General features: G+C 52.5%; 98 protein-coding genes, 2 tRNA genes and 2 other annotated features (1 of these 102 cut by a window edge). Of the genes, 92 read left to right on the forward strand and 8 right to left on the reverse strand.

What is annotated here, in order from left to right; translation table 11 throughout:
- Window positions 1–2,287 carry the 3' portion of a 2-hydroxyacyl-CoA dehydratase gene (locus LKE23_RS10575; protein ID WP_291977304.1) on the forward strand. 2,003 nt of this gene lie to the left of the window's left edge, so 2,287 of the gene's 4,290 nt are visible here — the last part of the coding sequence; the start codon falls outside the window, past its left edge; its stop codon occupies window positions 2,285–2,287.
- A gap of 183 nt (window positions 2,288–2,470) precedes the next feature.
- Here LKE23_RS10575 and LKE23_RS10580 read toward each other — a convergent pair whose 3' ends face one another.
- The 4 genes from LKE23_RS10580 to LKE23_RS10595 all read right to left on the reverse strand — a co-directional run bounded on the left by LKE23_RS10580 (window position 2,471) and on the right by LKE23_RS10595 (window position 5,191).
- Window positions 2,471–3,628, reverse strand: a complete 1,158-nt coding sequence (locus tag LKE23_RS10580; protein ID WP_291977305.1) for a tyrosine-type recombinase/integrase — start codon at window positions 3,626–3,628, stop codon at window positions 2,471–2,473.
- An 83-nt stretch (window positions 3,629–3,711) separates the two neighbouring features.
- A complete protein-coding gene (locus tag LKE23_RS10585) occupies window positions 3,712–4,389 on the reverse strand; it encodes a hypothetical protein (protein WP_291977306.1) in 678 nt (225 codons plus the stop codon).
- 59 nt (window positions 4,390–4,448) lie between these two features.
- Complete coding sequence (locus LKE23_RS10590; protein ID WP_291977307.1) at window positions 4,449–4,874, reverse strand: ImmA/IrrE family metallo-endopeptidase; 426 nt, start codon at window positions 4,872–4,874, stop codon at window positions 4,449–4,451.
- Window positions 4,871–5,191: a helix-turn-helix domain-containing protein gene (locus tag LKE23_RS10595; protein ID WP_291977308.1), complete on the reverse strand. Its 321-nt coding sequence runs from the start codon at window positions 5,189–5,191 to the stop codon at window positions 4,871–4,873. Before LKE23_RS10595 ends, LKE23_RS10590 begins: the two co-directional genes overlap by 4 nt.
- 248 nt (window positions 5,192–5,439) lie before the next feature.
- On the opposite strand from LKE23_RS10595, the gene LKE23_RS10600 reads away from it, so the two are divergent.
- Genes LKE23_RS10600 through LKE23_RS10610 form a run of 3 tightly spaced genes read left to right on the forward strand, consistent with a single transcriptional unit; the run spans window position 5,440 to window position 6,097 of the window.
- A complete protein-coding gene (locus LKE23_RS10600; RefSeq protein WP_291977309.1) occupies window positions 5,440–5,649 on the forward strand; it encodes an XRE family transcriptional regulator in 210 nt (69 codons plus the stop codon).
- Between the two features lie 8 nt (window positions 5,650–5,657).
- On the forward strand, window positions 5,658–5,957 hold the full coding sequence (locus tag LKE23_RS10605) for a hypothetical protein (protein WP_291977310.1): 300 nt from the start codon (window positions 5,658–5,660) through the stop codon (window positions 5,955–5,957).
- A gap of 11 nt (window positions 5,958–5,968) precedes the next feature.
- Window positions 5,969–6,097: a hypothetical protein gene (locus LKE23_RS10610; protein WP_291977311.1), complete on the forward strand. Its 129-nt coding sequence runs from the start codon at window positions 5,969–5,971 to the stop codon at window positions 6,095–6,097.
- Window positions 6,098–6,101: 4 nt separating this feature from the next.
- On the opposite strand, the gene LKE23_RS10615 is transcribed toward LKE23_RS10610, so the two are convergent.
- Window positions 6,102–6,272 carry a hypothetical protein gene (locus LKE23_RS10615; protein WP_291977312.1) on the reverse strand — a complete coding sequence of 57 codons (171 nt, stop codon included), beginning with the start codon at window positions 6,270–6,272 and terminating at the stop codon, window positions 6,102–6,104.
- 205 nt (window positions 6,273–6,477) lie between these two features.
- Window positions 6,478–6,966 carry a hypothetical protein gene (locus LKE23_RS10620; protein WP_291977313.1) on the reverse strand — a complete coding sequence of 163 codons (489 nt, stop codon included), beginning with the start codon at window positions 6,964–6,966 and terminating at the stop codon, window positions 6,478–6,480.
- 59 nt (window positions 6,967–7,025) lie between these two features.
- Here LKE23_RS10620 and LKE23_RS10625 point away from each other — a divergent pair, with 59 nt between their 5' ends.
- Window positions 7,026–7,772, forward strand: coding sequence for a Rha family transcriptional regulator (locus tag LKE23_RS10625; RefSeq protein WP_291977314.1), 747 nt, complete (start codon window positions 7,026–7,028; stop codon window positions 7,770–7,772).
- A 12-nt stretch (window positions 7,773–7,784) separates the two neighbouring features.
- Window positions 7,785–8,066, forward strand: coding sequence for a hypothetical protein (locus LKE23_RS10630; RefSeq protein WP_291977315.1), 282 nt, complete (start codon window positions 7,785–7,787; stop codon window positions 8,064–8,066).
- Here LKE23_RS10630 and LKE23_RS10635 read toward each other — a convergent pair.
- The gene (locus tag LKE23_RS10635; RefSeq protein WP_291977316.1) at window positions 8,026–8,208 is read right to left on the reverse strand and encodes a YegP family protein; all 183 of its coding nucleotides are present in this window, start codon (window positions 8,206–8,208) and stop codon (window positions 8,026–8,028) included. The two genes, LKE23_RS10630 and LKE23_RS10635, sit on opposite strands and share 41 nt — an antisense overlap.
- A gap of 55 nt (window positions 8,209–8,263) precedes the next feature.
- On the opposite strand from LKE23_RS10635, the gene LKE23_RS10640 reads away from it, so the two are divergent.
- From LKE23_RS10640 to LKE23_RS10890, 51 genes are all read left to right on the forward strand, one after another.
- Window positions 8,264–8,413 (forward strand): hypothetical protein, encoded by a 150-nt coding sequence (locus LKE23_RS10640; RefSeq protein ID WP_291977317.1) that lies wholly within the window; start codon window positions 8,264–8,266, stop codon window positions 8,411–8,413.
- A complete protein-coding gene (locus tag LKE23_RS10645) occupies window positions 8,376–8,708 on the forward strand; it encodes a hypothetical protein (protein ID WP_291977318.1) in 333 nt (110 codons plus the stop codon). The genes LKE23_RS10640 and LKE23_RS10645 overlap by 38 nt, the downstream gene beginning before the upstream one ends.
- 140 nt (window positions 8,709–8,848) lie before the next feature.
- Window positions 8,849–9,037, forward strand: a complete 189-nt coding sequence (locus LKE23_RS10650) for a hypothetical protein (protein ID WP_291977319.1) — start codon at window positions 8,849–8,851, stop codon at window positions 9,035–9,037.
- Window positions 9,038–9,076: 39 nt separating this feature from the next.
- On the forward strand, window positions 9,077–9,298 hold the full coding sequence (locus tag LKE23_RS10655) for a hypothetical protein (RefSeq protein WP_291977320.1): 222 nt from the start codon (window positions 9,077–9,079) through the stop codon (window positions 9,296–9,298).
- Window positions 9,291–9,833 (forward strand): host-nuclease inhibitor Gam family protein, encoded by a 543-nt coding sequence (locus tag LKE23_RS10660; RefSeq protein ID WP_291977321.1) that lies wholly within the window; start codon window positions 9,291–9,293, stop codon window positions 9,831–9,833. The genes LKE23_RS10655 and LKE23_RS10660 overlap by 8 nt, the downstream gene beginning before the upstream one ends.
- A 3-nt stretch (window positions 9,834–9,836) precedes the next feature.
- Complete coding sequence (locus LKE23_RS10665) at window positions 9,837–10,484, forward strand: ERF family protein (protein WP_291977322.1); 648 nt, start codon at window positions 9,837–9,839, stop codon at window positions 10,482–10,484.
- Window positions 10,481–10,864, forward strand: coding sequence for a single-stranded DNA-binding protein (locus tag LKE23_RS10670; protein ID WP_291977323.1), 384 nt, complete (start codon window positions 10,481–10,483; stop codon window positions 10,862–10,864). The genes LKE23_RS10665 and LKE23_RS10670 overlap by 4 nt, the downstream gene beginning before the upstream one ends.
- Before the next feature lie 377 nt (window positions 10,865–11,241).
- Complete coding sequence (locus LKE23_RS10675) at window positions 11,242–11,679, forward strand: hypothetical protein (RefSeq protein WP_291977324.1); 438 nt, start codon at window positions 11,242–11,244, stop codon at window positions 11,677–11,679.
- 11 nt (window positions 11,680–11,690) lie between these two features.
- On the forward strand, window positions 11,691–12,491 hold the full coding sequence (locus tag LKE23_RS10680; RefSeq protein WP_291977325.1) for an ATP-binding protein: 801 nt from the start codon (window positions 11,691–11,693) through the stop codon (window positions 12,489–12,491).
- 8 nt (window positions 12,492–12,499) lie between these two features.
- Window positions 12,500–12,820: a hypothetical protein gene (locus tag LKE23_RS10685; protein ID WP_291977327.1), complete on the forward strand. Its 321-nt coding sequence runs from the start codon at window positions 12,500–12,502 to the stop codon at window positions 12,818–12,820.
- Complete coding sequence (locus LKE23_RS10690; RefSeq protein ID WP_291977329.1) at window positions 12,783–13,244, forward strand: RusA family crossover junction endodeoxyribonuclease; 462 nt, start codon at window positions 12,783–12,785, stop codon at window positions 13,242–13,244. Before LKE23_RS10685 ends, LKE23_RS10690 begins: the two co-directional genes overlap by 38 nt.
- 35 nt (window positions 13,245–13,279) lie before the next feature.
- The gene (gene pnuC / locus LKE23_RS10695) at window positions 13,280–14,017 is read left to right on the forward strand and encodes a nicotinamide riboside transporter PnuC (RefSeq protein ID WP_291977330.1); all 738 of its coding nucleotides are present in this window, start codon (window positions 13,280–13,282) and stop codon (window positions 14,015–14,017) included.
- 223 nt (window positions 14,018–14,240) lie between these two features.
- Window positions 14,241–14,462, forward strand: coding sequence for a hypothetical protein (locus LKE23_RS10700; protein WP_291977331.1), 222 nt, complete (start codon window positions 14,241–14,243; stop codon window positions 14,460–14,462).
- 7 nt (window positions 14,463–14,469) lie between these two features.
- The gene (locus LKE23_RS10705; protein WP_291977332.1) at window positions 14,470–14,679 is read left to right on the forward strand and encodes a hypothetical protein; all 210 of its coding nucleotides are present in this window, start codon (window positions 14,470–14,472) and stop codon (window positions 14,677–14,679) included.
- 103 nt (window positions 14,680–14,782) lie between these two features.
- The gene (locus tag LKE23_RS10710) at window positions 14,783–15,211 is read left to right on the forward strand and encodes a transcriptional regulator (protein ID WP_291977333.1); all 429 of its coding nucleotides are present in this window, start codon (window positions 14,783–14,785) and stop codon (window positions 15,209–15,211) included.
- Between the two features lie 545 nt (window positions 15,212–15,756).
- Window positions 15,757–15,845: transfer RNA gene (locus LKE23_RS10715), tRNA-OTHER, on the forward strand.
- A 90-nt stretch (window positions 15,846–15,935) separates the two neighbouring features.
- Window positions 15,936–16,007 (forward strand) — tRNA-Gln (locus tag LKE23_RS10720).
- Between the two features lie 807 nt (window positions 16,008–16,814).
- A complete protein-coding gene (locus LKE23_RS10725; protein ID WP_291977334.1) occupies window positions 16,815–17,006 on the forward strand; it encodes a type II toxin-antitoxin system HicA family toxin in 192 nt (63 codons plus the stop codon).
- A gap of 57 nt (window positions 17,007–17,063) precedes the next feature.
- Entirely contained in the window at window positions 17,064–17,453 is a 390-nt protein-coding gene (locus tag LKE23_RS10730; RefSeq protein WP_291977335.1) for a type II toxin-antitoxin system HicB family antitoxin, read from the forward strand.
- A 73-nt stretch (window positions 17,454–17,526) separates the two neighbouring features.
- The gene (locus LKE23_RS10735) at window positions 17,527–18,081 is read left to right on the forward strand and encodes a terminase small subunit (RefSeq protein WP_291977336.1); all 555 of its coding nucleotides are present in this window, start codon (window positions 17,527–17,529) and stop codon (window positions 18,079–18,081) included.
- Window positions 18,056–19,351 carry a PBSX family phage terminase large subunit gene (locus LKE23_RS10740; RefSeq protein ID WP_291977337.1) on the forward strand — a complete coding sequence of 432 codons (1,296 nt, stop codon included), beginning with the start codon at window positions 18,056–18,058 and terminating at the stop codon, window positions 19,349–19,351. Before LKE23_RS10735 ends, LKE23_RS10740 begins: the two co-directional genes overlap by 26 nt.
- Window positions 19,351–21,024, forward strand: coding sequence for a phage portal protein (locus LKE23_RS10745; RefSeq protein WP_291977338.1), 1,674 nt, complete (start codon window positions 19,351–19,353; stop codon window positions 21,022–21,024). The genes LKE23_RS10740 and LKE23_RS10745 overlap by 1 nt, the downstream gene beginning before the upstream one ends.
- Window positions 21,021–21,971 (forward strand): phage head morphogenesis protein, encoded by a 951-nt coding sequence (locus LKE23_RS10750; protein ID WP_291977339.1) that lies wholly within the window; start codon window positions 21,021–21,023, stop codon window positions 21,969–21,971. The genes LKE23_RS10745 and LKE23_RS10750 overlap by 4 nt, the downstream gene beginning before the upstream one ends.
- Before the next feature lie 129 nt (window positions 21,972–22,100).
- Window positions 22,101–22,772 carry a DUF4355 domain-containing protein gene (locus LKE23_RS10755; protein WP_291977340.1) on the forward strand — a complete coding sequence of 224 codons (672 nt, stop codon included), beginning with the start codon at window positions 22,101–22,103 and terminating at the stop codon, window positions 22,770–22,772.
- Between the two features lie 16 nt (window positions 22,773–22,788).
- Entirely contained in the window at window positions 22,789–23,895 is a 1,107-nt protein-coding gene (locus LKE23_RS10760; RefSeq protein WP_291977341.1) for a phage capsid protein, read from the forward strand.
- A gap of 14 nt (window positions 23,896–23,909) precedes the next feature.
- Complete coding sequence (locus LKE23_RS10765) at window positions 23,910–24,272, forward strand: phage head-tail connector protein (RefSeq protein ID WP_291977343.1); 363 nt, start codon at window positions 23,910–23,912, stop codon at window positions 24,270–24,272.
- A 4-nt stretch (window positions 24,273–24,276) separates the two neighbouring features.
- Window positions 24,277–24,594, forward strand: coding sequence for a hypothetical protein (locus LKE23_RS10770; protein WP_291977344.1), 318 nt, complete (start codon window positions 24,277–24,279; stop codon window positions 24,592–24,594).
- Entirely contained in the window at window positions 24,584–25,141 is a 558-nt protein-coding gene (locus LKE23_RS10775; RefSeq protein ID WP_291977346.1) for a hypothetical protein, read from the forward strand. Before LKE23_RS10770 ends, LKE23_RS10775 begins: the two co-directional genes overlap by 11 nt.
- A gap of 9 nt (window positions 25,142–25,150) precedes the next feature.
- Entirely contained in the window at window positions 25,151–25,558 is a 408-nt protein-coding gene (locus tag LKE23_RS10780) for a hypothetical protein (protein WP_291977347.1), read from the forward strand.
- Entirely contained in the window at window positions 25,558–26,214 is a 657-nt protein-coding gene (locus LKE23_RS10785) for a phage tail protein (protein ID WP_291977348.1), read from the forward strand. The genes LKE23_RS10780 and LKE23_RS10785 overlap by 1 nt, the downstream gene beginning before the upstream one ends.
- Before the next feature lie 11 nt (window positions 26,215–26,225).
- Window positions 26,226–26,753: a tail assembly chaperone gene (locus LKE23_RS10790; RefSeq protein ID WP_291977349.1), complete on the forward strand. Its 528-nt coding sequence runs from the start codon at window positions 26,226–26,228 to the stop codon at window positions 26,751–26,753.
- Between the two features lie 271 nt (window positions 26,754–27,024).
- Window positions 27,025–30,711 (forward strand): tape measure protein, encoded by a 3,687-nt coding sequence (locus LKE23_RS10795; RefSeq protein ID WP_291977351.1) that lies wholly within the window; start codon window positions 27,025–27,027, stop codon window positions 30,709–30,711.
- 4 nt (window positions 30,712–30,715) lie between these two features.
- Window positions 30,716–31,654 carry a phage tail domain-containing protein gene (locus tag LKE23_RS10800; protein ID WP_291977352.1) on the forward strand — a complete coding sequence of 313 codons (939 nt, stop codon included), beginning with the start codon at window positions 30,716–30,718 and terminating at the stop codon, window positions 31,652–31,654.
- Complete coding sequence (locus LKE23_RS10805) at window positions 31,651–33,870, forward strand: phage tail protein (protein ID WP_291977353.1); 2,220 nt, start codon at window positions 31,651–31,653, stop codon at window positions 33,868–33,870. Before LKE23_RS10800 ends, LKE23_RS10805 begins: the two co-directional genes overlap by 4 nt.
- Window positions 33,842–36,778 (forward strand): hypothetical protein, encoded by a 2,937-nt coding sequence (locus LKE23_RS10810; RefSeq protein ID WP_291977355.1) that lies wholly within the window; start codon window positions 33,842–33,844, stop codon window positions 36,776–36,778. The genes LKE23_RS10805 and LKE23_RS10810 overlap by 29 nt, the downstream gene beginning before the upstream one ends.
- 1 nt (window position 36,779) lies before the next feature.
- On the forward strand, window positions 36,780–37,190 hold the full coding sequence (locus tag LKE23_RS10815) for a hypothetical protein (RefSeq protein WP_291977356.1): 411 nt from the start codon (window positions 36,780–36,782) through the stop codon (window positions 37,188–37,190).
- Window positions 37,180–37,314, forward strand: a complete 135-nt coding sequence (locus LKE23_RS10820) for a hypothetical protein (protein ID WP_291977357.1) — start codon at window positions 37,180–37,182, stop codon at window positions 37,312–37,314. Before LKE23_RS10815 ends, LKE23_RS10820 begins: the two co-directional genes overlap by 11 nt.
- Before the next feature lie 4 nt (window positions 37,315–37,318).
- The gene (locus LKE23_RS10825) at window positions 37,319–39,226 is read left to right on the forward strand and encodes a GDSL-type esterase/lipase family protein (protein WP_291977359.1); all 1,908 of its coding nucleotides are present in this window, start codon (window positions 37,319–37,321) and stop codon (window positions 39,224–39,226) included.
- Window positions 39,227–39,240: 14 nt separating this feature from the next.
- Window positions 39,241–40,341, forward strand: a complete 1,101-nt coding sequence (locus LKE23_RS10830) for a BppU family phage baseplate upper protein (RefSeq protein WP_291977360.1) — start codon at window positions 39,241–39,243, stop codon at window positions 40,339–40,341.
- 12 nt (window positions 40,342–40,353) lie between these two features.
- Window positions 40,354–40,959: a hypothetical protein gene (locus LKE23_RS10835; protein ID WP_291977361.1), complete on the forward strand. Its 606-nt coding sequence runs from the start codon at window positions 40,354–40,356 to the stop codon at window positions 40,957–40,959.
- Window positions 40,959–41,105, forward strand: coding sequence for an XkdX family protein (locus LKE23_RS10840; RefSeq protein ID WP_291977362.1), 147 nt, complete (start codon window positions 40,959–40,961; stop codon window positions 41,103–41,105). The genes LKE23_RS10835 and LKE23_RS10840 overlap by 1 nt, the downstream gene beginning before the upstream one ends.
- Window positions 41,106–41,219: 114 nt before the next feature.
- Window positions 41,220–42,527, forward strand: a complete 1,308-nt coding sequence (locus LKE23_RS10845) for a hypothetical protein (protein ID WP_291977363.1) — start codon at window positions 41,220–41,222, stop codon at window positions 42,525–42,527.
- Window positions 42,528–42,538: 11 nt separating this feature from the next.
- Window positions 42,539–43,177 (forward strand): hypothetical protein, encoded by a 639-nt coding sequence (locus tag LKE23_RS10850; protein WP_291977364.1) that lies wholly within the window; start codon window positions 42,539–42,541, stop codon window positions 43,175–43,177.
- Window positions 43,161–43,706, forward strand: coding sequence for a collagen-like protein (locus tag LKE23_RS10855; RefSeq protein WP_291977368.1), 546 nt, complete (start codon window positions 43,161–43,163; stop codon window positions 43,704–43,706). Before LKE23_RS10850 ends, LKE23_RS10855 begins: the two co-directional genes overlap by 17 nt.
- Before the next feature lie 12 nt (window positions 43,707–43,718).
- Complete coding sequence (locus LKE23_RS10860) at window positions 43,719–43,886, forward strand: hypothetical protein (protein ID WP_291977369.1); 168 nt, start codon at window positions 43,719–43,721, stop codon at window positions 43,884–43,886.
- A 32-nt stretch (window positions 43,887–43,918) separates the two neighbouring features.
- The gene (locus tag LKE23_RS10865) at window positions 43,919–44,557 is read left to right on the forward strand and encodes a hypothetical protein (RefSeq protein WP_291977370.1); all 639 of its coding nucleotides are present in this window, start codon (window positions 43,919–43,921) and stop codon (window positions 44,555–44,557) included.
- 16 nt (window positions 44,558–44,573) lie between these two features.
- The gene (locus tag LKE23_RS10870) at window positions 44,574–44,828 is read left to right on the forward strand and encodes a hypothetical protein (protein ID WP_291977371.1); all 255 of its coding nucleotides are present in this window, start codon (window positions 44,574–44,576) and stop codon (window positions 44,826–44,828) included.
- Between the two features lie 518 nt (window positions 44,829–45,346).
- Window positions 45,347–45,733, forward strand: a complete 387-nt coding sequence (locus tag LKE23_RS10875) for a hypothetical protein (RefSeq protein WP_291977372.1) — start codon at window positions 45,347–45,349, stop codon at window positions 45,731–45,733.
- Window positions 45,730–46,149 carry a hypothetical protein gene (locus LKE23_RS10880; protein WP_291977374.1) on the forward strand — a complete coding sequence of 140 codons (420 nt, stop codon included), beginning with the start codon at window positions 45,730–45,732 and terminating at the stop codon, window positions 46,147–46,149. The genes LKE23_RS10875 and LKE23_RS10880 overlap by 4 nt, the downstream gene beginning before the upstream one ends.
- The gene (locus LKE23_RS10885) at window positions 46,124–46,603 is read left to right on the forward strand and encodes a phage holin, LLH family (RefSeq protein WP_291977375.1); all 480 of its coding nucleotides are present in this window, start codon (window positions 46,124–46,126) and stop codon (window positions 46,601–46,603) included. Before LKE23_RS10880 ends, LKE23_RS10885 begins: the two co-directional genes overlap by 26 nt.
- Window positions 46,603–47,763: a GH25 family lysozyme gene (locus LKE23_RS10890; protein WP_291977377.1), complete on the forward strand. Its 1,161-nt coding sequence runs from the start codon at window positions 46,603–46,605 to the stop codon at window positions 47,761–47,763. The genes LKE23_RS10885 and LKE23_RS10890 overlap by 1 nt, the downstream gene beginning before the upstream one ends.
- Before the next feature lie 205 nt (window positions 47,764–47,968).
- On the opposite strand, the gene rpsD is transcribed toward LKE23_RS10890, so the two are convergent.
- Window positions 47,969–48,574 carry a 30S ribosomal protein S4 gene (rpsD, locus tag LKE23_RS10895; protein ID WP_291977378.1) on the reverse strand — a complete coding sequence of 202 codons (606 nt, stop codon included), beginning with the start codon at window positions 48,572–48,574 and terminating at the stop codon, window positions 47,969–47,971.
- A gap of 324 nt (window positions 48,575–48,898) precedes the next feature.
- On the opposite strand from rpsD, the gene ezrA reads away from it, so the two are divergent.
- From ezrA to trxA, 35 genes are all read left to right on the forward strand, one after another.
- Window positions 48,899–50,596: a septation ring formation regulator EzrA gene (ezrA, locus tag LKE23_RS10900; RefSeq protein ID WP_291977379.1), complete on the forward strand. Its 1,698-nt coding sequence runs from the start codon at window positions 48,899–48,901 to the stop codon at window positions 50,594–50,596.
- Window positions 50,597–50,809: 213 nt separating this feature from the next.
- Window positions 50,810–51,958, forward strand: coding sequence for a cysteine desulfurase family protein (locus LKE23_RS10905; RefSeq protein WP_291977380.1), 1,149 nt, complete (start codon window positions 50,810–50,812; stop codon window positions 51,956–51,958).
- A gap of 33 nt (window positions 51,959–51,991) precedes the next feature.
- Window positions 51,992–53,212: a tRNA uracil 4-sulfurtransferase ThiI gene (thiI, locus tag LKE23_RS10910; protein ID WP_291977381.1), complete on the forward strand. Its 1,221-nt coding sequence runs from the start codon at window positions 51,992–51,994 to the stop codon at window positions 53,210–53,212.
- A 44-nt stretch (window positions 53,213–53,256) separates the two neighbouring features.
- Window positions 53,257–53,467, forward strand: a binding site (T-box leader).
- Between the two features lie 81 nt (window positions 53,468–53,548).
- Window positions 53,549–56,206 (forward strand): valine--tRNA ligase, encoded by a 2,658-nt coding sequence (locus LKE23_RS10915; RefSeq protein WP_291977382.1) that lies wholly within the window; start codon window positions 53,549–53,551, stop codon window positions 56,204–56,206.
- 70 nt (window positions 56,207–56,276) lie between these two features.
- On the forward strand, window positions 56,277–57,590 hold the full coding sequence (locus tag LKE23_RS10920) for a bifunctional folylpolyglutamate synthase/dihydrofolate synthase (RefSeq protein WP_291977383.1): 1,314 nt from the start codon (window positions 56,277–56,279) through the stop codon (window positions 57,588–57,590).
- 75 nt (window positions 57,591–57,665) lie between these two features.
- Window positions 57,666–58,289, forward strand: coding sequence for a JAB domain-containing protein (locus LKE23_RS10925; RefSeq protein ID WP_291977384.1), 624 nt, complete (start codon window positions 57,666–57,668; stop codon window positions 58,287–58,289).
- Between the two features lie 143 nt (window positions 58,290–58,432).
- Complete coding sequence (locus tag LKE23_RS10930; protein ID WP_291977385.1) at window positions 58,433–59,437, forward strand: rod shape-determining protein; 1,005 nt, start codon at window positions 58,433–58,435, stop codon at window positions 59,435–59,437.
- A 106-nt stretch (window positions 59,438–59,543) separates the two neighbouring features.
- The gene (mreC, locus tag LKE23_RS10935; RefSeq protein WP_291977386.1) at window positions 59,544–60,398 is read left to right on the forward strand and encodes a rod shape-determining protein MreC; all 855 of its coding nucleotides are present in this window, start codon (window positions 59,544–59,546) and stop codon (window positions 60,396–60,398) included.
- Window positions 60,399–60,404: 6 nt separating this feature from the next.
- Window positions 60,405–60,941 carry a rod shape-determining protein MreD gene (mreD, locus tag LKE23_RS10940; RefSeq protein ID WP_291977387.1) on the forward strand — a complete coding sequence of 179 codons (537 nt, stop codon included), beginning with the start codon at window positions 60,405–60,407 and terminating at the stop codon, window positions 60,939–60,941.
- Between the two features lie 53 nt (window positions 60,942–60,994).
- Window positions 60,995–61,338, forward strand: a binding site (T-box leader).
- A 65-nt stretch (window positions 61,339–61,403) separates the two neighbouring features.
- A complete protein-coding gene (locus tag LKE23_RS10945) occupies window positions 61,404–62,045 on the forward strand; it encodes an amino acid ABC transporter permease (RefSeq protein ID WP_291977388.1) in 642 nt (213 codons plus the stop codon).
- A gap of 12 nt (window positions 62,046–62,057) precedes the next feature.
- Entirely contained in the window at window positions 62,058–62,720 is a 663-nt protein-coding gene (locus tag LKE23_RS10950) for an amino acid ABC transporter ATP-binding protein (RefSeq protein WP_291977389.1), read from the forward strand.
- Window positions 62,721–62,737: 17 nt separating this feature from the next.
- Window positions 62,738–63,586: an amino acid ABC transporter substrate-binding protein gene (locus LKE23_RS10955; RefSeq protein ID WP_291977390.1), complete on the forward strand. Its 849-nt coding sequence runs from the start codon at window positions 62,738–62,740 to the stop codon at window positions 63,584–63,586.
- Window positions 63,587–63,778: 192 nt separating this feature from the next.
- Complete coding sequence (gene yfmF / locus LKE23_RS10960; RefSeq protein ID WP_291977391.1) at window positions 63,779–65,029, forward strand: EF-P 5-aminopentanol modification-associated protein YfmF; 1,251 nt, start codon at window positions 63,779–63,781, stop codon at window positions 65,027–65,029.
- Between the two features lie 4 nt (window positions 65,030–65,033).
- Complete coding sequence (gene yfmH / locus LKE23_RS10965; protein ID WP_291977392.1) at window positions 65,034–66,332, forward strand: EF-P 5-aminopentanol modification-associated protein YfmH; 1,299 nt, start codon at window positions 65,034–65,036, stop codon at window positions 66,330–66,332.
- Window positions 66,333–66,420: 88 nt separating this feature from the next.
- Window positions 66,421–67,464 carry a helix-turn-helix domain-containing protein gene (locus LKE23_RS10970; protein ID WP_291977393.1) on the forward strand — a complete coding sequence of 348 codons (1,044 nt, stop codon included), beginning with the start codon at window positions 66,421–66,423 and terminating at the stop codon, window positions 67,462–67,464.
- Window positions 67,465–67,479: 15 nt separating this feature from the next.
- A complete protein-coding gene (gene pgsA / locus LKE23_RS10975) occupies window positions 67,480–68,064 on the forward strand; it encodes a CDP-diacylglycerol--glycerol-3-phosphate 3-phosphatidyltransferase (protein ID WP_267200925.1) in 585 nt (194 codons plus the stop codon).
- A gap of 99 nt (window positions 68,065–68,163) precedes the next feature.
- Window positions 68,164–69,411: a competence/damage-inducible protein A gene (locus tag LKE23_RS10980; RefSeq protein WP_291977394.1), complete on the forward strand. Its 1,248-nt coding sequence runs from the start codon at window positions 68,164–68,166 to the stop codon at window positions 69,409–69,411.
- A gap of 89 nt (window positions 69,412–69,500) precedes the next feature.
- Window positions 69,501–70,568 carry a recombinase RecA gene (recA, locus tag LKE23_RS10985; protein WP_291977396.1) on the forward strand — a complete coding sequence of 356 codons (1,068 nt, stop codon included), beginning with the start codon at window positions 69,501–69,503 and terminating at the stop codon, window positions 70,566–70,568.
- A 202-nt stretch (window positions 70,569–70,770) separates the two neighbouring features.
- The gene (rny, locus tag LKE23_RS10990; protein WP_291977398.1) at window positions 70,771–72,324 is read left to right on the forward strand and encodes a ribonuclease Y; all 1,554 of its coding nucleotides are present in this window, start codon (window positions 70,771–70,773) and stop codon (window positions 72,322–72,324) included.
- Window positions 72,325–72,478: 154 nt separating this feature from the next.
- On the forward strand, window positions 72,479–75,154 hold the full coding sequence (gene mutS, locus LKE23_RS10995; protein WP_291977400.1) for a DNA mismatch repair protein MutS: 2,676 nt from the start codon (window positions 72,479–72,481) through the stop codon (window positions 75,152–75,154).
- Window positions 75,155–75,164: 10 nt separating this feature from the next.
- Entirely contained in the window at window positions 75,165–77,177 is a 2,013-nt protein-coding gene (mutL, locus tag LKE23_RS11000; RefSeq protein WP_291977401.1) for a DNA mismatch repair endonuclease MutL, read from the forward strand.
- Between the two features lie 18 nt (window positions 77,178–77,195).
- Window positions 77,196–77,792: a Holliday junction branch migration protein RuvA gene (gene ruvA, locus LKE23_RS11005; protein WP_291977402.1), complete on the forward strand. Its 597-nt coding sequence runs from the start codon at window positions 77,196–77,198 to the stop codon at window positions 77,790–77,792.
- A 14-nt stretch (window positions 77,793–77,806) separates the two neighbouring features.
- Window positions 77,807–78,829 (forward strand): Holliday junction branch migration DNA helicase RuvB, encoded by a 1,023-nt coding sequence (gene ruvB, locus LKE23_RS11010; protein ID WP_291977403.1) that lies wholly within the window; start codon window positions 77,807–77,809, stop codon window positions 78,827–78,829.
- Between the two features lie 2 nt (window positions 78,830–78,831).
- Complete coding sequence (locus LKE23_RS11015; protein ID WP_291977404.1) at window positions 78,832–79,923, forward strand: tRNA-ribosyltransferase family protein; 1,092 nt, start codon at window positions 78,832–78,834, stop codon at window positions 79,921–79,923.
- A 61-nt stretch (window positions 79,924–79,984) separates the two neighbouring features.
- The gene (yajC, locus tag LKE23_RS11020; RefSeq protein ID WP_291977405.1) at window positions 79,985–80,440 is read left to right on the forward strand and encodes a preprotein translocase subunit YajC; all 456 of its coding nucleotides are present in this window, start codon (window positions 79,985–79,987) and stop codon (window positions 80,438–80,440) included.
- Window positions 80,441–80,589: 149 nt separating this feature from the next.
- Window positions 80,590–81,498 (forward strand): phosphogluconate dehydrogenase (NAD(+)-dependent, decarboxylating), encoded by a 909-nt coding sequence (gene gnd / locus LKE23_RS11025; protein WP_267200914.1) that lies wholly within the window; start codon window positions 80,590–80,592, stop codon window positions 81,496–81,498.
- A gap of 116 nt (window positions 81,499–81,614) precedes the next feature.
- Window positions 81,615–82,571: a DHH family phosphoesterase gene (locus LKE23_RS11030; RefSeq protein WP_291977406.1), complete on the forward strand. Its 957-nt coding sequence runs from the start codon at window positions 81,615–81,617 to the stop codon at window positions 82,569–82,571.
- A gap of 16 nt (window positions 82,572–82,587) precedes the next feature.
- Window positions 82,588–83,961: a DEAD/DEAH box helicase gene (locus LKE23_RS11035; RefSeq protein ID WP_291977408.1), complete on the forward strand. Its 1,374-nt coding sequence runs from the start codon at window positions 82,588–82,590 to the stop codon at window positions 83,959–83,961.
- 256 nt (window positions 83,962–84,217) lie between these two features.
- A complete protein-coding gene (alaS, locus tag LKE23_RS11040) occupies window positions 84,218–86,872 on the forward strand; it encodes an alanine--tRNA ligase (protein ID WP_291977409.1) in 2,655 nt (884 codons plus the stop codon).
- A gap of 288 nt (window positions 86,873–87,160) precedes the next feature.
- Window positions 87,161–87,430, forward strand: coding sequence for an IreB family regulatory phosphoprotein (locus LKE23_RS11045; RefSeq protein ID WP_267200910.1), 270 nt, complete (start codon window positions 87,161–87,163; stop codon window positions 87,428–87,430).
- Entirely contained in the window at window positions 87,427–87,870 is a 444-nt protein-coding gene (ruvX, locus tag LKE23_RS11050) for a Holliday junction resolvase RuvX (protein ID WP_291977410.1), read from the forward strand. The genes LKE23_RS11045 and ruvX overlap by 4 nt, the downstream gene beginning before the upstream one ends.
- A gap of 12 nt (window positions 87,871–87,882) precedes the next feature.
- The gene (locus tag LKE23_RS11055) at window positions 87,883–88,185 is read left to right on the forward strand and encodes a DUF1292 domain-containing protein (RefSeq protein WP_291977411.1); all 303 of its coding nucleotides are present in this window, start codon (window positions 87,883–87,885) and stop codon (window positions 88,183–88,185) included.
- A 73-nt stretch (window positions 88,186–88,258) separates the two neighbouring features.
- A complete protein-coding gene (locus LKE23_RS11060; RefSeq protein ID WP_291977412.1) occupies window positions 88,259–88,786 on the forward strand; it encodes a CvpA family protein in 528 nt (175 codons plus the stop codon).
- Between the two features lie 18 nt (window positions 88,787–88,804).
- Window positions 88,805–91,177, forward strand: a complete 2,373-nt coding sequence (locus tag LKE23_RS11065) for an endonuclease MutS2 (RefSeq protein WP_291977413.1) — start codon at window positions 88,805–88,807, stop codon at window positions 91,175–91,177.
- An 89-nt stretch (window positions 91,178–91,266) separates the two neighbouring features.
- Window positions 91,267–91,581: a thioredoxin gene (gene trxA / locus LKE23_RS11070; RefSeq protein ID WP_291977415.1), complete on the forward strand. Its 315-nt coding sequence runs from the start codon at window positions 91,267–91,269 to the stop codon at window positions 91,579–91,581.
- Window positions 91,582–91,629 lie beyond the last annotated feature (48 nt).

Below are 91,629 nucleotides of genomic sequence, written 5' to 3' on the forward strand. Positions count from 1 at the left end.
GCCGCTGCGCAGCAAGCTCGCGACCCACGGAACGATTGGTCTGCCGCGGGTCCTCAACATGTACGAGGACTACCCGCTGTGGGCAACCTTCTTTAAGGAACTCGGCTTCCGGGTTATCCTGTCGCCAAAGGGGACCAAGCAGCAGTACGACAAGGGGATGGAGACGATTCCGTCCGACACGGTCTGCTACCCGGCTAAGAACGTTCACGGTCACATCATGGCCCTGATTGCCAACCGTCACGTCGACCGGATCTTCTACCCGGCCGTTGTCTACGAGCTCCAGGAAAAGAAGGCGGCCAACAACCACTTCAATTGCCCAATCGTTCAGTCCTACCCGGAGGTCATCCGCAACAACGTCGATGAAATCCACAGTGGCAAGGTCGACTACCGGGATCCATTCCTGAACCTGGCCGACCACGAGTCAACCGCCGAAAACCTTTACCAGTGCTTCAAGGACCTCGGTGTCACCAAGCAGGAGGTCAAGAAGGCACTGGAGGCCGGCTACCAGGAACTGGACAACTTCCACCAGAAGATCCACAACTGGGGTGAGGACACCCTGATGATGCTCAAGCAAAAAGGCGAGCATGGGGTTGTCCTGGCGGGGCGGCCATACCACCTCGACCCAATGATCAACCACGGAATTTCCCAGATGATCACGGCGGCCGGTTTCCATGTCCTGACCGAAGACTCGATTGCCCACCTGGGTGACGTCAAGGGACTGCGGGTTGTCAACCAGTGGTCCTACCACTCCCGGCTCTATGCGGCGGCGCGGATCGCGGCCAAGACGCCGGAGCTGGAATTCGTTCAGCTCAACTCCTTCGGCTGTGGCCTGGATGCCATCGATACCGACCAGGTCGAAGAAATCATGAACCAGTACAACCGGCTCTACACCTGCCTGAAGATCGACGAAGGGGACAACCTCGGTGCCATCCGGATCCGGATCCGGTCGCTTAAGGCCGCCATCAAGGAACGGACCGAGAAGCAGATCCATCCGGAGAAGCTCTTCGACAACCCGGTTCCGGTGAAGTTCACCAAGGAAATGAAGAAGGAAAAGTACACCCTGTTGCTGCCGATGCTGTCGCCAATTCACCAGCACAACCTGGTCGACGTTGCCCTTCAGGCATCTGGCTACAACGTTGTCAACCTGCCAATCAAGGACCGGCGCTCGGTCGATGTCGGGACCCGCTATGTCAACAACGACGCCTGCTATCCGGCGATCATCTCGATCGGGCAGATGGTCGAGGCCCTGCAGAGCGGCAAGTACGATCTGGATCACACCGCGGTGATGATGAGTCAGACCGGTGGTGGCTGCCGGGCAACCAACTACATTCCGCTGATCCGGAAGGCCTTGAAGGACGCCGGTTTCCCACAGGTACCGGTTGTTTCGATCTCGCTGGGGAACCAGGGGGTTGAGTCCACGCCGGGCTTCACCTTCACCCTGCCGCTGATCAAGCGGGTTTCGATCGCCTTCCTTTACGGGGACCTCTTCGAACGACTCGTTTACCACACCCGGCCGTACGAGGTGGAGAAGGGCGCGGTCAACGCCCTCTACGCCGACTGGCTGGATCGGGTCCGGCCGAACGTCGAGAACGGCAGCTTCAAGGAATTTAAGCGCAACGTTCAGGCGATCGTTCACGACTTCGACACCATTCCGCTGCGCGACATCGTTAAGCCGAAGGTCGGGGTTGTCGGTGAAATTCTGGTCAAGTACTCACCGATTGCCAACAACGACATTGTCGGCACACTGGAGGCCGAGGGGGCCGAAGCGGTTGTTCCAGACATCGTCGGCTTCATGAACTACTCGCTCTACAACCAGGTTTACCGTCACCAGCACCTGGGCGCCAAGAAGAGTTCGGAGCTCTTCGCGGCGGTCCTGCTCAAATTGATCAAGCAGGCCGAAAAGCCAATGGACGAGGCACTGCGGGCTTCCAAGCGTTTCGAGGGGATTACCCCATGGGACGAGGTCGTCGCCGGTGCCAAGCCAGTGCTTTCCCTCGGGAACATGACCGGGGAAGGTTGGTTCCTGCCGGGTGAAATGGTGGAACTCCTGCGTTCCGGCGTCAAGAACATCGTCTGCATGCAGCCGTTTGGGTGCCTGCCGAACCACATCGTCGGCAAGGGGATGCTCAAGGAACTGCGGCGTGAATACAAGGGTGCCAACCTGATGCCGATCGACTACGATCCGGGTGCCTCCGTGGTCAACCAGCTGAATCGGATTCGGCTGATGATGGCGACTGCCAAGAAGAAGGCCGCCGAAGACCAACAGGTTCCAGAAACAGTTGAATAATGAATAAAGCGTCACGACAGGAACGTCGCGGCGCTTTTTGATTTTGATAATCTTTGACAAACAAAAAAAGCACTCCCAAATGGGAATGCTTTTTTAACAACAGATAATCGAGATTACTTGTTGTAGAATGTGGGCTGGTTTTGGCTGATTTTTGGTAGCTTTCAAGGGTGTCAACTAGACATTTTAATCATTGCTGATCTTGGCTTTTTCTGAAGCTGGGACACCATTCGGGACACCTAACTGTGATAGGGCATCATCAATCTGCTTATCCGATCTTGCTCTCAGCTCATCAATCAGATAGGCATAAGTGTTTGCCGTGATAGTCATGTTTGCATGGCCTAAGCGTTTGCTAATGGCATAAAGCGGGACGTCATGAGCAAGCAAGTAAGCAACGTGAGCGTGACGAAGACTGTAGAAGTGGAAGTTTTCTTTATGCAGGCCACAATGCTCCATCATCAAGCGTAGGGTCCGGTTAACCGATGAAGAGCCGACCATCGTTTTATAGGTTGGATTTAGAAAGACCATCTCATCATCGTTGCCTTTGAGCTGTGCTAAGGCATCTAGCAGCTCTTGACTGGCGTGAATCGTTCTAACTGATGACGGCGTTTTAGTAGGCCCGAAGCGTTCATCAGGTGCAGGGTTCTTAATCCTATAGTTCCAAGTCTTAGTGATCGAGATGGTCTTGAAGTTGAAATTAATGTCGTCCCACGTTAGCCCTGCAATCTCAGATAAGCGCATACCGGTGTAGATGATGGTTAGAATCATATACCTAACTGGAAAGGCTGGACGGAGACTCTTCTTTACGTACTCGGTTAAAGTATTCAACTCTTCGATGCTGAGATACTCGACCTTACGAGTTAGCTCTTCGTTCCAGACCAGTTCGATGTTCTCAGCAAAATTACGAGGGATCACGCCTTCAAAGACGGCTTCTTTCAAACACGCTTTAATTCCTGAGTTGACTTTGCTAACCGTCTCCTTTGAATGATCCTCTCCAAACGAATTAATGAATAGCTGGTACTGGTGTCGGGATATGTCGCCAATCTTTTTTCTTGGGAAGTTTTTCTTTACAACGTTGATTACATAATTGTAGAAATTCTGAGTAGATTTGGAAACTTTGTTCTTTTTAAAGGCTGTATACCAGTCCTCATAGTAGTCGGCAAAGTAGGGATTCTTAGTGGAGATTATGCCACCGTACTTTTGTTCCTCCATCTTAGCTCCGTAGGCCCTGGCTTGCGTTTTAGTCTTGAAACCAGCCTTTGACTTCTTGTGCTGCTTTCCGGTTGCGTCACGATAAGTTACACGAACCATGTAACCATTGCCTTTCTTTACTATCTGAGCCATAAGCTATCCCCTTTCAAACATATGTTCTTTGAGTGTTATTTTTAAACCCGTCAATTTCGACGGGTTTAGTTTTTTACTGTGATTTACTTTTTAACAAGTTGAATTTGTTGTAGCTCAGTATCAAGTGTCTGCCCGTCTGAAAGGGTAGCCGTGACGTGTGTTACCTGACCGGTATCTGAGTCTGACTCGGTTCCAAGAATTTCGTTAATATCACCATCGGAAGTAGTAAGATTGCCGCTGCCTTGAGTAGCTTTAATTTCGTACCGTCCGGGCTTAATGTCTTGGCCAACTTTCCATTGACCAGCTGACAATGTTGTCTGGTATGTGCGCTTAGACGGGGTAGGCTTAAAATCAGTCGATTGAATACCTTCCAGTTTGATTGTTTCGCCCTTGTGCAAATCAACCGTGTAGGAAGTGACTTGGCCTTCATTGTCGTCTGCTTCCGTGCCGAGAATCATATTAATGCTTCCGGACTTGTTGGTGAAATTTCCACTCCCACTGGTTGGTGTAACAGTATATCGCCCAGGCTTAATATCTTGGCCAACCTTAAAAGCCCCAGCACCGAGCGTTACCTCCTTAGCGGTGTTTTTAGCTGGCTTACTAGTTTGTGATGAAGAGTTGCTAGATGAAGAATTAGAAGAGTTATCATCGCTTCCACTTTCCATTCCTCCGGCAGCTAATACAAAAATGATAGCAATTACCCAGAACCACCAACGTTTATACCAAGGTTTCCGTTTCCCATTATCTAACCTACTTTGCATTTGTATGTCCTCCCTATAGTTCCAGCTTTTAACGTCTTCAGTATTTGGACACATGCTAGCTAATACATCTTCGCAATCTCTTTAGTAACGACATTAGTGAGGTATCCTGGCACATCAAATGCCCTCATGAAGTTGGCACTGTTAGCCAGTTCCCGGTCTGTTTCTTGACAATAGAATGGCACCAGCAGTTTAACCGCTCCAACGTTGGCCTTGTACTCAACGGACTCTTTTCCAGTGAATGAAGCATGGTAGTAGACCACATCGCCAGGGTCGCCATGAATGACGTGTGCCAGCTCGTGGGCGAACTGAAAAATGATCTCACGAGGGTGGTGCCAGTCGTAGTTCATGACTACGCTCCGATATTCATAGCTGCTACCTGGTGGTGTGATCGGTGATAAATGAGCCCACTGGACTTTGATGTGGTACTCATCGGCCCGCTCTTGTAAGTAGTCGCGGGCTTCCTCCACTTGATATTGATAGTTCATTGCTTACCACCCCGCAGGAGACGTTTCATATACTCCAGATCTTCCGGTGGAATTTGCCGACCTTCGTAGGTGAAGACTGTATCTTCATCTGCCAGGTCGGCTGTTTTTGTTTTATCAGTTTCACGGCCTAGCAGATAATCCGTTGAAACATGGAAATAGTCGGCAACCTTAGCAAGCTTGTCCGAAGAAGGTGTTGATTTTTTCCACTTATAAAGATAGTTTTTGCTAAATCCCAATTCTGCTTCTACATCAACAATATTTTTTCCTCGTCTCTCAGATAAATGCTTTATCCTATCAAATACGGTAACATCGGCCATAATAAACATACTTCCTTATTTTTTGTCTTCTTCTACCAAAAAAGATAGAAAAACTGTTGACATCTACCAAATAAGGCAATATACTTAGCATTGTAAGTTAACGAGTTAGCAAGTATCAAGCCAAACGTGGCAATGTTCTTAGCAAACTAAACAAATTAAAAAAGCTAATTTGTTAGCTTATTTTTATACTGTTAGTCTACCACACTTGGTAGATATTCTCAAAACAATCTGTAAAGAAGGTGACTTAAATGGGCTCATTAACCTATAAAGAAAAACTGCTTATTCAACTCATGAGAAATAAACAGTCTGGGCTAGAGCCTTCATCACAGAAAGCTATTGCCGACAAGTTTGGATTGAGCCGTGTGTATGTTGGCACTGTTATCGATAATCGCCAGCACGGCCCGAAAGCGAATGAGTGGCGTAGAAAATTTGCGGCTTATGCCGGAATGGAGGACTGAGGTGTGACATGAAAATTGAAATGACGCCTCGTGAATTTGCTGAGTATCAGGAATATCGCAATCGTCATAGAACAAGGCGGGACCCAAGATGGATTCAGTTACAACACGAGATAAGCGCTTATTGCCATGGGCATGAAACAATGCGACGCAGTTTTAGCACTCAACAGAATTTTATCTACGGTGCGATTCGATTTGTTACCGGGATCAATCAAATTGATCAGCTAAGCGGTAGCCAGGTTGACTTAGCTAGACTGATTTTCCACGAGTTGGCGGAGAAGCGGTTTGACTACTCTCAAGAAGGGAACTAAGGAGGCGCGAGATGAAGTCAGGATTACGAGCATTTCGTCATTTAGAAAGCACATATTGCCAGAAGCCTAAGCAATTTAATCAGATGCAACAAATCGGATTCAAAAAAGACCAGCCTGCAAAGAAGCAAGCCGGCCGGTAAAAGACTACTTCTCAGTTCTTACGCCTTTGAACTTAGTTTCGTCTTGTTTGACATTTAAAAACTTGCCGGTTTTCGTATCACGCTTGACGTAACGATTGGTCTTGGTATTTAGAACCTGAGAACGTCCACGAACCATACCCTTACGAGCATTGTTCTTTGGAGGATTAGTAGCCATATAGTCACCTCCTCTCTCAAGGAGATAACCAAATTATATCAGAAGGGAATGAGAGACAAATTGAACTGCAAGCAAGGATTAATTGTAATGACATATTCGATTCTAAGCATGATTGTTTATGCGTACGGCTGGATGTCTGATCAAAGGGCACTTGACCATTGTGGCCATAATCCAGGCATTAGTTGGTTTGCTTTTATTGCAGCAGCTATTGTTTCGTTTTTGGCTGGAAGCTTTCCAATTCATTAGCGACTGTAGGAATTAGCTTTTGGTTAAAATCATCTCGCAATAACCTCAACTGTCCTAAGCGGGTCAGAGAAGCATTTATTTCATTGAAACTACTGATTTCGTCTAAAGAGTTAGGACAGTACAGAATCACATTAGCTTCAGCCCTACGCTGTTGCTGAGAAAACGTGATTGGAACGATCTTAGCAGTGTCCATTTCCTGCCAAGTAATTGCTATGTAATCAAGGCAAGCTTTTCTGGCACTTGGTAACAAATGGTGGGAAATATAAGCATTCTCATTAAGTGTGAGTTTGTCAATCTCGTGTTTGCGATTCGCTTCTTTATCTTGAGAGTCAGCCTTGATCTCTTCCTTTTTAATTTCGCTGTCTATTTTTTGCTTGTGAAAGGCAAGACCTATTTGAGCGAGATTAATTGCGAGCGAGATTATTAAACCAATTGATGATGCATCCATGATTGTTGGACCTCCTTAATAAGTTACAGCTCAATCATATCAGAAAAGGAGAGATGAAAATGAATCAACCACAACTATTCAATTTCCACGGCCAGCCAACGCTCGACAGCCGCGAAGTCGCCAAGATGATTGGCAAGAATCATGCGCACCTGATGCGCGACATTCACCGGTATATCAACGATATTAACCCCAATCCAAAATTGGATTCGGCCCAGTTCTTCATTGAAAGCACCTACGAGGACGCTAATGGTCAAGTTCGTCCTTGCTACCTGCTCACTAAGCAGGGATGCGAGTTCGTAGCCAACAAGATGACTGGCAAGAAGGGCACCGAGTTCACTGCTCAATACGTAAGCCTGTTCAATCAGATGCAGTACGAGCAGCTAACTCACCGCAAACCGGACAGTTACATGATCGACGACCCAGTCAAGCGTGCTGAACGGTGGATCGAAGAGCGGAAAGCCTACGAAGCATTGGTGCCCAAAGCCAAGTACTTCGACGAGCAGATGCACAATCCGGGACTAATGACCGTCACCGAGATTGCCAAGGACTACGGCATGAGCGCCGCTGACTTCAACCGTCTGCTTCATGACTGCCACATTCAGTTCAAGCAGGGCAAGCACTGGGTACTTTATCAGAAGTACGCAGGCAAGGGCTATGCACAATATGAAGGCTATGCCTACAACGACAACAAGGGTGTTCACAACAATCTCAAGTGGACGCAGAAGGGCAAGAAGTTTATCCACGATGAGCTGGCCAAGCGTAGCATTCGGCCGGTGCTTGAACAGATGGATCTACTGCCGGAGTGAGGGAGGTGCGACATGGATAAACCAGAGCAGATGCGTCTGACGATCGTTGGCCCGTATGATGGTGAGCTGCTGCAAGACTTTATCAGCGGTAAGCCAGTATCATTTCAAAACCATGCAGGCTACAAGATTTATGTCGGTGACGCTTATGAAGCGTTCAGTTCAAAGCAAAAGAAAAAGCTAGAGCCAATTGCTAAACAGCTTGAAGAACAATCTGCTAACAATCTCACCCTAGCTAATAGAATCAGACGAATTATTAGTAATCCGAAACATCGACAACAATTGTATCAGGATTAATGCCGCTCTTGATGGCGTTTATGGTACGCTTCGCTGATTCTTTATAGACATAAGTTTCGCTAGTGGCAACTACTTCGTGATTGTCAGAATTAATAAGAAAGTAGTATTGGCCATTAGTGGATTTATGGATACTAAAGTACATTAGTTTCACCTCCCTTCATTAGGAGATGACTTCAGTATAGCAGAGGAGATGCGACATGAAACTGCAGCAAGGCAGCACTGAAATAAAAGACGGAAAAATCATACTTCACGTTTCAACCATTGTGTTCAGTGGCAAAGCTTTCATTCCTAGAAAAGGAGATGATCCAAATGGAACTGACAATCCCGGACAAATTAATCAGAGATGAAACGAAGAAGGCTGTCCTGGAGTTCGGCTTGGTTCCAAAACGGCTGATGCTAGGCAGGCAGATCAGGATAGATGAGTTCCGCAAAAAGTACTGTCGAGGCAAGGCGCCAGAGTGGGTGCGTCTGTTCATCTTTGACGCTTTCCCGGAAACAAACTTTAAGAACGGTGGATGGGTAGTTCATCCTCGAAGCCGCCCAGGCCATCATGACACAACGTGGATCTATGAGTATCAAGCGTCTCAGTGGATGGACGAGCACAAGTTCGACATTGACTGGGATGCAAAGTTACCAAGCTAGAAAGGAGTTGACTATGTTCACATTCACATTCTGGATCGGCCTGCCTTGGCTGATCATCGTAGCAGCATTTCTGATCGGGATAATCGTTAACCTGATTAACCACGATCATGTTTTCAAGCACACAGAAAGGAGGGGCAAACATGAAGAGTCTAATTAGCGCAGCCCTAGGCATGGCCCTTGTGGTCAGCCTGTACTACTTCGAGCCAGTCATGGCTTTCGTTATCGCATTCATCTTATGCCTGGTGATCATCACGCCGATGGGATTCGATGACGAAGATTACAGTACAAGAAAAGACGCCAGCACCGGTACTGCTGACGCCCAAAAGTAGACAATACATCAAATTAATCATCTAAAGGAAGTATACAACATGAATGAATTAACTGAAAGCCAATTGTTAAATCAATTAGACGACCAGATCGTTGAAATGAGTAACTTTATCCACTCTTATCGCCAGGCGGATACCCTTGAGGTCAAGCAATTCATCGTAGGCAAAATGATGACGCGGTCAACTGAGTTCAACGTGCGGGCTGGGCATCTTGGCACTGGAATTGCCGAAGCAGCAGCGAAGGAGGCTGGAGAAGATGACTAATCAAGCAGCTAATCAAGAAACATCTCAGCCTCACAAGGAACGCTGGCACATTGAAGACGATCAGGGTCTCAAATGGGCATTCCAAAAGATGGAACAGAAACGACAGGAAGCCCAAGGCTACAAGAAGATGATGCAAGAAGCCTTTGACTTCTACCAAGCCAAGATTGATGACTGCAACAAGGACATTGAGAACTTCAAACAAATCGTTCGCCAGTACGCGGACGAGCAGCTATGCGAGGACCCTAATTGGGACTTCACGGACTCACCTTTTGGCCGAATCGTTATGAGCAAGCCAAAGGTCGATATGCAGCCTGATCGGGCCAAGCTAATCGATCAGTACAAGGACACTGACTACGTTAAGCAGAAGTATTCCCTGGATTGGGGCGAGCTCAAACGTTCTCTCAAGGCCGTTGACGGGCATGTGATCAATAGCGATGGAGAACTCATTGAAGGCGTTAAAGTCGTTGAGAAGCCAGCTCAGATTGAAATTAAGCATAAGAATGCTAACGGCCGCTGGGTTACGAAGGAGGGGTAAAAAGTGACTCTACTTCAAGTACAGGGTGAGCTAAAAGCACCCAAGAATCAGCACAACAACTTTGGGGGATATGACTACCGAAGTGCGGAGGACATTCTAACGGCGGTTAAACCACTCTTAGCCAAGTATGGTGATGGTTTAATCTTGTCTGACGAGCCCGTTATGATCGGCGACTGGCACTATATCAAGGCAACGGCTACGTTCACTGCTAAAGATGGGAAAACGACTACTGTTACTGGATTTGCTCGTGAAGCGGCTAATAAGAAGGGCATGGATGATAGCCAGATCACCGGAACTGCATCAAGCTACGCTCGTAAGTATGCGCTCAACGGTTTGTTCCTAATTGACGACACCAAAGATGCTGACACTAACGAATATCGGCGACAACAACGCCAAACACGTCAACGCCAGTCACAAAGTAAAGCACCAACTAAACCAAGTCAGCTAGAGCTTGATCGCAAAGAGTACGCCGAACTGAGAGCCAAGATCATTGCAGCATCCGGGAATAAATTTGCCCCTAAGCAGATAGATGATCAGCTCACACAGATGGCTAGTGTTACTACGAAAGATAATGCTAGCACTAAGGCATCAAAGCTAGTTGCGGCAGCACGTGAGGCACTCAAACAGTATCAAGGAGGTACACAGCAATGATCAATGCAACAGTAGTAGGACGATTGACCCGTGACCCGGAGCAACGCCAAGCAGGCCAATACAATCTTGTTAACTTTACAGTCGCATCTAATCGGACTCGTAAGAACAAGGACGGTCAGTATGATGCCTCGTTTATCCGTTGCACAGTGTTTGGGCAGCGTGGCGATGTGATTCTCAATAGCTTCAGTAAGGGCCAGCCAATCATTGTTTCCGGTGAGCTTTACATAAATCAGTGGCAAGACCAGCAGAGTCAGGATCACCAGTCGCTAGAAATGGAAGTAAGCAACTTTTCGTTTGTGCCACGTGACAAGTACCAGGGTCAAGCACCCCAACAGCAAAATGAAGCAGCAGAAGTAACCGACAACGATTTGCCGTTCTAGGAGGGGTAAAGATGAGGCTGTTAATTAACGAACCACCGCTTCAGGTTCAACCAAGCCTGGCAGCAGCGCTTAAAAGCTTAGATGAGGCCGTTATTCTTCAGCAGCTTCATTATTGGCTTCAAAAATCCGCAAATATCAGAGACGGTCATCGGTGGGTCTACAACAGTATGGCTGATTGGATGAAGCAGTTCCCGTGGATCAACTCACGATCTACTATCACGAAATACTTTGATGATCTGGAGAAGAGGGGGCTGATTGTTACTGCCAATTACAACAAAGCTAAGTTTGATCGTACGAAATGGTATCGGATTGATTATGATGCGTTGTCGAAATTCGAGCAACGATTGTACAGAAACTGTACAACGAGTGACCAAGATTTGGACAATCCAAAGTCCAAGGACTGTACAACCAATACCAATAGACTACCAGAGACTACATCAGAGACTACTACACATAGTGCATCGCCAAGCAATGCACCGTCTGTATCCCAGCTTCAAGACGAGTTTGAAGAACTCTGGAAAGAGTACCCAAACAAGAAGGGGAAGAAGGAAGCCTTTAACCACTATAAATCGTGGCGTAAGGCTTCTAAGAAACATACCAAAGAGTACATACTAGCTCACCTGGCTGCTTACAAGAAATACTGTGAGGAGAATGCTGATTGGTATCACCCGCAGAACGGGTCTACCTGGTTTAACGGGCGATTTGATGATGACTACACGACTAACGACTCAACTACCAGTTCGTCTAACTTCGTGATCCAGGACGACGGCCACAATCCGCTAGATGGAGTCAATGAAGACGATCTGCCGTTCTAGGAGGTGAAATCATGCCAACGATGAATTTAAACCGAATCCAAGAGATAGCCGCTAGGCAGATCTTAAAGATGGCTGGCAAAGATATGCGCGACCCTCGTGACTACAACGAGATTAAGCGACGGGTAATTGTCAGGAACAATCGCATTCAGGCCGGTTGGGGAAAGCAACATGAGCTCTTCCAGAACAGCGAATATTTTCGTAGCAGTTTGTTCTCTGGTGGTCAACGAATTGATTTCACCTTTAAAGACTGGCAGCCATCTATGCAGTCGGCCAACGTCAATCTGGCTAGAGGCGTCGGGAATCAATGCTATGTGCTGGCAAAGCAGATGATTAATCAGCCAATGAAGGTGTTGCTAAGCGGCCCTCCAGGGGTCGGAAAGACTTCGCTAGCAATGGCGATGCTTAATTACCTGGCTAACGAAGGCTTCTCAGTAATGGTGGTATCAACGATGGAGCTATCTCATCTGCACGATGACCGCTTTGAAGCTAGCGACGTAAAGGAACGGCTCAAATATTTGGAAAAGATGATGAAGTCAGTTGATGTGCTGTTGCTTGATGACCTTGGCACAGAAGGAGGTATGAAAAAGAACCCTAAATCAGTCCGCCAGGACATGCAGGAGCTGCTGTTCAGAGTGGCGAATGCCCGGTTAGACCTTAACCGCAACGAGCCAATTCACTCAACAATTAGTACGACTAACCTCAGCACTGACAAACTTGCTGGGATCTATAACGAAAAAATAATCAGTCGTCTAGTCCCACACAATCACAGCCAAATCGTGGAATTTGACGGGCTGAAGGATGTAAGAAAGTGAGGAAGAACATGACTACAGAAGTTGTAAAGATTAGTGACCATATCCGTGAGCAATGGCTAGCGGAGCGGATCCATGAAGAGACGGGCTTACTGACTAAAGTAAGCGATATGTATGGTGTGATCGTATATGCCAACCGTGACAATCTGAACGCTGACCTATGCGGAGACGTGGAACAACGCTGGTTCCTGTCGATCAGTGCTAAGGACACTAGCATCGGCGATGTGATGACTGAGTATGCCCCAAACCTGGACGGTGGTCTGCCACAGGAAACCATCAACAAGGTGGCCGACATTGCAGCAGACTTCATCTACGGAGGCAACCGTGATTAAGTTGACGTTTGACATCGCCCCAGTGGCTCAGGCACGGCCGAGAGCGACACGGTTCGGCAAAGGTATAAGATTGTATGACCCGAAGCCAGTACGCACCTACAAGGACCAACTATGGCTTGCTGCTCGTACTGCATACGAGGGTGATCCGCTGGAAGGACCGTTGAAAGTAACGGCCAGGTTCTATCGGCCAATCCAAACGAGCGAGTCGAAAAAAAGGCACCGCCTGAAAGCCACAGGAGCCATTAGACCGACGAAGAAGCCTGACTTGGACAACTATATCAAATCCACCTTAGACGGCTTAAACGGCGTCCTGTGGGGCGATGATAATCAGATCGTGGAACTGAATACGAAGAAGTACTACTCAGACAAACCGAGAGTAGAGATTGAAGTGGAGGAACTGAAATTAAAATTAACGAAGCAGTGAAGCATTGAAAATTATTAATGAAGGGTTGGTTGGATATGGATTCTAAGAAAGAAAATTATTTCGTTTGGTTAGTTAATCAGTTAAAGGGTTGGCCAGTGCAGAATTACTGTCTATGGTTTTTCGCGTTTGGTTTTCAATTGTGCCTGCTAATTGGCGCTAAGGTAACCAGCGTGACAATGATTACATTTATTGGAACACTGCTCGGAACATTATGTGTACTGGCAATTAACGCTACGAAAGCTATTAACGGTTGGCTAGGCTTAATCAGTGCAGCATGCTTCATTTATGCCGGCTGGTCAGCAAAGAATTATTTGAGTATTTTTGAACAGTTAGCCTATGTGGCCACGCTTGATATTCCGGTAATTTTTGCCATTCGTTCATGGAACAATGATACAAAGAACCACTTACGAAAATTCGGTGGCAAGCAATGGTTAATCGCGATTGCTGGAACGTTACTCGTTTACTTAGTTTCGGGTTACTTAATTGGTCGGTTTACCAATGACCCACGGCCATGGATTGATGCGATTAGTTTTGCTATCAGTTTAACGGCCGGTGTAATGTGCTTCTTCCGTTACAACAACCAATACTACTGGTGGTTAGCTTCCGGTATTTTCCAATTGATTTTATGGGCGGTCACTTTCGCACAAGGTGATGCCACACTCGCAATGGCGGTTAATTCACTGATTTATGTGACTAACGATGTTTTAGCCTTCACAGTTTCGCCTTGGTTTAACCGTGGACGTAAGCACGATGGATTGGAGGAAATTAAATAATGGATTCAATGCCGGTCGAAACCAGTGTATCAGTTGAGCTAGGAATGCCTCCAAGTGTGTGGCGGCGGGTGCGGGCAACACTGCTTGGCTATGCACTACCTTCAGGTATTAAACGGACTCGTAAGCGGCAAATCCGGCGAGCACAGTTTATGGATCATGCAGGCTATGCCTGGTCACAATGGTGGAAAAGAAAACCTAAGGAATTTGTATAGGAGAATGAATAATGAAAAAAAGAATATCGCAAGAGAACTGCCCGTACTGCCACGGCCAGAAGGACTTGATCAATACGGTGCATTATGACAAACCGTATGGGATAGGCGAACAATTAGGGCAAGCTGTTCACATTGAAGGAAACATGCTGGTCGTTGAAGAGGACACCTGCGAGACGAAGAAAATTGGCTACTGTCCGATGTGTGGCCGGGATCTACGAGGTGAAAGGCGATGAAAGGATCATGACCTGGCAAGAAGCTGCGGAAGTGGAACGTGATCACAAGCTGATCCAGGACGAGCTAGGAGATAGGTACTGGATCGTTGGGCACCATAGAAGGTGTTCTGCAGACAACCCGGTTTTCTTCTACATCAAGAAGAAGGTGCTCGGCGTTCCACGTGAGCCGATTGAAGCTGATCCAACGACGGTATTGTGCATGGAAGTGGTTGAGTGAAGTCAAAGAAGAAACACAGTGTAATAAAAAGACGTTCCATCGCTGGAACGCCCCTTCGATATAAATAAAACCAAATTCATTATACCACAAGGGGTGTAGCGTCGTGATTGATGACATTTTCGGGAAATACGACAAGAAAAAAAGCATTGAGGCCGCACGAAAGTGGCTGTCTCAGTACTGGGACTGGAGAGATGAAGCAAGGCTGAAAAAACCAACGATTGGGTCACCGAGCATGGACGGTCTGCCCACGGGGTCACTATACGATGCCGATTATAAGATTGTCGACTATGTGAACGCTGAACGGGAGTGGAAGGTCAGAGAAGAGGTCCTAGATTACATTGCCTCCAAGGGCGACGCGCATGTGACCTACAAGCAGATTCTGGATGACCGATTTGTTCATCATCACTGGTCAGTAACGGCCGTCAGAATGAAACTGGGGCTGTCTGAGCGGACGTTCTATGACTACCAGAATGAAGCGCTTTGGGAAGCAGCGAAGATCATTCCAGATGATCATGTTCGAGTAAGTAAATGAAGTCTGCAGTTTTTCTGCAGTAAATCTGCAGGAATTCTGCAGTAAACCTGCAGGAAAAGCAGGGTAAACGGGATTATATTGGTATCGTCGAAAGATTATCAATTGCGACATACCCGAAAACGTGACCAGAGCAAGTCCTTAAACTACTTACTCCCAAAATAAACTAACAGCGCTAGACGTCTGACGTATATTCACAGCAACTCAGGTCTAGCGCAAGCGGCGGGGAGCCGGTAACCAAGCCGACGAACGTGGTGGCAGATGACCATACCCCCGCATTGAGACTATCGATGGGACATTCTTGATGAATCCGATGTAAGAATTCGACCTCCTTTCAAGAGATTTCAAACAACGTAAATATGATGAGCGTCAACCATAACAATACCTCAACGTGCCGCTCATGATAGTCTCAGGCACAGCCGTGCTAAGGCAGAAGAATCCGTGATCTCATTCAACGGCTAGAGGATCACACTATCAGGACACCAGTACTGCCCAAGGAGATGGCGGAAAACATCGACCGTAAGCAGAGACGAGGATCCTGATTATATGCTGACGTAGCCCTAGGCCCTGTGGTAGGGCACCCAAGTTTTACAACAGCATGTGTCTTGGGAAGGCGGTTCGATTCCGTCCGTCAGCATTAGCAAGGCTAGAATAAAGATCCACCTTTGAGAGAAAGAGCGGTAGATACTCTACGGAGCCTGCCGCGGGGTGGGCGCCTTGCAATTATTGCGGAGTGGCCAAGTTGGCAAGGCAGCGGCTTTTGGCGCCGTGACCACTGGTTCGAGTCCAGTCCCCGCAATTAGCTTGCAAATCTTCACGGACCTCGCAAGCACGCTAATGGTCCTCGGTAGGGCACGGTTTTATCTACCTTCCGCGCACAGCTCAGGTTCGACTCCTGGCCCTTAGCTTTTGGGTAGTAGATCAACGGCAGATCCGATAGCGTGTACACGTCAAACAGAGAGCTATCATGACGGTCCGACTCCGTCCTACCCACTTCAAGGCGTCGCCTACTTTACAAACGTTAATGGAAAGGAAGGTGTAGAAAGCCTACTCTCGAGTTAACACTTTCGCCTTGAACGAGCAGCTCGTGTCATTTCAATAGTGGTTCAAAATTACGACTGCTCATATCAATCCGCGTCTAGCTTCGGCTGGACGCTTTTTAGATAGCTCGTTAGATAGCTGAATATAGCTGTAGATAGTAGGAGGAACGCATATGACTTGTAAAAGAATCTTGTTAAAGCAATATAGACAGAAGCCAGGACATTTTTGGTGTGTGCATCCTGAGCCACAATGGTTAAAGATTCGTAGATATGACAAATGCAAGCGACACGTGCCAACAGGGCTTCTGGATTACAAGCCTTCAGCGTTTAGTGGAGGAATGCTAAATGTTTCAGACTAAGCGTTTTGGCCTCGTTGCCAGCAAGCAAGAGTACCTCATGCTATGCCGGGCCGAGCGAACGTTAAAGCATAAGAAAAAGCCGTCAAATCAACGATTGACGGCTTTTAAGATACGTAAAAAATAACTAAAAACCTTTCTAAAACTATTGATTATACACAACAAAGTGTGTATAATATAATTGAAGGTTGAGGAAAGGAGGTTAAAGATATGCCATGGAAACCCGCTAAGATGATTCGCTTCTTGAAGAAAAATGGATTCGTTGAGGTCCCAAAACAAGGCGGCCACAGGAGATTCTATAATCCAGACAATGGGCGACTAACTGAGGTGCCGATGCACAATAAGGAGCTTCGTCCAGGAACTGAACGAGCAATTCTAGAAGAAGCGGGATTAAAGAAGTAACCTTCAAAAGCAAACGGACTGAACAAGCCCGCTTGTTTGGCATATCAAAAGAACGCTATGAAACAAGAAATTTTAGCCTATCCTGTAATTCTGACTGAATATAACGATGATGGTCATTATTATGTTGTAACCTCACCAAATATTAAAGGAATGGTAACCGATGGTGATACGATTGCCGAAGCACTATTCCATGCAGAAGATGCTATGGCTACCATGTTAGATGGCACTGACTATCCTGATGTTCAAGACCCAAAGTCATGGCAGCTTAAAGATAATCAACAGGTGTCTTGGGTTACCGTTAATATGACCAAGTGGAAAAATAGGTATGGTAAAACTGTTCGTCGGAACATTAGCATTCCGGAAGGCCTTAATAATTGGGCCAAAGAAAACAAGATTAATGTGTCTCAAGTGACTACAAATGCGTTACGAGAAATGCAGGAAGCATAAACTAAATAATGATTAAGGCGGTAGTGATACCGTCTTTTATTTTGCACTCAGAAAGGCGGTGTGGTGAGATGCCATGAGATTGACAGCAAAGCAACGGCTATTCGCCGATGAATATATCAAAAGTGGCAACGCCACACAGTCCGCAATTAAGGCTGGGTATTCGCCTAGAACGGTTCGCTCGATTGGGCAGGAGAACCTGACAAAACCTGACATCAAAGCCTATATTGACGCCAAAATGGCCGAGATTGAGTCACACAAGATTGCGGACGCCAAAGAGGTGTTGCAGTTCTACACTCGGGTGTTACGAAAAGAAGAAACCGAGCCTGAGAAGCTCATGGACGATGATGGTTCGGAACACTTCTACGAACGGGAGCCGTCGCTGAAGGATCGACTTACCGCTGCCAAAGAGCTCATGAAACGGTACCCACTCAGTGATCCGTTGGTCAAAGAACAGCTTCGCAAGATTAGAGCGGAAGCTGAGCTCACTGAACATAAGAGCAAACTTTTTGAAGGCGGGCAGGGCAACCTAACTAAGATTGTATTTAGCGACGACTTGAAGCCAGACGTTGAGGACGACACGGACCAGAAAGGGGATGAGAGCGATGGAACAGACACTAAGCCTGAGTAAGATTGTGGGCGGTGGCTACTATGACTTTTGGCACGATCGGCACTTCTACCGAGTAGTGAAGGGCTCACGGGCCAGTAAGAAGAGCAAGACCACCGCGCTGAATCTGATCTATCGCTTGATGAAGTATCCCTGGTCTAACATTCTAGTGATTCGGCGCTACTCAAACACAAATCGCCAGTCGACCTATGCTGACTTGTGCTGGGCGATCAATCGGTACCACGCTGAGCACCTCTTCAAGTGCAATCCGTCCATGCCTGAGATTGTTTACAGACCAACGGGCCAGCGGATCATCTTCCGGGGCCTTGATAAAGCCTTGAAGCTTACGTCAATTACCGTTACACACGGCTATCTGTGCTGGGTGTGGGTGGAAGAAGCCTACGAGATTGAGTCTGCTGACAAGCTGGAAACAATGCAGGAGTCCATTCGTGGTGAGATTAAGGCACCGAACGCCTTTAAGCAGATCACTATTACGTTCAATCCGTGGAACGCGCAACACTGGCTTAAACGGACGTTCTTTGATCCAAAAACCCGTAAGGCTGACACGTTTGCTCAGACTACCACCTTCAGATGCAATGAGTGGCTCGATGAGAAAGACCGGAAGCGTTACGAGGATTTATACCGGACGAACCCTAGGCGAGCTCGTGTGGCAGCTGACGGCGACTGGGGCGTTAGTGAGGGCCTGATCTTTGAAGACAACGTTGAACGAGTGGAGTTTGACCCGCAAGAGAAGCTCAACGAGTGTGGGCACACAGGATTTGGCCTTGACTACGGCTTTGGTGGAGACCCGAACGCGTTCGTCGCCGTTGCCATTGATCCAGAGAGCAAGAATATCTGGATCTATGACGAGATGTACACGTACCACCAGACGACACCAAGTGTTGCACAGTGGCTCAAAGACCATGGCTATCAGCATGCTGCCATCTATGCCGATTCCGCTTCGCCAGAACGGACGCAGCAGCTGCTTGACCTGGGCATTGATCATGCTAGAAGCGTGTCAAAAACGCCGATTGAAGCCGGGATTGACCAGCTCTGGCAGTACAAGATCCACGTACACCCGAAGTGTAAGAACGTCTGGAACGAGTTTAACAACTACGTCTTTGATACCGACAGCATCGGTAACACACTGAACAGGCCAAAAGATGAAAACAATCACGCGATGGACGCACTGAGGTATGCTGTCCGCCAGTACATGGACCTTTACGATGGTTCAACTGGCGTTGACTGGAACAATCAGTACCACATCGCACGAGAATTGGGGGCAGATATTTGATGAGGTTTGGAAGAATTAAAAATCATCGCTTTGATCAGGAAGCTAACCGCGTTTACCAGATGCCGGTTAGCTTTTTTAATGCGATCAAAGATGACCCCATGCAGCTGTACGACACGGCTTACAAATTTATTCGGCACCACGTTGATCGTGAAGTGCCACGCTTGAAAGAGCTGTGGGACTACTACCAAGCTGAGACACGAATCAAAAGCTGGCCAGGGTCACGCAATCCGGAGAATGCGCACAATCAGATCTCGTCTGCATTTGCCCGGTATATCACTAACATCCGGGTGGGCTACTTCATGGGCAACGATATTCAGTTCAAGGTGACACCGGACGACGATGGCAATCAACAACTTGCCGACACACTCGATGAGCTGATCAAACAGTACAACGACGCGTCTGACGAGCCATGCGCTGATGAAATGATCAAGAAGGACCTGTCAGTAATGGGCCGTGCTTATGATCTGGTATACGTCAACGAGGGTGAGAACACGCTTAATCTGGCAAAGGTGGACCCGACAACGGCTTTCGTGGTTTACGATGACTCAATCAAGGCTAAGCCACTGTTCGCTGTCCGCTACTACCAGACGGGTGTGCTTGATGATCAACTTCAGGAAAACTACGAGATTTACACCGACACCACCGCGTTTAGGTATCACTCACCGGGTGGCTTGCCGGAAACGAACTCACCTGTACAGGCAGTCGTCTTTGATGGCCAGGAACCGTTGTTTTTTGGTCGTGTGCCGTTGACTGAGTACAAGAACAACGACGAGCGGCTTGGTGACTGGGAGCCAGAGCTGGACCAGATGGACGCCCTGGATAAAGCAATCTCAACGATGGCCAACTTCCAGGAAGACTTCAATGATGCCGCGATGGTGATCACTGGTAAGTTTGCTGATATGACCAAGCCAAAGTACCTGCTGGATAAGAACGGTAACAAGGTAATCGGCAAGGACGGCCAGCCGGTGATCCTTGAGCAGGCTCACCCGAACGTCAACAAGCATAATCGTATGTTCTATCTGGAACCTTACCTAGCACGAACGGCACTGAATGGCGAGCGATCAATCGTCACACCATCGTTGCAGTACGTAACGAAGCAGTACGACTCAACCGGTTGGTCAACCTATGCCAACTTCCTGATCAACGAGATCCACAAATATACCAACACGCCAAACGTAAACGACCCGAACTTCGCTTCTAACGCGTCTGGCGTGGCAATGTCCTACAAGCTGTGGGGGTCTGATCAGGAGCGCAAGATTCAGGAGTCACTTTACAAGAAGGGGCTGCGGGCTCGTCTGAGCGCTTGTGTGGAGTACTGGAACACGATTAACGCATTGCCGGGCTCGATCGACACGGCTCAGCTGGTCAGTATGGTGGACCCTAACTTCGATCCAAACTTGCCGAAGAATGACGATGCAACGGCTCAGCTGCTGCAATCATTATCCAGCGTGCAAGGCATGGTCAGCTTGCAGACGTTACGTGAGATCGCCCAGCGGATAACTGGAGTGCCAGCAGATGCCGAAGAGCAACGGGTGGACGATCAGCAGAAGCACGATGCCGACTTTCAAGCTCAGCAGAAGAGCGGTGACTTTGGCCTTGGCAAGATCTTTGCCACCGGTCAAAACGCTCTGGTACCGCCGAAGAACGATCAGCAAGGGAATGATCAACAATGACAGACCAAGAATGGTTCGACCAGCTTAACAAGATCTTCAATCCAGCTGACACCAGTGTGCAGCGATTGGAAGACATCGTGACACGGGCTGAACACAAGCAAGAAGTCAGCCTTGACCATTTCTTCAATAACGGATTGCGCTGGAACTCCAACGCTGACCCGAATGATATACGCGACGCGTTTGAAGCTTTGCGTGTATTGCGCGCTGAGGCCACCACAGCTCAACAGAGAGCCGTTTTGGGCGCCTTATTGAACAATTTACCGTATCGAACGAATAAGGACGTAGCGGAGCTTACAAGCCGAATTAACATTGCTCAGCTTGGGCTTGATGTTGCTGATCATATTGCCCAGCAGCAAGCATTGATCACCGACAAAGTGACTCAGCTAACTGGCAAAGGTGTGCAAGGCTATAACAGCCAGCTCCGGCGCCGCGCCTTGATGCGGATTGCTGTTCAGTCTGGCAACGACACCGACACTCTGCCGCTGGTCTTCAAACACATGCAGAGCCTGGCGATTGACATGGACAAGGTGATCGACTACCAGGTGCAGAATCACATGAATCCAAATTCCATGAAGAAGGCCGCAGCCGAAGCCTTGAAGAAGGACAAACTGTGGAATTTCAAATCAGACGGCTGGAAGACCGCTGCTCAGAAGCGTTACATGCACACGAAGTCAGACATTGAACGGGTGTACGTGACCGAAGCCAAAGTTACTCAGGTGAAAGCAGTTGGTAAGGAACTCAAGCTCAAGGGCTACAAGTACGTGAAGGTCGTTAGCCGACACAACTCACACACTTGTAGCTTTTGCGATGGTATGGACAAGACGCGGGTCAAAATTGACGAGATGGTGGCTGGCGTGAACGTACCACCGTTTCATCCGCGCTGTGCTTGCAATATCATTCCAGCCGAGACACCGGTAAAAGAAGCATTAGCAGATATGAATTTATAGCGACTATTCAAACGGATAGCCGCTTTTTCATGCCTTCAAACGTGCTGCCAGGCGTAAAAGAGCGGACGGCTTTACCCGACGGGGGTTAAACGGACTAAGTCGACGGACGTTAAACGGGAGGCTTCAACTATGAACGAAGACAACACGAATCAGAACCCAACTCAGGATCCACAGCAGGATCAAGACCAGTCACAAGAACAAAGCCAGCCTGAGGTCAGCTTTACTGACGAACAGCAAGCCGTGATCGACAAGCTGATCGGCTCAAAGCTCGCTAAGCAGGAAGAAAAGGCACAAGCCAAGCTCCAGGCTCAGCAAGCACAGGCTGAACAGGACAAACAAGATGCCATTAAGAAGGCACTTGATCGGGCCAAGATGACCGCTGACGAACGGGCCAAGGCTGAGGAAGCTGACCGGCAGAGAGCGATAGCCCAGAAACAGGCTGACCTTGATCAGCAGATCCGGCAGTACCAGACCAAATCCCTGCTGCTAGATAAGGGAATCAGCGCGGACATGCTGCCACTGGTGATGGGCGATGATGATGCAGCTACTTCACATAACTTGGAACTACTGGACGGCTACGTTCAGAAAAAGGTGCAAGAAGCCACTGAAAAGCTACTGAAGGGTAAACAGAACCCAACAAGCGGCAACGGTGGTGCACAAATCGCGATGGGTGACAATCCTTGGTCTAAGCAAGGATTCAATCTCACCAAGCAACAGCAAATCTTAGCAACTAATCCAGACCAAGCTCGTCAGATGATCGCACAAGCGCAACCGACGGGCTTTTACTTTGGTGCAAATTAAGGAGGACTAATTAAACATGGCAGATATTACTACTGCGACTAAGCTCGCTGATATGCAGATCCCTGAATCATGGGCTGCTTATACCGCACAACGTTCTGTTGAACAAGATGAATTCTTTAAGTCTGGTGTTATCAGCGCCGTTCCTAGCCTTGCTTCCCAGCTGGCAGGCGGTGGTTTCCTGGTTAACATGCCATACTTCAAGCCATTAGCGGACACTGATCCACAAATCCCTGATGACAGCAAGGACATTGAGCTCCACACCATCAACACTGGCGTTTCCCAAGCTCGTGAATACGGCATGGACCAAGGTTGGTCCGCAACCGACCTGGCCGCTGAACTAGCAGGCGCTGATCCGCTGCGTGCGATGAGTAACTCTGTTGCTGACTACTGGCAGCACATCAATGAACGGATCCTGCTGAAGACCCTGGACGGTGTCTTTGCAGCTGACTCTATGAAGAACATCAATCAGTTTGACGCTACCGATGGTCGGCGCAGTGACCACACCTTCTCACTGGCAAACTTCAACGCTGCTCGGTTCCAGCTGGGTGAACGTTACCGTGACCTGGCTGTTGTAGCAGTCCACTCTGACATCCTGCAGCAACTGCAGAACGCTAACATCGTTGACCAGAAGACTGGCAACACGATTCTTGTAAATGGCAACACACTGCCAACACAGATCCAAGCACCGAATCCGGGTGACACGATCAAGGGCGTTCGGATTGTTGTCGATGATTCTTTGCCAGTTAAGGACGGCGTATACACTAGCTACCTGTTTGCTACGGGTGCTTTCGGCTGGTCTGAACTGCCAGTTAACCACGCTGTTGAAACTGGCCGTGATGGTCTGCGGTTCCACGGTGTTGACTACCTGGTAAACCGTCGCCGTTTCGTACTGGCACCTGCTGGTATGTCTTGGAATGAATCTGCATATCAAGCAGCAAAGGCTTCAGCTAATACCACTGCGGCATTCCCAACTATTGATGACATGGGCAACGCCAAGTACTGGACTCGCGTGGCTGACGCTAAATTGATTCCGTTCGTTAAGTTCACCACGACTGCTGACACCATCAAGACGACTAACAGCACCACCAACACCACGCAGCCAACAACGCCAGCTGGCAAGTAATGAGGTGATCTAATATGGCTGACAATCAAACTGTTACCCGCATTCAGACACTTCTAGGCGTGGAGCTAGACGATACTGAAAAGGCACGTGTCCAGATCTACGTTGAAGATGCCAAGCAGGCCATCATGACCTACGTTGCCAGCTATGCAGATGACCCAAGCATTTTCCCAGATGAGCTTGGCTATATCGTTGATCAAATGGCTCTAGCCAAGTTCAACAAATTCCACAATGAAGGCATGACGAGTGTATCGGAGGAAGGGCTGACGCTTAGCTTCAGCTCTAATGACCTCAAGGACTATCTGCCAGATCTTCAAGCGTGGATTGACCGGAAGACGGGCGCTGACGATAGCATGACTGGCCGAGCGATTGGTTGGTGATCCTATGCGATATGATCACACGGTTTATTTGATTACGAAGCCACTGGCCGCCGATGACGATGACATGGACTACAATCCAAAACCGTCGGTCAAGAAAGTAAAGGCCAACGTCAAGCGGACCAACATCAACTTTGCAAGCGGTGAGATGTACGACGTAACAATTGTCCGGGTCTTCGGTGAGTATGAGGCTGATTCAATTGGCCTTGATGACTACAATCCGGATGACCCGACCACCGTCCACAAAATTCAGAAGGTGGGGCGCCACTTGATGAGGACAGACTTCTACATTGCTAATGGTGAGGTGACCTTCAATGCCCAATAACTACGAACAACAGCCACGGGTGGAGTTCTCGGTCAGCATGGGTAACTTTGAACAGGCTCGTGCCGTTGCAAGCCATCTAGCTGCGTTAGGAATGCCGAATGCACTGGAAGTATTTCAGATTGAACACGAGCGGGCCATAGCTGCTAGTAAGGTATTCATTCGTAATGCTGCTGCAGAAGAGGTGGACGAAGCTCAGAAGCTTGAAAGCCAGCAGGTCGGCCACAGCAAGAGCGATTATGTGCCTACTGGTACCTTGCAGGGAAGCATCACGCCTCAATTCAGTGATGACGGCCTGAAAGTTAGCGTTGTCCCCCTGGCAACGTCTGAGGACGCTGAGAAGGCACGTCAGACGATCAAACGGGGTGCTAAGAAGATCCACCAGATCAATCGTCCATCGAAGAGTGAGAATGTTTACTACTACGGGTCTGCAGTCGAGTTTGGGACTAAGAAGATGGCTAAAGAGCCATTCATGAAGCCTAGCGGTGAAAAAGTCATTGCAAAACTTGACAGTAAATTTACCGAAACAATGCGCCGAGCGCTGGAATAGGAGGGCAGAATGGGACCAGAAGAAGACCTACTAGCACAAGCTAAGAAGGCACTCAAAGCCGTATCTGCCCCCGTGTTCTATAACGGCCACCCACACAAAGAACAGTATCCGCAGATTATCCTTGACCTGGAAAATAGCCAGGATGAGCCGGAGGTACTGCATAGCGCAGAGGTCGTCAAACTGACGTTATCGGTGGATGTGTATACGGACCCGACGCAGATGGGGACACTGCTGCGGCTTAATCGAGAAGTAATCAATGTAATGAGAAAAGTAAAGTGCTCTGAGTGGTTCTCAGTATTTGACAATTACTCAGGCAGAAATTTAGACGACGAAGCAAACGACGGCCACTCGGTAAAACGAGGGGCTTTTCTGTTCGACTACTTCGTCTACGCAATACCAGAAAGGAAGGATAAATAATGGCATTAGACACGGTGAATAACATCATCGCGGAAAGCGATATGCGTAAAGCAGACCTGATCATCTATGGAATTAAGTTCCCTTGGGACAAGCCAAGCGACCTTATTAAGATGCTAGGGCAGCAGGCTGCCACTTCTACTACTGACACGCCTTCAACTTCTAACATCCAGCTGAAGAAGGGGACTGTACGGACACCAGGTGCCACCGCAGAAACTTTCGTAGTGGATACCTACTGGCGACTGCTTGATGAGGCAATCTATGAAGGACTGCGGCGTGCTGTCCAAGAACAGGTGAAGATCGGTATCTGGCGTTTTGACTTCAATCTGAAGCAGGACGACCCAAAGACTCCAGGCAGTTTCATTGTGCCAGCGCGGTATGGCCAGGCTTACCCGAACGGTGTGCCTGACACGGAAGCTGTTAACAACTTGCTTCATTCCAACGTTACCTACAACATCGAAGGTGAAACTAAGGACGGCGTAACGCTTCAAGCCGAACTGGACCCAGACATTTACAAGGTTGGACTGTCTATGTACGACTTTGCCCACAATACTGACGTCGGTGGCACGGCAGATCCAAAACCAACTGCCTTGGAAGCATACCTTAAGGCTAATGGTGGCAGTACCACTACTGGAACCGGTACAGGTTCTCAAAACTAGGAGGCTAATCAATGGAAAATCTGACAATCAATAATGGGGTCTACCAGCCTAAGCTAAACTTTAGCTTTTATCGCCAAACCCGTGATGACAAAGAGCTTAGCAATGGCAACCAGGACGGCTTCTCAGCCCTCGTTGAAGGCCTGCTAAGTGAAAATGTTGATGTGATTGTATCTACTTACTACCACGCTCTGGCATGGTATAAACGCAATCAGCCATCCGAAACCGATGTTGAAGAAGCCCTTGAGGCTTCTGTTTTCGCCAGCGACGAAGCAACTGACCAGGCATTTGCTGACATTCTTAACGCTCTTAAGGCCGATGGTTTTTTAGCCCGGAAGTTGCGCGAATACGTGAAGAACTCCGACAAGAACGCCGATATGGTGCAGGCTCAGATCGATCAGACCAAAGACGAGGAACGGGCCAGCCAGCTGAGTATTGGGCTCAAAGAGATCACGGCCGAAACCAACAAGCTCAAGAGCCTGCTAGCATCGGACGAATCCTCGCCCAAGCCAGGCGAATCGGACTTAGCCCATCAGAATTAGGCGATTTAACGCCAAAAGAATTTGAAGCGATTGAGCGAGGCTACCAGCTTAGCCTTGCTGATCAGCGCGACCAAACGCTGTTCGCTAAGCAGGTTCCACAGCAGACTGTTGCCGTTGAACCTCAAGGATCAATGGGCGATCTGTTTGATAGTTTAGCGCAGCGCAATCAGAAGATTGAAAAGAAGCTCCTAACTGGTGACAGCTCCGATGAACGGAAGCTGACCACTGGTCAGGAGCTTTTTATGAAGCTGTTGGAAAGGAGGAATAGCCAATGAGCAGCGTTGTTGCTGAAAAGCAGTTCGTCTGGAGTTTTATTGATAAAGTCACCCAAGGCGTTGATAGAGCAAAACGGGCAATGGATAGTGCCAAAGATGCAGCTAAACAGGCCGGTGTTGACGTAAAGGAAAGTTCAACCAACTGGGACAGCTATGGCAATCAGGCCAAGGAAGCTGCTGACAAGGCTAATTCGGCTGTAAAACAAGCGGCTAATACCTCCCGAGATAGTATGGAAAAGGTCAAGGAATCCATCGATAAGGTCAAAGACGAGACTGAGAAGATTCCTACTGCCAAGACGTTTAATCTGAAGGCAAAATTTGATGATACTCAGCTGCGGACTTTTACCCGGAAGATTAAAGACATTCCTGAGGAGAAGTCCACATGGATGAGAATTAAGGACGGCTTCACAAACCCTCTAAGAAACGCACAACACGAAGCCAACAATACGCAGCAGTCTTTTTCCCATCTTAAAGAGATTATGGCTGGGACGTTTGTCGGCGGTGCTGTTCTGAATGGTATCTACGCAATTGGTAATGGTATGAAGTCTCTGATTGCTACCGGGTATGAATACACACGGCAGCAGCAAACCATGATTGCCAGCTGGCACACGTTGACTGGCTCAGCCTCCGAAGGCCAAAAGATGGTTGACATGACTAACCAGCTGGCCATTTCGGCTCAGAACTCAACGGAAATGGTCAATGACCTAAATCAGAAGTTCTACGCTGTCACTAACAATGCTACCAAGACTCGTGAGCTTTCAAAGTCTATCCTTACCTTGCAAGACGCCTTTAATGCTAGTGACGCTTCAATTGAGAACTTCTCAACTCAGTGGGCACAGATGGTTGGTAATGGTAAGGCTAGTGCCCAGGATATGCTTTCAATCCAGAACGTCTTCCCAAAGTTCCGTCAAGAATTGCTGAAGTATGAGCGCCAAGTTCACCACAGCAAGGATATGTCGATGGCTGACATGAATCAATTAATGTCAGATGGGAAGATCAAGTCTAGTGAAATGAACCATGTATTGATTAGCATGGGGCACGAGTACCAGAATGCCACAAAGAACTTTACCAATACTCTAGACGGGATGGGCCGGATCATTCGGACCACCGCTCCACGACTTTTGGGGGCATTTGTAGAGCCATTTACCAAGGCCCAAAATCCAATTTATAAAGCTGTGTCTAGCTGGGTGTCTGATCCACGGACACTGAAAGCCTTTCAAAACGCCGGCCAAGGGATTGCCGATGCGTTCAATAACGCAACTAACGCGATTGCTGACATGGTTCGGCCATTTAGGGGATTAAATCAGCTAATTGGGGAGTTTATCAAAACTCTGGCTGGTGGTGTCCTTCATGGGATTGCTACCGATTTCCATTTGATTGGGGATGCGGTGGAATTTGTCCTGAAAGTGATCAACACGTTGCTAAGCCCGATCAACGACCTCACCAAGCACCTCAACGGAATTGGTGGAGCCGCAAAACCCATCCAGAATGTTGGAACGGTGATTGGCGAATTGCTTGGCCCGATTGTTGCCTTTAAGACGGCGGCTATGGGAGTAAATGCTGTAGCCACTGTATTTAGCGGCACGGGTAAGGCGATCAAAGCTGTTGGCGGTGCGATCAAAGCTGTTACATCCTCTGAAAAGCTTCTAACAATTGCCCAGACGGCTTTGAATGTCGTGCTGAGCCCTTGGTTCTTGATTCCTGCAGCCATTGCAGCAGTAGGTGTTGCACTATACGAAGCTTACAAGCACATCAAACCGTTCAGGGATGCTGTTGATAGGCTCGGTAAGGCTTTGAAGAATGCTTTTACTGGAAATGCTGGCTGGGAGAAAGACCTTAGTAAGCAGTTCCAGGCCCTCAACAAGGCGTTTGACCGTGACGGTAAAGCCTTCCAGAAGAAGATGCAGAGCCTCAATAAGAGCATCTGGAACGGTCTGACTGGCAACGCTGGCTGGGAAAAGGACCTCCAAAGGGCTTTTGACAATGCCAAGAAAGACTACGACCGCTACTCTAAGCAACAGCTCAAAGCTGAACAGATGATGCAGCGGGAACGTCAGAAAAATTGGAACAACTTCTGGAGCGGGCTCTCGAAGAAGGCCCGTAGTTCTTGGGACGATATGACCAAGCGTGCTTCAAGCGGTATGCAGAGCATTGGGAAATCGATTGCGACGCATTCTAGCTCGCTAACTAAGACGTGGGACAATACTTGGTCCACGATGAAGCGGCTAACTGTGAACGCCTGGCAAGTCATTCGTCAGCGATCATCTGATGGTATGAGTAACGTTCGTGGGGCCATTTCTAACGGGATGAACTCCATCCAACGCATCTGGAACTCTGGTTGGTCCGCCTTTGCTAACTTCTTCAAAGGCATCTGGTCAGGGATCAAGCAAGCCGCTGCCGATGGCATGAATGGCGTGATCAACGTCATCAATGCTGCCATTGGTGGTATCAACAAGGTTTGGAGCTTCTTCACCGGACACGGTACCGGGCTAAGTAACATCGGCAAGGTACACTTCGCCCAAGGGGGTGTCATTCACCGCCACTTGTCCGTTATCAATGATGGCGACGGCCCTGACTGGAAGGAACTTGTCCAGACGCCGGACGGGGGACTCTATATGAGTCAAGAACGGAACTGGACAGGCTTTCTGCCGGAAGGCACTCGCGTTTATAGTGGGCCTGAAACCCGCCAAATCATGAATGCGGTCGGCGTTGACCACTATGCCACCGGCGGAGTTGTTGGTGCTAAGCACTACGCAGACGGTGGCATCATCAGTGAAGGCATCGACTGGGCTAAGGGTACCCTTGATAATCTTGGCAGCTGGCTTGGCGACAAGTTCAGCGCCCTGGAAGATTTCTTGGCTGATCCGCTAAAAGCTACCAAAGGCCTGATTGAGAAGGCCACAAGCGGTTTGTACAACAATCTGGGCCATTATGCCGATTTGGCGCACGGAGCAATGGACAAGCTGACTCAGCCGATTGCAGACTGGTTCAAGAAAGGCCTAGAGAAGCTAGAAGCACAGTTTGAGTCTGGCGGAGCTAGCCCTGATTTAATTCGGGCTGCTGCTGCAAAGATGCACGTCTCAATCTCTGGCGCTGACATTTCTCACATCATGAACGTGATCAAGCACGAGTCTGGTGGTAATGCACACGCCATTAACAATTGGGACAGTAACGCCAAGAAGGGGACGCCTTCTAAAGGTATTCTGCAATTCATTGACCCAACGTTCCGGAGCTATGCAATGCCTGGGCATACGAACATCTATAGTCCGTTTGACCAACTTCTGGCCATGTTTAACGACACAACTTGGCGGTCAGATTTAACACTTGGCGGCTGGGGGCCAACAGGTGGCCGGCGGTATGCACTTGGTGGCGAAGTGTTTGGGCTCACTAATGCGATCATTGGTGACAACCCGGAACATCACGAATTTGTTTTGAACCCTTATGCTACTAGTGCCGAGCCACTGCTTGACCGTGCTTTTGAAGCCACGGCCAATGCACAGCCGAGTGGACAGACCACACCGCAAGGGAATGGTTCTAAGATGGACCGTATGATCAGCTTGCTCGAGGCACTAGTAGCTAGCGTTCAGGGACTCGATCTGAACGTTGCACTAGATGGGGATTCAATTGTCAAATATGCAAATAAGAAGAACGCTAAAGCTTACAACATGATGAAAGGACGGTGACAGGATGCTCCAAGTTTTTTCTCAGCGAAAAGATAAACCACATGCTTACCGATTTGGCGAATATCAGAATCAGTTAGCTTTTGACCCGATTGAATTTTCAATCTCAACTGATGGTAAGTCTTGGCATAGTGCATTCGACGAGCCGGACCTTGAGGGCGTCTATTGCTACAAGGCTCCAGACGTTCAGCCAGCCAATCCATCAGACAATCTCCGAAAAGTTGGTTTGATGGATGGTTCACGCCTGCTGTCAACATCGTATGGTACTCGTGAGCTTAAGATGGAATTCCTCTTTAACGGGATCAATGAAGCAGACGCAATGCTGGCTTATGACGCGCTACAGAGATTCCTGATTTCACGAAAAGCCTACTGGATCTGCTTCTCAAATTGGCCGCAACGTATGTACTATGTGAAGGCCAAGCTAGCAGCACCAACTTTTGCTGGCCAGCGGATCTGGACCTGTGAGGTCACCTTGACCGATCTAATTGGGCTAAGCCGCAGCCTGGACACGTCACTCAACTACGAGAACGCGTTAGGGTGGGGCAATAATCTGCCAATGCAGAAGCTCCACTACACGTTCACAACAAGCAGCTTCACAGTCTACAATCCTGGCGATGTGATGATTGACCCTGAGCGTCGCGGGCACCCTCTCAAGATAACTTTGCAAGGGTCGTCTAGCGGCAACATGAAGATTACCAATCAGACGACTGGCGACGTTTTCACCCGTAAGGGGACTGTCGGAGCTTCTGACAATAAGCCGATGAAAGGCTCAGCCTTTAGCGGAACATATATCATTGACGGAATCCGGCCAACACTTGACGGCAAGCCAGATGACATGTTCACCGACCGTGGTGTCATCACACTGCAGATCGGTAGTAATAGCTTCCAGATCGAAAATTTCAGTGGCACGATCAGTTTCGACTTTCCGGAATGGTGGTTATCATGACAGCGCACAATTATGTGATGGTCACTGACCAACTGACAGGAGTTATCGGTGATCATGGTGAACGAATTGACTGGCAGGATCTTAACAAGTCCTTCAAGGTCAACATGCAGGTCAGCACCGCTTATGAGATCAGCTTTACGCTGACCTACACCAAGCAGTATGCAGCTGTATACAATCTGGCCCAGGAGAAGCGTGAAGTGCTCTATAACGATGAATACTACGTGATTCAGCAGATTGAAAGCCTGAACGATGAAAACGGCATGGCTACTCTTCAAGTTACCGCCAATCATTGGACGATTGATGCAATGAAAAGCATCCGCATTGACACGACCCCGCCGACTGAAAGCAATCCTGAAACCAGTGGTGGCTCCAGTAGCGACACTGGCGATAGTGGTGACCCACAGCCGGGTGTAGTGGTCAAGCGAACCGACGAGCAGCAGACGTATACGCTACAGAACCGGCTGGACCATTTCTTCAGCGGAAATAGTGCAGGGCTCAAGTACGAGCTACATGGGGACTTCCCACAAGCTGCCGTTGAGTGCACTGGGTCTTTATATGAGTGGCTGGGTAACAATCTCAAATTGTTTGGCGGGTACTGGGTGCCACGCTATAACGTTATCGAAGTCTACGACCTTGCACATTTCAAAAAGCCCACTGGTAAGACACTTTACTACCTGCACGATATGACCGGCGTTGACATTCAGTCGGACGCCAACGATCTGGTCAATGACTGCTGGGTCTACGGCGGCAAGATGGAGAAGGACATCACGTCTGTGCTTGGCGCTGGTGGACAGACCAACGGGGTTACTGAGCCGGTTAATGGTGACTGGACACCCGTCATGCAGAATGCTGCTTCGCTGGTCGGTGAAAAGCTATCTAGTGGTGACATCGCAAACATCAAGAACCGGATCAGGGTTGAGTCTGGCGGCCGCGAGACTGTGGTCAACAATTGGGATAGCAACGCGGCGGCTGGTCACCCTTCAAAGGGACTGCTTCAGTTCATCGACAACACCTTCAACTACTATTGCCGGCCACCATACACGAACATCATGAAGGGGCTGGATCAGCTTATTGCTATGATGAATATCCCGAATTGGCGGCAGCAGATTGCTGGTAATTCTGGCTGGTCCCCACATGGGGCGCCAATCAGTAAGGCCACTATCACTATCCAGCAGTCGGACAACTCATGGGGTTGGCCATTTCCAAGCGGGGAAGGCCATTTCATGCAAGCTCAGCTCTTCGGCTACGACGGTGGCTATCGGCAGAATAGCTTCCACGATGGTCTGGACTTCGGGTCCATTGATCACCCTGGCAGCCAAGTACACGCTATTCATGGCGGCCGGTGCACGATCAGCCGTGCCTGGGGCAACGGTGGTATCAACTGGTACTGCGTGATCCAGGATAGCTCTGGCTTGAATGTGGAATATCAGGAAGCCTTCGGGTCTGCTGGTAACATCACAGTTAACGTCGGTGACGTCGTCAAGACTGGCGATGTGATCGGCTACCGGACTACGAACCACCTGCACGTCGGGATCACCCGTGCTTCAATTCCAGGGGCCTTTGCCCACGCTTTTAGCAATGATGGCACTTGGCTAGACCCGCTGGCGGCGATCAAGAACGGGACCGCTGGTGGTAGTACACCGACGGATAGTAGTGGCGATACAACAACGTCAACCACTAGTGAAGTGTACTACTCACTGGTCTATCACTTTGAAGACCAGGACAGCATCAAAAAGTACGGCCGTCATCGTGGCCAGATTCTTACAGTCGACAGCATCTACGACATGGATGCCTTGAAGACCTACACATGGAACACGGTCCAGCATGATCCCAACACGACGTTGACGATCAGCGGCTATCGTGGCGATGCAGAACTGGGCCAAGTTGTGCATTTGATTGTCCCAGAACGTCGGCTTGATACGGACGTTACACTAGTCGGTTATGAAGGCAATGATGACTACTTCGATCCCAATGGTGAGAAGACGGTCACCTTCAACAATACCGGCCTGGCACTCAAGGATGTCAATGAAGCTATTCGTCAGGACATTAAAGACATCAACACGAGCGCTAGTTCATTAGACTACTACGGAGCTCTGGGAGCCCGGCAAGAAGACCATTGGGCTAATCTGCGTTTTTCACCAAACCAGGTTAAGAGCATGTCAGATATGATGAAAGGGGTGAATAGCAGTGGCGGATCAAACAACTCCAAGCAGTGAGTTCCCAGAAATACAGCCAACTGAGCCAACTAGTAGTACAGCCTACATCCAGCCGGTCATCGGTAAGATGGGCTGGGACACGCGACCAGAGTACAAGGGTCTGTTTGGCTTGGGAACATCGCCAAACAATGGGGTGGACTTCCATGTCTTCCTGTCATTTGACGGCATCAACTTCGACTCGGATGACATCGATAACATCTGGGAGAAAGGCGCTAAGGATCGCGTGAAGAAGGAAGTTGACTCGGCCACTGCTGAGATCCCCAAAGCCATCTCAGCTGCTAACGACGCGGTCAAACGCGCTGACACTGCGGTTGAGAACAGCAAGGCCAACTCCGACGCGATCAAGGCAATGGCTGAAGCCAACGCCGAGATCCGCTCAGACGCGGCCCAAGCAATGAAAGACGCCCAGTCAGCGGCGGCAGATGTGGCTAATCAGCAGTCAGCAATCAGTGCTGCTGTCAGTGAGGCTCAGAGCAGTGTTTCAGCTGCCCAAGCCGCCGTTGATCAGGCCTCTAAGCAGATGTCTTCTGACGTGGCTGAGGCGGTCAAGAGCGCTACAGCGGCTGTTGATGACGTTAAGGTGCAGGTTGCTGCCAACTCGGCGGCAATCATTAAGACCAACAACTCCATCGAGCTGCAAAGCCGGTCAACTAGCAACGCTATCTCAACGCTCAAGGCGGCTCAAGGCAGTATGCAGGCAATCGCAATGGACGCCAAGTCCAACGCCATTGTTGCTACACAGACAGCCAGTGCGGCTAGCGTGGTGGCCAGCGATGCCAAGAGCAACGTCACAGTCGCCATGCAGACGGCGAGTGAAGCTTCAATCGCCGCTAGTGATGCCAAAGGCGACGCCGCTAAGGCGGTGCTTACTGCGTCCGGAGCGGCAATCACTGCATCTAACGCCAACAGTCAAGCTTTGCAAGCAACAGTGACGGCATCTGGTGCGGCCTTAACCGCCACCAACGCCTCTAGCCAAGCATTGCAGGTATCGGCGGCGGCTGACAAGCTCTCAGCCAAGCTGACGCAAGTGGAGAGCGACACCAGCGGCAAGATCACTACCGCTACATCGGCGGCAATGGAAGCCACGTCGAAGAGCATCATGACCCAGGTCGAGAAGGACATCACCGACAAGACCAACGGCCTGTCGGAGCAGTTTAAGACGCAGATCAAGCAGCTGTCCGACGGGATCGACATCGGGTCAGTCAAGAAGAGCATTGATGCCCTCAACAAGACGTCCAAGACCCAAGCAGCCGACATCAAGACCAACGCCGACGCAATTGCACTAGCGGCTAAGCAGACCGATGTGGACCTGCTCAATAACCGGGTTACGAGCCAAGAAGCAACGATCAAGACGCTTCCTGACTCAATCACGAACACGGTCACCAAGCGAGTCACGGATCACGTCGATCAGGCCGGCTATGCTAAAACTACTGACGTCCAGTCACGGATCCAGCAAGAAGCCGACCACATCAGCCAGACCATCACCCAAGCCACCACTACGGCAGACGGTAAGACGATCGTTGATGCCATGCAGTCGGTCACCAAGTCAATCGACGGGGTGACTTCCGCCGTGCTCAACGCGGACGGGTCATCGAAGATCACCCAGCTATCGGATGCCATTCAGCTCCAGCTACAGGGCAAGTCGCTGTGCACGGACATTCCCGACCTCCAGACTTGGACGGGTAAGGAAAACGAATGGCTACCGATCGCCAACCTGCACGATATCAACACGGTCACTGCCGGTACGAAGGTCACGCTGAGCTTTGATTACGTAGCCACTGGATCAGTCAGCCTGCTTCCACAGTTCAACAGCGACCCCTGGATTCCATGGGGTGACATCAATTCGGGAAGCGTCCACACTGACGGCTTCAAGAAGGAGCACTACTATAAGGTGATCACCGTAGCTGACGACTCATGGCAAAATAGCCAAGCGACTCAGCTCTGCTTGCGTTGTGACGGCTTCAAGGGAAGCATCAGCGTATCTAACCTTCGCTTGGTTGCCGGTGATGACGTCCAGAGCAAGATCGATATGCTGAGCAATAGCATCAGTCTGCGGGTAGCCAAGGGCGATGTAATCAGCCAGATCAATCAAGAAGCTGGTGGGCCAACACTGATCAGTGTTGACGACGGCAAAGGTAAACTTTACCTAGACGCAGATTCAACGATGTTCAGCGGGAAAGCCTTTATCCCAGACGCTGCAATCACCAATTTAAATGGAGACAAAATTACAGCCGGCCACATTTCCGTTCCGATGCAGGATGATAATGGAAACACAATTACTCTTGGTAATGGTGGTATAAATATAGCTTCAGCACTATCTACTGATTCTGATGGCGGTAAAACTGGTTTTTCACTGAATTTGAGTTCTTCAGGGCTTAAATTTATTAACCATCGCGAGGACAACGAGGCCAATAATGACTATCGTTTTCTCCAAATAACTCCGGGAGTTCTTCACGATTGGACCGGTACTACAGATCAAGTTACTAAGCCATCCGGTCTGATCATTAGGGTCCCAACGGACTATAGTAGCCAACTTGGCCCAACGAGCCCAGGTGGATTTCTGGCCATCGGGAGCGATGTAACCGGAACAGTTGGCAGCGATGACAAACAAATTGCAATTGCCTATGTTAATAAAAAAATTAACGGCTGGGAAGAGGGCCTCAACATCCATACAGTGGTTTACATTAAACCATATGGAGTAACCGATAATGGCCTTCGGACCGGCTGGGTGTCTTTTTCTAACTGGGATAATGGAGAAAGATACCCTGCAATTGTTAACAATCAAGGCCCAATGGGTGGGATTGCTTTTCCAAGATCATCGAAGGTGACACTCTTCGACTCGTATGGTCAAGCATTCTGGCCTACTCAAAACCAATTCAATACCAAGGACTTCCAATGGGGATGGTAGCGTGAAAAAAACAGTACTACTAAGTGATGATGTAAAAGACAGCAATGGAAACGTTTTCGCCGCAATGCGAGTTGCACTGGAAGGTGACGGTTCAACACCAAATGTGATGACGCATGATGTGATCGCTGGTTATGACGATAATGGCAAACCAATCTCACAAGATGTCGACGCGACTGCACTTAAAAATAGTCAGCAAGCCTTTATGGCCGAAGCTATAAAGGTGCAAAAGTCTCTCACTGAAGAGAATGGCGGCGATCCGTCTAAGGTCAATATCATAGGTGCCGAGAAAGATATGAAGCTCAAACCAACTGCGCAGCAAACGATGACAGCAGCAATGATGAAGGATGTAGCCACGCTCAAGATCCAAGTTGCACAACTGCAGAAGAAGGAGGAATCAACCAATGGAAATTAATAAACGTGAAGCTAAGCTGGCCAACGAGCTGGCCATCAAAGACATTCAGATCGCCGACTTACAAGTTAAGAACGAAGAACTAAGCGCTCAGCTAGAAGCACTGAAGGCAAATAAGAAGAAGTGATCGTATGGCAAGTATCTTAGTCTTCGGTGACTCGATTATGGCCGGATGGAACGGCAAAGAACGAGTTACAGAAACAGTTCCTCGGCAGATAGGGGAGATACTTGGCGCAACGGTCACCAATTTGGCGGTTGATGGGACTCGGATTCATTCTGGCGGCCAAAGCCTTGAACAGCTTGTTGGAACTACTGATATGTCAGGCTATGACTTGGTGATGCTTGGTTACGGTACCAATGACTGGGGATACCAAGACGAGTCGCTTGACGATATGCGTCACGGGCTAGACTTCTTTAAGCAGAAACTCCAAGGCGAGAATCCCAATGCCAAGGTCTTCTATGAACTGCCGATGGAGCAGTTCGGGCTCAACTCAACAAGCCTTGATGATAAGAACAACAAGGGGATTAGCCAGAACGACGTGATCAACTTTTTGAAGCAGTACGCGTCCGACAATGGCTGGGGATATTACGATTGGCGATCTGATCCATTGATCACTTATGCTAATCGTATGGAAGCCACCGGTGACAACGGATGGGGCCACCCAACTAACACAGTTATGGCGGAGATGGCTAAACGCTTAGCGGCGGCAATTAAGCCATACCTGAGCGGATCCAATGACAGTGACAGCATCATTGATAAGATGAAGCATTACAAGTATCTTTACTTTGGTTTTGACCCGGCTGGTGAGAATGCAAACGATTTGTGGCGGGCAATTGCTTGCCTTTGTGGATCCAATGACGCGATTCATTGGGACTTAATCGCTCACTTACCACAACTTGGAAACTATGTCCGGGACGGCAACATAGCTGTCTACGATGACTGGTACTACTTGGTTGGGACAACTTTTATGTACCGAACGAAAGACTTCCAAACTTTTGAAGAACTTGATGTCTCATTTCTCAAGAGGGACGGCTATAAAGACATTTGGGCACCTGAATTCTTTACTGATCTTAACGGCAACTGGCACGTTATCTGGTGTGCAAACAACGGTTCGCGCCACGTCTATGTTGCTGATTTTGATCCTGAAATGGGTACTACTACTAATACTTGGCAACAGGTTGACGAAGATGGCGGGATTGACCCCCATATCTGGACGCACAATGGTAAATACTATCTTTGGATTGATGGCTACTGGATGTATGAGTCAGATAGCTATTTAGGGCCGTTTACGGAAGTTAAAACAAACATTCAGCATCCAGGGATTGATTGGACTAATGAAGGCGGAAAATGGAAGCAGACTGGTACTGATTGGTACGAGGGTGAGGCAACTTTACAAGTTGGCGACACCCTCTACTTCTATATGGATTTCATTAATGGCGAGGTCCCGGGCGTTCAGGATTCTGGACACATGGTGGTTCAGTCTTGCAAAGTTGACAATCTTGGTAGCTGGACGGGCCAACAGCGGGTCGTGTCCGACATCAATATGCGGCATGGATCGTTTCTCAATCAAGTGGTGGAGCACAACACTGAACCGGTCAGCAACGTTGACTCGATCACGCTCCAGAAGCTGGACGATTGGACGAAGATCAACACTGTTACCCGATCAAACTACACAATCAGCTTGGGCGGGCTCAATTCCATCTATCGGAAGCTGAGCAAGCTCATGGGCGATGACACCTACACGTCGCTCAAGGCGACCTATAAGAACCCAAGCGCGATGTTTAACCGGGCCAGTTGGCTCTATGTCGTCCACGTGCTAAACCAAATTGAACAAGAAACAAATGAGGCCGTCAGCGTATTCCGCACTAACGACCTCGTTAACTTCAAGACTGGTGAAGAGGTTGAGTATCTTAGCCTGGCCAGCCCAACGAGATTGTTGATCGACGCCAAGTACCAAGACGTCATCAGTCGAGACTGGTCAGCAATTCAAAACAAAATTAATGAGATGCTGGAAATTTTAAAGATTTTCCACATGTAGAAAGGAGATAGAAAATGGCAATCAGAGATTATCTGGTCATTGACATCGCCAAACCGGTGCAAACCTTCGCCAACCTTAGCGACTACTTCCGTGGCCGTGTGGGTGATGCTGAGGCTTACTGCAAATTGTGGATCAAGTTTGGCACCCGGCCGATCGATATGACTAATAAAAAACTGCGCTTTGAAGGTGACGACCCAAACAATACGCCGTTTGTTGATGCTGGCCGGTTTGACGCTGGTGACGATGGTGACATCCAAATGGGTATGATCACCTTCTACTTCCCTAAGGGGATCTTCCAAGTAGAAGGGAAGTGGCAACACGCCTTCTTTAAGTTACAGGACCAGAAGGGGTCTGACATCTCATCGGTCGACCTGGACCTACAAGTGTTGCCAAACAACGTCGAGATGGGAATCAATATTCACGCCTTCGACGGTGATCTGGAAGCGCTGAAGAAGAAGATCAATCAGGCTATCCGGGAGATGAACGCCCAACAGTTGCTCAATCAGATTGAGAGCATGAAGACGACGGTTGGTGCTTACACCGACTTGATCGCTCGGAACCAAATCCTTAACAAGCCCGACACCATCAAGTTGATCAATGACCAGATCGCACAGGAATCGGCCAAACTTGATAGCAAGATGAGTTCGTTGAGTAATCAGCTCAATGGCAGCATGAGCGATCTGCGCAAATCTGTTGATGCTGCCGGCTGGCACTACAAGGGCTTGCACCCGACGCTAATTAACGGAGCTACTGGCTGGATTACTATGGATCTTACTTATAACGATACAGTTTATATCGTCCGCTACTTTGGCTGGATTAAGGTCCCCGGGAATACGTTCTTTATTAATTTCACCACCAATCCTCTAACGCAGTACCTTGATCTAACCAATCATACTATCTATGGCACGATGATGATGGCTGGGGACGGCGATGCGGCTACTAAAGGATATGGCCGGGTTATCGCTGGTGTACAGCCCGACCCTAGTCAGGGCCAGGCTTTAGGTCTCTGGTCGAGCGTTGCGGCACCCTTGAATGGGATCAACAACAGTAGCACTTATCAAGGCTTGCTCAACTTGATGATCATGGGCCCACGCTGGGAGCTTCATAACGTCTAGGAGGTGAACTGGATGAATAATAACGAGGTACAGATTTGGTACTACGATGTGGCCCAAAATGGCATATACACAGGGACTGATCTAGTCCCCGCCAATCACGTCGTCAAGGCTGGTGAAACCTTCATTCGACCAGAAGATGGCCTAAACTGGCCGTTTTACTTCGTAGCAGATAAGCAACGCTGGATCGGAACGCCTGATGATCAGTGGGTCAATCCGCGTGCTGAGAAAGTACGGCCGGACTTGCGGCAACGAGCTATGGCTTCCCTGATGAAGGAAGTGGCCGACATGAAGACCGACCAGAGCCAAGCTAAGCTCAACGTTGGCTTTATGAAGCAGGTCGCCCAGCTGTCGATCACTAATGCCACTCAGGACAAGCTCAATGCTTCCCTGATGAAGCAAGTCGCTCAGGACAAGCTCGACAAGGCTACCCAAGCGAAGGTTAACGCTGATGCTATGAAGGATATCGCGGCCCTGAAGATCCAGGTCAAGCAGCTAGCAGCACCGGATCCGCAGCCAAGCGAGAGTACAAGTGAATCACTAAGTACTTCACTGAGCGCCAGCACATCGCTGAGCGAGTCATTAAGCACGTCACAATCACTGGAAGGAGATAACCAATAATGTTTGATATCTACAAGAGTTACTACGAAATGGGTCTCTTCACTAAGGCCGACATGGACAACTTCGTACTCGCCGGCATGCTGAGTGCCGAAGATGAAGCCAAGATCGTCACGCCAGCTAAGGAAGAAGCAACTGCTCAAGCCTAGCTAGTACGTCACTGAGTCGCCACTGAAAGTTAACAGTACAATTATCATGAGCCTGCAGGTCGTCCCTGTGGGCTTTTGTTTTGGGCGGCTTTGCCACACAGAAAGGAGAAGGATATGCGTAGTCTTACTTTACAAGACGGCAACTGGAGCCAGTGGAAGTTCGGCGATACCGATGCAGTAATGACCTTCGACGCCCGAACGGACGGCAACGTGCCTGACTTCGCTGACTCCGTGCTGACCTTCCACCTGGCCCTGGCCACGAACGACAAGGAAAAGCCGGGTGACTACGAAGCCAGTGCGCCCGGCTATGTCGACACCACCGGCAAGCTGGCCCAGCTGCACACGTCTGACCTGACGAGCCTGGAGCCAGCCACCTATGCCGTTGAACTTTGGTTGACTGACAAGACCACTCAGAAGGTCAGCGTCTACCCGTCGGATGGATTCGTCTTCTTCACGATTGACGAGAACACCATGCACGTCAGTGACATCACCAACATCTCAACCAAGACCATCCAAGCGGTCTACGACGAGTTGCTGCAGAAGATCAACGCCTTCAAGACGGGGGTCCCTGGTAAGGATGGCCAGACGCCAAAGCTGAAAGCCGGTACGGTCACCAAGCTTGATCCTAGTGTCCAGCCAACCTACACATTGACACCGGACGCAACGGACCCGAACACGTATGTTATCGACTTCGGGATCCCGGCCGGTCAGCAAGGGCAACCCGGCAAAGACGGAAAGAGTGCTATCCAGCCGATCTTCAACATTGCCAAGACGGATACTTTGCAACCTGGTGCTTCAGCTACTGTCTCCGTTCAGGCCAGCACGGACCTGTCCAACTTCGACTTCACATTTGGAATCCCAACGGGGCCAACTGGCCCAGCTGGTAAGGACTTCCATCTAGCTAAGACCTACAAGTCGATCAAAGAGATGAATGATAGTAAAGGTGACGGGCTAGTCACCGGCGATTACGTCATGATTTCTTCAGACGTCAACGACGAAGATAACGGGAAACTTTACTTCTTTGATGGCACAGTCTTTGCTCTCAAGGCAGATCTGTCGGGCCCACAAGGCGCAACGGGTGTGGCTCCGGAATTCTCCAGCATCAAAGCGACTCGCTTAGCGGCGGACGCCGAACCAACTGCCACAATCAGCAAAGCTGAGAACGGGACCTACATCGCAACGTTTGGTATTCCGTCGGCAGTTAATGACACGGAGAAGCAAACGATTGCCGACCTTCAGAAGACAGTCAAGGAACTGTCCGACCAGGTCAAAGCATTAACGTCTGGGCAGAAGTCGGATCAGCCGGCTAAGAGCGACACCCCTGCTTCAAGTGCTAGCTCGGCTGGGAGCACCACCCCTGTAGCACCAACTAGCAGTGCATCGGCGTCTAGTGCCCAACCTGCTGCTAGCACGGCCGGTTAAGGGGTGATCGGATGAATGATGTACAAGTGATTGACACGCTTATCCAGAAGCGCACTGAAGGGGTACAGCGGTATCGTTTCAGCCTGATCCAGGATGACGTGGCAGCCATGCCGGACGACCGTTGCACATACACGGCTACCCTAGCGACTGAAGAGAGCCTGATCAAGAAGGTTGACATGAAGATCGTACAGGGAAGCCTGGTGCAGTTCGATTCTGACCAGATCGCGGACGTGCCAGCTGGTGTCTACCGGCTAGAAATCTGGGAGACAGTCAATGACGCGATCCATGCGATCTTCCCATCTGACCGGGTGCTCAAGTTCCGGGTCCTGGAAAACACGATGGATCTGCCACAAGGCACCATCAGTTCACTGACTCTCGACCAGTTTGAGAAGCGATTCGACGACCTGGCCAAGAAGTTCAGTACTGGTTCCTTTGAAGCCCCGCGCTTCACAGTGGGCAAGACGGTAACGGCCGAACCCGGCCAACCGGCAACAGTGGAAATGATTACTAGTGAGGATGGATCAGTGGTTACCGTCAATTATTCAATCCCGAAAGGAGAAAAGGGCGACACGTGGGAACCATATGTTGCTGAAGACGGCCACTGGCACATTAGATTAAAGGAGGACAAGAAACATGGCACTTCAAACTGATATTGATTTGGGCGTACTTGCACGAGGACCCAAAGGTGAAACTGGGGCAACGGGTCCCCAAGGCCCTGCCGGTAAAGATGGGGCCCAAGGGCCAGAAGGCCCACGGGGACAGCAAGGCGATCGCGGCCCACAAGGTGAACAAGGCCCAGCAGGTAAGGGCTTCTCAATCACGAAGACCTACCCAAGCGTCGCTGCTATGAACGCTGGATTCGCAACCGACCTGACCGACGGCGATTTCTGCATCATTGCAAGCTCAGCCACTGACCCAACTACTGATCCGGACAACGCCAAACTCTATGTTCGTGCCGGTGACTCTATCAAGCTGGTCACGGATATGTCTGGTGCCCAAGGTATGAAGGGTGATCAAGGCCCACAAGGCCCTAAGGGTGACCAAGGCCAGGCTGGTGCTGAAGGTAAGCAGGGCCCACAAGGTGAGCGTGGGGCTACCGGCTTCACTTACCAGCCATACATCGCCGATGACGGCAATTGGCACGTTAAACTGGTTAATCCTGACGACTCTATTAATTAAGGCGGTAGTCATATGGCTGATAAAAACTTACCCAGCGACATTGATTTAGGCGTACCAGCTCGTGGCCCGGCCGGTAAAGATGGTAAAAGCCCGGTACGTGGACAGGACTACTGGACTCAAGCCGACCAAGACGCTATCAAGCAGTGGATCGAAGACGCAATTCTTAATGGTAAATGGTGATTTTAAAGTTTTTATATAAAGGTGGATAACATATGCAAACGAACACGTATAATGCTATTGTTCATTATTACCCTAGCGATAATCCTCCGGATTATTGGGGATTTCTATATTTACAATCAGCCATTAGCAAGGGGACATCGGTTAATATTATATTTGAATTTCCTTTTGAAATAACTGGTATTAGTTATGTTGAAGGCGAAGATAGCAACGGCCATGATCAAGTGCTACCGAATTCTGATATTAAAATTAGTGGAAGTAGAATAACTTGGAATGGTCTAACTACTCAGGACTGGGATAATATATATATTGATGTGTATGGGCCTAACACAGGAAGTACAACTCCGACCATGACTAAATGTCTTGTTACTATAACAACTGGAACAACTAAGGTATCTTTAAATGACCAATTTTCTGATATTGCAGGTGCTTATACATGCTTAGCTGATGCTTATAGAACGTATTTTAAAACTACCAATAAATATTCAATTGACGATATGATTGCAGCTTTGAGTGGGTCTTCTTCTGGCGGTCAAACAGGTGGGTATACAGGAACAGATTTAGATTCAAAGATGAAGACATTAGCTGATAAAAGTCGTAGTTATTTTAATACAACTGGTAGTTTATCTATTAAGGATATGATTCATCTTTTTGAAAAGAAATTAAATTCTTAAGGTGGTAGCACGACAGGTGAATCTACTGTTGGTGGTTTTACCCAATCAGTTTCTAGTGCTACTCAACCAATACAACCAGTGGCCAACTCCGTTACTGAAGGGACCTGATGATCCAAAGTACGGTGAAGGCAAGCATATAGACTACTGGTTCGACCCATTCCAAGGCCCATCAATGCCAGTTCTTGACGGTGAGGCAGAACAAACCTTTGTCGCACATGATATTAAAGTAGAAAGCCAGCAGGACGGAACCCTGCTGGTAAATGCAAAATAGAAGGTAAGGAGATGGAAATTCTCCTTTCAAAATTTAACCGTGACCCGGGCCTGCGTGGAAAGCTGTGCCACGTGCCTCCTCTAACAAAGACGGTATAACAATTTATATAGCTGGGTACAAACTAGAAGAAGGTAGTGTAGCTACTCCATGGACACCAGCACTAGAAGACGTAGGGGTCAAATAGCCTTAAAGCGCTAGAAGAACAGACACAAGACATTAAATAATAAAAAAGAATGGAGGCGAAATCGCCTCTCAAGTTAACGAGCCCGATTGCTTTGATGGGCAAAGGTCGGTCATTCACATTCCGCTGAAAATTGGTGTCGAGTCTACTCAAGACCTGACGCTATCTAAAACCGAACTTACGGGTGGAAACTTGAATTTATACATCATCTGCCAGAGTGCAAGCACGGTTCAGATTGATGTATCTAAGAGCTATATCGAGATTGTAACTGAAGAAAATTAACCAGCCTGACTAGAGTAATCTAGCCGGGCTTTATCTATAGAAAGGGGGCGAGGCGATGCATCGACACGCACAGCAAGCGATTAACGGTTTCGAGACCTTCGTCGTGGGCATCTTCATGCTCTTTCAGCACACGTGGATCCGTGACGACCCACACAGTCCAGTGATGCACACCGTCCACCATTTTGCTGACCCCTACTGGGTCGCAATCTTCATCACGGCTGGCGTCATTGCAATCGCCGTGAGCTTTATCCCTAGCGCCAAATGGGCCCATTATGCAGTTAATCTGCTCTTGGGCGCCTGTTGGGCGGCGTACTTCGTAGCCTTCGTGCTTCAGGACCTGCACTTTGGCCCAGGAGTACATCTGGGGACGATCTTGTCAGCGTTTGTTTTCATTCACGTCTTGTATGACGCCTACGCTACAGGAAGAAGGGACCGGTCATGAATCAGCACATCTGGGAAGTTATCGGTGCCTTCATTGGTGGCGGTGGACTGACGACACTCTTCACCTATCTGGGGAAACGCGATAGCAACGATCTGGAGAGCGAGAAGGTCTATGCCCACTACAGCAGTCAGCTGGTCAATCGCGAGTCAAAACTAGCCGAAGAGCGGGACAAACTCTATACACAGGTGGTCAACCTGCAGAGTCAGGTCCGCGCACTCAAGCAGTCCAACGAAGAGCTGACGCTCTCCAACAAGGCGCTCAAGAAGCAGGTGGAGGAGCTGACCACCAGTAACCGGCAGATGGAACGGCAGCTTGGTCGTATGAACGAGCGATTAGATCAGCTGACTCGCGCTGAAGAAAAAGAGCTCAAATACGAGGAAGGTAAGAAAAATGAAAACAGCAAACACGATCATTAACTGGATCATCCAATCGGGAGCCATCGTATGGCTCTTTTATTTTGCCCTCGCGATCGGGAAACCCTGGGTAGAAGGCAAAGTTAAGACCGCCAAGACGACTCAGCAGAAGGAAGCCTGGACGCTTCTGGAGCAGGTCGCCATGACGGCCGTCAACTCACTAGTTGGCTCTGACAAGGACGGCGACAAGAAGTTCGTCGAAGCCTCCACCCAGACGCAAGCCTACCTGGAGAACCACGGGATCGACATCGACATGCACGCTGTGCAAGCAGCAGTTCAAGCTGCGTACGAGAAGTCGCCCCTGACGGGCCAACAGAATACCGAATCAACGGTTACTACAAGCACTGATGGGGTCACTACTAGCATTACAAAGCATGACGAAAAAGACCCGGTCCTGGAAGCTATCAAGACGGCTCCAAACCGGGCTAATGATCTGGCGGAAGAAGGTGAGAAGTAATGGCACTATATACTGTAGACGTGTACTCTGGCTCCAGTGATAGCATCATCCGTGATAGTCACGCCCAAGGCGTTATCGTCAAGGCCACCCAAGGTACAGGCTACGTCAATCCGCGCTGCAACCATCAGTGGGATCTGGCTGGGCAGTTGGATAAGCTGCGGGGTCTGTACCACTATGCCGGTGGTGGCAATCCGGTCAGCGAAGCCCAGTACTTCATCAACAATATCAAGAACTATGTTGGGCAAGGGATCCTTATCTTAGACTGGGAGTCCTACCAGAACGCCAGCTGGGGCAATACCTCATGGGCCCGGCAGTTCGTCAACGAGGTGCACCGCCTGACTGGTGTCTGGCCACTCATCTACGTGCAGGAGTCAGCTCTTGGCCAGGTCGCCAACTGTGCTTCTGATTGCGGTGTGTGGGTGGCCAAGTATGCCTCCATGAACTGGAATAGCTGGGCTGTGCCGAACATGAGTGTCAGCTCTGGAGCCTTCAAGGCTCTAACCGGCTGGCAGTTCACTGGCGGTGACATGGACCGGTCAATTTTCTACATCGACACCACCGCCTGGAAGAAGATCGCCAACCCATCTGCCACAAGCAATGGTTGGCAAGGCAACGGCAACAGCTGGCAGTACCTGGAGAACGGCATGCCGGTCAAGAACGACTGGCGCAAAATTGGTGGCCAATGGTACTATCTCGACGCTAACGGCAACACGTTGGCCGGCTGGCAGAAGATCAAAGACCACTGGTACTACTTCAACACCAATCACAACGGCGCTTATGGTGCCGCTCTAACTGGCTGGCAAAAGATCAACGATCGCTGGTACTACATGGATCCGACGAACGCTTGGTGTCTGTCTGGCTGGCAAACCATCAACGGCAAGAAGTACTACTTCGACCCGGACAATGTTTGGATGGTGACCGGGCCACAGACTATCGACGGCAAGCAGTACCTGTTTGATGACAACGGTGCACTGACGGAGCAGAAGCCGATCCCGGATCAGCCTAAGCCACAGCCGACACAACCGACCAGTCCTAAGCCAGCGAGCGCTACTACTAAGCTATCGGATGCTGACAAGCAAGCCATCGAGACTGATCTCAAGGCCTATGTACAGGATGAGATCAAAAACATGGCTTCGAAACTAAAAGTTACATTTGAATAAAAGAACGAAGGAGGTGAACTCCTCCTCGTGTTAACACTAGCCCGACTGGAGCAATCCGGCCGGGCTTTTTTGCGTTGGTTGCAAAAAATAAAAGACGTATCTCCAATTCAATGGAAATACGTCTTTTTTATCAAGCTGGGACACCTTTGGGACACCTGAAACAGCCAAGATGGCTTTATATCGGGGCCAAAGGTACCTGCAAAAATTACTTGTTGTAGAATTCAACGATGAGGGCTTCATCGATCTCAGCGTCCATGTCTTCACGGGCTGGGATCCGGTTCAGCTTACCTTCGAGCTTGTCAGCGTCGAAGTCAACGTATGATGGGCGAGCCACAACGGCGTCAACAGCGTTCTTGATAACGTCCAGGTTCTTGGACTTTTCACGAACACCGATGACTTGGTCAACATTAACTTCGTATGAAGGGATGTCAACGCGCTTGCCATCAACGGTGATGTGACCGTGGTTAACCAGCTGACGAGCCTGACGACGGGTAGTAGCCAGACCGAGACGGTAAACCATGTTGTCAAGCCGACGTTCCAGCAGGGCCATGAAGTTGGCACCGTGAGTACCTTCCTTGATCTTGCCGGCACGAACGAAGAGGTTTGAGAATTGCCGTTCAGTCATGCCGTACATGTAACGCAGCTTTTGCTTTTCACGCAGTTGCGTGCCGTATTCGGACAGCTTACCGTGACGATCGCGACCGTGATCACCAGGAGCGTATGGCCGACGAGCTAATTCCTTACCAGTACCTGAAAGTGAAACGCCAAGACGACGAGAAACACGCCAACTTGGACCAGTGTAACGAGACATAAATAAATTCCTCCAATAATTTTTGTTGGAGTAAAATAATCCGATTGTGAGCTTGACATTCGTGCAGGCTGATTTGAATTTTTCACCCTTGCAGCTGGGTTACTAAAAACACCATGCGGCACCAGTCTGTTGACGAGCTTGTCCCTCACTGCTGCATTATTTTACACAGCAACCAGTATACAATGCATTTGGCCCCAGCGTCAATTACTTTGCTGGCAAAATTCTTATTTTATCCATTCAGAGCCGGAATATACGGCCAAGCTATGGTATAATTCACCTAGTATTATGGCTATTTGGTCAATATTAATTGTAGGTGGAGATTTCATGTTTCAGATTTTAATCGTTCTTTTAATCGTGATCCTGCTGGTCTTGGGCGGGATCGTTTGGTACCAGCGTCGCATTCTGACCCAGTTGAAGGCGGTCCAGGATGCCCAGCGTCGTCTCGTTGGCAAGAAGCTGGACGAGCAGCTCAAAGAAGTTGCCCAGTTGCAGCTGACCGGTGATACCAAGAAAAACTTTGACCAGCTCAATGATGAATATAATAAGAAGATTGTGCCTCAACTCAAGGCCATTGCCGCTTCCCAGCAGGACCTGGTGCAGGCGGCCCGGACCACGAAGCTGCTGACGATCAAGGCGCCACTGACTGACCTCCAGGCCGAGCTGGCGAAGACCACGGCTGAGCAAAAGAAGGTCGAGCAATCCCTGAACCACCTCAGACAACAGAGCCAGAGTCAGCAACGGGCAATTGAGCAGATCAAGACCCGCTACCGCGAATTTCACCAACAATTAAATGAAAAGAGCTTTGCTTACGGTGCCAGTGCAGAAAAGCTCAACGCCGAGCTGGCTGACCTGGAAAAGCAGTACGACCGCTTCGTCGAACTGACCAAGCAGGGGGATTCGGATGCTGCCCAAGAGATCCTGACCGACCTGCAAGCCGGCAACGAGCAACTGGCCAAGGAGTTGAAGACCGTCCCAGAGCTCTACCGGCCGCTGGTCACCGAGTTTCCTGACCAGCTGACGGAATTGGCGACTGGTTACGCAACCCTGACCAAGCAGCACTACCACTTTACGGAACCAAAATTGGATGAGCAGATTAAACAGCTCCAGGCCAAACTGACGGCCACCACCCAGCAGCTGCGGGACCTCCACCTGGACGTGGTTAAGCAGGCCAACAAGGACCTGGCCGAAGCAATCGACCATCTCTATGCTGTCATGCAAAAGGAACTGGATGCCCGGCGCGAAGCCGTCCACCTGGTAGGAATCATGGCCGACTTTACTCAGCACGCCCAGCACCAGAACAATGAATTGATGGCCGAATTGGACCGGCTCAGTCTCAGCTACACCCTGAACAACAATGAGTTCGAAAAGACTCGGGAGCTAAACGAGCAGATCAAAACGATCGTCAAGCAGTACAACGAGGACCAGCAGGCGATTAAAAACAACCAGGCGGTCTACAGCCAGATCCTGGAACGGCAGAAGGAAAATCGCCAGAGCCTGATCGACATCGAAAAGGAGCAGGGCAAGATCAACGACGAGGTTGCTAAGCTCCAGACCGATGAACAGCGGGCCAAGCAGATGCTGCAGCGCTACTCCGTCCAGATTCGGACAATTCGGCGCCAAGTGGAGCAGATGAATCTGCCGGGGATCTCCCAGGACTACATGGACTACTTCTTCGGGGTCAGCGATGAGATCAAGAAGCTGGCCGACGAGCTCCATGAATACAAGGTCAACATGGACAACGTCACCAAGCAGCTGCTAATGGTGGAAACGGACTTGGAGCGCCTGCAGGACAAGACCAACGACCTGCGGGACAGCGCCGAGTTGACCGAGCGGCTTCAGCAGTACGCCAACCGGTTCGCCGACAACGAAAAGGTCGTCAAGGCGGCCCAGAAGTCCCAGGAGCTGTATAACCAGTACAACTACGCGGGAAGTCTGGAGACGATTGCCACGGCCCTTGAAGAAGTCGAACCGGGCAGCTACAAGCGCATTGAGGACAGCTACTACCAGGAAGTTAATGAATAGTAATGAGGAGAGCATCACCAGCCAATTGCGGCCGGTGGTGCTTTTTTCGTGGAGTGTGCCGAAATCAATGCCGTTCTAGGGATTTTCTGTTATAATAGAAAGTCGTTTTAAGAAGCGTCGAACCTTTCAATACGCAACTCACCAAGTTTTCGGCCCCGGCGACGGCTCATTTGTCGGTGCCCGGCCAATAATTGGAGGAAGGAATTATAGAACATGATCTATTTTGATAATAGCGCAACGACAAAGGTGGCACCGGAAGTTCTACAAACTTACGACACCGTCAGCCAAAAGATCTGGGGGAACCCAAGCAGCCTTCACAACTTCGGGGAGAACGCCTGGAACCTGCTTGAACAGGCTCGCCAGCAGATCGCCAAGCTCTTAGGCGTTAAGCCGAGCGAGATCATCTTCACCAGCGGCGGTTCCGAGGGTGACAACTGGGTCATCAAGGGGACCGCGATGGCTAAGCACCGGTTCGGCAAGCACATCATTACCACCAGCGTGGAGCACGCGGCGGTTCACAATCCGCTGGAACAGCTCAAGGACCTCGGCTTTGACATCACCTACCTGCCAGTTGACGACCAGGGCCGGATTAACCCGGCAGACGTCAAGGCGGCCATTCGTCCCGACACGATCCTGGTTTCCATCATGGCGGTCAACAACGAGATTGGGACCATCCAGCCGATCAAAGAGGTTGGCGAAATCTTGAAGGACTACCCGAACATTCACTACATGGTCGACGCCGTTCAGGCCATTGGCAAGGGGATCGACGACCTGGTCTTCTCCGACCGGGTCGACTTTGCCACCTTCTCCGGCCACAAGTTCCACGCACCACGCGGGACCGGTTTCGTCTACGTCAAGAGCGGTCGCAAGCTTGCCCCGCTGATTGCCGGTGGTGGCCAGGAACGGACACTGCGCTCCGGGACTGAAAACACCCCGGGTGATGTCGCCATGGCCCGGGCCATCCGCCTGGTCAAGGAAAACGAGGACGAGACGGTCAAGCGCGAGCAGGCGATCAAGGAACGAATCTACGACCACCTGAAGCAGTTCGACCACGTCAAAATCATTTCCGGCCGGGACGAAGGTTTTGCGCCCCACATCCTCTGCTTTGCCATCGTTGGCGTCCGGGGCGAGACGATCGTGCACGCCTTTGAGGACCAGGGAATCTACATTTCGACCACCAGTGCCTGCTCGTCGAAGAAGCGTTCCGAGGCTGGGACCCTGGCGGCAATGAAGGTGCCGGAAGAGATCGCCACCAGTGCGGTCCGGATCAGCCTGGGGGACCAAAACACCCTGGAAGAGGCCGACCAGTTCAACAAGACCTTCGACCAGCTCTACGCCGGTTTCAAGAAGATTATCGACTAAGATTAAAATTTAACTTGAAAGGAGGAATTGCGCGTGCAATATACCGAAATTATGGTCCGCTATGGTGAATTGTCCACCAAGGGCCACAACAAGAAGTCCTTCATTGACCGGCTCGGCGATAACGTCCGCCACGCCCTGCACAGCTTTGGTTCTGTCAAGGTTCATGCCCAGCGGGATCGGCTTCACGTTCAGCTCAACGGGGCCGACTACGACCAGGTTATGGATCGCTTGAAGCTGGTCTTTGGGATTCAGAACTTTTCGCCGTCGATTCGGGTCGAGAAGTCCTTTGAGGCCACCAAGCAGGCGGCTGCCCAGATGGTCGAAGAACAAGTTGATCACCCGATGACCTTTAAGATCGAGACGCGGCGGGCCGATCACCACTTCGAAATGGACACCTTTGAGATGAACAACCAATTAGGGGGCTACCTCTTGAACAAGTTCCCCGACAAGCTCAAGGTGGACGTCCACCATCCCGACCTGACCATCCGGGTGGAGATCCGGCTCAACGGGATCTTCCTCTCCAGTGAAACCATCAAGGGTGCCGGTGGCCTGCCCGTCGGCACTGCCGGCAAGGGCATGATGATGATGTCCGGCGGGATCGACTCGCCGGTGGCCGCCTACCTGGGGATGAAGCGAGGCGTTTCCATGGAAATGGTTCACTTCTTCAGTCCGCCGTACACCAGTCCCCAGGCGCTGGCTAAGGCCAAGCAGCTGACCGAAAAACTGGCCAAGTACAGCGGCAGCATCCGCTTTATCCAGGTACCGTTTGCCGAAATCCAGGAAACAGTTAAGGAAAAGGTGCCGGAGGGCTATCTGATGACCGTCCAGCGGCGGATGATGCTTCGTCTCGCCGCCGCCCTGATGGTCAAGCGTCACGGCCTGGCGATTTTCAACGGGGAATCCCTCGGCCAGGTGGCTTCCCAGACGATGGAGAGTATGCTAGCGATCAACGATGTCACCTCCTTCCCGGTACTGCGGCCAGTGCTGTCCTACGACAAGACCGAGATCATCAAGATTGCCGAAGAGATCGGCACCTACGACCTCTCGATCCTGCCTTACGAGGATTGCTGCACCGTCTTCACGCCACCGTCGCCGAAGACCCGGCCACGACTTGACCGGGCGCGCGAGTACGAGCAGCGCCTGGATATCGAGGGTCTGATGAAACGCTCGCTGGACAATATTAAGATTACCGAGATTCATCCCGGTGAGGACTTCCTCAACCAAAATGAGGATGTTTTTGCCGAATTGCTCTAATCTTCGCTTGACGCTGGCAGATTATTTAGCTATCATACAAGCATAAATAAGCATTGACCGAAAGAGTAACGAAGAGTGCGGATCCACCAGAGAGGGCCCGGTGCTGAGAGGGCCTGGATCAGCTTCGCGAAGGTAGTTCGGGAGCAGATCGGCTGAATTCAGTAGGCCGGTCCGGTTCATTGACCGTTATTAAATGAGCGAGGGGAGCGGGAGACCGCTCAATATAGGTGGTACCGCGAGCAAATCGTCCTATCAATAGTGATAGGGCGATTTTTATTTTGCCAGTGCTTAATTAAATAGTGTTAACCATGAATTTTTGAAAGGAGCGATTATACAATGGCAACCGAAAAGGAAATGTCAACCAAGTATGATCCAACAGCTGTCGAAGCTGGTCGCTACCAATGGTGGATCGACCAGGGCCTCTTTAAGCCAAGCGGCGATAAGAAGGCTCACCCGTATTCAATTGTGATTCCGCCGCCGAACGTTACCGGAAAGTTACACCTGGGCCACGCCTGGGACACCACCCTGCAGGACATGCTGATTCGGCAGAAGCGGATGCAGGGCTACGACGTCCTCTGGCTGCCGGGGATGGACCACGCCGGGATTGCTACCCAGGCCAAGGTCGAGGCCCGGTTACGCAAGCAGGGGATTTCCCGCTACGACCTGGGTCGGGAAAAGTTCGTTCAACAGGTTTGGGACTGGAAGGACGAATACGCCGACATCATCCACAAGCAGTGGGCTAAGCTCGGGATTTCCGTTGACTACGACCGCGAGCGCTTCACCCTGGATGAGGGACTGAACAAGGCCGTTCGCAAGGTCTTCGTCGATCTTTACAATAAGGGCCTGATTTACCGGGGAACCTACATCATCAACTGGGATCCGCAAGCCCGGACGGCCCTGTCCGACATCGAGGTAATCCACAAGGACGACAAGGGTGCCTTCTACCACGTTAAGTACCCATTCACCGACGGCACCACCTTTAACGGCAAGGACTACATCGAAATCGCGACGACCCGGCCGGAAACCATGTTTGGTGACGAAGCCGTTGCCGTTAACCCGAATGATGAACGTTACAAGGACCTGGTCGGCAAGCACGTCATGGTACCGCTGGTCAACCGGGAGATTGAAATCATCGCCGACGACTACGTTACCCCAGACTTCGGGACCGGGATGGTGAAGATCACGCCAGCCCACGACCCGAATGACTTCAAGGTCGGCAAGCGCCACAACCTGCCGGAATTAAACACCATGAATGAGGACGCCTCGATGAACGAAAACGCCGGCAAGTACGAGGGGATGGACCGGTTCGAAGCCCGCAAGGCCATGGTTAAGGACTTGGAGGACCAGGGCTACATGCTCAAGGTCGTTCCAATCGTCCACTCCGTTGGTCACTCCGAGCGGACCGGCGTCCAGGTTGAAGCCCGGCTGTCGACCCAGTGGTTCGTCAAGATGAAGCCGCTGGCCGAACAAGCCCTGGCCAACCAGAAGACTGACGACAAGGTTAACTTCATTCCGGAACGGTTCGAACACACCTTCACCCAGTGGATGGAAAACGTCCACGACTGGGTGATCTCCCGGCAGCTCTGGTGGGGGCACCGGATCCCGGCCTGGTACAAGAAGGGTACCGGCGAGGTCTACGTCGGCATGGAAGCACCAAAGGACGAGGAAAACTGGACCCGTGACAAGGACGTCCTGGACACCTGGTTCAGTAGTGCCCTCTGGCCATTCTCTACGATGGGCTGGCCAAACACCGACTCACCGGATTTCAAGCGCTACTTCCCAACCAGCACCCTGGTTACCGGTTACGACATCATCTTCTTCTGGGTTTCCCGGATGATCTTCCAGTCCCTGGAATTCACCGGCAAGGCACCATTTAGAAACGTTCTGCTCCACGGTCTGATCCGTGACGAACAGGGCCGCAAGATGTCTAAGTCCCTGGGGAACGGGATCGACCCGATGGACGTCATTGCCAAGTACGGGGTCGACGCCCTGCGGTGGTTCCTGGTTACCGGCTCCACTCCTGGTCAGGACATTCGGTTCTCCTACACCAAGATGGATGCGGCCTGGAACTTCATCAACAAGATCTGGAACGCCTCCCGTTACGTAATCATGAACCTCGGCGAGATGCCGGCACCGGTTCTGCCGGACAAGTCCAAGTGGGACCTGGCCGACCGCTGGATTCTGAGCCGGCTGAACGCCACGGTCAAGCAGGTCAATGAGCAATTCGACAAGTTCGAATTCGGTGAGGCCGGCCGGGCACTCTACAACTTCATCTGGAACGACTTCTGTGACTGGTACATCGAAATGACCAAGGAGAAGCTCAACAACGGGACCGACGAAGAAAAGCAGGACACCAAGAACATCCTGGGCTACGTCCTCGACCAGACCTTGAAGCTGATGCACCCGATCATGCCGTTCGTTACCGAAAAGCTCTGGCAGTCGATGCCGCACGACGGCAAGTCCATCATGGTGGCCGACTATCCAGTTGCTCACGATGAACTGGACGATGCCGACGCAACCGACCAGATGAGCAACCTGATCGAAATGATCAAGGCGGTGCGGAACATCCGGAACGAAGCCAACGCCCCAATGTCCAAGCCGGTTGACATCCTGGTCAAGGTCGACAACCAACACCTGGGCGACATGCTCAACGCCAACCGGGACTACATCGACCGCTTCTGCCACCCCGCAGAGCTGACGATCAGCACCGACGTCAAGGCACCAAAGCTGGCCATGACTGGAATCCTGGCCGGTGCCGAGGTCTACATCCCGATGGCCGAACTGGTCGATCTGGATGAGGAACGGGCCAAGATGCAAAAGGAAATCGCCAAGCTGGAAAAGGAAGTTCAGCGGTCACAAAAGAAGCTGGGCAACGAGAAGTTCGTTGCCAACGCTCCTGAAAAGGTCGTTGAAGCCGAAAAGCAAAAGGCGGTTGAATGGCAGCAGAAGCTGGACTCCGCCAAGGAACGTCTGGCCTCACTTCAAGAAGCCTAGTGAAATAGTAAAAGATTGTGGTACGATTTGGGTATCACAATCTTTTTTAGTTTGAGAAAGGACTAATTTGATGATTAAGACCTACGAAGACGCCCTGAATTTCATCCACGGACGGACAAAATTTAAGAAGATTCCGACCCTCAAGCGGATGCGTCGCTTTTTGCAAGAACTCGGCAATCCCCAGGAGGGGCAGCACTACATCCACGTCACGGGAACCAACGGCAAGGGGTCGACGGTGGCGATGCTGCGGTCGATGCTGCTCGAATGCGGCCTGACCGTCGGCAGCTTCACCTCCCCCTTTATTACCCGCTTTAACGAGCGGATCGAGTACAATGCCCAGCAGATTCCCGACGCCGACCTGATTCGACTGGCCCAGCGCCTGGAGCCGGTGGTCGCCAAGCTCGACGCTGAATTACCGAGCGGGGGACCAACCGAGTTTGAGATTGATACGGCCCTGATGTTTTGCTACATGGAAGAAAAACATCCCGACGTCGTCCTGCTCGAGGTCGGCATCGGGGGCCTCTACGATTCGACAAACGTGATCGTCCCGGACGTCAGCGTGATCACCACGGTCGGCTGGGACCACATGAAATACCTGGGCAACACCCTGGCGGCGATTGCCAGTCAGAAGGCGGGAATCATCAAGCAGGGGGTTCCGGTCGTGATCGGCAAGCTGCCCGAATCCGCTCGGCAGGTGGTTGCCGACACGGCCCATGCCAAGCAATCCCAACTCTATGAATTGGGTCGCGACTACCAGGGAACTAAGCTCAATGGACACGGCCTCTATGCCAAGCTTCAGTACGATGGCCTGGGCATCCACCACGGAACCTTCCAGCTCGGCTTGGCCGGGGACTACCAGGTCGACAACGCCGCCATTGCCCTGACCGCCGCCCAGCTCTTCCTTGCTGCTCACCGGCTGCCACTGGATCAAAACGCCCTCAGGCGGGGCCTGGCAGCGAGTCGCTGGCCCGGCCGGATGGAGGTCGTGTGCGACGAACCGCTAGTTTTGCTGGACGGCGCCCACAACCTGCCGGGGATGCAGGCCCTGGTCAAGTCGATCAAGGACGACCTGGCCGACCGGGACGTCTACATCCTGGTTGCTATCCTGGCCGACAAGCAGTACGACCTGATGTTGGGCGAGCTTGCCAGCCTGGGCAACGTTCACCTGACCGTCACCAACTTTGCCGGTCCGGGTCCCAAGCGGCCGAGTGCCGATCTGGGGGCGGTGGCCGCCCAGATTCCGAGCCGCTACCCGATCCAGGTGGCCGACAACTGGCAGACTGGTTTTGCCCAGCTGGCCCGTCAACTGGGCAGTGATGACGCCATGATCGTCACCGGCTCACTCTACTTCATCTCCGACGTTCGCCACTTTTTTGAAGATTAAGCAAATTATTTAATACAATTGCCGCTTTTTTCCGTATTGATATAGTGAAGGACCAATACGAAAGGAAGATTAAAAATGGCAAAGAAAATCCGTGATGAGTATGAACGCCTGGTAGCAGAAAGCGTCCGGGGGATGACGGTTGACGGTGAAGACGCGGCTAAATACCTCCTGTACTACCATCCAACCCCCGAAAGCCTTAAGCAGATGACCAGGGTCGAGAAGAAAAAACTAGCCTTTTCCAGCATGCGGCTGGCCCGTTTCTTGGCGGCCGTCGAGCTTGGTCAGCTGGTTGCCCGCAGCTACCCGGAGGTGCTTGGCCACGCCTATTCGAGCATTGAACTGGGGGCGGCGATGATCGAGCACTTTAACGGCATCGAAAACGAGCAGGTCGCCGTGGCCTACACCAACGTTCACAACGAGATCGTCGCCTTGAAGACGCTTTTTAGCGGGGGCCGAAGCGAATGCGTCCTGTACCCCGACCAGATTTTTAAGCAGGCCCTGCTGAATTCGGCCAGCGGACTGGTGTTGATTCATAATCATCCCACCGGCGACGTCCAGCCCTCCCAGCAGGACCTGGCCTTTGCCCGCCGCTTGGAGCGCGGGGGCCGGATCTTGGGAATTACGGTCCTTGATTTTCTCATTGTTGGCCGCCAGCGGTATTACAGCTGGCGCGAGCAACAGGGTGCCCCCGAAAAGTAAAGAAAAACTTAATTTCTGCTTTAATATTATTTCTTCCAGGCCTGATAATGTATATTAGTGTTCGTATGTAGTCGGAGGCTATGGTATAATATCCACGATATTAATTTGAAATTATTAATTAGAAAACGAAGGGAAGAAATAGATTGCTAGGAATTGGAACCAAGAATCTAGGAATCGACCTGGGGACCGCGAACACGATCGTCTACCTTGAAGGCAAGGGGATCGTGCTTCGGGAACCATCGGTCGTTGCGCGCAACACGAAGACCAATGAAGTTATCTCCGTCGGTTCAGACGCTCGTGACATGATTGGGCGGACGCCAGAAAGCATTGTTGCCATCCGGCCAATGAAGGACGGGGTCATCGCCGATTACGACACGACCGTTGCCATGATGAAGTACTACATGGAAAAGGCCCTGGGCAACAGCAACAGCAAGCCATACGTAATGGTCTGCGTCCCAAGTGGTGTGACCGAAGTCGAGAAGCGGGCGGTTATCGACGCGACCCGGGTTGCCGGGGCACGGGATGCCTACGTGATTGAGGAGCCATTTGCTGCCGCCATCGGTGCCGGTCTGCCGGTCATGGACCCAACCGGGAGCATGGTTGTTGATATTGGTGGTGGGACCACCGACGTTGCCACCATCTCACTGGGGGGCATCGTATCCAGCCGGTCGATCCGGATGGCCGGTGACAAGATGAACGACGCCATCGCCCAGTACGTTCGGCAGAACATGAACCTCCTGATCGGTGAACGGACCGCCGAGAAGTTGAAGTGGGACATCGGTTCGGCTTCCGTAAAGGCTGCCGAAGAGATGGGAACCACCGAAGTACGGGGCCGGGACCTCGTTACTGGTCTGCCGAAGACGATTGAGGTTTCAGCCAAGGACGTTTCGGTTGCTCTTCAGGACGTTGTGGAAAACATCATCGACGCAATCAAGGGGACGCTGGAAGAGACCTCTCCTGAAATTGCCGCGGACGTCATCGACCACGGGATTGTTCTGACCGGTGGTGGCGCCCTGCTGAAGCATCTGCCAGATGTGATTGCTGACGCTACTAAGGTGCCAGTATTCATCGCCAACGATCCGCTCGACTGCGTGGCCATCGGTACCGGTGAGTCACTCAAGAGCATTGACGTGATGAAGAAAAAATAAAGCTATTCGATTCGAATATCTAAAAGTGGGCGGGGCTGGTCGCAAAACGATTTGTTTTGTCTAGCCCCGCTTTTACTATTTTGTAATTTGCATTTGGAGGATTATCATGCGCAAGTTTTTTTCCAATCGACGGTTGGTTATTATTGTGGTAATTCTGGTAGTCTGCTTCGGCCTGATGGCGGGTTCAGTGTCACTGCGCAACCGGCGGAACACGCCCCCGCTGGTGCAACAGTTTGGCAATGACATTGTTGGCTTTGCGGACAGCGCGGTGGCCCTGCCGGTTAACTGGTTGCAGACGAGCTTCAGTTCCGTCAACGACCTGATGAACACCTACTCGGAAAACCGGGAGTTGAAGCAGCAGGTCACCGAGCTTGCCCAGACGAAGGTGCGCGACCAGACCCTGGCCCATGAAAACAAGCAATTAAAACAAGAGCTGAAGCTGAAGAGCTCGATGACGGACTACGACACCGTTTCGGCAGCCGTGCTGATGCGGACGCCATCGGCCTGGCAGCAGCAGCTGGTGATCAACAAGGGGCAGTCCAGCGGCATCAAGAAGAACATGCCGGTCATGAGTGACGGTGGTCTGATTGGTCGGGTGACGGAAGTCAACAAGACCAACAGTAAGGTCGAGCTGCTCAGCGACACCGGCGAGTCCTCGAACCGGTTTGCCATCTCGATCAACGGGAGCAACGGGGTCGTCAACGGCATCATCACCGGTTACAACGCCTCACGCAACGAACTGGTCATGGGGCAGGTCAGCTCCAAGGCTAAGATCAAGAAGGGCACCCGGGTCACCACCAGCGGAATGGGTGGCATTACTCCCAAGGGCCTGTACGTGGGGAAGGTTTCGCGGATTGGCAAGGATGACTATGGCCTGGCCCAAAAGGTCTACATCAAGCCGGCTGCCAACTTTAATGACATCAATATTGTGACGGTTGCGGAAGCCGCGTCTCAGGAGTGATGAAGCATGTATCGATTATCACGATTAAAGTACGTTTTCCCCATTGGGCTCTTCGTCAGCCTCTTTTTGGACGGCGCACTGAGTCACGTCTGGGCACCGCTCTTCTTTAGCTACCCGTACTCAATGGCCAGTGAACTGGTCTTATTGTGGCTGGTGCTGTCATACTTTTTTGAAAATGGGATTGAGATTCCCCTCATCCCGTGGTCAATCGCGGCCGGGGTGGTCACGGACCTGTACACGTCCGGGATCCTCGGCCTCTGCATGGTGCTTTTTCCGTGCATCGTGGGATTGACACAGCTATTGTCGAAGTACTTCAGCTCATCCTTTTTGTCGATGATCATGATCTTTTTCATCGACATCGTGGTCTTTGAGACGCTCAATTACTGGGCCTACTCACTGATCAATATTACGACAACGCCCCTTGGGGATTACCTGATCTATGTCCTGGCGCCGACTTTGGCCCTCAACCTGGTATACTTCGTTGCCCTCTATTGGCCACTGCGGTCGCTCTTTAATTGGGCAACGACCGAAAAAAATGCTTAGTGGGCCTTGACAAATTCTGGTGGCCAGTGTAGGATACTAAACAATCAATAGATCGAACGACAATGAACAGACTAGTAGAATGATTTCAGTTGCCAAGCGAGTCCCGGGAGATGGGAAGGGACCTTCTAAGTCATTTGAATCACATCTGTGAGTTGGCCCTCTGAAGATAGTAGGAGAGCCCGGGGAAGCCCGTTACAGCGCGGAGTTTAATCATTGAACTCGCTAAGGTTGATTTCCGTGAGGGGTCAACAAGATGAGGTGGAACCGCGGAAACGCCCTCGTAGCCATTTGGCTCGAGGACGTTTTTTGTTTACCGGTTCCGGATTGAACTCACTGAGGCGGCTGCTGCAAGGCAGTCGCAAACATGAGGTGGTACCACGATTGATTCGTCCTCTAGGGCAAATGCTCTAGGGGGCTTTTTTGTTTACCGCCGTTCGATGCACAGATGAAGGAGGAATTGAGATGCACTACGTTACTGAAATCTTACCATCACTATTACAAGGGGCGGGCTTGACCCTGCAGATCTTTTTCTGGACCCTGCTCCTCTCGCTCCCACTGGGAATTCTCGTTAGCCTGGGCCTGATGTCCAAGATTCGCCCGTTAAAGTGGCTCCTGGAAATCTACGTTTGGCTGATGCGGGGGACGCCGTTATTACTGCAATTAATTTTCGTTTTCTACGGTCTGCCGATCGTCGGCATTGTCTTCCAGCGTTACGACGCCGCCCTGGTGGCCTTCGTTCTCAACTACGCCGCCTACTTCGCCGAAATCTTCCGTGGTGGCTTTCAAGCCATTGATGAGGGTCAGTTCGAAGCGGCCCGGGTTCTGCGGTTGAGCTACTGGCAAACCTTACGTAAGATCGTGATCCCACAAGTGGTCAAGATCGTCATCCCGTCAATCGGGAACGAAGTCATCAACCTGGTAAAGGATTCGTCCTTGGTCTACGTCATCGGACTCGGCGACCTGCTGCGGGCCGGCAACGTGGCCACCTCACGGGATGTCACCCTGGTACCGCTGCTCCTGGTTGCATTGATCTACCTGATCTTGGTTGGGATCTGCACCCTGGTACTGCGGAAAGTCGAACAGCGTTACTCATACTTCAAATAGGAGGTCTGGCCAATGTTAGAAGTAAAGAATTTATCGAAAAGTTTTGGCGAACGGGTCATTTTAGACAAGGTCAACTTGACGGTTAAGGATGGCGAGATCCTCAGTATCGTTGGTCCGTCCGGTGCCGGGAAGACGACGCTGTTGCGTTGCATCACCGGTTTGGAAACGGCCGACGCTGGCCAGTTCTTGATTGACGGGCAGCCATTTGACCCCCAGGGAACGGCTGAATCGGACCGGGTGATCGGGGTGGTCTTCCAGGACTACAACCTCTTTCCTAACCTGTCCGTGATGGAAAACATTACCCTGGCACCGATCATGGTTCTCAAGAAGAGCAAGGACGAAGCCGAGCGCGACGCCCGGGGCCTGCTGGACGAATTGGGGCTGAGCACCAAGGGTGACCTTTACCCATGGCAGCTCTCCGGTGGGCAAAAGCAGCGGGTCGCAATTGCCCGGGCCCTGGCGATGAACCCGAAGATCCTCTGCTACGATGAACCGACCTCCGCCCTGGACCCGGCAATGCGGAAGGAAGTGGCTCGGATCATCCTTAACCTGAAGAAGGAGGGGATGACCCAGCTGGTGGTTACCCACGATTTTGACTTTGCTGACGAGATCGCCGACGACATCCTGCGGGTCAAGGCGATCGACCAACCACAAGACGTTGCCGCAGAGGAGTAAGAGAGGGAGCGTAGCCTATGAAAAGATTCAAAGCAATTTGGTTACTATTGTTGCTTTTGATCCCGACCCTCCTTTTAAGCGGTTGCGAGAGCGTCACCACCCGGGCCAACACCCAGGATACCTGGTCGCGGATTGAACGGCGCAAAAAGGTGATCGTCGGCCTGGACGACAGCTTTGTTCCGATGGGCTTTCGGCAGAAAAACGGGAAGCTGGTCGGCTACGACGTTGACTTGGCCCGGGCGGTCTTCAAGCAATACGGGATCAAGGTTGACTTCCAGCCGATTGACTGGTCAATGAAGGAAACTGAATTAAAGAACGGGACGATCGACCTGCTGTGGAACGGTTACTCGGTCAACCCGAGTCGGCTCAAGAAGGTGGCCTTCAGCCGGGATTACCTGGCCAACCGCCAAGTCCTGGTAACCCTAAAGAAGAGCCACATCAACAACCTGAATGACATGACCGGCAAGTCGCTCGGGGTCCAGACCGGCTCGACCGGGGACACGGTTTTAAATTCCAAGCCAAAGCTGCTCAAGGATAAGATCAAGAACAAGCAGGCAATTATGTACGATACCTTCCCGAACGCCTTCATCGACCTCAACGCCAACCGGATTCAGGGAATCCTGATGGACGAGGTTTACGCCAACTACTACGTTAAGCACCAGAAGAACAGCAGTGCCTACCGGGTCTACAAGACCAAGGCGCTGCCGGTCGAATACTTCGGTGTCGGGATGCGGAAGGGGGACAAGACCCTCAAGCGCAAAGTCAATGCCGGATTGAACCGCCTGCAGAAGAACGGTCAACTGGAGAAGATCAACGAGAAATGGTTCGGCACCAAGAGCAATTTCTTAGGGCCCTACAATAATTAATAGGTAAAGAGGTCGGCACGTCACCGCGTGGCCGGCCTCTTCTGCTAACAAATTTCGGCAAAATTAGGGGATTGGTTTGTAATTTAGGAGCAGATAACGTATGATTATTCAGTGTGACAATTTTCGGCAGAAAACCAAACGCTTTCTCCATTTACAAACGTTTGAACAATTCTTGAAAGGAGCACGAAGACCGTGCATTTTAATCTTGCTCGTGGTGTGGACCTGGATGTGCTGCCCACCAAACAATTTAAGATGAATCACGTCCTAATTAACTTTACGACGCCGCAGACGCGGACGAACGCCACCGCGCGGAACCTCCTTGCCAACCTGCTTGAGACCAGCACCCATCGCTATCCGACGCAGACCGCCCTGGCTCGTCAGCTGGCGAAGCTTTACGGGGCCTACGTTGGCATGGGCGTCGGCCGGGTCGGCCAGCTGCACACGGTTCGCCTGCGGGCCAGCTTTGTCAACGACCAGATCGCCGGTACCAACCTCTTCGACCAGGTGGTGGACCTGATCCATGAGATCCTTTTCCACCCCCTGATTGACCAAAATGAGTTCGACGGCCCCACCTTTCGGATCCAGGCCAATAATCTGAAAAGCTCGATCCTGTCCCTTTATGACGATAAGCAATTTTATGCCAACCGTCAGCTGATGAAGCTCTACTACCCAGCGGATTCCACGATGCAGATCCCGAGCTTCGGTCAGGTCAGTGATTTGGCAACCTTGACGGCCCAGAACCTGGTGCCGGTTTACCAGCGGATGATCAAAGACGACAAGGTCAACATCTTAGTGCTGGGGGACGTGGATCCCGAAGCCATCCACCAGACCTTTGCCCAGCTGCCTTTTGCCGGGCGGACGGTTGAGACGCTGGTGCCATACTACCACCAGCCCCTCTACCAAGACGTTCAGCGCGCCACGGAGCACCAGCCGGTTGTCCAGGCCAAATTGAACCTGGGCTACCAGTTGCCGGTCTACTACCATGACCAGAACTATTACGCGGGTCTGGTCTTCAACGGCCTCTTCGGTGGGACGCCTTACTCCAAGCTCTTCACTAACGTTCGGGAGAAGGCTAGCCTGGCTTACTACGCCACCAGCCGCCTCCTGCCCTTTAGTGGCTTCTTAGGCATTCAGACCGGGATTCGCGCCCAGGACGCGGCCAAGGTGGAAGAACTAATTGACCAGCAGCTGGAAGACCTGATTGCGGGGAAGTTCTCTTTCCAAGAACTTGCCGAGGTACAGGACAGCCTGATTAACCAGTACCGCGCCAGTCACGACTACGCCAACAACATTCTGGGTCGTCAGCTCCTGTTTACCCTGCTCGATCTGCCGGAGGACGGGAACGTGGCGGCCAAGATCAACGCGGTAACGGCCGCCGACGTGCAGCGCGTGGCCGCCGAATTAAAGCTGCAGGCGACATATTTATTGAGTGGTGAAAAATAAGCAAATGGATCAGTATACTTATCAAGAATTTAACCGGACAATCTACCGTCAGCGCCTTGCCAACGGCCTGTTGGTGCAGCTGCTGCCGATGCCGGGCTTTCATAAGACCTACGCGACCTTTTCAACCGATTTTGGTTCCATTGACAACCAGTTCATCCCTTACCACGAGGAGGAAGCGGTGACGGTGCCGGACGGGGTGGCCCATTTTCTCGAGCACAAGATGTTCGAAAAGGCCGATCACGACGCCTTTGACCTCTTCGGCAAGCTCGGGGCAGATTCCAACGCCTACACCAGCTTTACCCAGACTAGCTACCTCTTCTCGACCACCAGTCACCTCCGGGAAAATCTGGATGTCCTGCTTGATTTCGTTCAGGACCCCTATTTCACGGACAAGACGGTGGCCAAGGAGCAGGGGATTATCGGCCAGGAAATCCAGATGTACGATGACGATGCCGACTGGCGGCTCTACCTGGGCCTGATCGGCAACCTTTACCCCCACGACCCAATGCGGATCGACATCGCGGGAACGGTCGATTCAATCAGTAAAATCACCCCGCAGATCCTGATGCAGAGCTACCGGACCTTCTACCAGCCAAGCAACATGAACCTTTTCTTGGTCGGCAACCTCGATCCGACGGCGACGATGGAGTGGGTAATCGACAACCAGAACAGCAAGGACTTTCCGGCCTCCGAAACGCCGCGGCGAATGACCAAGCTCAACGACCCGACCGCCCATGACGTCATCCCGTTCCGTTCGCTGACGATGAACATTGCCCGGCCGAAGGTAATGGTCGGTCTGCGGGGGATCAAGCAGTTTGAAGACGGTCGGGAGCGGTTGCGCTACAAGCTGGCCGTCGATCTGCTTTTGGACGTGCTCTTTGATGACACCTCCGACAACTACCTGCGCCTCTATAACAACGAGGTGCTAGACGATTCCTTTGGCTACAACTTTGAAATGCAGCGAGGTTTCCACTTTGCCTACTTCAGTTCCAATACAGATCAGATGGAGCGCTTCGCCGACGAGGTGGTTGCCATCCTGGAAAGCGCCGACAAGCAGATCGACGCGGCCCGGACCCGCTTTGCTGGAATCAAGAACGCGGAGCTGGGGCGCCTGATTGGCCTGCTGGACTCACCGGAGGCCATTGCCAATCGCTATGCCGATAAACTTTTTGATGGGGCCAACCTGATGGACGAGATCCGCCTGCTCAAGGAGATTTCAATTGACGACCTCTACCAGGTAGCCAAGGAATTCATTACCCCCCAGGGGATTTCCGTCTATCAGGTGGTGCCGCACCATCAATAAACGCTACCTTTTCTTAACTGTTGTCCGGTAGAGAACATGATATAATGTGCAAGGATAAGTGAAATCATATAAATGGAGTGTAAGCTAAATGAGCGAAAACAATAGCGAACAAAAACACCTGGAGATTGGGAAAAAGCTGCAGGAAGCTCGTCAGGAGAAGGGCTACACCTTAGACGACCTCCAACAGATTACCAAGATCCAAAAGCGGTATTTGATTGCAATTGAAGACGAAAAATTCGATGAACTGCCCGGCGACTTCTACGTTCGGGCGTTCGTCAAGCAGTATGCCAACACGGTCGGTCTCGACGGTGACGAGCTGCTGAAGGAGTACGATGACGACCTGCCAAAGGCCAAGACGGCGGAATACTCCGAGCACATTAGCCAGGCCGTGGAGTCCCGGACCAGCCAGCACAAGAGCCTGGGGACCGAGGTTTCCAAGAGTCGGCGTTACCTGCCGACGGTGATCATCGCCTGTGTGATCATCCTGGTGCTTGCTGCCATCTGGTTTACGGCGATTGCCCGCAGTCACCGTGACTCGTCAACCAAGATTGACAATAGCTCAGTTTCGGTTTCGGGTGAGAGCCGGAAGAAGGCTTCCTCATCTAGCAAGAAGGTTACCAAGAAGGCGGCTACTAAGGCGATCCAGCTCAAGCAGAGCAGCCGGACTTCCACTAGTGTGACCTACACCGCCGATAAGCTGACCAAGGATACCACCCTGCAGATTAACCCAAGCTCACGGGCATGGATGCAGGTTCGGGCCAACAACAGTACCGACCTGCTGAACAAGACCTTAAATGCCAACCAAAAGACGAGCGTGAAGGTCGGCAAGGACACGACGACGCTGGTAATTACGGTCGGCAATGCGCAGTCAACCACCCTGAAGATCGGTGGCAAGAAGATCGACTTCACCAACAATGGGACCTACAATAACACCCGGACCGTTACGATTAACTTCGGCAGCCAGTCATCCTCGTCCTCAAGCTCAACGAGCAGCAGCACGAGTTCGACCAGCACGGGCACTAGTACCCGGACCAGTGGGGTTAGCTCGACGAGTACGAGTCAAGTGACGACCAACAGTGCGAGTCGGCAGACGACGGCAACGTCCAGCGCGTCGACCACGCAAACACGATAATAGGGGGATTAGACTGTGAACTTACCTAACAAATTAACCGTCGTTCGGTTAATTATTATTCCATTTTTCCTGATCTTGATGGTGGTGCCATTTTCTTGGGGGAGCGTCACCTTCTGGGGAGCCACGATTCCGGTTGCCCAATTGATTGCGGCGATCCTGTTCATTGCGGCTACGATCACCGATAACCTGGATGGCCGGATCGCCCGGAAGAACCACCTGGTGACCAACTTCGGGAAGTTTACCGATCCGCTGGCGGACAAGCTGCTGGTCATGACGGCCTTCATCGTCCTGACCGGGAATCAGGTTGTTCCGGCGTGGGTGACCTCGATCATTATCTGGCGGGAGCTGGCCGTTACCGGACTGCGGCTCTTGCTGGTTGAGCAGAGCGGGATTGTGCTGGCGGCCAAGATGCCGGGAAAGATCAAGACGACGACCCAGTTCATCGCCATTATCTTCTTGTTGATGAATAACGTCATCTTTGCCATCTGGAACATTCCATTTGGTCAGATCATGCTCTACATCTGCCTGTTCTTCACCATTTACTCCGGTGTGGACTACTTTATTCAGGGCCGGGGCGTCTTTTCGGACGGTTTCAAGTAAAATTAATCAAGGAGTGGACGAATCAAAATTTGGTTCGGCCACTTTTTTTAATACAATCGGGTATAATTTACGTATTAACTATATAGGGGTGAAATTTAAATGGAAGCAGAAATCATTTCAGTCGGTACTGAGATTATTCTGGGGCAGATCGTCAATACGAACGCACCGTTTTTGGCCCAGCAGCTCGGCAAGATCGACGTTACGGCCACCCGTCAGGTGACGGTGCCCGATGAGCTTGATCTCCTGGAGGAAGCCGTCCGTTCGGCCTGGCAAAGGGCGGACCTGGTCTTCGTTTGTGGCGGCCTGGGACCGACGGCAGACGATGTGACCATCCGCGGGGTGGCGGACGCCCTGGGCGTAGAGCTGACTCGTGACGAGGATCACTGGGCCTGGATCCAGGAGACCTTTAAGCAGCGTCAGAAGCCGATGATGCCGGAGAATGTCCAGCAGGCCATGTACCTGAGCGGGGGGACGCCCCTAGCCAATCCGGTGGGCCTGGCACTGGGCAGCTGGTACGAGCGCGATAATCGGCGGCTGATCGTCCTGCCAGGACCACCGCGCGAGTTCACGGCAATGGTCAATCAGGAGGTGCTGCCCCGCCTGACAAAGCTTGTCGGTGGTGAACGGCAAATTGTCAGCCGAACCCTCAACTTCTTCGGCCGGCCGGAGTCGTTGCTGATGGATGAGATCGCGGAAGTGACTGAAGGCCTAGACCAGGTGGTCATCACCTCCTATGTCCAGCCGGATGCCATCCAGGTCCGGATGACCGTCCACGACCTGCCAGAAGAGACCGCCACGACGCTGCTGGATCGGGCCCAGGCCGCCATCGTTGCCAAGGAGGATCCCTACTTCTTTGGCGTCGGTGACGACTGCTCGCTGGCGGCAACCGTCGTGGGGCTGCTGAAAAAACGGCACTTAAAGCTGACGGCGGCCGAAAGCCTGACCGGGGGGATGTTCCAGAGCACCATCTGTTCCGTTCCCGGGGCCTCGAATGTCTTTGACGGCGGCTTCGTGACCTACGCAGCCAGTGCCAAGGAAGGCTTGCTGGGGATTGATCCGCAGCTGATTGACCGGTACGGGGTTGTCAGCTCCCAGACGGCCGCCCAGATGGCCGAGAAGAGCCGTCAGCGCCTTGGCGTGGCGATCGGGATTGGCTTTACCGGGGTTGCCGGGCCCGACTCGCTGGAGGGTCAACCGGCCGGGACGGTTTGGGTCGGCCTGGCAATCCAGGGTCAGCCGACCGTGACCCGTCAGCTGCACCTGGGGGCCTACGTTGGTCGCCAACAGATCCGCCGGCAGAGTGTCCAGCACGGACTGCAAATGATTTATCACGCCCTGCAAAAATAATCGAACCATTGTTCGCATTTTTCTTGTTTTTTTGTGGAAAACTGTTATGATTAATTCACGGATATTTCGATACAAAGGAGGAAATCTAATTGGCTGATCAGCGAAAAGCTGCACTTGATGTTGCAATTAGAAAGATTGAAAAGAACTTTGGCAAGGGTTCAATCATGCGGATGGGTGACGCGGCCGACATGAAGATTGCCACCGTCTCCAGCGGTTCGCTGGCGATTGATAAGGCCCTCGGCGTCGGCGGTTATCCCCGTGGCCGGATCGTTGAAATCTACGGACCAGAAAGTTCCGGGAAGACGACGGTGGCCCTGCACGCGGTTGCCGAGGTTCAGCGCCAGGGTGGTACGGCGGCGTATATCGACGCCGAAAACGCCCTTGATCCTCAGTATGCTGCTGCCCTCGGGGTGGATGTCGACAACCTCCTGCTTTCCCAGCCGGACACCGGTGAGGAAGGCCTGGAAATTGCCGACGCCCTGATCTCCAGTGGTGCCGTTGATCTGGTAGTCGTGGACTCCGTTGCGGCCCTGGTTCCCCGGGCGGAAATCGAAGGTGAGATGGGGGACGCCCACGTCGGCCTGCAAGCCCGGTTGATGTCCCAGGCCCTGCGGAAGCTTTCCGGCGAGATCAACAAGACCAAGACCATCGCCATCTTCATCAACCAGATTCGTGAAAAGGTCGGGGTGATGTTTGGGAACCCCGAGACGACGACTGGTGGTCGGGCGCTGAAGTTCTACGCCACGATCCGGATGGAGATTCGGCGGGCCGAACAGATCAAGAGTGGTACCGACGTCATCGGTAACCGGGCCAAGGTCAAAATCGTCAAGAACAAGGTAGCACCACCGTTCAAGCGCTGCGAAGTTGACATCATGTACGGTGAGGGGATCTCCAAGACCGGGGAGCTCCTCGACATGGCGGTCGAAAAGGACCTGGTTAACAAGAGCGGTGCCTGGTACTCCTATGGTTCGGACCGGATCGGTCAGGGACGTGAGAACGCCAAGAAGTGGCTGGCCGAGCATCCCGACCAGATGGCCGAACTGATGAACAAGGTCCGGGTTGCCTACGGGATGGATCCACTGAGCCCAAGCGAGGGCGCAGATGATGCCTCCGCAACTAAGGAAGCGGACCAGGATCAGGCAAGCACCGAAGACTAATTGCTTAACAAGACATGAATCAACTCAAGGGTTCAGTCCAGGAAAAACCTGGGCTGGACCCTTTTACTCCCAATTGTGAAATTCAATGGTTGACACCCTACTTGGGCAAGCTTAAAATTTACTTTGTGTGATGTTTTTTACATGACACGGTGAAATTAATTTTATTAACCAACAACAAAATAGTTGAAGCGGAGGTGAAATGATGAAATTAATAATTTTCGCCGCGCTTGCTATGGTTGTCGGGATTATTATCGGCTATGCCGTTCGCAAGTCCTCCTATGAAAAACGGGTCGCAGAGGCCCACAAGGATGCTGAGGGGATCATTGCGGACGCTAAGAACCAAGCGGCAACGGCGAAAAAGGAGGCCATCCTGGAAGCCAAGGAGGACAGCCACCGCTACCGCGAGCAGGTCGAAGCCGAGCTCAAGCAGCGGCGCAACGAAATCCAGCGCCAGGAAGACCGGCTCTTGCAGCGGGAGACGTCGCTCGACCACAAGGACAACGCCTTAGAAAAGCGTGAAAACACGGTTGGGGCGCGCGAGCACAAGCTGGATCAGCAGACGGAACGACTTCATCAATCACAGAAAAAGGCAGCGGCCTTAGTGGAACAGCGGCAAGCAGAACTTGAAAAGGTTGCCGAGATGACCCACGAGGATGCCAAACAACAGTTATTGAGTGAAATGAAAGACCAACTGAAGACCGAACGGGAGGTCCTGATCCGGGATAGCGAACAGGAGGCGGAACTGACCGCCGACCGCAACGCCAAGAAGCTGATCGTCGAGGCCATTCAACGCAGTGCCGCGGACGTTGTCTCCGAGGCGACGGTCTCAGTTGTCACTTTGCCAAACGATGACATGAAGGGCCGGATCATCGGTCGGGAAGGCCGGAATATCCGGACCCTGGAGACCCTGACCGGGATTGACCTGATCATCGACGACACGCCGGAAGCGGTCGTCCTGAGTGGCTTTGATCCAGTGCGGCGGGAGATCGCCAAGATTGCACTGGAGAAGCTGATCCAGGACGGGCGGATTCACCCGGCCCGAATTGAAGAAGCCGTTGAAAAGGCCCGCAAGGAAATGGATAACCAGTTGCGGGAGACCGGGGAGCAGGCCCTCTTTGACCTGGGCATCCACTCGATGCACCCGGACCTGATCAAGACGGTTGGTCGGATGAAGTACCGGACCAGCTACGGACAAAACGTCCTCGACCACTCGATTGAGGTTGCCAAGCTGGCCGGAATCATGGCGAGTGAATTGGGCGAGGATGTCGCCTTGGCTAAGCGGGCCGGCCTGCTGCACGATATCGGCAAGGCGGTTGACCACGAGGTTGATGGTTCCCACGTTGAGCTGGGGGTTGAACTGACCCGCAAGTACAAGGAAAATAAGGTCGTCATCAACACGATTGCCTCCCACCACGGTGACGTGGCGCCGACCTCGGTAATCGCCGTTCTGGTCCAGGCCGCCGACGCCATTTCCGGTGCCCGTCCTGGTGCCCGGAGCGAGTCGCTTGAACAGTACATTCAGCGCTTAAAGAAGCTCGAAAGCATAGCAAATAATTACGATGGTGTTGACCATAGTTACGCAATTCAGGCTGGTCGTGAACTGCGGGTCATCGTCAAGCCAAAGAAGATTTCTGATCTGGAGGCCACCACGCTGGCCCACGACATCAAGCAGCAGATTGAAGAGCAGCTTGAGTATCCGGGCCACATCAAGGTGACCGTGATCCGTGAAGTTCGCGCCGTCGACTACGCTAAGTAAAAGAATTGGGAAGTGTTCCCAGTTCTTTTTTTATTCAGTACGCGTTTCCCTTGCGCCCTTCCTGAGCAGAAAATATAATGAATGATGTGTTTAAAACGATTAAATGGCGCGGACAATGATTGATATTTAGAAGAATTTCATGAGGTGAAGTGAATTGACAAAGAAATTGACGCCGATGATGGAGCAGTACCAGCAGGTCAAGGACCAGTACCCGGACGCCTTCCTGTTCTACCGCCTCGGGGACTTTTACGAGCTCTTTAATGATGATGCGATCAAGGGTGCCCAGCTACTGGAGCTGACCCTGACGACCCGCAACCACAGCGCCAAGAACCCGATTCCAATGTGCGGGGTACCGCACCGGGCGGTGAATAACTACGTCGACATTTTAATCGATAAAGGCTACAAGGTTGCCATCTGTGAGCAGATGGAGGACCCGAAGAAGGCGAAGGGAATGGTCAAGCGGGCCGTCACCCGCCTGATCACGCCCGGGACCCAGATGGACCTCACTGGGGATGCGGCCCGGCAAAACAACTACCTGACGGCCATCAGCGCGGCGGCGGACAAGCTCAGCCTGGCCTACACCGACCTGTCGACCGGGGAGCTGAAGACGACCACCCTCGACAGCGTGGGGGCAATCGTCAACGAACTGGTCAATCTGCAGAGCAAGGAGACGGTGGTCGACGGCGAGCTGCCAGCAGAACTGACGACTCAGCTCAAGCAGCGTAACATTCTTCAGTCGCACCAGCCCCAGATCCTGAAGAACGCCGAGGTTTCTTATTTGACCCAGGACCTGGAGGATGAGCAGCAAAAGCATGTGGTGGCCCTGCTGGTTTCCTACCTGCTGACGACGCAGAAACGTTCCCTGGCTCACATGCAGCGGGCAATTTCCTACCGGCCGAGCTCCTTCATGAAGATCGACCACTACTCCAAGACCAACCTGGAGCTGACGACCAACATGCGCAGCGGCAAGCGGCAGGGGACCCTGGCCTGGCTTCTGGACGAGACCAAGACCGCGATGGGCAGCCGGCTCTTGAAGCGCTGGCTGGACCGGCCGCTGATTGATCCCGACCAGATCAGCGCACGCCAGGACAAGGTTCAAGAACTGCTCGACCACTACTTTGAACGCAGCAACATCCAGGAGGAGCTGATCAAGGTTTACGACCTGGAACGCCTGGCGGGGCGGGTTGCCTACGGGAGCGTTAACGGTCGGGACCTGATCCAGTTAAAGACCTCCCTCCTTCAAGTTCCCAAGATCAAGTACGTCCTAGAAACGTTGGACTCACCCGTCTTTACCGACCTGGAGAAGCGCCTGGATCCGCTCGGTGACGTTGCCGACCTGATTGACCGGGCGATCATCGCGGACCCACCGATCTCCGTCACCGATGGCGGGGTGATCAAGGACGGCTATAATGAGCAGCTCGACCAGTACCGGGACGCGATGAACAACGGGAAGCGCTGGATCGCCGACCTGCAGAGCCATGAGCGGGAGGTCACCGGGATCAATAACCTCAAGATTGGCTACAACCACGTCTTTGGCTACTACATCGAAGTCACCAAGGTCAACCTGAGCAAGATTCCCAAAGATCGTTACGAGCGCAAGCAGACCCTGGTCAACGCCGAGCGCTTCTCCACGCCGGAATTAAAGGAGAAGGAGGCCCTGATCATGGAGGCCCAGGAGCGGTCGACCGCCCTGGAATACGACCTCTTCGTTGCCGTTCGGGAACAGGTGAAGAAGCAGATCAAGCGCCTGCAATCACTGGCCGCGGCCCTGTCGGAACTGGACGTTTTGCAGAGCTTTGCCGTGGTCAGCGAGGACTACCACTTCGTCCGGCCGCTGATGAATACCGGTCACAAGCTGGTGATTAAGGACGGTCGCCACCCGGTTGTGGAAAAGTTCATGGGACACCAAGAGTACGTGCCCAACGATGTTTTGATGGACGACCAGACTGACATTCTCTTGATTACGGGGCCCAACATGTCGGGGAAGAGTACCTACATGCGCCAGCTGGCCCTGACGGCGGTGATGGCGCAGATGGGCTGCTTCGTGCCCGCCAAGTCGGCTGAACTGCCGATCTTTGACCAGATCTTCACCCGGATTGGGGCCGCCGACGACCTGATCTCCGGGGAGAGTACCTTCATGGTAGAGATGATGGAGGCCAACAACGCCCTGAAGCACGCCACCGACCACAGCCTGATCCTCTTCGACGAGATCGGCCGGGGGACGGCAACCTACGACGGGATGGCCCTGGCCCAGGCGATCATTGAGTACGTCCACGAACACGTCCGCGCCAAGACCCTTTTTTCGACCCACTACCACGAACTGACCGACCTGGAGAAGGCCCTGCCGCGCCTGAAAAACGTGCACGTCGGGGCCACCGAAAAGAACGGTGAGCTGGTCTTTTTGCACAAGGTCAGCGCTGGCCCGGCCGACAAGTCCTACGGGATTCACGTGGCCAAGCTGGCCGGGATGCCGGATTCACTGCTTCAGCGCGCCGACCAGATTCTGGGCGAGCTGGAGGAAAAGGCGGTTACCCTGCCATTAAACGAAAAGAAGGCGGCGGTCACCTACCATCAGCCGACGAGTGCCGACCGGGTGGAAGAGACTACGACGACGGAAGAATCCGCGGCCCCAAGTGCCCAGCCAACCGCACCCAGCGCGCCGGCAATCGATGCCAACGGCCAGATGGAGCTCTTTGCGCCCGCTCCACAGAAGGCCAAGTCTACCAAGGGCGAGAAGATTTTGCACCAGTTAAAGGAGCTCAATCTGATGGGGATGACGCCGATGGAGGTCATGAACCAGATTTACCAATGGCAGCAGAAACTGAAGTGAGGCGATACGCGTGGGAAAAATTCATGAACTAGATACGGTCCTGGCCGACCAGATTGCGGCCGGGGAGGTCATCGAACGGCCCGCCTCGATCGTCAAGGAACTGGTCGAAAACTCGCTGGATGCCCATAGTCGCCGGGTCGACGTGATTGTTGAAAACGCCGGTCTCGACAGCATCCGGGTGATCGACGACGGGGACGGAATCGAACAAGACGACGTTGAGCTGGCCTTCCAGCGCCATGCCACCAGCAAGATTGCCAATCGCCGGGACCTCTTTCGGGTGCAGACGATGGGCTTTCGTGGTGAGGCCCTGCCCAGCATCGCCTCGGTAGCGGACGTCTTGATGGTCACCGCCCAGCGGGATCAGCCGGCCGGCACCCAGATCCATCTTCGCGGTGGTCAGGTGGTGGACAAGAAACCGGCGGCCGCGCGACAGGGGACCGACGTTCAAGTGCGCGACCTCTTCTTCAACACGCCGGCCCGGTTGAAATACCTGAAGTCCCCTCACACCGAGCTGACCCGGATTACCGACATCATTAACCGCCTGGCCCTGGCCAACCCGGCCGTGGCCTTTAGCTTCACCCACAACGGCAAGGAGGTCTTTCGTTCCGCCGGCAACGGCAACCTCCAGCAGGTGGTAGCCGCGATCTACGGGATTGCGGCTGGTCGCAAGATGCTGGCGATCAGCGGACAGGACGATGATTTTAAGGTCAGCGGCTTCGTTTCGCTGCCGGAGTTGACCCGGGCCTCGCGCCAGTACATTACGATCACGATTAATCACCGCTACGTTCGCAACTTTGCTTTGACTAAGGCCATCATCCAGGGCTATGAGTCCAAGTTGATGGTGGGCCGTTACCCGATTGCGGTCATCAATATCGACCTCGATCCGGTCTTAGTTGACGTCAACGTCCATCCGGCCAAGCGGGAGGTTCGCTTGAGCAAGGAGGACCAGCTAACCAAGCTGATCGCCGCGACGATCCGGCGGCGGATTGCGACCGAAAATCTGATTCCAGACGTCAATCCGACCGGCTTCGGGCCCAGTGCGGCCGACGTTGCCAAGCTTGACCAGCGCTTAAACGAGGCGGCACAAACCTATCAGGTCAGCCCGACGCACCCCAACGAAGAGGCGCCGGCCAGCCATGCCCCGGCTAGTGAAGAAAGTTCAGGACCAGCGAGTGCCGAGGGCAGTGACAGCGAGGTCGTTGCCCCGGTGATTATTCACCAGGCCGCCGAACTGGCCAGCCCGGCAATGCAGGCCTTTGACCGGCGCTATCAAAACGAGGATGCGGTAGGGCCGTTTGGCGAACCGGCCCCGGTGGCGCCAGCGATGCGTCAGGTACCCCGATCGAGCGAGAACCTGGAGCTCGACGTGCATGACAAGTCCGACCAGCAGCAGAAACGCTTTCCGGACCTTCAATACATCGGCCAGCTGCAGGGAACCTTCCTTCTGGCCCAGGCGGGGGATGGCCTCTACATCGTCGACCAGCACGCCGCCCAGGAACGGATCAACTACGAGCGCTTCCGCAAGGAGATCGGCCAGGTCAGCCCGGACCAGCAGGCCTTCTTGGTGCCGCTGGTGCTGAACTACTCCACGGTCGATGCAATGACCATTAATGCCCACCTGGACACCTTGACAAGCGTCGGGCTGAACCTGGAGGCCTTCGGGCAAAACAGTTTTATCCTCCGCTCCCACCCGACCTGGTTTAAGGAAGGGCAGGAGGAGGACACGGCCAAGGAGATGATCGAGTGGCTGATCAAGGACGGCAAGATTAGCGTTCGTGACTTCCGGATGAAGACCGCCATCATGATGAGCTGCAAGCGGGCGATCAAGGCCAACCACCACCTCGACTCACGGGAGGCCCGGGCCCTGTTGCACCGGCTGTCCTTATGCGAGAACCCCTTCAACTGCCCGCACGGCCGGCCGGTCACGGTCCACTTCAATGACCAGGACCTCGAAAAGATGTTTAAGCGAATCCAGGACAGCCACGTCCCGTTCGCCGATGAATTTGATGATCACGAATTTTAAGAAAAGTAGGGATGAACTGTGTATGAATACATCACGGGGCTCGTTACCATTGTGACGCCCCAGTACGTTGTCGTGGAGGCGGGCGGCGTCGGCTACCAGCTGCTGGTGGCCAACCCGTACCGCTACCAGGTGGACGAAACGCAGCGGGTCCGCATCTACGTCTACCAGGCCGTGCGCGACGATTCGATCACGCTCTTTGGCTTTGTCGATCAGGCGGAAAAGCGGCTCTTCTTGCAGCTGATCAACGTTTCAGGGATCGGCCCCAAGAGCGCCCTGGCAATCCTGGCCAACCCGGACCACCAGGGACTGATTGATGCCATTGCCAATAACAACGTTGGCTACCTGACCAAGTTCCCGGGGATCGGCAAGAAGACGGCCTCCCAGATTGTGCTGGACTTAAAGGACAAGATTGCGGACCAGGCAACGGGCAGTCTGCTGACGGCGGACCAGCCGACAGCTGCCTCAACCAACCCGGCCTTAGACGATGCCCTGGCGGCCCTGAGCGCCCTGGGCTACCGGGAACGGGAGATCAAGAAGATCAAGAAGCAGCTGCTCGAATCCGAAGCTACGACCACCGATGAGTACCTGCGGCAAGCCCTGCGGCTGATTAACTAGTGAGGAGGGATTAGATGGCTGACCAAGACCATGGAATCATGTCCGACCAATCGCAAAACCAGGAAGAGGAGCAATTGGAGCTCACCCTGCGCCCCCAGCGTTTGGCTGACTACATTGGCCAGGCGAAGATCAAACACGAACTGAGCGTCTACATCCAGGCGGCCCAAGCCCGGGAAGAGGCCCTCGACCACGTCCTGCTCTATGGACCACCGGGACTGGGGAAGACGACCCTGGCGATGGTGATTGCCCACGAGATGGCCGTCAACATCAAGACCACCAGCGGGCCGGCGATCGAAAAGCCGGGGGACCTGGTGGCCTTGTTGAACGAGCTCAAGCCCGGCGACGTGCTTTTCATTGACGAGATTCACCGCCTGCCAAAGGTGGTCGAGGAAATGCTCTATTCGGCGATGGAGGACTACTACATCGACATCGTGGTCGGCGAGGGGCCAACCGCTCACCCGGTTCACTTCCCGCTGCCGCCATTTACCCTGATCGGGGCGACGACGCGGGCGGGGATGCTCTCGGCGCCGTTGCGGGACCGGTTCGGGATCGTGGAACACATGAACTACTATAACCAGGAAGAGCTGACGCAGATCATCTTCCGTTCGGCCAAGATCTTTAACACCAAGATCGAGGACGAGGGGGCCCACGAGTTGGCGCTGCGCTCGCGGGGAACGCCGCGGATCGCTAACCGGCTGCTGAAGCGGGTCCGCGACTTCGCCCAGGTTGCCGGCAAGCCCAGCATCGATTCGGCCACCGTCAAGCGTGCCCTGGACCTGCTCCAGGTGGACAACCGGGGACTAGACGAGATCGACCGCAAGATGCTGCTGACGATGATCAAGTTCTACAATGGTGGCCCGGTCGGCCTGAAGACGATCGCCGCCAACATCGGTGAGGAAACCAACACGATCGAGGAAATGTATGAACCCTACCTGCTGCAGATCGGCTTCATCAGCCGGACGCCCCGGGGCCGCCTGGTGACTCCAGCGGCCTACCAGCACCTGGGAATTGACTACCCGACCGGGAAACGAGGCTAGACATGACAGCGCAGATTAATTTTCAAGTTCAACACCAGGGAGCTGGGGCGGCGCGGACTGGCGAATTGACGGTCAATGGCCGCCAAGCGCTGACCCCGGCCATCGTGCAGACGGGGAGTGCCACCACCACCCTGACGCCCACGGAGCTGCACCAGTGCGGGACGCAGGCTATCAAATGCGGCGTGCTGGATTCCTGGCGCCAGTTCAAGGACCGCCTGACCGAATTGCCGGACCTGCACGCCCTGACGTACTGGGACGGCCTGATCGTTACCGACTCTGGAGCGGGTCAGGCCTACTCCTGGGCCAAGCCCCGGGGCCGCAAGCCAGCCGGGGTTAACTTCCATGACCCGCAGACGGGAACCATGCATTTCTATACCCCAGCGGATGCGTTGGCAATCCAGCAGGCGCTCGGGGCGGATGTACAGCAGAGCTTTGCCCGGGTGGCGGACTACTACGCCCCGGTGGACGACCTGAACGCGGCCGTCGATCAGACCGCCACCTGGCTCCAGAGCGAACCGTTGCCGGAAAATTGCCTGGCAACAATCGTCGGCGGGGGACTCAAGCGGGCACGCCAAGCCAACGTAGACGCTGTACCTGCTGGTGCTGCCGGCTACAGCATCGGCGGCGTGGATGCCACGGTGCCGACCGAAGAACAAGCCCGGCTGGTCACGGAGGTCATTGCCATGCTGGCGGCCCCTAAGCCGCGCTACCTGTCGACTAGCGGTGACCTTCGTCAACTTTTGCTCCTGGCCAGCAGCGGGATTGACCTGATCGACAGTGACTTGGCCGGTCGGGAAGCCAGCATGGGCAATGCTTTGGTGGGGACCCGTCGCCTGCACTTGGACCGGGATCACCTGGCACTGGACCAGCGGGCTCTGGGCCCAGATTGCGATTGCCCGGTCTGCCAGGCGGGGATCTCCCGCGCCTGGATCCACCGGCTCTTGGTTCGCCGCCAGCCGCTGGGGGAGCGCTACCTGCTTCTTCACAACCTCTTTACGGTTAACCAGGCAATGACTAAGCTGCGGGCGGCCATCGCTGCCGACAGCGTGCCCGAATGCTTGGCGGAATTTGGCCTGGATCCGGCGGAGATGTAGCTTTTTATAACGATTTTTGTTACAGTTATTGTTGAACATTTTTGAAGGGATGGATATTACTGTGAATAGTTTAACTTTTGGAATTTTAGGGGCCTCTAGTGCCGGGGCCAGCAGCTACTCAGGCATCATCTTAATCCTGTTGATGATCGCCCTGATGTACTTCTTCATGATCCGGCCACAACAGAAGCAGCGTAAGGAACACCAGGACATGATGAACGGCCTGCACAAGGGTGACGAGGTTGTCACGATCGGCCGCCTGCACGGGAAGGTTGACTCCATCAACAAGCAGGACCGGACCGTTACGCTGGACTGCGAAGGCATCTACCTGACCTTTGACATGGTTGCCATCGCCCGGGTCGTTAAGCCTCAGGCCGCTGCCAACCAAAAGCCGGCCGAGGCTGAAGAGACTAAGCAGGACGATGAAGCCAAGAAGGAAGCAGCCGCTCCTGCCCCAGAAGAGGACGCTGATGAACCAAAGGCTGATTCAGCTGCCCCGGAAGATAATCAAGAAAAGTAATTGACTAATCTTTCAAAACGTGGGAAACTTTTATCGGACGTTTGATTAACGCTTGTTTTCACAAGCTGATCAAGCACGACGTTTAGGCGTCTTACTCCTCGCTTGGGTTGCATTGCCCAGCGAGACGTAAATACAGGAGGGAAAATCTAATGCAAATCGGATTGATTGGTTTAGGTAAGATGGGTATCCACCTTTGCCAAAACATGTTGCGTAACGACAACCAAGTCGTAGCCTTTGACCTTGACAAGAAGCTGGTTGACGAAGCTGCTTCTTACGGTGCCGAAGCTGCATACAGCCTGGAAGAAATGGTTAAGAAGCTTAACCCATCCCGGACTGTTTGGGTGATGGTACCAGCCGGCAAGCCAACTGATGCCACGATGGATCAACTGGCAGAACTGCTGGACTCTGATGACACTGTTATCGATGGTGGGAACACTTTCTGGAAGGACTCCATGCGTCACAACCGCATGTTCACCGAAAAGGGTATTCACTACTTCGACTGCGGTTCCTCCGGTGGTTGGAAGGGTGCCCTCAAGGACGGTAACTTCATGATCGGTGGGGACGAAGAAGACGTCTTCAACGAACGGATTGCCCCACTGTTTGACGGCATTGCTCAAAAGGACGGCTACCTTTACACTGGTAAGGCTGGTTCCGGTCACTACCTGAAGATGGTTCACAACGCCATCGAATACGGGATGATGGAAGCCATGGGTGAAGGTTTCGAAGTTCTGGAAGCTTCTGACTTTGACTACGACAACGCTGCCGTTGCCAAGATGTGGAACCACGGTTCTGTTATCCGTTCATGGCTGATGGAACTGGCTCAAGAAGCCTTTGAAAAGGACCCACACCTGGACAAGATCGCCGGCCGGATGCACAGTTCTGGTGAAGCTCACTGGACGCTGATGGATGCAATGGACAAGCAGGTTCCTACTCCGGTTATCTACGAAGCCCTGAGTCAACGGTTCCGTTCAATGCAGGATGATTCCTTCGATGGTAAGGTTGTTTCCGCACTGCGGAACGGCTTTGGTGGCCACGCAATGGACGCTGCTAAGAAGTAATCCAAAATTAATTAAAAGTCACGTGCAACTAGCGCGTGACTTTTTTAGTTTAAACTTGGGTGCACTTGCTGGTATACTAAATTGTTAGAATATTTTTTAAGTAAGGGGCTAGTACCATGGCTGATCAATTAGCAGCAATTTTCCAACAGATTAAAAAATACAACAAGATCATCATTCACCGTCACCAGCGCCCCGATCCGGATGCCATTGGCTCCCAGGTCGGCCTGGCCGAGATCCTCAAGGCGTCCTTCCCGTACAAGCAGATCTACGTGGTCGGCAAGCACATCCCAGGCTTCGACTGGATCGGCACGATGGACGAAATCGACAACCAGACCTTTGACGACGCCCTGGTGATCGTCACCGACACGGCCAACTCGCCGCGGATTGACGACCGGCGCTTCAACAACGGGGACGAGCTGATCAAGATCGACCACCACCCGAACGACGAACCATTCGGTGACCTGATGTGGGTTCTGCCAGAGGCCTCCAGCTGTTCCGAGATGATTTACGACTTTTACCAGCGCTTTGCAAAGGAACTGACCCTGCCGAAGAAGGCGGCCAGTGCGCTTTACGCCGGGATCATCGGTGATACCGGGCGCTTCCTCTACCCGGCAACCTCGCCGCGGACGATGCTCGTGGCCGGTGCCCTGATGGCTGCCGGTGCCGATGCCGCGGCCATCAGCCGGCGGGAAAACGAAATTACCCTGCCGCTGGCCCGGTTGTCGGCCTACGTTTACGAGCACCTGACGATCCTCGATCACGGGGCCGCCTACGTCGTTTTGACTAACGACCTGCTGGAAAAGTTTGGCCTGACCGAGGCCGGGACCTCGGCGGTGGTTTCCCTGCCAGGACGGATCAGAGACGTCACGGCCTGGGCAATCTTTGTAGAACAAGAGGATGGCCACTACCGGGTTCGCCTGCGTTCTAAGGGCCCGGCCATCAATGAACTGGCCAAGCACCATGATGGTGGTGGCCATGAGCTGGCCAGCGGTGCCAAGGCCAAGGACCAAGACGAAATCAAACAGGTTATCGCCGAGCTTGACCACTTAACGACGGCCGACGCCCAGGACTAAGTGAAAGGAAAACGCAATGAGTAAAAAAACGTTTCAGGACTTTAAGCTGCCACCGTATCTGATCAAGGCGGTTCAGGCGATTAACTTCCGTCAACCGACGGCCATTCAGGAGCGGGTGATTCCGGACATCCTGAACGGGCAGAGCGTGGTTGGCCAGTCCGCCACCGGGAGCGGGAAGACCCACGCCTTCCTGTTACCGATCTTTGCCAAGATCGACCCGGAAAACCAGAGCGTTCAGGCGGTCATCACCACCCCGAGCCGGGAGCTGGCCTACCAGATCTACGCGGCCGCTAAGCAACTAAACAAGTTCGCCCCCACGCCTTTGACCATCCATAACTACGTCGGCGGGACGGACAAGCAGCACCAGGTCGAACAATTAGCCCGCAAGCAGCCCCAACTGGTGATCGGAACACCGGGCCGGGTTCTCGACCTGGTCAAGAGTCAGGCACTGGACATCCACACCGCGACGATGTTCGTAGTCGATGAGGCCGACATGACCCTCGACATGGGCTTCCTGGCCCCGGTTGACCAGATTGCCAGCAACTTCCCCGACGACCTGCAGATGATGGTTTTTTCGGCCACCATCCCGCAAAAGCTGCGGCCGTTTTTGAAGAAGTACATGGCTAATCCGCTGGTCGAGGAGATCCCGACCCAGGCAGTCATTAACCCGGACGTGGAGAACTGGCTGCTGTCGACCAAGGGCCAGGACAAGAACCAACTGATCTACCGCCTGCTGACGATGGGGGAACCCTACCTGGCGCTGGTCTTTGCCAACACCAAGGAGCGGGTGGAGGAACTGACCCACTACCTGGAAAAGCAGGGGTTAAAGGTTGCTATGATCCACGGGGGCCTGGAAGCCCGGCGGCGCAAGCGCACGATGCGCCAGATCCGCAACCTGGAATACCAGTACGTTGTGGCCACCGACCTGGCCGCCCGTGGAATTGACATCGACGGTGTTTCCCTGGTTATCAATGACGATATCCCGACCGACCTGGAATACTTCGTGCACCGGGTTGGCCGGACCGGGCGTAACGGAATGCCGGGGACCGCGATCACCCTTTATGCACCAGCCGAGGACGAATTGATCGCCAAGCTGGAGGAGCGGGGGATCAAGTTCATCCCGAAGGAACTAAAGCACGGCCGCCTGGTCACCACCCACGACCGCAACCGTCGACGGAATTACCGGCGCAAGCAGGAGGCCCTGGACCCGACGATGAAGGGCTTTGTTAAGAAGACCAAGAAGACGGTCAAGCCGGGCTACAAGAAGCGGATCAAGCGGGCCATCAAGGAAGATGAGCAACAGAAGCGTCGCCTGGAAGTGCGGCACAAGATCCGCAAGGCCAAGCGGGCCCGTCAACGTCAACACCGGCGGGAACGAAATGGGCGTTGATTTTACCGACGGAGTTCGCTATAATATGACTCGTTTGGGACATGCCCACTGGGATTGATTTTCAGCGACGGCCGGGATGGTGAAACGGCCGATGAGATCCCCCTGGGTGCTCCCCATTCAGACAATTTGATATTCAACTCGGCAACTGTCGAGAATAAAGAGGTAAACGAAATCCATCGTTGCAAGCAGAGTGGTACCGCGTCGTCCGGCGTCTCTGATCGCAAGGATGGATTTTGTTTTTTGAAAGGGAGATATCATGAAAAAACTAAAGAAGCTGAACAGTGCTCAGGTTCGGCGAATGTACTTAAAGTTCTTTGAGGAACACGGCCATAAGATCATGCCGAGTGCCTCACTGGTGCCGGTTAACGACCCGACGCTGCTCTGGATCAACTCCGGGGTGGCCACGATGAAGAAGTACTTTGATGGGAAGGTCGTTCCGGAAAACCCGCGGATGACTTCATCCCAGAAGAGTATTCGGACCAACGATATTGAAAACGTCGGCAAGACCGCCCGTCATCACACCATGTTTGAGATGCTGGGGAACTTCTCCGTTGGTGACTACTTCAAGAACGAGGTTATTCCTTGGGCCTGGGAGCTGCTGACGTCTGACAAGTGGTTTGGCTTTGACCCAGAGCGGCTCTACATCACCTACTACCCAAAGGACCACGATGCCTACAACAAGTGGCGCGAGGTCGGGGTGGCCAAGGATCACCTGATCCCGGACGAAGACAACTTCTGGGACATTGGTCAGGGTCCATCCGGCCCGGACACGGAAATCTTCTACGACCGGGGACAGGAATTTAACAACCTGGCTGACGACGATCCCGAGAACTACCCGGGTGGGGAAAACGAACGCTACCTGGAAATCTGGAACATCGTCTTCTCCCAGTTCAACCACACGCCGGAAGACACCTACGAACCGCTGCCGCATAAGAACATCGATACCGGGATGGGACTGGAACGGGTGGTTTCCATCTTTGAAAATGCCCCAACCAACTTCGAGACCGACCTCTTCATGCCGCTGATCAAGCAGACCGAGGGCTTCAGTGACAGCAAGCAGTACGGTCAGAACAAGGATGACGACGTTCAGTTCAAGATCATCGCCGACCACATCCGGACGATCACCTTTGCCATCGGTGACGGCGCCCTGCCTTCCAACATGGGCCGGGGTTACGTCATTCGGCGCCTGCTGCGGCGGGCCGTGGTTGCCGGCAAGAAGCTGGGAATCGACAAGCCATTCCTTTACCAGATGGTCCCAACCGTTGGTAAGATCATGGAGGACTACTACCCAGAGGTCCTGAAGAACGCCGACTACATCGCCTCCGTTGTCAAGTCCGAAGAGGAACGGTTTAGCGCAACCCTGAACGGCGGACTGAACCTCTTGAACAACGTGATCGAAAAGTCCAAGCAGGACGGCACCAAGCAGATCGACGGCAAGACGGCCTTCAAGCTCTACGATACCTATGGCTTCCCAATCGAACTGACCAAGGAATACGCCAGTGACGAGGGCCTGACCGTTGACCAGCAGGGCTTCGAAGCGGCGATGACCGAGCAGCAGAATCGGGCCCGCAACGCCCGTGACATGGACAACGGGATGGGTGTTCAGACCGACCTCTGGACCGACTTCAAGGACGAGAGCAAGTACGTTGGCTACACCGACCTGGTTGTCGACAACGCCAAGGTGATCGGCCTGGCCCACGACGGCAAGCAGGCTGACAGTGCCGCTGCCGGCGACAAGGACATCGAGGTCATCTTTGACACGACGCCGTTCTACGCCGAAATGGGTGGTCAGGTTGCCGACACCGGTGACATCATTGACAACTACGGCAAGACGGTTGGCCGCGTGGTGGACGTCCAGCACGCACCAAACCAGCAGAACCTGCACCGGGTTGAGCTGACGGCCCCAATCAAGAAGGGTGCCCGTTACAAGCTGGTTGTTGACCGGATGCGCCACCTCAAGATCGAAAAGAACCACACCGCAACCCACCTGCTCGACCAGGCTCTGCGGAACGTCCTGGGTGGCCACACCCAGCAGGCCGGTTCCCTGGTTGAAGAACACTACCTGCGGTTCGACTTCAACCACTTTGGTCAGGTAACCGCCAAGGACCTCAAGGCGGTTGAAAAGATGGTCAACGAACAGATCTGGAAGGAAATTCCGGTCAAGACCGTTGAAACCGACATCGATTCTGCCAAGGAGATGGGTGCGATCGCCCTCTTCTCCGACAAGTACGGTGACAAGGTCCGGGTCGTTAAGATCGGCGACTTCAACACCGAATTCTGTGGTGGGGACCACGTCAAGAACACCAACGAACTGGGTCTCTTCAAGATCGTTTCCGAAGGGGGCGTTGGTGCTGGGGTTCGGCGGATCGAAGCCGTAACCTCCAGCGATGCCTACGACTTCCTTCAAGGCCGTGACGACCTGCTGAACGAGACGGCGGCTGAACTGAAGACCGCCCAGGTCAAGGAGGTTCCTCACCAGGTTGCTGCACTGCAAGCTGAGCTCAAGGAAGCCCAGAAAAAGAGTGCAGCCTTGGAAGCCAAGATCGCCGCTCAACAGGCTAACAACGTCTTTGAAAACGTCCAGGACACCAAGGGCGGCAGCCTGATCGCCGCCGAGGTCAAGGTTGCCGGGATGGGTCAGCTGCGGCAGCTGGCCGATACTTGGCGGGCCAAGGGTCTGTCCGACGTGCTGGTCCTCGGGACGGCCAACGACGGCAAGGCCAACCTGCTCGTGGCCGTGAGCGACGACAAGGTCAAGGCCGGCTTGAAGGCTGGTGACCTGATCAAGGCGATTGCTAGTGCCATCAAGGGTGGCGGTGGCGGTCGGCCAAACCTCGCCCAGGCCGGTGGGAAGAACCCAGCCGGCATCCAGGACGCACTGAAGCTGGCGGCTGAATACCTGAATAAGTAAAATTTTAAAAGTGAGTGGAAATAACCATCAAGTGGGGCGTATGGCTAGCCTAGGGCGGGAGTCGGCGCTGAAGGCGTCGGCTTTCGTCCGTAGCTAGACACTAGCCCCACGGTTATTTCCACGTTATCTTTTCAGTTTTCACAAAAGAGGTTGGAAGAAAGTGTACTCCCAACCTCTTTTGTGCGTATAATCGACCAAGATGAGAGTAGAAGCTGACCGCTTTAATTGTGCTTTAATCTTACTTATAGTAAAATATATAACTAAGAGACTAATCGGAGGTGACGATGAATGACTACTAATAATGATGAAACGATGTTCTATGACTTTGGTCAGGAACGCAAGAAGAATATCAAGGAAACCCTGAAGACGGTTTACGAATCGCTGGAGGAAAAGGGCTATAACCCAATCAACCAGATTGTGGGGTACTTGCTCTCCGGTGATCCAGCCTACATTCCGCGGTTAAACAACGCCCGGAACCTGATCCGGCAGCACGAGCGGGATGAGATTATCGAGGAGTTAGTTGTGTCGTACCTGAAGAATAATGGTGAGACTAAATGAGGTTAATGGGCTTAGACGTCGGTTCCAAGACGGTTGGCATCGCGGTCAGTGATCCCCTGGGCTGGACGGCTCAATCGGTCGAGATCATCCCCATCAATGAGGATGAGGAGGTCTTCGGCATTGACCGGGTGGCCGAGCTGGTCGCCAAAGAACAGGTGGGCGGCTTTGTGCTGGGCTTGCCGAAGAACATGAACAACACCGAAGGCCCCCGGGTCGATGCCGCCAAGCACTACGGCGAATTGCTGAAGGAACGCTTCCCCGAGATTCCGATTGACTTTCAAGACGAACGGTTAACGACCGTCGAGGCCCACCGGATGCTCGTCGAGGAGGCCGACATCTCCCGTGCCAAGCAAAAAAAGGTGATTGATTCGGTCGCCGCAACCTTTATTCTGCAGAGCTATCTGGATCGTCATGGCCGCTTAGTTTCGAAACTGAAATAAGGATGAATTGATATGAGCAAACAACAATCTAACAACGACGAAAACTTAATTACCCTGATCGATGAGGAAGGGAACGAACAGCTCTTCAAGGAACTGTTCACCTTCGACTCCGACGATTACGGCAAGTCCTACATCTTCATTTATCCCGCCGAGCAGGAGAATGACGATTCCGTTGACATCCAGGCTTACATCGTGGCCGACAATGAAGATGGCGACGGGCAGGACCTGGTGCCGATCGAGGATGACAAGGAATGGGACATGGTCGAACAGGTCTTAAACACCTTCCTCGATGATGATGGCAACTTTAATGCTTAATACGGGGGTAATTGGGAAGCGGTAGCCGGCTTGGCTATCACTTCCCTTTTCTATCGTTTAAAGCGGGGGAACAATGATACTTACTACCTTTATAATCCTGGTTTTGATTGGCTGCTTCATTAACGGGCGGCGCCGGGGCCTGTTGATGATGGTCCTCTACGCCGGCACCTACTTGGTCAGCTGGCTGGTGGCCCGCTGGGGAGCGACGGCGCTGGGGACCGGCTTGGGTCATCTTCTGCCGGACGTCAGCCAGAGTGCTACCTATTCGAGCGCAATCCTCAAGACCGTTAACAACAACGACTTCTTTTACCGGGGGATTGCCTTCATGATCATCTTCACCCTGGTGGCCTGGCTTTGTCACTGGGCGATTCACAAGCTGCGCTGGATCAAGCGCCTGCCGGTGATCGGGACCTTTGATGCACTGGCTGGCGGCCTGCTTTCGCTGGTGATCGGCTACATCATTTTATACGTCGCCCTGGTGATTCTTCAGCTCTGGCCGGCCGGCTGGTGGCAGCTGCAGCTCGCCAATTCAGGACTGGCTCAGTTCATGATCAATCAAACCCCGGGCTTAGCACAGATTGTATTAGACACGTTGAACTAATAGAGGAAGAAAGCAAGAATGAATCATAAAATTACACAGACATTGGAATTTGACCGCATCAAGGGGATGCTGGCCACACGCCTGGTGTCGGCTGCGGGACACCACGAGTTGGAAAGAATGGCACCGCAGAGTGATTTTGACCGGGTGCAGCGCTACCTAACGGAAACCACCGACGGCGCCGACATCTTGCGACTGGAGGGGGGCATTCCGATCCCTAAGCTGGCGGACATTCAGCCTCAGATGAAGCGACTCAAGATCGGTGCCAACCTGAACGGGACCGAGTTGGCCCAGGTCACCAAGGTCCTGCAGACCAGTATGAGCGTTCGCAACTTCTTTGACCAAATGCGGGAGAAGAAGATCAAGCTGCGCGTTCTCGACCAGCTGGTGGACCGGCTGGTAACGATCCCGTCGGTCACCCAGCGCCTGGTCCGCTCGGTAGATCCGGACGGCCGGCTTAATGACGAAGCTTCGACCAAGCTGCACGGGATCCGGCAGTTGATCATAAAGACGGAAAACGACATTCACCAGCAGATGGAGCACTACACCCGCGGCAAGGGCGCCAAGTACCTGAGCGAGCCGGTCATCACGATTAGAAACGACCGCTACGTCGTTCCCGCTCTGGCCCGCTACCGGAACAAGCTCGGTGGGGTGGTCCACGACCAGAGTGCCAGTGGCCAGACCCTCTACATCGAACCGGCCGGGGTAGTGGAGTTCAACAACCGCCTCCGCCAGGCCCAGATTGAAGAGCAGCAGGAGATGCGGCGGATTCTGGCGGAACTGTCGGCCCTGATCGCACCCTACCGCCACGACATCCAAAACAACGAGCACGTCCTCGGCCAGCTGGACTTCATCAACGCCAAGGCCGCCTTGGCCCACGACATGAAGGCCAGCCTGCCGATCCTGAGTCGGGAGAACCACGTTAACCTGCGCCACGCCCGCCATCCCCTGATTGATCCCAAGAAGGTCGTCGACAACGACATTAAGATCGGGGAGGACTACCAGGCGATTGTGATCACCGGGCCGAACACCGGTGGGAAGACGATCACCCTAAAGACCCTGGGCCTGATCCAGCTGATGGGTCAATCCGGGCTCTTCATTCCCGCCGAAGAAGGCAGCACGATCGGCGTCTTCGACAACATTTTCGCCGACATCGGGGATGAACAGTCGCTGGAGCAGAACCTCAGTACCTTCTCCGGCCACATGGACAACGTCAAGGCCATCCTGGACCAGATCACCGACCGCTCCCTGGTGCTGCTCGATGAATTGGGGGCCGGGACCGACCCGAAGGAAGGGGCCGCCCTGGCGATGGCCATCCTGGACAACATCGGCAGCAAGGGCAGCATGGTGGTCATCACCACTCACTACCCGGAGCTGAAGGTTTACGGCTACGACCGGGCCAAGACGATCAACGCCAGCATGGAATTCGATGCCAAGACCCTGCGGCCGACCTACCGGCTCCTGCTCGGCATCCCCGGGCGATCCAACGGTTTGGAGATTGCCCAGCGGCTCGGCATTGACACGGGCATCATCGATGAGGCCCGTTCGCTGGTTAGCGACGACAGCCAGGACCTCAACCAGATGATCGGTGACCTGGTCGAGCAACGCAAGCAGGCCCGCGAGGAGAACGAGCGCCTGACCAAGCTGGTTGCCGCCAACGAAAAGACCCAGCACGACTTGGATGAGCGGCTGAGTCGCTTCAACGAGCAGCGGGACAAGCTCTTTGACCAGGCCCGCTCCCAGGCTAACCACCAGGTCTCGATGGCCAAGCGCAAGGCCAACAGCATCATCCACCACCTCCGGCAGCTGGAGGTTCAGCAGGGTGCCAACGTCAAGGAAAACCAGTTGATCGATGCTCAGGGGGCACTGAATGCCCTCCACCAGGACGATCCGCGTTTGAAGAACAATACCGTTCTCAAACGGGCCAAGGCGCGTCACGACCTTCATCCGGGCGACGCGGTCCTGGTCAAGTCCTATGGTCAGTACGGTGAGCTCATGTCCAAGCGGGGCAATCACAAGTGGGAGGTCCAGATCGGAATCCTCAAGATGGAGATCGACGAGCGGGACCTGGAGAAGGTTGCCAAGAAGGACCTGCCAAAGGAAAAGACGACTCAGCGGGCCCGCAGCGCGGTTCACACCACCCAGACCCGCAAGACCTCGGCCCGGCTGGACCTGCGGGGGCACCGTTACGAGCAGGCGATGAGTGAGCTGAGCGACTTCATCGATCATGCCCTCTTAAATAACCTTTCCTCGGTTACAATCATCCACGGGAAGGGAACCGGGGCCTTGCGGAAGGGGACCCAGCAGTACCTGCAGAGCAACCCGCGGGTCAAGTCCTTTGGCTACGCGGCACCGAACAACGGTGGCGACGGGGCGACGATCGTTAATCTGTAGTTTTTTCTGACAAAAAGTAAGCAATAATCGTGACAGGGAAGATTTCCTTTGCTAGAATAATGGTAATTAATCTAAAGGAGGAAAAAACGATGGCAGTAAACGTAACGACTGACCAAAGCTTTGCGCAGGACACCGCCAATGGCGTGGCCCTGATCGACTTCTGGGCAACCTGGTGTGGCCCGTGTCGGATGCAGTCCCCAGTCGTGGAGGCCCTGTCCGACGAGATGGATGACGTCCACTTCTTCAAACTGGACGTGGATCAGAACCCGGCGACGGCCCAAGAATTCCGGATCATGAGCATTCCGACGATGATGATCAAGAAGGACGGTCAGGTGGTTGACCAGATCGTGGGTTATCATTCCAAGGAACAGCTGCAGCAGATCCTGCAACAGTACACGGCCTAAAGAAAAAGCATTGGCAAATCACTCAATTGCGATTTGCCAATGCTTTTT

The sequence above is a fragment of the Limosilactobacillus sp. genome, assembly GCF_022482365.1.
Lineage (GTDB): Bacteria > Bacillota > Bacilli > Lactobacillales > Lactobacillaceae > Limosilactobacillus.

Coding starts and splice junctions, on each gene's coding strand:
- LKE23_RS10850 (WP_291977364.1), top strand. CDS start 42,539: ATGAATGATGTACAAGTGATTGACACGCTTATCCAGAAGCGCACTGAA.
- LKE23_RS10805 (WP_291977353.1), top strand. CDS start 31,651: ATGACAGCGCACAATTATGTGATGGTCACTGACCAACTGACAGGAGTT.
- LKE23_RS11030 (WP_291977406.1), top strand. CDS start 81,615: ATGGCTGATCAATTAGCAGCAATTTTCCAACAGATTAAAAAATACAAC.
- LKE23_RS11065 (WP_291977413.1), top strand. CDS start 88,805: ATGAATCATAAAATTACACAGACATTGGAATTTGACCGCATCAAGGGG.
- ruvX (WP_291977410.1), top strand. CDS start 87,427: ATGAGGTTAATGGGCTTAGACGTCGGTTCCAAGACGGTTGGCATCGCG.
- LKE23_RS10950 (WP_291977389.1), top strand. CDS start 62,058: ATGTTAGAAGTAAAGAATTTATCGAAAAGTTTTGGCGAACGGGTCATT.
- LKE23_RS10605 (WP_291977310.1), top strand. CDS start 5,658: ATGAAAATTGAAATGACGCCTCGTGAATTTGCTGAGTATCAGGAATAT.
- LKE23_RS10780 (WP_291977347.1), top strand. CDS start 25,151: ATGGGACCAGAAGAAGACCTACTAGCACAAGCTAAGAAGGCACTCAAA.
- mreC (WP_291977386.1), top strand. CDS start 59,544: ATGCGCAAGTTTTTTTCCAATCGACGGTTGGTTATTATTGTGGTAATT.
- LKE23_RS10735 (WP_291977336.1), top strand. CDS start 17,527: ATGAGATTGACAGCAAAGCAACGGCTATTCGCCGATGAATATATCAAA.
- gnd (WP_267200914.1), top strand. CDS start 80,590: ATGCAAATCGGATTGATTGGTTTAGGTAAGATGGGTATCCACCTTTGC.
- LKE23_RS10845 (WP_291977363.1), top strand. CDS start 41,220: ATGCGTAGTCTTACTTTACAAGACGGCAACTGGAGCCAGTGGAAGTTC.
- LKE23_RS10620 (WP_291977313.1), bottom strand. CDS start 6,966: ATGGATGCATCATCAATTGGTTTAATAATCTCGCTCGCAATTAATCTC.
- LKE23_RS10585 (WP_291977306.1), bottom strand. CDS start 4,389: ATGCAAAGTAGGTTAGATAATGGGAAACGGAAACCTTGGTATAAACGT.
- LKE23_RS10890 (WP_291977377.1), top strand. CDS start 46,603: ATGGCACTATATACTGTAGACGTGTACTCTGGCTCCAGTGATAGCATC.
- LKE23_RS10750 (WP_291977339.1), top strand. CDS start 21,021: ATGACAGACCAAGAATGGTTCGACCAGCTTAACAAGATCTTCAATCCA.
- LKE23_RS10685 (WP_291977327.1), top strand. CDS start 12,500: ATGACTACAGAAGTTGTAAAGATTAGTGACCATATCCGTGAGCAATGG.
- LKE23_RS10745 (WP_291977338.1), top strand. CDS start 19,351: ATGAGGTTTGGAAGAATTAAAAATCATCGCTTTGATCAGGAAGCTAAC.
- LKE23_RS10770 (WP_291977344.1), top strand. CDS start 24,277: ATGCGATATGATCACACGGTTTATTTGATTACGAAGCCACTGGCCGCC.
- LKE23_RS10590 (WP_291977307.1), bottom strand. CDS start 4,874: ATGAACTATCAATATCAAGTGGAGGAAGCCCGCGACTACTTACAAGAG.
- trxA (WP_291977415.1), top strand. CDS start 91,267: ATGGCAGTAAACGTAACGACTGACCAAAGCTTTGCGCAGGACACCGCC.
- LKE23_RS10655 (WP_291977320.1), top strand. CDS start 9,077: ATGAATGAATTAACTGAAAGCCAATTGTTAAATCAATTAGACGACCAG.
- LKE23_RS10785 (WP_291977348.1), top strand. CDS start 25,558: ATGGCATTAGACACGGTGAATAACATCATCGCGGAAAGCGATATGCGT.
- rny (WP_291977398.1), top strand. CDS start 70,771: ATGAAATTAATAATTTTCGCCGCGCTTGCTATGGTTGTCGGGATTATT.
- LKE23_RS10840 (WP_291977362.1), top strand. CDS start 40,959: ATGTTTGATATCTACAAGAGTTACTACGAAATGGGTCTCTTCACTAAG.
- LKE23_RS10610 (WP_291977311.1), top strand. CDS start 5,969: ATGAAGTCAGGATTACGAGCATTTCGTCATTTAGAAAGCACATATTGC.
- LKE23_RS10920 (WP_291977383.1), top strand. CDS start 56,277: ATGATTAAGACCTACGAAGACGCCCTGAATTTCATCCACGGACGGACA.
- LKE23_RS10790 (WP_291977349.1), top strand. CDS start 26,226: ATGGAAAATCTGACAATCAATAATGGGGTCTACCAGCCTAAGCTAAAC.
- mreD (WP_291977387.1), top strand. CDS start 60,405: ATGTATCGATTATCACGATTAAAGTACGTTTTCCCCATTGGGCTCTTC.
- LKE23_RS10645 (WP_291977318.1), top strand. CDS start 8,376: ATGGAACTGACAATCCCGGACAAATTAATCAGAGATGAAACGAAGAAG.
- LKE23_RS10835 (WP_291977361.1), top strand. CDS start 40,354: ATGAATAATAACGAGGTACAGATTTGGTACTACGATGTGGCCCAAAAT.
- LKE23_RS10635 (WP_291977316.1), bottom strand. CDS start 8,208: ATGTACTTTAGTATCCATAAATCCACTAATGGCCAATACTACTTTCTT.
- LKE23_RS10855 (WP_291977368.1), top strand. CDS start 43,161: ATGGCACTTCAAACTGATATTGATTTGGGCGTACTTGCACGAGGACCC.
- LKE23_RS10615 (WP_291977312.1), bottom strand. CDS start 6,272: ATGGCTACTAATCCTCCAAAGAACAATGCTCGTAAGGGTATGGTTCGT.
- LKE23_RS10640 (WP_291977317.1), top strand. CDS start 8,264: ATGAAACTGCAGCAAGGCAGCACTGAAATAAAAGACGGAAAAATCATA.
- LKE23_RS10905 (WP_291977380.1), top strand. CDS start 50,810: ATGATCTATTTTGATAATAGCGCAACGACAAAGGTGGCACCGGAAGTT.
- LKE23_RS10860 (WP_291977369.1), top strand. CDS start 43,719: ATGGCTGATAAAAACTTACCCAGCGACATTGATTTAGGCGTACCAGCT.
- LKE23_RS10865 (WP_291977370.1), top strand. CDS start 43,919: ATGCAAACGAACACGTATAATGCTATTGTTCATTATTACCCTAGCGAT.
- LKE23_RS10825 (WP_291977359.1), top strand. CDS start 37,319: ATGGCAAGTATCTTAGTCTTCGGTGACTCGATTATGGCCGGATGGAAC.
- LKE23_RS10730 (WP_291977335.1), top strand. CDS start 17,064: ATGAAACAAGAAATTTTAGCCTATCCTGTAATTCTGACTGAATATAAC.
- LKE23_RS10775 (WP_291977346.1), top strand. CDS start 24,584: ATGCCCAATAACTACGAACAACAGCCACGGGTGGAGTTCTCGGTCAGC.
- LKE23_RS11045 (WP_267200910.1), top strand. CDS start 87,161: ATGACTACTAATAATGATGAAACGATGTTCTATGACTTTGGTCAGGAA.
- LKE23_RS10945 (WP_291977388.1), top strand. CDS start 61,404: ATGCACTACGTTACTGAAATCTTACCATCACTATTACAAGGGGCGGGC.
- LKE23_RS10700 (WP_291977331.1), top strand. CDS start 14,241: ATGAAAAAAAGAATATCGCAAGAGAACTGCCCGTACTGCCACGGCCAG.
- LKE23_RS11035 (WP_291977408.1), top strand. CDS start 82,588: ATGAGTAAAAAAACGTTTCAGGACTTTAAGCTGCCACCGTATCTGATC.
- LKE23_RS10955 (WP_291977390.1), top strand. CDS start 62,738: ATGAAAAGATTCAAAGCAATTTGGTTACTATTGTTGCTTTTGATCCCG.
- rpsD (WP_291977378.1), bottom strand. CDS start 48,574: ATGTCTCGTTACACTGGTCCAAGTTGGCGTGTTTCTCGTCGTCTTGGC.
- LKE23_RS10740 (WP_291977337.1), top strand. CDS start 18,056: ATGGAACAGACACTAAGCCTGAGTAAGATTGTGGGCGGTGGCTACTAT.
- LKE23_RS10915 (WP_291977382.1), top strand. CDS start 53,549: ATGGCAACCGAAAAGGAAATGTCAACCAAGTATGATCCAACAGCTGTC.
- LKE23_RS10625 (WP_291977314.1), top strand. CDS start 7,026: ATGAATCAACCACAACTATTCAATTTCCACGGCCAGCCAACGCTCGAC.
- LKE23_RS10630 (WP_291977315.1), top strand. CDS start 7,785: ATGGATAAACCAGAGCAGATGCGTCTGACGATCGTTGGCCCGTATGAT.
- ezrA (WP_291977379.1), top strand. CDS start 48,899: ATGTTTCAGATTTTAATCGTTCTTTTAATCGTGATCCTGCTGGTCTTG.
- LKE23_RS10705 (WP_291977332.1), top strand. CDS start 14,470: ATGACCTGGCAAGAAGCTGCGGAAGTGGAACGTGATCACAAGCTGATC.
- LKE23_RS10580 (WP_291977305.1), bottom strand. CDS start 3,628: ATGGCTCAGATAGTAAAGAAAGGCAATGGTTACATGGTTCGTGTAACT.
- LKE23_RS10925 (WP_291977384.1), top strand. CDS start 57,666: ATGGCAAAGAAAATCCGTGATGAGTATGAACGCCTGGTAGCAGAAAGC.
- LKE23_RS10765 (WP_291977343.1), top strand. CDS start 23,910: ATGGCTGACAATCAAACTGTTACCCGCATTCAGACACTTCTAGGCGTG.
- LKE23_RS10795 (WP_291977351.1), top strand. CDS start 27,025: ATGAGCAGCGTTGTTGCTGAAAAGCAGTTCGTCTGGAGTTTTATTGAT.
- LKE23_RS11060 (WP_291977412.1), top strand. CDS start 88,259: ATGATACTTACTACCTTTATAATCCTGGTTTTGATTGGCTGCTTCATT.
- LKE23_RS10880 (WP_291977374.1), top strand. CDS start 45,730: ATGAATCAGCACATCTGGGAAGTTATCGGTGCCTTCATTGGTGGCGGT.
- LKE23_RS10660 (WP_291977321.1), top strand. CDS start 9,291: ATGACTAATCAAGCAGCTAATCAAGAAACATCTCAGCCTCACAAGGAA.
- yfmH (WP_291977392.1), top strand. CDS start 65,034: ATGGATCAGTATACTTATCAAGAATTTAACCGGACAATCTACCGTCAG.
- LKE23_RS11015 (WP_291977404.1), top strand. CDS start 78,832: ATGACAGCGCAGATTAATTTTCAAGTTCAACACCAGGGAGCTGGGGCG.
- LKE23_RS10970 (WP_291977393.1), top strand. CDS start 66,421: ATGAGCGAAAACAATAGCGAACAAAAACACCTGGAGATTGGGAAAAAG.
- LKE23_RS10595 (WP_291977308.1), bottom strand. CDS start 5,191: ATGGCCGATGTTACCGTATTTGATAGGATAAAGCATTTATCTGAGAGA.
- ruvB (WP_291977403.1), top strand. CDS start 77,807: ATGGCTGACCAAGACCATGGAATCATGTCCGACCAATCGCAAAACCAG.
- LKE23_RS10800 (WP_291977352.1), top strand. CDS start 30,716: ATGCTCCAAGTTTTTTCTCAGCGAAAAGATAAACCACATGCTTACCGA.
- LKE23_RS10670 (WP_291977323.1), top strand. CDS start 10,481: ATGATCAATGCAACAGTAGTAGGACGATTGACCCGTGACCCGGAGCAA.
- LKE23_RS10875 (WP_291977372.1), top strand. CDS start 45,347: ATGCATCGACACGCACAGCAAGCGATTAACGGTTTCGAGACCTTCGTC.
- LKE23_RS10830 (WP_291977360.1), top strand. CDS start 39,241: ATGGCAATCAGAGATTATCTGGTCATTGACATCGCCAAACCGGTGCAA.
- pnuC (WP_291977330.1), top strand. CDS start 13,280: ATGGATTCTAAGAAAGAAAATTATTTCGTTTGGTTAGTTAATCAGTTA.
- LKE23_RS10650 (WP_291977319.1), top strand. CDS start 8,849: ATGAAGAGTCTAATTAGCGCAGCCCTAGGCATGGCCCTTGTGGTCAGC.
- LKE23_RS10725 (WP_291977334.1), top strand. CDS start 16,815: ATGCCATGGAAACCCGCTAAGATGATTCGCTTCTTGAAGAAAAATGGA.
- LKE23_RS10980 (WP_291977394.1), top strand. CDS start 68,164: ATGGAAGCAGAAATCATTTCAGTCGGTACTGAGATTATTCTGGGGCAG.
- LKE23_RS10760 (WP_291977341.1), top strand. CDS start 22,789: ATGGCAGATATTACTACTGCGACTAAGCTCGCTGATATGCAGATCCCT.
- LKE23_RS10600 (WP_291977309.1), top strand. CDS start 5,440: ATGGGCTCATTAACCTATAAAGAAAAACTGCTTATTCAACTCATGAGA.
- LKE23_RS11055 (WP_291977411.1), top strand. CDS start 87,883: ATGAGCAAACAACAATCTAACAACGACGAAAACTTAATTACCCTGATC.
- LKE23_RS10680 (WP_291977325.1), top strand. CDS start 11,691: ATGCCAACGATGAATTTAAACCGAATCCAAGAGATAGCCGCTAGGCAG.
- alaS (WP_291977409.1), top strand. CDS start 84,218: ATGAAAAAACTAAAGAAGCTGAACAGTGCTCAGGTTCGGCGAATGTAC.
- LKE23_RS10885 (WP_291977375.1), top strand. CDS start 46,124: ATGAAAACAGCAAACACGATCATTAACTGGATCATCCAATCGGGAGCC.
- LKE23_RS10755 (WP_291977340.1), top strand. CDS start 22,101: ATGAACGAAGACAACACGAATCAGAACCCAACTCAGGATCCACAGCAG.
- LKE23_RS10820 (WP_291977357.1), top strand. CDS start 37,180: ATGGAAATTAATAAACGTGAAGCTAAGCTGGCCAACGAGCTGGCCATC.